Below are 115,343 nucleotides of genomic sequence, written 5' to 3' on the forward strand. Positions count from 1 at the left end.
CCAACTCCTTGTCGGCTATCGCGGCATACTGCTTTTTTGAAAAGAAGCCCGCCATTGACGTAAATTTTGTCAATGACGGACAACTTGCTATTTTTTGATTTTATTTCGAACTCACGTTAATTATTGAACTTCCCTTCTTTCCACGTATAGATTATAGGGTCGCGGAGAAACGGTTTCAGTTTTTCCGCTGCTTCTTTTTCCATATAGTCGGGAGTGGTAAAAGTAAAAGTCAGCGTAGCGTCCTTCCCCGAAAGGTCGGCTTTCATTAGAAGCATATCAGCCTGAAGGCGAGCATCCTGATAGCGGTACACATCTACCGTATCGGAAGCAGGCAGAATAAAATCATCCATATTAGGTAATGATGCCAGATAGGATGCAGCGGGCAACTCTTCCCAACCGGTAGTATAGAACTTGATATGACTGTCACAAGCCGGAGCACAAACTGTAGAAACAGTACAGATAAGACGGGTACTGTCGTTCACTGACAAAAGTTTCATCTGCCAGGTACTTTGAGGTGTTACCTGCACACGGATATAATCGGGAGTAAGCTCAGTCATTTCCGACTTACCGCCAAAACGATTGGTTACTTCCGCTTTCATCTTGCTCTCCAAGAAGTCAATGAAGTCGGCACGATTCACAGCCGTAAGCAACGGACTCAGAGAATCGGGCATATTGGTAAAACAAGTTTTTGCCAGTTGCGCCGACAAAGAACCAATTCCCATACCTGCTACAAATAAAAAGACTATCAACTTCTTCACCATATCCCTATAATATTTTATCAATACTAAAATCTTATTATTATAAAAATCACCTTACAGATAAGAACACAACTCCTGCAAAAAACGCGCATCCACCTCATCAAAACTATTCAAGTTTTCACTGTCCACATCCAGCACACCCCATACTTCTCCCTTTGCACGAAGAAGCGGGAGCACTATTTCCGAACGCGACAAAGAGCTGCATGCTATATGTCCCGGGAAAGCATCCACATCCGGTACAACCAGCACTTCACCCCTCTCCCAGGCCGTTCCGCAAACGCCACGCCCTTTCTTTATTCTGGTACAAGCCACCGGACCCTGAAAAGGGGCAAGCACCAACTCCTCACCTTTCACCAGATAAAATCCTACCCAGAAAAAGTGAAAAGTCTCTTTCAGTGCAGCCGCAACATTAGCCAGATTGGCGATAAGGTCATCCTCTCCTTCAATCAGACACTTAATTTGCGGAAGCAACATACGATACTTCTCTTCTTTGCCGCCATTACTGATGCACAAATCTTCTGCCATACGCGCTATTGAAATTCTATTTGCTCCCCAAATATAGGAAGAACATTCCAATCAGCACCAAAATGAGGTCTACTGCCTTGCTTTTTAAATTCTTTTCACGGAAGAAAAGGGCGCCGAACAGGAAAGAAACAACCACACTGCCACGTCGTACCATAGATACGATAGAAATCATGGAATCCTCATAACTCAAGGCATAGAAATACACAAAGTCTGCCGCACAAAGAAAGACAGATATACCGATGATAGTCCAATCCCAACGGAACGGTGTACTTTCCTTTCTCTTGGGATACCACAGCAACAGGATAATGGGGCACATGATAAATACCTGATAGATGTTGTACCATGACTGCACCACCATAGGCGGCAGCTGCTTCATCAGATACTTGTCGTATAATCCGCTGACAGCACCCGTCACGGCCGCCAGAACAATAAAAAGAATCCATTTATTGTGCTTGAAGTCGATACCCTCTTTTTTACCGGAACGGCTCAACATAAAGAACGACAGGACTGCCAACATCACACCTATCCATTGATACAGATTGAGCCGTTCGCCGAATACAAGCATGGCTCCCACAAGTACCATTACCGGACGCGTTGCATTAATCGGGCCTACAATGGTAAGCGGCAAGTGCTTCATTCCGAAATATCCGAATATCCACGAGGAAAGAACGATGAAAGATTTGATGATGATAAATTTATGCACATCCCATCCCACTACAGGAACATCAAACATCGTACCTCCCAACACAGCAGGAGCAAAACACGATACCAGAATAAACGGAAGAAATATTAAACTGGAAAATACCGTATTCAAAAACAAGACCGGAAGCACGGCATTGTCTTTGAGCGCCTGCTTCTTGAAAGCATCATAAAATCCCAGCAAGGCTGCCGAGAGAAAGGCTAATAATAACCACATTGATTTTAGCTATGAATTATGAGTTATAAGTTATGAATTAGTTATATTACAAGAAGAGAAAGAGTAAAAGTAATCACTTATCACTAACCACTAACCGCTAATAAAAGTTTCTTCAGGATAGGCAACATCTACAAGGAACAAAGCGTTACCGGGAACGGAAGTTCCTGCACGGCACCGGTCTTTTTGTTCGATAACCCGGCGAAAGCCCCCGATGGTAAGTTTACCCCTGCCGACTTCGAGTAATGTGCCCACTACAGCACGTACCATGTTCCGCAGAAAACGGTCGGCCTGAATGGTAAATACCCAGGTCACTTCATCTACCTGCGTCCAGGCAGCGTGCATTATCTTGCAATTATTGGTTTTGACATCGGTATGCAACTTGCTGAAACTGGTAAAATCCGTATATTCAAACAAAGTCCGGGCAGCTTCGTTCATCCGTTCAAAGTCCGGAGTCTGGAACAGACGGCAACGATACTGACGATTGAAAGGCATCTTGGCCGTAGTAACATAGTATTTGTATGTACGTGCCGTGGCATCAAAGCGCGCATGAGCATCGGGACGTACGGCACGCAGACGGTAAACGGAAATGTCCGGGGGAAGCAGGCGGTTCAGCTTATCCGTCATGAATATCACATCCAACGGAGTTTCACTGTCAAAATGCGCCACCATTAGGGAAGCATGTACACCGGCATCGGTGCGTCCGGCACCCACCACCTCCACTTCACGCCGCAACAAGGTAGAGAGTGCTTTCATCAAACACTCCTGCACACTTGCACCGTTGGGCTGAATCTGCCAGCCATGATAAGCTGTGCCGTCGTAGGCCAAATAGATAAAATATCGCTGCACGTTTCTTTTTATTCCTGAATTTGGCTGCAAAGGTACAAAAAGAGGGGAAAAAAGCAGCAAACTCTTCCAATTGTTCTATAGGATTACACTATCTTTGCAGGAATTTTCACCACAAATTACACAATTCTACAAAGTTCAGAATTAATTATGTATAATAAAAGCCGTTTTATTTCCCTGTTTTTATTGGCAGGCATGGCAATCACTTGCTGCCTGGCTGGATGTAAGAAAAAAGACATGTCCCTCAAGCTGAATGAACCGCACAACATACGGGGTGTTATCAGCTACAAACGTTCTTTCGGCGATTTGAATGAAAAGCATTTGAATGTGGCGCAGGCTATCGGCATCCGTCCGTTAGCATCGCGCGAGGAAGCGGAAAAGATGAAAGAAAAGTTGCAGTATATCGCTACAAATGATTTGTACGCGGTTGATTCTTTGACGCATTCCGTCCCGTATCTCATTCCGGGAGCGGCTGCCCTACTCGATACAATCGGTTATAACTTTCTCGATTCCTTGGCTGCCAAAGGCCTGAATCCGAACAAGATTACAGTAACTTCCGTACTGCGTACAAAAGACGATGTCAAGCGTTTGCGCCGTCGCAACGGCAATGCATCCGAAAATTCCGCTCATTGCTACGGCACGACATTCGATGTCAGTTGGAAACGCTTCCAGAAGGTAGAGGATGAAGACGGACGTCCGTTACAGGATGTCAGTTCGGATACATTGAAGCTGGTGCTGTCCGAGGTATTGCGCGACTTGAAGAAAGCAGAAAAGTGCTACATTAAATATGAACTGAGGCAAGGTTGTTTCCACATTACTACAAGAATGTAAAAAACGAACCTATTAGTTTTTAAAACATCAGAATATTGAAATACCAACATTAACATGCAGTTTACAATTTCTCCTCCAGCATCCGCCATGCCAACGGTAGGCAAGTAACAATATCCCCTGCCGTCATACCCATTGCTCCATGCTTCTTGCAAGCAATATCTCCCGCCAGTCCATGGACATAAGCAGCCATACGTGCAGCAGTTTCCGCATCGTATCCCTGCGCCAGCAAGGCCAATACGACACCCGTAAGCACATCACCGCTACCCCCTGTCGCCATGCCGGGATTTCCGGTAGGATTAAACCAGCACTTTTCCGATGGTGCAATAATAACGGAATAAGCTCCTTTCAATATAATGTATACTCCGGCGCTTTTTGCCAGTTCACGGGCTTTTGTCAAACGCTCGTACGAGTTCTGACATTTCCCAACCAACCGTTCCAATTCTTTGGGATGCGGAGTGAGAATACTGCCTTTGGGCAAACGACCGATGTAACTGCGGTGTTCGCCTAACAGGTTCAACGCATCGGCATCCACTATCATGGGCGTCTGGCAAGAATCTATCTGATCCAGTAAAGCAGCTTCGGTATCTTCCGCCCTGCCTAATCCCGGACCGATACCTACCGCCTGATAGTCGTCAGTATCAGTGGCACAAGAAAAACGAACATCGTTTATATCTATTTCCGTCATGGCCTCCGGTACGGCAGTCTGCACGATAAAATTATTGCAAAAAGGAATATGAACCGTAAGCAATCCCACTCCGGAGCGCAGGCAAGCACGTGCCGCAAGCACCGACGCTCCCGCCATTCCTTGCGAACCTGCTATCAACAAGGCACGTCCGAAGCTTCCTTTATGTGCAAACTTGCCGCGCGGCTTCAGCATCGATGCCATATCCTCGTGTTCCGTCAACGCAAAATCCGTTTCCTTTTCTGTAATGGCTTCCTCACTCAAACCGATATCCAGCAATTGCCACTCGCCCACAAACGGCTCGTTCTCGGCAAAGAGAAAAGCCAGCTTCGGCAGTTGCAAGCTTAGCGTCAGGTCTGCACGGATGATATTAGCCTGAATATTATAGGTATTGTCCTCTCCCATTAAACCGGAAGGCACATCAATGGCAACTACCGTAGCCGGCGAGGAGTTGATGTACTTCACTACCGCAGCGAAACCACCGCTCAAGGGTTTGTTCAGTCCGCTACCGAACAGTCCGTCTACAACCACATGCTCCGCTGTCAGCACTGGCGGCACGAATTGCGTGGTTATCTCATGAAAATCAATTCCGGAAACCCTTGCCAAACGTTCCTTGTTCGTTTCGCAATCCGGAGACAAAGTACCTTTCGTATTAAAGAGATATACCTCCACCCGGTATCCCTGCTCTGCCAGCAGACGCGAAACAGCCAGCGCGTCTCCCCCATTGTTGCCGGGCCCGGCAAATACCGTAAAAGGAGTTTCCGCTCCCCAGCGCTCGGATATGGCTTTTGCCAGAGCCTGCGAAGCGCGCTCCATAAGGTCAATGGAAGCAATCGGCTCATTCTCTATCGTATAGGCATCCAGTTCTTTTATCTGAATGGTAGGAAATATTTTTATCATTGCAGTTTATTCGTTTAAGTTACGAGCAAAGGTACAAAAAATAATAACTACTTTTGCGGCTCAAAACATATAAAGACAATTAACACATAACCAATGAGCACATCCAAACACCCTAAAGGACTTTACCTGATTTTCGCCACCAGTACCGCAGAACGTTTCAGCTACTATGGCATGCGGGCTATTTTCATTCTGTTCCTGACACAGGCCTTGCTGTTCGACAAGGAACACGCCGCTTCCATCTACGGCAGCTACACCGGACTCGTCTACCTCACCCCGCTTATCGGCGGATATATTGCCGACAAATACTGGGGCATCCGCCGTTCTGTCTTCTGGGGAGCCATCATGATGGCATTGGGACAGTTTCTGATGTTCTTCAGCGCTTCCATGCTGGATGCAGCCCAACTGTCGCACTGGCTGATGTATGGCGGACTCACCTTCCTTATATTGGGAAACGGATGTTTCAAACCTACGGTATCTTCCCTCGTGGGACAATTGTACGAACCGGGCGACAGACGGTTGGACTCCGCCTATACCATATTCTATATGGGCGTCAACGTAGGCTCTTTCCTTGCCCCGCTGGTATGCGGCTATTTTGGCGAAACCGGTAATCCGAACGACTTCAAATGGGGCTTTCTGATTGCCGCAATTGTCACCGTCTTTACGGTCATATTGTTCGAGACGCAGAAGAATAAATACCTTATCGGTCCCGACGGCAAGCAGCTCGGCATCATTCCCGATGCTAAAAAGGAACAACCGCAAGCTACAAAGACAGCCGCCCAATCCACTACGCACAACAGCAAGAAAAAACGTAATTATCTCTTATTGGGAGTATTGACAATAGCGCTTGCCGTTTTCTTCTACTGGTGTTTCGGCAACGACTGGATCAGCATCGGCATCTTCACCGCCTGTATCGTCTTTCCTGTCAGCATCCTGTTGGAAGGCTCGCTTACGAAGATTGAACGCGACCGCATCTTTGTCATCTATATCATCGCTTTCTTCGTAATCTTCTTCTGGGCAGCCTACGAACAGGCAGGCGCTTCACTGACGCTTTTCGCTTCCGAACAGACCGACCGCGTTATCTTCGGCTGGGAAATGCCGGCTTCCTGGATACAGTCATTCAATCCATTCTTCGTAGTGATACTGGCAGCCATCATGCCGGGAGTATGGGGCTTCCTCAATAAACGGGGCATGGAACCCGCCTCTCCCACCAAACAGGCCATCGGCTTGCTGCTTCTCTCCTTGGGTTACCTCGTTATCTGCTTCGCTGTAAAGGATGTGCAACCCGGCGTCAAGGTAAGCCTCATCTGGCTCACAGGACTTTATTTCATCCACACCATGGGCGAAATTGCCCTTTCGCCTATCGGATTGTCCATGGTGAACAAGCTCACTCCTATCCGCTTTGCTTCGCTGATGATGGGTATATGGTACCTCTCCACGGCCACAGCCAACAAGTTTGCGGGTACGCTGAGCGGACTCTATCCCGAAGCCGGAAAAGTAAAGACACTGCTTGGCTACCGCATAGAAACGATGTACGACTTCTTCATGGTATTTGTCGTAATGTCCGCCACCGCATCGCTTATCCTTTTCCTACTCTCAAAGAAATTGCAGAAGATGATGCACGGAGTGGAATAAAATCACTATTTTTGCGCCAACTTTCTAAAAACTCCCATTTATGGATACCATACAAATAAAAGACAAAATGTTCACTGTTTCCATTAAGGAACAGGACATATTGAAAGAAGTAACCCGTGTAGCGAACGAAATCAACCGCGACTTGGCAGGTAAGAATCCGCTTTTCCTGAGTGTGCTGAACGGCTCGTTCATGTTTACTTCCGACCTGATGAAGCGCATCACCATTCCTTGTGAGATTTCTTTCGTTAAACTTGCCTCTTATCAGGGAGTATCTTCTACGGGAGTAATCAAAGAAGTGATCGGCATCAACGAAGACATCTCCGGACGTACCATTGTCATTGTCGAAGATATCGTAGATACCGGCCTCACCATGCAACGCCTGCTGGAAACCCTCGGCACACGCGGCCCCAAGGAAATTCACATTGCCTCGTTACTGGTGAAACCCGACAAGTTGAAAGTAGACTTGAACATCGAATACGTAGCCATGAACATTCCCAACGACTTCATCGTGGGCTATGGTCTGGACTATGACGGATTCGGACGAAACTATCCCGACATCTATACCGTAGTAGACTGAAACCGGGAAAAGGCAGCAAGGCAAAGGTATTAATTTGTAAATCAAAAATAATAGCTAAACAAATGTTGAACATTGTAATTTTCGGTGCTCCCGGTTCAGGTAAGGGAACACAAAGCGAGAGAATTGTAGAGAAGTACGGTATCAACCACATTTCTACCGGAGACGTGCTCCGCGCAGAAATCAAGAACGGCACTGAGCTGGGCAAGACAGCCAAAGGCTACATCGACCAGGGACAACTGTTGCCGGACGAACTGATTATTGACATCCTGGCAAGCACACTGGACAGCTTCAAGGATAGCAAAGGCGTTATTTTCGACGGCTTCCCCCGTACTATCGCACAGGCAGAGGCATTGAAGAAGATGCTTGCCGAACGCGGACAAAGCGTAAACGTTATGCTGGACCTTGACGTTCCCGAAGACGAACTGATGAAACGCCTCATCAAGCGCGGACAGGAATCAGGCCGTGCCGACGACAATGAAGAGACTATCAAGAAACGTCTTACCGTATATCATTCACAGACAGCTCCGCTTATCGATTGGTATAAGAACGAAAAGCTGTATGCACACATCAAAGGTATAGGCGAACTGGATACTATTACGGCAGATGTTTGCAAAGCAATTGACGCTGCAAAATAATATTTGATATCTAAAGCAGATATTTTTAACGCAAATTACGCGAACCACTACGGATGACTACTCGTCCGTGCGGTTCGCGTAATTTATATTGTTTCCTACATCGGCTCTCAGCCGTTCCACCATTTTACATAGATTCGCCTCGTTCTGTTCATCCGAAACAGTGGGGTCTTTCACAAAATACCCGCAAGGCAAGTCCGGACAATCACCGCAATTCTTTTTCCTCTTGGTGCGGCAGCAGTCATAAATGCGGCAGACATCATCACCCGTATACCGCAACCAGAATACTTTTCCTTTTATTTTCCTGCATCCGCTGCATTCCAGCGGAAAAGAAGCACACTCCACGCAAACCGCACCGCAGGGAGAAGGCTCAACAAAGTCATCTTTCCAGAACCACCACTTGCACTTCATCGGGTCGGGATTCCCGGTGTTTACAAAGTATTCCACGGCACGATAAAGGTACAACTGGCAGCGGTCAAGAGTGCAACCGCGCAACCGGCACTCCTCGGCATAAAGTTCTTCGGCGCTCTTGCCACGCAATGAGGCGATAGTGGTATACCCCATCAGTATCAAGTCCTGCTCCGTGCAGGCACCTATATTGGGAATCGTTCTCAGTTCACTCATTAAGATTATTGTATTAGGATGTAAATCAATGAACAAAAATAACGTTATCAATCCATCCAACCTAACAAATCACAACCCAAATTTGAGCATATCGCTTGAAATCACTAATTTTGCGCCTGTTATCCCGACGATAACAATAAAGAAACCTAAAAAGTAAAAAGAATATGGCTGAATCGAATTTTGTTGACTACGTAAAAATCTATTGCCGCTCCGGTAAGGGCGGTCGAGGCTCCACGCACATGCGGCGTGAAAAATACATTCCCAATGGCGGCCCCGACGGAGGTGACGGAGGACGAGGCGGCCACGTGATTCTCCGCGGCAACCGCAACTACTGGACCCTGCTGCACCTGCGCTACGACCGCCACATCATGGCAGGCCACGGCGAGTCGGGCTCCAAGAACCGCAGTTTCGGCAAGGACGGAGAGGATAAAATAATCGAAGTGCCCTGCGGCACGGTAGTGTACAATGCCGAAACCGGTGAATACATCTGCGATGTAACCGAGCATGGTCAGGAAGTCATTCTGCTGAAAGGCGGACGCGGCGGACTGGGTAACTGGCACTTCAAAACCGCCACCCGTCAGGCTCCCCGCTTCGCACAGCCGGGCGAACCGATGCAGGAAATGACGGTTATCATGGAGCTGAAACTGCTGGCGGACGTCGGTCTGGTAGGCTTCCCCAATGCAGGAAAGTCGACACTGCTCTCGGCTGTGTCTTCGGCAAAACCGAAAATCGCCAACTATCCCTTCACTACATTGGAGCCCAATCTGGGTATCGTGTCCTATCGCGACGGAAAGTCATTCGTTATGGCGGACATTCCCGGCATCATCGAAGGGGCAAGTGCGGGCAAAGGTTTGGGACTCCGTTTCCTGCGCCACATCGAACGCAACTCACTGTTGCTGTTCATGGTTCCTGCCGACAGCGACGACATCCGTAAGGAATATGAAATTCTGCTGAACGAATTGCGTACTTTCAATCCCGAAATGCTGGACAAGCAGCGTGTGCTTGCCATTACGAAATGCGATATGCTGGATCAGGAGCCGATGGACGAGATAGAGCCTACACTACCCGAAAGCATTCCGCACGTATTCATTTCGGCCATTTCCGGTCTGGGCATCTCCACACTGAAAGATATGCTGTGGGAAGAGCTGAACAAGGAAAGCAACAAGATAGAAGGCAAGATTGAAAGCATTGCCCACCGCGCCAAAGACATGAGCCACCTGAAAGAGGAACTGAAAGACGAAGGCGAGGACGAAGACCTCAGCTACGAATACGTTGACGACGAGGACATCGAGGACCTTGAAGACTTTGAATACGAAGAAGAGGATTGGGAGGATGACAGAAAATGATTCCTCTCACAAAAGATAAAAGAATGTTGGGATATGAGGTACTTGCCCCATATCCCGACATTTCTTGTTTTGTAACCACCCGGCATGGCGGATGCAGCACCGGCAGCTATGCTTCTTTCAACTGCACTCCTTACACCGGAGACAATGCGGATTGCGTACGCAAAAACCGGGAACTGTTATGCACCGCCCTGCCTGTGCGCCCTCAGGAACTTATCATTCCCTTTCAGACCCACGGCACCGATTCCCTCATCATCGACGATACCTATCTGAACGCAACGCATAGCGAACGGCAAGCCATGCTGCAAGGCATCGATGCACTCATTACCCGCATGCCCGGCTGCTGCATCTGCATCTCCACTGCCGATTGCATTCCCGTATTATTATATGACAGGCAACGCCGCATTGTTGCCGCAGTCCATGCAGGCTGGCGGGGAACGGTAAACCGCATTCTTGCCAAAACCCTTCACCGGATGCAGTCTGCCTACGGAACAGAAGGAACGGATATCATTGCCTGCATAGGGCCGGGCATCTCCCTCGACTCGTTCGAGGTGGGCGATGAGGTATATGAAACGTTTCGCACCGAAAATTTCCCGATGGAATACATATCCGTATGGAAGCCCGAAACGCACAAATACCATATAGATTTGTGGGCAGCCAACCGTTTGCAACTCTCCGACTTCGGAGTGCCGCCCCGGCAGATAGAGAATGCAGGCATCTGTACCTACCGGCAACATGAGGACTTCTTCTCGGCACGGCGTCTGGGCATCAAGTCGGGACGTATCCTGTCGGGAATTATGTTGAACGGACAGGAAAAGGAAGAAAGAAAGTAACGCCTATATTTGAAGGAGTTGCAGTTTATGGCTACTTTTGTACCGTGTCGATAAGTTGAAGCAACTCTAATTCTCGACTCACATTATACGAACAAACCAATACCTCCAATGATATGAAACAAAACCGGGAAGACATTCCTTTCGAATATGCCCATTGTTTTGCCACAGACGGGCAGTGTCCGCAACGTTCGGGATGCCTGCATGCCCTGATAACGGAGCTTCCGATGAAAACATCGCAATACGCAAGCAATATCATAACCGCCATAGACCCGCGCTACATTGCTTCGCTGCATGGCAAGGGCGGCTGTACCTTCTACCGTAGCTCCGACCTCAAGCGTTATGCCTGCGGAATGTCCCGGATGTTCGATGCCGTGCCCAGCAGAATCGTAAGCGAAGTCAGAAGATGTGTACAGAATTGCTTCACCTGCCGCAGCTATTACTTTGCCAGCCGCAAAGGCAAGAGACTTATCTCACCCGCAGAACAGGCGGAGATTGCATCCGTTTTCCGTGCCCTTTGCCCGGAGTTACGTCCCATATACGACAGCTTTGAGGAAAGATACGAATGGTGACCGGAGAAGTACAGGCGGGTGATACTGCAAACCTGCCTGTGCCAGACCTATCCCGCACTTAGTTTATTTTTATTTATCCACAATAAACTTCGAGTTTAATCCTATTAAACTCCGGGTTCATTAGGATTAAACCTGAAGTTTAACGCCGTTAAATTCCAAGTTTATCCACGACGAACCGACAGTAAACCATACACAATGAAAAGCCCCATGTACCACATCACCTTATCCGAAGAGATTAAGCGCCTCTGCCCCGCCTTTCAGGGCGTTGCCGTCATGGCGCAAGTAACCAACTCCGCACACAACGCAGAGCTGTGGCGGGAAATCGACGCTTTCACCCGCGAACTGAGAGCCGGTGAAACCGCGGAAAGCATCAAACAGCAACCCGCCATCGCCGCCACCCGCGAAGCCTACAAGCGTTGCGGCAAAGATCCCAGCCGTTACCGTCCTTCCGCCGAAGCATTGCGCCGCCGTCTTATGCGGGGGCTCGAACTGTACCAAATCGACACGCTGGTAGACCTCATCAACCTCGTATCGCTCCGCACCGGATATTCCATCGGCGGTTTCGATGCGGACAAGATACAGGGAGACAGCCTTGAACTCGGCATCGGACGTGCGGAAGAACCCTTCGAAGGCATCGGGCGCGGAACGCTGAACATCGAGGGGCTTCCCGTCTACCGCGACCGGGCAGGCGGCATAGGCACTCCCACCAGCGACAACGAACGTACCAAAATGGGACTCGAAACCCGGCGTATCCTTGCCATAGTCAACGGATACAACGGACGCGAAGGGCTGGCGGAAGCCGCCGGAATGATACAGGAACTCCTGCGGAAATACGCAGACTCCGACGGCGGAACAATACTCTATTTTGAATAAACAATGACAACAAAGTGATGCCACCATGCAAGCCGGTGCAAAAAAATAACACGCAGAACCGTCCAAGTATTCAAACGTTTCACTACATTTGCAAAACGTTTTACCTGAAAAAAAGAATTGAACTTTAAAACATATCGATGATAGAAAAACTGATTGTTCTTGAGGATATCGACCCGGTTATCTTTTACGGCGTAAACAACGCCAATATGCAACTGATAAAAGCTTTGTATCCCAAACTCCGCATCGTTGCCCGCGGCAATGTCATCAAAGTGCTGGGAGATGAAGAGGAGATGTGCGCGTTTGAAGAAAACATCACCAAACTCGAAAAATATTGTGCCGAATATAATTCTCTGAAAGAGGAAGTCATCATCGATATCGTCAAAGGGAACGCCCCGCAGGCTGAGAAGTCGGGCAATGTCATCGTGTTCAGCGTAACGGGAAAGCCCATTATTCCGCGCAGCGAAAACCAGTTGAAACTGGTAGAGGCATTTAGCAGGAACGACATGGTATTTGCCATAGGCCCTGCCGGGTCGGGCAAGACCTATACGGCCATCGCCCTTGCCGTACGCGCGTTGAAGAACAAGGAGATAAAGAAAATAATCCTCAGCCGTCCCGCCGTAGAGGCCGGAGAGAAACTCGGCTTCCTGCCCGGCGACATGAAGGACAAGATAGACCCGTACCTGCAACCGCTTTACGACGCCTTGCAGGACATGGTTCCCGCCGCCAAACTGAAAGAGTACATGGAGCTGAACATCATTCAGATTGCCCCCCTCGCTTTCATGCGCGGACGCACGCTGAACGATGCCGTAGTAATTTTGGATGAAGCGCAGAACACCACCACCCAACAGATAAAGATGTTCCTCACCCGTATGGGCATGAATACCAAAATGATTGTAACGGGGGATATGACGCAAATCGACCTTCCCCAGTCACAGACTTCCGGACTGGTGCAAGCACTCCGCATCCTGAAAGGCGTGAAAGGAATCAGCTTCATCGAGCTGAACAAAAAAGACATTGTACGCCACAAACTGGTTACTCAGATTGTGGAAGCCTACGAAAAGTTTGACAAAGAAGCGAAAGCCGAACGGGAGAAACGGAAAGCAGAACAAGCCGCCGGACAGCAACTCCCGGCATAGACAGTAAATATCCAACTCATAAATATCACTAAAATGAATGCATTAACAGCAACAGATTTCAACTTTCCCGGACAGCAAAGTGTCTATCATGGAAAAGTGCGCGATGTGTACAACATCAATGGCGAAAAGTTAGTTATGGTCGCTACCGACCGCATTTCAGCCTTCGACGTAGTATTGCCGAAAGGTATTCCTTTCAAAGGACAGATGCTGAACCAGATTGCAGCCAAGTTCCTCGATGCCACCACCGACATCTGCCCCAACTGGAAAACAGCCACCCCCGACCCTATGGTAACCGTGGGCGTTATGTGCGAAGGCTTCCCGGTTGAGATGATTGTACGCGGCTATCTCTGTGGCAGTGCATGGCGCGCCTACAAGAGCGGTGTCCGCGAAATCTGCGGCGTAAAGCTGCCCGAAGGCATGAAGGAGAACCAGAAATTCCCCGAACCCATCATCACCCCGACCACAAAAGCCGAAATCGGCGAGCATGACGCCGACATCTCCAAAGAGGAGATTCTTGCCAAAGGCCTGGCCACTCCCGAAGAGTATGCAATTCTGGAGAAATATACAATGGCACTCTTCAAACGCGGTACGGAAATCGCTGCAGAACGCGGCCTGATTCTCGTCGACACCAAGTACGAATTCGGCAAGCACAACGGCACTATCTACCTGATGGACGAAATCCACACACCGGACTCCAGCCGCTATTTCTACTCCGAAGGCTACGAAGAACGCTTTGCCAAAGGCGAACCGCAAAAGCAGCTTTCAAAGGAATTCGTGCGCGAATGGCTAATGGACAACGGTTTCCAGGGCAAAGAGGGACAGCAGGTTCCGGAAATGACCGACGAAATCGTGACTTCCATCAGCGAACGTTACATTGAGCTGTACGAGCACATCACCGGCGAGAAGTTCGTTAAAGAGGACACAAGCAACATCGCCGAACGTATTGAAAAGAACGTAACGGAGTACTTAAAGTAACGATTGACGGATGGACTACCCCCAAGAACACATCAAGCCTTACGGCAACGACGGCAAGAAGAGCGAACAGGTTGAAGAGATGTTCGACAACATCGCCCCCGCTTACGACAAGCTGAACCATACCCTGTCGATGGGCATAGACCACAGCTGGCGCAAGAAGGCGATTGACACGCTCCGCCCTTTCAGCCCCCGGCGCATAATGGACGTAGCGACCGGAACCGGAGACTTTGCCATACTTGCCTGCCGCGAATTGCAGCCCGATATGCTCATCGGGACCGACATATCCGAAGGCATGATGAATGTGGGACGTGAAAAAGTAAAACAGGCGCACCTCTCGGACAGGATTTCCTTTGCCCGGGAGGACTGCACCTCTCTCTCGTTTGCCGATGAAAGCTTCGATGCCGTGACCGTGGCGTTCGGCATCCGTAACTTTGACGGACTGGATAAAGGATTGTCCGAAATGTGCCGCGTACTCGTACCCGGCGGACATCTCGTCATACTGGAACTCTCCACGCCGGACCGCTTCCCGATGAAACAACTCTTTACCGTCTACTCCAAAGCCGTCATCCCGCTGCTCGGCAAGTTCATTTCGAAAGACAACAGCGCCTACACCTATCTGCCCCAAAGCATCCGCGCCTTTCCGCAAGGCGAAATCATGCAGGGAGTAATCCGCAAGGCAGGGTTCAGCGAGGTACGCTTCAAGCGATTGACTTTCGGAATATGCACCTTATACATTGCTAAGAAATAGTCACTTATATTCCCCCTTTAACACATTTTGGATATGCAGAAATACGGTTTAATCGGTTACCCGCTGAAACATTCGTTCTCCATCGGCTACTTCAACGAGAAATTTAAAGCAGAGAACATTGACGCCGAATATGTGAACTTCGAGATTCCCCGCATCGAAGACTTCATGGAAGTGATTGAAGAAAACCCCAATCTCTGTGGACTCAATGTAACCATTCCCTATAAAGAACAGGTTATACCCTACCTCGACGAACTGGATAAGGACACCGCCAAGATTGGTGCGGTCAACGTTATCAAGATTGTCCGCCTTCCCAAAGGCAAAATCAAGCTGATAGGCTGCAACTCGGACATCATCGGATTTACGCAATCCATCGAACCCCTGCTGCAACCCCAGCACAAGAAAGCGCTTATCCTGGGCACAGGCGGTGCATCCAAAGCCGTATATCGCGGTCTGGAGAATTTAGGAATAGAAAGCACTTTCGTGTCACGTACCAAAAAGGACGACAAGTTCCTGACCTACGGAGAGCTGACTCCCGAAATCATGGCCGAACATACGGTCATCGTAAACTGTACGCCCGTGGGCATGTTCCCCAAAGTGGATTTCTGCCCGGACATACCCTACGAACTGCTTACTCCCAACCATTTGCTCTACGATTTGTTGTATAATCCAAATGAAACACTCTTCATGAAGAAAGGCAAAGCGCAGGGAGCCGTCACCAAGAACGGACTTGAAATGTTGCTGCTGCAAGCCTTTGCCGCATGGGAAATTTGGAACAAGTAACATGAAAAAAATACTGAAATATTCATTCATAGGTCTCGCTGCGCTTTGTACCGCCCTGTTGTGCGGCGGATACTATATGCTGGGGCATGCGCTGAACCCGGATGAACTGATTACACGCTCCCGCAACAGCCAGGCTTCCTACGAATACATGTTCGGGCAATATCCCGAGCTGAAACCGTGGGTGGACAGCCTGCAGACGGCAGGGGCACTGCGCGACTTCTATATAAAGAACGACCGGGGTGAAACCCTGCATGCGCTGTATGTAGCCGCCGCCGAACCCACCCGTAAAACGGCCGTCATTGTGCACGGCTATACCGACAACTCCATCCGCATGCTCAACATCGGCTACCTGTACAACCGGCAACTGAAGTACAACATCCTTCTGCCCGACCTGCACGGTCATGGCGCAAGCGAGGGTGCCGAGATACAAATGGGCTGGCTCGACCGTCTCGACGTACTGCAATGGACCGCAACCGCCGACGAGCTTTTCGGCAGGAACAATGAAACGGTGACCGCAGGCGACAGCACCCGTATGCGCAGCAGCGGTACGGAAATGGTAGTGCACGGCATCTCAATGGGAGCTGCCACCACCATGATGGTGTCCGGTGAAGTGGAACATGGAATACACCAGCAGCCGTTCATCAAATGTTTCGTCGAGGACTGCGGCTATACCAGCGTATGGGATGAGTTCCGGGGCGAACTGAAAGCACAATACGGCTTGCCCGCTTTCCCGCTGCTGCATGTGGCAAGCCGGCTTTGCGAACAAGAGTACGGATGGGATTTCCGTGAAGCTTCGGCTTTGGAGCAGGTCAGGAAGTGTACCTTGCCCATGCTCTTTATACACGGCGATGCGGACTCCTATGTGCCTACATGGATGGTCTACCCTCTTTACGAAGCCAAGCCGGAACCGAAGGAGCTGTGGATTGTTCCGGGTTCCGCACATGCCATGTCCTACAAGGACTATCCGCAGGAATATACGGAGCATGTAAAGAAATTCGTAGGGAAATACATACGTTGACGTGATTTTTCCTACCTTAGCCCCTACAAATACAATAAGTATGAAACGATTTATCTCCATAACATTCCTCTTGTGCATGCTTGTTTCCCTGCAGGCACAAGAGATTTACACTACCGGAAACATTCCTAAAGTACATTTTCAGGACAAGACACGCTACGTTTGCAACCCCGCCGGTATCCTTTCCGCCCCGGCATGCGACGAAATAGACCGCATGCTCTATGCCCTGGAACAGCAAACCGGCATTGAAACCGTAGTGGCAGTTGTCCCGTCCATCGGCAGTGAGGACTGTTTTGACTTCTCGCACCGGTTGCTCAACGAATGGGGCGTTGGCAAGAAAGGAAAGAATAACGGACTGGTTATCCTGCTGGTAACCGACCAGCGCTGTATTCAGTTCTATACCGGATACGGACTGGAAGGAGACCTGCCCGATGCCATTTGCAAACGCATTCAAACGCGGGACATGATTCCTTACCTGAAAGACGGCAACTGGGATGCCGGTATGGTGGCCGGCGTTCGTGCCGTATGCGCCCGTCTTGACGGAAGTATGGCAAACGACCCGGACGAAAGTGACGGCGGCTCTCCAATAGGATTGATTCTGGCCGTTGCGGGGTTCTTTGCCATCGCCATCGCGGCAGGAATACTGAAAACACGCGCTGCAAGCAAATGCCCGCAATGCGGCCAGCATAAGCTGCAACGGAGCAACAGCGTGCTTATCTCACGCCGCAACGGAGTACGGACGGAAGATGTCACCTATACCTGCCGCAATTGCGGACATAAGGTAGTACGCCGCCAACAGTCTTACGATGAGAACTATCAGGGCGGAGGTGGCGGCGGTCCCGTCATTTTCGGAGGCGGCGGCTTCGGCAGCAGTGGCGGAGGATTCAGCGGCGGCAGCTTCGGAGGCGGCATGGGCGGTGGCGGCGGAGCCGGTTCACGGTTCTGAGCGGAACGGCCGGGCGTCTCCTGTAACAAACCAATTCAGATTGCATCATTAATAACAAAAAAAGAAGTATGAAAAAATCAACCATTATCATCATTGTTGTCGTAGCCCTTCTCGCCATTTGGGGAGTCAGCGGTTATAACGGACTCGTTACCATGGACGAAAACGTCAGCGGGCAATGGTCTAACGTAGAAACACAATATCAACGTCGTGCCGACCTGATACCGAATCTCGTAAACACAGTCAAAGGATATGCCTCTCACGAAAAGGAAACGCTGGAAGGTGTGGTAGAAGCCCGTAGCAAGGCCACCCAGATGACTGTAGACGCCAACGACCTGACACCGGAAAAGCTGGCCGAATACCAAAAGGCACAGGGCGCGGTTACTTCCGCTCTCGGCAAGCTGCTCGCCATTACCGAAAACTATCCCGACCTGAAAGCCAACCAGAACTTCCTGGAGCTCCAAGCCCAGTTGGAAGGTACGGAAAACCGCATCAACGTGGCACGTACCAACTTCAACAATGCGGCGAAGAATTTTAATACGGCAATCCGCCGTTTCCCCAAAAACATTCTTGCCGGTCTTTTCGGCTTTGAGAAGCGCGCCTACTTTGAAGCCGCCGAAGGAAGCGAACAAGCACCTAAGGTGGAGTTCTAAAGAGACGGAATTGAATATCAAATATCCCCTCATCCGGTGTCGCACCCACACAGGCTTGCAAGTACGATGCCGGATGAGGGGATATTTTTTACGCAAAGCTAAGGCTATAAGCGAAATAATCACTACTTTTGTGCTCAATTGAACAAACTTATTATCCCATGAGTAATCAACGATATATGATGAGAGGCGTCAGCGCATCCAAAGAAGATGTGCACAACGCCATTAAGAACATCGACAAAGGTATATTCCCGCAGGCTTTCTGCAAAATCATCCCCGATATCCTGGGCGGTGACCCTGAGTATTGTAATATCATGCACGCCGACGGCGCAGGAACAAAATCCAGTCTGGCCTACATGTACTGGAAAGAGACGGGCGACCTCTCCGTCTGGAAAGGCATCGCACAGGATGCGCTGATTATGAACATCGACGACCTGCTCTGTGTAGGTGCTGTGGACAATATCCTGGTATCAAGCACCATCGGACGCAACAAGCTGCTTGTGCCCGGAGAAGTGATTTCCGCCATCATCAACGGTACGGACGAACTGCTTGCCGAACTCCGCGAAATGGGTGTAGGCGTATATGCCACCGGTGGCGAGACCGCCGATGTGGGCGACCTGGTGCGTACCATCATCGTTGACTCTACGGTAACCTGCCGCATGAAGCGTTCGGATGTTATCGACAATGCCAATATCCGTCCGGGAGACGTGATTATAGGCCTCTCCTCTTGCGGACAAGCCACTTACGAAAAAGAGTATAACGGCGGTATGGGCAGCAACGGGCTTACCAGCGCCCGCCACGACGTATTCGCCAAATATCTGGCGGAGAAATATCCGGAAAGCTATGACAAAGCCGTACCCGACGAACTGGTATACAGCGGAAAGCTGAAACTGACAGACAGCGTGGAAGGCAGTCCGCTGGATGCCGGAAAGCTGGTGCTCTCTCCCACCCGTACATATGCGCCGGTGGTTAAGAAACTGCTCGATGCGCTCCGTCCCGAAATTCACGGTATGGTACACTGCTCCGGCGGTGCGCAGACCAAAGTGCTGCACTTTGTCGGAGATAACTGCCGCGTTGTCAAAGACAACCTTTTCCCCGTTCCGCCGCTGTTCAGGACCATCAAGGAGCAAAGCGATACGGACTGGAGCGAAATGTACAAGGTATTCAATATGGGACACCGTCTGGAAGTATATCTTTCTCCTGAGCATGCGGAAGAAGTGATTGCCATCAGCAAAAGCTTCAACATCGATGCACAGATTGTAGGACGTATCGAAGAGAGCGATAAGAAAGAACTGATTATCAAGAGTGAATTCGGAGAGTTCAGATATTAATGCCGACTTGTCATCTCGTAACATTACCACTTTAATTAAATGGCAGATAACAACACCATATTAGAGAAACTGGAAGGCCTCGTTGCCCGCTTCGAAGAAGTGTCCACACTGATTACCGACCCGGCGGTAATTGCCGACCAGAAGCGCTACGTCAAACTCACCAAAGAGTACAAAGAACTGGGCGACCTGATGAATGCCCGCAAAGAGTACATGCAGGTACTGAACGGCATCGAGGAAGCCAAAGAAATCATCGCCAACGAAACCGACGCCGAGATGCGTGAAATGGCACGCGAAGAACTTGATGCCTGCCAGGCGCGCCAGCCTGAACTGGAAGAAGAGATAAAGCTCCTGCTTGTCCCCGCCGACCCGCAGGACAGCCGCAACGCCATTCTCGAAATCCGCGGTGGTGCAGGTGGAGACGAAGCCGCCATTTTTGCAGGCGACCTCTTCCGCATGTACACCAAGTATTGTGAGGCAAAAGGCTGGAGACTGGAAATATCCAGCGCCAACGAGGGCGCAGCCGGCGGTTTCAAGGAAATCATCTGCTCCGTAACGGGAGACAACGTATATGGCACGCTGAAATATGAATCGGGTGTACATCGCGTACAACGCGTGCCTGCCACCGAAACACAGGGACGTGTACACACATCCGCCGCATCCGTGGCGGTGCTGCCCGAAGCCGAAGAGTTCGATGTAGTCATCAACGAGGGAGAAATCAAATGGGATACCTTCCGAAGCGGCGGTGCGGGCGGTCAGAACGTAAATAAGGTAGAATCCGGCGTACGCCTGCGCTATAACTGGAAGAACCCGAATACGGGTGTCGTAGAGGAAATTCTCATCGAATGTACCGAAACGCGCGACCAGCCGAAGAACAAAGAACGCGCCCTGTCGCGCCTGCGTACCTTTATATACGACAAGGAGCACCAGAAATACATTGACGACATCGCTTCCAAGCGAAAGACAATGGTCTCTACCGGTGACCGCTCGGCAAAGATACGTACCTACAACTATCCGCAAGGACGTATTACCGACCACCGCATCAACTATACCATTTATAACCTTGCCGCCTTTATGGACGGTGATATTCAGGATTGCATCGACCATCTGATTGTTGCGGAAAATGCAGAGCGACTGAAAGAAAGCGAATTGTAGTTATGAAAGGGCTATCAGTAGAGAAAGCGTTTCACACGGTTACCGAAGCGTTTCAGAACTGCCTGAAGCGCTTCCCGGTTACGGTAGCCTTTATCTTTGCATTCACAGCCTATCTCATTCATCTGACATCAATAAGCTGGACAGGTGAAGAACGGTTGCTGTTTATAACCGGTTACTACCTGTCGGTAGGCATCCTGCTTTCGCTCACGCTTCATCTGTGGAGCGAAGAAGTAAAAAGCCGGATGTGGAAGACAGGCGTACAACTTGCCGCACACGCCCTGCTCATAGCCGATGCTTTTCTGCTATACCATTATCTCGGTACAGAGAGTTCATGGATTGAAATCGGCATCGCCCACACGGCAGCCATTCTCACCATAGGGCTTTCCACATTCTTCCTCTCGTTCCTGCGCGAGAAGAATGACATTGCCAGTTGGAATTTTGCACTGAACGCCGTTTCTTCGTTCGCTGTTACACAAATCATAGGCCTCATCCTATGGGCAGGCATCAGTCTGCTGTTGTTCTCACTGCACCAGCTGTTCGACATCCATTTCAGCGGAAAGTGCTATGCCTATATCTATTATCTGTGCAGCATAACGCTCGCCTTGATACTGTTTCTCGGATTGTTGCCGCAGGGAGAGGACAAACACAACCGCGAACCTCACTCATCCGAATTCCTGAACGGCATCATACACTACCTGTTCCTTCCGCTAACAGCCGGATATCTGACAGTGCTTTACATGTATGCCGCCCGCATCCTTGTCAGTTGGGAACTGCCCACAGGCTGGGTGTCATGGCTCATCGTAGCATTAATGACGGTGTGCATCGCCATTCAATTCGGCCTGTATCCCAAACGTCTCGAAGAGAACAAACGGTTTGACAACTGGATTGCCCGCTGGATGCCCGTACTGATACTGCCTCTGCTGTTGCTGATGACCATAGGCATCGTGCGCCGGTTCAACGATTACGGCATTACCGTTAACCGGCTCTATCTCGCCACACTCAACGGCTGGTTCTATTTTGTCTGTATCGGGTTGTTCGCCATCAAGGCACGGCGTATCAACTGGATACCCATTTCGTTTGCCATCATCTTTTTGCTGACGTCGGCATTGCCCGTCAACTATGCCGGCATTACAAAGAATGTCATTCTTAACGAAATCAAAGCCGAGATGCAACGCAGTTGCCGGGCAAAAGCCCCCCTCTCGCTACAACAATATGAGGAATGGATGTACTCGCTGCCGGAAAAGCAGGCGATACGGATAAACAGTAAATTCAGATACCTGAACAGCTGGTTCGGCACGGAGAGCGTCACCCATCTGATAGACAGAAACGTAACCTACAACCTCTATTCCGTGGCAGCGGATATTGAAGCAAATGCAGCGCCCACCGGCACTGATAGCGGCAGAGTTACTTATAGCGGAGCAATCGACAGTCAGACGAACATCAGTGTTCCCAAAGGCTATACGCGGTTTATCGCCATACCCAGCGATGGTATATCAAGCCGCTTTCTTACCATCCCCCGCCAATATCTTGAAAATGGAATATTGCCCGTTGCACTCGATACCCGGACGGACAATCTGAACGATAGCGTATACATCGAGCTCAGCACATTGAAAATGTTGGAAAAGAACAGCAAGCACGGTCATATACCGCCTACCTCTTTCCGATGCAATTCTCCCAAGAACCTGTTCATGCTGACTGCATTCGATATCCATTATGAAAAGAACAGTGACGAAGATGTAAGAATGAGCATCAAGGGATATTTATTTAAAAAGTAAAACCATTAAACCAACAAATTGCGATATGAACAAACAACAACTCTTTGAGAATATCAAACGCAAGAAATCATTTCTATGCGTAGGTCTGGACACGGATATCAAGAAGATTCCGGAACACCTGCTGAAAGAAGAAGACCCCATCTTTGCCTTCAACAAAGCGATTATCGATGCAACAGCCGACCTGTGTATCGCCTACAAACCGAATCTCGCTTTCTATGAGAGCATGGGAGTAAAAGGCTGGATTGCCTTTGAAAAGACCGTGAACTACATCAAGCAGAACTATCCCGACCAGTTTATCATCGCCGATGCCAAACGCGGCGACATCGGCAATACCTCTGCCATGTATGCACGTACTTTCTTTGAAGAGCTGGACATAGACTCGGTAACCGTAGCTCCTTATATGGGAGAAGACAGCGTTACTCCATTCCTCACCTACGAAGGCAAATGGGTTATCCTGCTCGCACTGACCAGCAACAAAGGTTCGCACGACTTCCAACTGACGGAAGACAAAAACGGTGAACGTCTCTTCGAAAAAGTATTGCGCAAGTCACAGGAATGGGCAAACGACGAGCAAATGATGTACGTGGTAGGCGCCACCCAAGGACGTGCTTTCGAAGATATTCGTAAGATTGTTCCCAACCACTTCCTTTTAGTACCCGGCGTAGGTGCGCAAGGCGGTTCATTGGAAGAGGTCTGCAAGTACGGCATGAACAAGACTTGCGGGTTGATTGTTAACTCCAGCCGCGGTATCATCTATGTAGACAAGACCGAAAACTTCGCAGCCGCTGCACGCAAAGCCGCACAGGAAGTACAGGCTCAGATGGCGGAACAGCTGAAAGCGATACTCTGAGAAGCAAATAAAAACTTATTTTAAACATAACCGAGCAGAATCGGCGAAATGGGTAATTGTTCGCCTGATTCTGCCCGGTTCGTATCAATACATGATAATCCCGCACAATATGCTCGAAGGTTTCAAAAGGACCAATCTGTCATAGCCCGCCACATTGCAAATGTTTTCAAAGAAGGAGAACTTGACAGAGACAGTAATATGCAAATTTTGCATAATACTATCTCAAAATATAAACCTACTGCGATTTACAACTTAGATGTTATCATCTCAACACGACTGGTGATGAACTTCCTTGTATAGCATCATATTTTGTCATCTCCTAAAAACAAATTACCTTTGTCCTCAAATACTTAGCTATGCCTTACGAACGTAAAATCATCAACGATCCGGTGTTCGGATTCATCAACATACCCAAAGGACTGCTGTACGACCTTGTACGACATCCCCTTTTGCAACGCCTCACCCGTATCAAACAATTGGGATTATCGTCCGTGGTGTATCCCGGCGCACAGCATACCCGGTTCCAGCACTCACTGGGGGCATTCTACCTTATGAGTGAAGCTATCCAGCAGCTTACCGCCAAAGGAAACTTCATTTTCGACAGTGAAGCGGAAGCCGTACAGGCGGCTATCCTCATGCACGACATCGGGCACGGTCCGTTCTCGCACGTGCTTGAAGATACTATTGTAAAAGGTGTCTCGCACGAAGACATTTCCCTGATGCTCATGGAACGCATCAACAAAGAAATGAACGGGCAACTGACACTTGCCATCCAAATATTCAAGGATGAATACCCCAAGCGTTTCCTCCACCAGCTGGTAAGCGGACAACTGGACATGGACCGCCTCGACTACCTGCGCCGCGACAGCTTCTATACCGGAGTAACGGAAGGTAACATAGGTTCGGCGCGCATCATCAAGATGCTCGATGTAAAAGACGACCATCTGGTCGTAGAATCCAAAGGAATCTACTCTATCGAAAACTTCCTCACTGCACGCCGCCTGATGTACTGGCAGGTATATCTGCATAAGACATCGGTTGCCTACGAAAAGATGCTCATCAGCACCTTGCTGCGTGCCAAGGAGTTAGCCGGCAAAGGCGTGGACTTGTTTGCCCCGCCCGCACTGAAATTCTTTTTATACAATGATATCAACCGGGAAATATTCTACAATAACCCGGACTGCCTGGAAAACTTTATCCAACTGGACGACAACGATCTTTGGACTGCCCTGAAAGTATGGAGCACACATCCGGACAGGGTGCTTTCCACACTGAGTATGGGCATGGTTAACCGTAACATATTCAAAGTGGAAATCTCCACCGAACCTTTCAGCGAGGAGCGTAAAGAAGAAATCACCCGGCAAATCGGCGAACAGCTGGATATCCCTCTTTTCGAAGCCGGTTATTTTATCTCTACCCCAAGCATTGAGAAGAATATGTACGACCCGGCAGACGACAGCATCGACATCCTGTACAACGACGGTTCCATTAAAAACATAGCCGAAGCATCGGACATGCTCAACATCTCCCTACTCTCAAAAAAAGTAAAAAAGTACTACTTATGTTATCAACGTTTGCATAGATAAGTATAAAATATTCACCGCAGGACAAGGATATATAAAAAAAAAGTCCGTTATTTGTGTTTTGAAACCATCTAACAACAATAAAACATGGAGTTCTCTGCTAAACAAATTGCAACATTTATACAAGGAGAAATCGTAGGAGACGAGAATGCAACTGTGCATACCTTCGCCAAGATTGAAGAAGGAATACCGGGGGCAATCTCTTTCTTATCCAACCCTAAATACATACCTTATCTGTATGAAACCCAATCGAGTATTGTTTTGGTTAATAAGGATTTCACTCCCGAACAGGAAGTAAAAGCTACCATGATTAAGGTAGACAATGCCTACGAAAGCCTTGCCAAATTATTAAACCTGTATGAACAGAGCAAACCGAAACGCACCGGCATCGACCCGCGCGCATACGTTGCCGAAACTGCCAAAATAGGCAAAGATGTTTACATTGCGCCTTTTGCTTATGTAGGAGACCATGCAGAAGTGGGCGACAATACGGTAATTCATCCGCATGCCACTATCGGAAGCGGTGCTAAAGTAGGCAATGATTGCATTATTTACGCAAATGCAACAATCTACCACGATTGTCGCGTAGGCAACCGTTGCATCCTGCATGCCGGTTGTGTAATCGGTGCAGACGGTTTCGGTTTCGCCCCCACTCCCGAAGGGTATGAAAAGATTCCCCAAATCGGAATCACCCTATTGGAAGACAATGTGGAAATCGGCGCCAATACGTGTGTAGACCGTGCCACGATGGGAGCGACTATCGTTCACAGCGGTGTAAAACTGGATAATCTGGTGCAGGTGGCACATAATGATGAAATCGGTTCGCATACGGTAATGGCGGCCCAAGTGGGCATAGCCGGTTCCACCAAAGTAGGCGAATGGTGTATGTTTGGCGGTCAGGTGGGTATAGCCGGACACATCCACATCGGAAACAAAGTGAACCTTGGCGCACAATCCGGTGTTCCCAGCAGTATTAAAGAAGGCAGTGTATTAATAGGTACGCCGCCTATGGAAGTGAAGCCCTACTTCAAGTCACAGTCCGTATTCCGCAAGCTGCCGGATATGTACTTTGAGTTGAATGCGCTCCGCAAAGAACTCGATGAATTAAAAAAACAATTAAATAAGTAACCAATGTTGAAACAAAAGACTCTGAAAGACAGCTTTTCACTCAGTGGGAAAGGTCTTCACACTGGACTTGATCTGACCGTTACTTTCAACCCTGCTCCGGACAATCACGGATATAAGATTCAGCGTACCGACCTGGAAGGTCAGCCTATCATTGACGCTGTTGCCGATAACGTGACCGAAACGACACGCGGCACCGTGCTTTCCAAAAACGGGGTTAAGATAAGTACCGTAGAGCACGGCATGGCTGCGCTTTACGCTTTGGGCATAGATAACTGCCTTATTCAGGTGAACGGTCCGGAATTTCCTATCCTGGATGGAAGTGCCCAATATTATGTCAACGAAATAGAACGTGTAGGTACGGTGGAACAAAGTGCCGTAAAGGATTTCTATATCATCAAATCCAAGATTGAATTCCGTGACGATGCCACCGGCTCATCCATCATCGTATTGCCCGATGAAAACTTCAGTCTGAACGTACTGGTATCCTACGACTCGACCATCATCCCCAACCAGTTTGCCACATTGGAAGATATGGCAAAGTTCAAGGATGAAGTAGCCGCCAGCCGCACTTTCGTATTTGTACGCGAGATAGAACCGCTGTTGCAAGCCGGACTTATCAAAGGCGGCGACCTGGACAACGCCATTGTTATCTATGAACGTGAAATGCCGCAGGATGCCTACGACAAGCTTGCCGATGTAATGGGCGTGCCTCACATGGACGCCAAGCAGTTGGGTTACATCAACCACAAACCGCTGGTATGGCCCAACGAATGCGCCCGCCACAAACTGCTGGACGTTATCGGTGACCTGGCTCTGATTGGCAAGCCCATCAAGGGACGTATCATTGCCACACGTCCGGGGCATACCATCAACAACAAGTTTGCCCGCCAGATGCGTAAGGAAATCCGTCTGCACGAGATACAGGCCCCTACTTACGACTGCAACCGCGAACCCATTATGGATGTAAACCGTATCCGTGAACTGTTGCCGCACCGCTATCCGTTCCAACTGGTAGATAAAGTAATTGAGATAGGTGCCAACTACATCGTAGGTGTCAAGAACGTAACAGCCAACGAACCTTTCTTTCAGGGACACTTCCCGCAAGAACCCGTCATGCCGGGCGTATTGCAGGTAGAGGCCATGGCACAGACAGGCGGTTTACTTGTTCTGAACTCCGTAGACGAACCCGAACGCTATTCCACCTACTTTATGAAGATAGACGGCGTCAAGTTCCGCCAGAAAGTTGTGCCGGGAGATACTTTGATTTTCCGTGTCGAACTGCTGGCTCCTATCCGCCGGGGTATCTCTACTATGAAAGGCTATGTATTTGTAGGCGAAAAGGTAGTGTGTGAGGCTGAATTTATGGCTCAAATAGTAAAAAACAAGTAAATTAATTATGATAAGTCCCTTAGCGTATATTCATCCCGAAGCGAAAATCGGGGAAAACGTAGAGATTGCTCCTTTTGTTTTCATCGACAAGAATGTGGTAATCGGCGATAACAACAAGATTATGGCGAATGCCAACATTCTGTACGGTTCACGCATCGGCAACGGGAATACAATCTTTCCCGGAGCTGTAATCGGTGCTATCCCGCAAGACCTGAAATTCCGGGGAGAAGAGACTACCGCCGAGATAGGCAATAATAATACTATCCGCGAGAACGTGACAATCAACCGGGGTACGGCTGCCAAAGGAAAGACAATCGTTGGCAGCAACAACCTGCTGATGGAAGGTGTACATGTTGCACACGATGCCTTTATCGGCAACGGTTGCATCATCGGCAATTCCACAAAAATGGCAGGCGAGATTGTCATAGACGACAATTCCATCATCAGTGCCAACGTACTGATGCACCAGTTCTGCCACGTAGGCGGATTCGGCATGATACAGGGCGGATGCCGCTTCAGCAAAGACATACCGCCGTACATCATAGCCGGACGGGAACCCATCTGCTATGCAGGCATCAACATCGTGGGACTGCGCCGTCGCGGTTTCTCCAACGAAACCATCGAGGCCATTCACAATGCCTACCGCATCATCTATCAAAGCGGACTAAACAATACGGAAGCTTTGAAAAAGATTGAGAATGAAATGGAAATGACCCCAGAAATCAGCTATATTGTAAACTTTATACGCGAATCGGCTCGCGGCATTATTCCTGCAAGCAAATAAAAAGTTAATAATATGATATATAGATTTACCCTCATCTCCGACGAAGCGGACGACTTCATCAGAGAAATACAGATTGACCCGGAAGCCACGTTCTATGACTTTCACGAAGCTATCGTGAAATCAGTAGGTTATACCGACGACCAGATGACCTCTTTCTTCATCTGCGATGATGATTGGGAAAAGGAAAAAGAAGTTACCCTCGAAGAAATGGACGACAATCCGGAAATAGACAGTTGGGTGATGAAAGACACCCAGGTCAGCGAATTGGTAGAGGACGAAAAGCAGAAACTCCTGTACGTGTTCGACTACATGACAGAACGTTGTTTCTTCATCGAACTCTCCGAAATCATCACCGGCAAGAATATGACCGGAGCAAAATGCACCAAGAAAGCCGGAGAGGCTCCCAAGCAGACCGTTGACTTTGAAGAAATGGCTGCTGCCAGCGGCTCGCTCGACTTGGACGAAAGTTTCTACGGCGACCAGGACTTCGACATGGAAGACTTCGATAAAGAAGGATTCGGCGGTTTGGACGATGGAGCCGCAGGTATTGCTTACGAAGACGACAAATTCTGATAAACCGGTTCGGGCGAATAGCACCTGCTCCAATGACAACGAGACTTCCCTTGAGGATACATTCGCTTCAAAGGATGCAATTGTTTTTCGCCCGAATTATTTTGTTGCAATCTCATGAAAACATTGATAGTACTTATAGGCCCCACGGGAGTAGGAAAGACAGAACTCAGTCTCCGACTGGCGGAACACTTCGGAACATGTATCATTTCCGCCGATTCACGACAGCTTTATGCCGATTTGAAAATCGGTACGGCCGCCCCTACCCCAGAACAACTGCAACGGGTACGGCATTACTTTGTAGGCACACTGCAACTGACCGACTATTACAGTGCCGCCCAATATGAAGCCGAAGTACTGCAACTTCTTGAGCAACTCTATACCCGGCACGAGGTCGTACTCCTGACCGGCGGTTCCATGATGTACGTAGATGCCGTATGCAAAGGCATTGACGACATTCCTACCGTAGATGCCGAAACCCGCCGGCTTATGCTGCACAAATACGAAACGGAAGGTTTGGAGCACCTCTGTGCCGAACTGAAACTGCTGGACCCGGAATACTACAAAATCGTAGACCTGAAGAACCACAAACGGGTAATCCACGCACTGGAAATCTGTTATATGACAGGCAAGACCTACACCTCTTTCCGCACACAGCAAAAGAAAGAGCGGCCTTTCCGCATCATCAAAATAGGACTCACCCGTGACCGTGAAGAATTATATGCCCGTATCAACCAACGCGTAGAACAGATGATAACGGACGGACTGGTAGAGGAAGCCCGCAGTGTCTACCCTCACCGTGCACTCAATTCACTGAACACCGTAGGCTACAAGGAAATCTTCAACTATCTGGACGGTGAATGGACACTGCCTTTTGCCATTGAGAAAATCCAGCAGAATTCACGCATCTACTCCCGTAAGCAGATGACGTGGTTCAAGCGGGATGAAGAGATACGCTGGTTCCATCCGGAACAAGAAACGGAGATACTTGCATATCTCCGTTCCCAACTATCATAAGTCTGCCCGCAACCGGCACAGCCCTAAAACCTTTCCCGTACTTTACAATCCGGCTATCGTCAAGGCAAAGCCGTTATTGTCTTTTTCAGCCTTATGTCCTGGCTGGATGCGCCTATCATAACCTCAAACTCGCCCGGCTCCACTGTCCAGTTCATATTGCGGTCCAGAATCTGCAAGTCTTCCGGCTTCAAGGAGAAAGTGACCTGCCTGGTTTCACCCGGTTGCAAGGATACCCTCTCAAAACCGCGCAACTGCGAATCGTAGGTAATGACACTGCTCACCTTATCGCGTACATACAACTGCACCACCTCGTCACCCGCACGTTTTCCTGTATTCGTAACGTTGACTTTAATCGTATATTCGCCCTGCGTATGCTGTTGCAACGGAGAGACTTCCAAATCGGAGTAAGCAAAAGTCGTATAGCTCAGACCGAAACCGAACGGATACAGTTCGCCAATGACGCGTGTTGCGCCCGAACCGTTTGGACCGGAATGCGGTTGAGCGCCATGCGAACCGGGTTTGAAAGGGAAGTTCAGCTCTATCTGTCCTACGCTCTTAGGGAAAGTCACCGTCAGCTTGCCGCCCGGATTATGCTCGCCAAACAGAGTCTCCGCAATCACCGTTCCCCCCTGACAACCGGGAAACCACGACTCCAAGATGGCTGGGATATAAGCATTTGCCCAGTTGACGGTGAGCGGCTGCCCGTTTATCAGCACCAGTATCACCGGCTTTCCCGTTGCATGCAATGCCTCAAGTAATTGCTGCTGGCGTCCCGGCAAGTCGAGCGAAGTACGCGAACGGCTCTCTCCCGTGCGATACTCATCCTCGCCAAGCACGGCAATAATGACATCACTTTCATCGGCTTTTGCTACGGCTTCGGTAATGCCGTGCTTTTCCTGTTCGCTCATGGGCGCAGGCAATATCTCTGTGGCAGGCCAACCTGCATCCACAATATCACAGCCTTTGGCATAATCCACGTCGGCAATGCCTTTCAGATAATTACGCAAACCGGCAAGCACGGTAACCGTCTCCAATCCGTTAGGGCCGTAACGGCTGGTCATAAAGTTATCCTCATCAGCCAACGGACCGGTCACCAGCACCTTCTTTATCTGCCGTTTATCCAGCGGAAGGATATTATTCTCGTTCTTCAGAAGCACAAGTGCCTGTTGCTGCATCTGCTTCACAAAATCCATATTCCGGTCTGCCCCGCCTACTCTGTCGGCGGCTTTCGTATCGGCTACATAAGGTTGGTCGAACAGTCCCAAACGGAATTTCACCCGCAGCACTTCCGACACACGCTTGTCTATCACAGCCATTGAAATCTTCTTCTCTTCCAGCAACCGGCGGACGGGCAGAATAAAATCGGAAGGCGGAGTAAAGTGGGTACGCACATTCAAGCCGGCTTCCAAAACCTGGCGCACAGCCTCATCATAGGTATCCGCCACATGATGCTTGGACTCCACAAACTCCACAGCCTCGCTGTCGCTCACCACATAGCCGTCGAAGCCATACTCCTCGCGCAGCAATTCCGTCAGGAAATAGTAGCTGGCGGACACGGGTACACCGTCCCAATCGTTATAACTGCTCATCACTCCCATGGGATGCGAGTTCTGAATGACCTTCTTAAAAGGATAAAGAAACAGTTCGTGCAACTCGCGCGGAGCCACATGCGGGTCGGTACGGCAATTCCCGTCACGCCCGCCTTTGGGCACGCTGTAAACTGCATAGTGCTTCAAGGTGGCGGCTACTCCCTGCGACTGGATGCCGTTCACCATTTCCGTTCCCAAAGCCGCTATCAGATAGGGCTCTTCTCCATAACACTCCAATGTACGTCCCCAACGCGGGTCGCGTACGATATCCAGTATGGGAGCATACACATTGGTGTATCCCAACGCTTTCGCCTCTTGTCCGGCTATGACACCGGCACGGCGGACAAGCTCTTTGTTCCAGGTGCTTCCGATGGCAATAGGAGCAGGCAACGGAGTGGCTTTGGTGTGGTTCAGTCCGTGAATCCCCTCATTCGTGAAATCAACGGGAATCCCCAAACGGGTTTCTTCCACAAACCAGCGCTGCACGGTATTGACGGCCTCGGCATGATTGCTGAAAGGGTACAATAAACCGGGAACCTGCGCAGACTTCTTTCCCACGCCGTTCAGCATCTCATCGATATTGGCAATGCCGTCTTTCCATATTTCGTTTTTCCAGCCGGCAACGGGCAGGGAATCCTTTAACACACGTCCGTAGCCGTAAAGGGTTGCCAGTTGGCAGGTTTTCTCTTCCACTGACATTTGGGAGAGCAGGTCGGCTACCCGCTTTTCAACCGGTTGGGAAGGGTCTTCATAAATGTCCTTCACCCCGTTCTTGTTGAAATCGATCCAACCGTTCCGATACATTTTCTTGTTTTGCGCCTGCACATTTCCGGCAAGCCCCAGACAAAGAGCGGAAATGCAGATAATCAGTTTGTGTTTCATGTATAAAATCAATAATAAGTAATTAAAGTTCAAATAATTCCGCATATTCGGCTTCAATGAACGCATCCAGCTCATTATAGAGCGACTGCATCGCCTTTACATCCGCTTTCCCTTTCCTGCGCCACTCTTTCAATACCGGTGCGGTGCGCCGGAACACCTCATCCTCTACCGGAGCCAGCAACTGCATATAGCCGTTCTTATCGGCATTATAAAGCCTTTCCCAGTTCATATAGCGGTTGCTGCCCATACCTTGTCCATAAGAGAAAACATCCTCTGCCAGTATTACCGACCAATTGCCCAAAGGAGAAACCTTCCTTGCCTCGTCGCGAACCAGCAACCTCGGCAAAGCCTTGTCCGCCCCTTTCACCCAGACGGGCATTGCCACTCCGGTAGGCGGATACCCCAGAATTGTCCACATCGTAGTGAGTTCGGGCCGCTCCCCTTCTTTCACGCCCTGCACCACCACCGAACTTGCCGTACTGCTGCGTGCGATGAAGTCCTGGTCTACAAACCACCCCGTTGTCTTAGGACGATTGAAATCCCCGCTCTTCAAATCAATCCCCAAAAGCGGATTGGCAAAAGAGCGGGAAAGCTCCCTGAATATCCATTGCGGCGTAATCTGTCCCGTAGCAGAGGCCGGCATCAGCAGTTTATCTTCCTGCATAAAGCGGACATAACCCGCTCCCTCATTCACCTTGCCGGAAAAAGAGAAGTTGGTGCGTGCAATGTATCCGCAAGGCGCATCCTTAGGATTGTTGGCATCGTACATCACATACTCGTAATAATCCACTTCGAACATGGCAGCGCCGCCTTTGGCATCAATCACGCCGAAGTTGGCCTCTATCAGGCTGGGCTTGGACAGCGTATCGAGAAATTGGCGGAAATCCTTTACCGTAGCACACACTTCCAACGCACGCCGCATTACCCGTCCGTTAGCCGCTCCACGTTCCTCACCGGGTTTCACCTCGACCAGATTATAGGATTGCGTATTCATAATGGAGAAGCCCGCGGCGTTCGTACCTATCCACACATCCGTCGGATTGTCTTCCACACTGTTCACAACGGCTACAAAAGGATAGCGACCGCCGGAGAAGTATCTCACGCTGTTTTGTGGAAAGTCCGTATCGCGGTTCTTCCACAACAAAGGACGTCCGTCGGGGGTAACCTTGCCGGAAATTACGGCAGAAGTACAGGCGGAAAGCGGTTCGGCGCTTCCCAAAGATACAATGGCGGCAATCAAGGCCAATAAAGTCCGTTTCATAGCAAAGATGTTTTACCGTTAATCTCGACAAAGATAAAAAATCAATCCGGATTAGTATATCATACCGGTCAAAATACCTACAAATAGCGATTGCAGTTCTCGAAGAAAAGCCGTTACTTTGCGCCCGAAACATAGAGTGGAAAGGAATAACCTACAATGAATGAACAACATAAATATCGGGCTACGGACAAGATGAGCGACCTCATCTGCGACAATTACTCCTTATTAATGGTGATGAGCCGTTTCGGGCTGTCGCTCGGCTTCGGAGACAAAAGCGTAAAGGATGTCTGCGAAGCCCAGCATGTAGACTACCGCACCTTCCTCGCCGTAGCCAATTTCATCAGCGAGGAGCAATACTCGTACAGTGCGGACAATGATTCCTTCTCGATTCCGGCACTGATGGATTATCTGAAACGCGCACACGCCTACTTCCTCGACTTCAACCTGCCTGCCATGCGCCGCAAGCTGATAGAAGCCATAGACTGCTCCAGAGACAATGACGTGGCTTATCTCATCCTTAAGTTCTTTGACGAATACGCCAAGGAAGTGCGCCGCCACATGGAGTACGAAAACAAAGCCGTCTTCACTTACGTGGAGCAATTGCTGCAAGGCAGACCGTCCGATGTGTACAACATCGCCACTTTCGCCAGCAAGCACAACCAGATAGACACCAAGCTGAAGGAACTGAAAAACATCATCATCAAGTACTATCCGGAAAAAGAGAACAACAATCTTCTGAACGCCGTCCTTTTCGACATCTTCAATTGCGAACAGGACCTTGCATCGCATTGCCAGGTAGAAGACTATATGTTTGTTCCCGCCGTAGCGCAAATAGAAAAAAGGCTGAAAGATGAACAATAATATTTCTCTGAAAATAGTTGTTGCAGAAACTTCGGTCATTGTACGAAGTGGTCTTGCGGCAGTGCTCAAACGCATTCCCAATCTGAATGCGCACCCCATCGAGGTGTCGTCACCGGAAGCATTGCAGAACTTTATACATCTGCACACTCCCGACATTGTAATCGTAAACCCTACTTTCGGCGGTTGGTTCGACCTGCCCTCTTTCAAGACAAACCATAACGGAAACAGTATCAAATACATCGCATTGGTATGTTCCGTCATAGACAATAATGCGCTGAAAGAGTATGACGAAAGCATCGCCATCTGTGACGATATCGAAATGATTACCACAAAAATCAACCGTCTTCTCCATACCGAAGAAGAAGATGAGAAGGACAGCGAACAGGAAACGCTCAGCCAACGTGAAAAGGAAATCATTACCTGCGTCGTAAAAGGCATGACCAACAAGGCGATTGCCGACAAACTGTATCTGTCTATCCATACCGTCATCACCCACCGCCGCAACATTGCACGCAAGCTGCAGATACATTCTCCCGCAGGCCTCACCATCTATGCCATTGTGAACAAGCTGGTGGAACTGAGCGATATTAAAGATACTTTATAATCCTTTCTTCCACACAGCCTGCCGGAAGAAAGAATGCAAAACCCGTTTCCCCATAGGAGAAAAACATATTGACCTGCCGCTGGAACTTCATCAGTCCGACAGGTATCTCCGCCACATCCGCCACAAAACAAATCCCCGCTTCACGATGTCGCATCGGAAAACGGGGATCCTTTTATCTTCATAAAAGTGGTTACGTAATTATGACTAACTAATTCATTCTTTAAATCTGATGTTGCAAAGATACGGCATTGCACCCGATGCCGCAATCACTTGATATAGGTATATTAAAGAACAACAGTCATTATAAATAGGTAACGCCGCCATTCAACCATGTATTTCTGCCAGCCCTATCCCTTTGCCACCTCTTCCTTAACCGCTGCGGACAGTTGTTCCAGCGCTTTTTGCAGTACCGAACGAGGACAGCCTACATTCAACCGCATAAAGCCTTCTCCCGGTTTGCCGAACATCGTCCCGTCATTCAGGGCCAGATGAGCTTTTTCTGCAAACAGTCTTGCCAACTTCTCTTGCGGCAGGCCCAATGCCCTACAATCCAGAAAAACGAGATAAGAGGCCTGCGGGCGTATCATACCGATGCCCGGAACATGCTCTTTCAGATAATTCTCCGTAAAGTCGATATTGGCCTGTACATATCCGAGTACCTGTTCCAGCCACTCTTCACCGTGCGTATAGGCAGCCGCAGCGCCGATGTAAGCAAATAAATGCCCTTCGCAGAACTCGCCCGCCTCCATAAACTCCCGGAAACGCCGACGAATATCCTCATTCACCGCTATGGCATACGAACTGCCCAATCCCGGCATATTGAAAGCCTTGCTGGGAGCCATAAAAGTAAGAGAATTCTGTGCGGCAGCCTCGGACACCGTGGCGAAAGGATGATGCTTATAAGGAGGTAAGGTAAGATCTGCGTGTATCTCGTCGGAAACGACCATAGTCCCGCTCTCTTTACAAATATCCGCTATCCGACGCAGCTCTTCGACCGTCCATACACGTCCGCCCGGATTATGGGGATTACAAAGGATAAGCAACCTGCATCCCCGGATATCCTTAGAGAAACGCTCAAAATCAATATGATAATGCCCGTCGTACAAATCGAGCGGAGAATAGACCACTTCGCGTCCCAAACGTTCGGTTACCAGGAAAAAAGGATGGTACACCGGCGTCATTACCATGACCTTGTCGCCCGGTTTGGTAAAGCATTGCAGCGCAAATGCCTGCCCGCGTACAATTCCGGGAACAAACGTCAGCATATCACGCGTAACATCCCACTGGTGGCGCTTGTGCAACCAACTGCAAATAGAGGTATACCACTCCTCACAGGCAAAAGTATATCCCAAAACCTCGTGGTCGAGACGACGGCGCAACGCATCCATCACAAAAGGCGGCGTACGGAAATCCATATCGGCCACCCACATGGGAAGCAAATCTTTACGTCCCCACACATTCTCCACGCCGTCCCATTTTACGGAGTCCGTACCGCGGCGTTCAATCACTTCATCAAAATTATACTTCATAAGGTTCAAGCTATTTTAATTGAGTTTCCGAGTTTAACGACAGTCTATAAAATTATTCGCAAAAGTACGAAATATCTTTGCTTTTGAGTAAATTTGCCAACCAATTTAAAAGAGACATATATGATTAAAGCCCTGTTTTTTGACATCGACGGTACGCTGGTGAGTTTCAAGACCCACCAGATTCCCGTTTCCACCATCGAAGCGCTGGAAGCCGCCAAAGCCAAAGGCATACAGATATTCATTTCTACCGGACGTCCGCGTGTCATCATCAATAACCTCGCCGCCCTGCAGGAACGGAAACTGATAGACGGCTACATCACCATGAACGGTGCCTATTGCTTTGTGGACGATACCGTTATCTACAAAAGTCCCATACCGGCAGCCGAAGTCGATGCACTGACAAGCTTCTGTCACGAGCGCAATCTCCCCTGCATACTGGTGGGCGAACACGATATTTGCGTCAATCAGCCGGGCGAACTCGTAACAGAGATATTCAACAGACAACTCAAAACAGACCCCATCCCACCCAAACCCTATACAGACAACCATTCGGACAAGGAGTACTACCAACTGACACCCTTTATCGATATTGAAGAAGAACAACTCCTGCTGCCTTCCATTCCCAACTGCGAAATGGGACGCTGGCATCCGGCATTTGTAGATGTCACCGCCAAAGGAAATACCAAACAACGCGGCATCGACGAGATAATCCGGCATTTCGGCATCCGTCTGGAAGAAACGATGGCTTTCGGCGACGGTGGAAACGATATCAGCATGTTGCGTCATGCAGGCATCGGAGTGGCTATGGGCAATGCCAAAGACGATGTTAAAGCCGCAGCCGGTTACGTCACTACGAGCGTTGACGACAACGGCATAGCCAATGCACTAAAACAATACGGAATAATCGAAAGTTGAGGGTTGAAAGCCAGCTATGCATATGTCCTTCGTACCCGACACTCAGAACAAGGAGTTTCAAGATGCCTTGAACCTCATACAGTACACCCGCCAGTCTGTTTTCCTGACGGGGAAGGCGGGTACGGGAAAGTCTACCTTTCTCCGGTATATCTGCGAACATACCAAGAAGAAACACGTTGTGCTGGCTCCTACGGGAATTGCCGCCATCAATGCGGGGGGAAGCACGCTGCACAGTTTCTTCAAACTGCCGTTTTATCCTCTGCTGCCCGATGACCCCAATTTCAGCTTGCAACGGGGACGCATCCACGAATTCTTTAAATACACCAAACCTCACCGCAAGCTCCTTGAAGAACTGGAGCTGGTTATCATCGACGAGATTTCCATGGTACGGGCAGATATCATCGATGCCGTCGACCGTATTTTGCGGGTTTACTCACGCAACCTCAGGGAGCCTTTCGGCGGAAAACAGATCCTGCTGGTGGGCGATGTATTCCAGTTGGAGCCCGTAGTGAAAGGGGACGAACGGGAAATACTGAACCGTTTCTATCCTACCCCTTATTTCTTCTCTGCAAGAGTATTCGGACAGATAGACCTCGTGTCCATTGAACTGCAAACCGTCTACCGTCAGACCGACAAGGTATTTGTCAACGTACTGGACCATATACGGAGCAATACAGTGGGCGCTGCCGACCTGCAACTCCTCAATACCCGCTACGGTACACAGATAGAACAGTCCGAAGCCGATATGTACATCACCCTCGCCACCCGCCGCGATAATGTGGATTATATCAATGACAAAAAACTTGCCGAGCTTCCGGGAGAACCCGTTACGTTTCATGGTGAAATCATGGGCGACTTTCCCGAAAGCAGCCTTCCCACCTCTCAGGAGCTGATACTCAAACCGGGCGCTCAAATCATTTTCATTAAAAACGATTTCGACCGCCGGTGGGTAAACGGTACAATCGGCATTGTCAGCGGCTTCGACCCTATTGAAGAAACACTCTACATCATTACCGACGACGGCAAGGAATGTGATGTGAAACGGGAGTCCTGGCGGAATATCCGCTACAAATACAACGAAGAAAAAAAACAGATTGAGGAAGAGGAATTAGGAACTTTCACCCAATATCCTGTACGACTGGCATGGGCCATCACTGTCCATAAAAGCCAGGGACTGACTTTCAGCCGGGTAGTCATCGACTTCACCGGTGGCGTATTTGCCGGTGGACAAGCATACGTGGCACTCAGCCGGTGCACATCGCTGGAAGGGATACAGCTGAAAAAGCCCGTCAGCCGCGCCGATGTATTCGTACGTCCCGAAATCGTAGGATTCGCCCAACGCTTCAACAACCGCCAGGCCATTGACCGTGCCTTGAAGCAGGCACAGGCAGATGTGCAATATGTAGCGGCAGCCAAAGCCTTCGACCAGGGAGACTTCGAGACCTTCCTCAATGAGTTCTTCAAGGCCATCCATTCCCGTTATGACATCGAGAAACCCGTAGTGCAACGTCTTATCCGCAAGAAGCTGAATATCATCAACCGGCTGAAAGCAGAGAACGCCTGCCTGAAACAAGACATGGAAAAACAGCGGAAACGCCTGCAAGACTACGCCCGCGAATATTATGCCATGGGGAACGAGTGCATCACCCAAGCCCGCGACGCCCGTGCCGCCCTTGCCAATTATGACAAAGCCCTTGAACTTTATCCCGAATACACGGATGCCTGGGTGCGAAAAGGCGTCACCCTCTTCAACGAAAACCAATATCAGGAAGCCGAAGAATGCCTGAACCGTGCCGTACGCTTGCGCCCCGCCGAATTCAAAACCGTGTACAACCGTGGAAAGTTGCGGCTTAAACTCGGAAACATTGAAGGGGCCATAGCCGACCTGGACAAAGCCACTACCCTAAAGCCCGAACATGCCGGGGCTCACGAACTCTTCGGGGACGCTTTGATGCAAGCCGGAAAAGAGGTTGAAGCAGCCTTGCAATGGCGATTGGCGGAAGAACTCCGCAAAAAGCGCTCCTCAAAATAAAATCCATCCCTATACATTTGATTTCAAGAAACTTATTATTACTTTTGTGATATACTTTTAAACCAAGTCCGACAATATCATGCTTCTGAAACTTTATGAAAAGAACAACAATCCGGCAGATTTGCAACAAGTAATCGACATCCTGAACGACGGGGGCATCATCATCTACCCCACCGACACCATGTATGCCATCGGCTGCCACGGACTGAAGGAACGTGCGATAGAACGTATCTGCCAGCTCAAAAACACCGACCCCAAGAAGAACAACCTTTCCATCATCTGCTACGACCTGAGCAGCATCAGCGAATATGCCAAGTTCGACAACAACACGTTTAAATTAATGAAGCGCAACCTTCCGGGCGCTTTCACCTTTATCTTAAACGGCACAGTCCGTCTGCCGAAGATATTCCGCAACCGGAAAGAAGTAGGAATCCGTATGCCCGACCATCCGATAATACAGGAACTGGCACGCCTGCTGGATGCCCCTATCATGACCGCCACACTCCCCCATGACGAAAACGAAGACATCGAATACTGCACCGACCCCGAACTGATTGATGAGAAATTCGGCAATATCGTCGACCTGGTTATCGACGGTGGAATAGGTGGCATAGAGGGTTCCACAGTAGTGGACTGCACCGGTGGCGAGGCAGAAATCGTACGCCAGGGAAAAGGCTGGCTGGATGAAGGATAAAATTCAATCTCCGCACATTCCTCAAAAACATTTCCGGCTCTTATAATGTTTCTTTTTCAAAGAAACAACATATTCTATGAGTACAAAAGAGCAATACTGGAAATATTCATTGATTACCATCATTATCGGGTTGGGGATTATCCTCGCCAGGCAAATCACTCCCTTCTTAGGCGGTCTGTTGGGTGCATTGACCATCTATATACTGGTCAGGCGCCAGATGATTTATCTGTCCGAAAAGCGAAAGATAAAACGGAGCATAGCTGCCACCGTCATTACGGCAGAAGCCATTTTATGCTTTCTCGTTCCTTTAGCATTGGTAGTATGGCTGGCGGTAGTAAACCTGCAGAACATCAACCTTGATCCGCAGGCAGTCATTGCACCTTTTGAAGAAGCCGCCTCCATTATCAAGGCCAGAACCGGATACAATGTACTAAGCGGAAACAGCCTTTCATTCTTCATTTCATCCCTTCCACGCATCGGACAGACATTAATGGGAGGCATCAGCAGCTTCATCGTCAACATGTTTGTACTGGTATTTGTCCTCTACTTCATGCTGATAGGCGGAAAGAAAATGGAGCAATATGTCAACGAACTTCTTCCTTTCAATGAAACCAACACACAGGAGATAGTACACGAAATCAATATGATTGTCCGTTCCAATGCCATCGGCATACCTTTGCTTGCCGTAATACAAGGCGGAGTAGCCATGCTCGGCTATTGGATATTCGATGCTCCCAATATTCTGTTTTCAGGCTTTCTTACAGGTTTTGCCAGTATCATACCTATGGCAGGTACGGCATTGGTATGGATTCCCATAGCCATATACATGGCACTTATCGGCAACTGGTTCCAAGCAATCGGACTGGTCATATTCGGTTCCCTTGTCATCTCGCAACTCGATAATCTGATACGTTTCGTCATTCAAAAGAAAATGGCCGATATTCATCCGCTCATCACTGTCTTCGGAGTTGTTATCGGCCTCTCCCTTTTTGGATTTATGGGGGTCATATTCGGCCCGTTACTACTTTCCCTGTTCTTTCTCTTTGTCAATATGTTCAAAAAAGGGTATCTGGACGGAGCAAAATAAATCGGTCCTAAGGTATAAACGGAACAAAGCACCGGACTCCCCCGAAAGCCTCATAACCGACTTTGGGATGGCAGTCCGATGCCTTGCATATCAGAAGAGTCCGGCTGAATGCAACGTACCTCTACGGAAAACGTTTACTTCCTGCCGGTTTCCTCATTGTATTCCGATGTTATGACGTACCGGAGTCAGGATAAACGTAAATTCATAATCAGTATAAGGCACCTGATACTCAGGACGGGCTATGCGTCCCCAACTATCCTCGCATCCCAAACCGGCTTGAACCTTATCAATGCAGAAGTTTGTCAAATCCGCCTCTTCCACCTCCTGAGAGTGTCCCTGGCGCTTGCTCCAGCCTTCATCCAAAGATTCAATCGTATAGTGTAAAGCCGATGCGGAGAACGGAGCGGCAGCAACTGCCTCTATACCGTTACCGGCTGCATCCAGCATCTTCCACCAGCGGATATCCGTCTTTGTGCCATTTTCCTGCGGACGGATATACGGATAGAACTGCTCCGATACGCTCTGGCGATAGATACCGAGGTCGGTACAATGGTTACGGTCTGCATAGTTCTCCACCGGACCGCGGCCGTAGTATTCTACAGTTTCAAAGCTGCGGGGCATAGGCATCTGCATGCCGAAACGGAAGAGGTTGGCTACTTTGGCATTCTTATCGGCAACCATCTTTTGAGTGATTTTAACAGCGCCACTGTTGTTGATAACATATGTCAGACTTAACTCCGCCGATGCTTCCGGCAGTTTATAAGCCGCTTCCACAATCACTTGTCCGTTCTCGGTGTGCTGACTGAAAGAAGTCAGTTTTATCTCCGGATTCTTCCAGACAGCATATTTACGTTGCAGGTTAGCGCCGAAATCATTGTCGGTAGGAGCACGCCAGAAGTTGGGCGTAAGCGCCTCACCTTCCTTAATCATATCCAGACCGTTCACTTCGTATTTGGTCAGGTAACCGGTATGCTTGTTGAACTCCATGCGGAAAGCCTCACCGGAGACAATAAGATAGTTGCAGTCATTCTCCTGTATCACGGGAGCAGCCACTTCCACGTTGCTCAATTCCGTGTTCTTCAAATCCATTGCAGGAGCCTGATAGGCATTCAGCGTCAATTGGTCTTTAGCGACAATATGCCCTGCCGGAAGCAGACCTTCACGTTCCTTCAATTTATAAGACACGTTAAGCAACCACTCGGCACACTGGCAGACAGTTCCCAAATCCAGTTTGACTTTAGCAGTCTGCTGCGGAGCTACATTCAAGTCATCCACACGACCGCTGCGCATCACCTTGCCGTCTTTCAGCATTTCCCACTCTAGATAACAGCCCGAAAGGTCACGGAAGAAGTTTTCGTTGAATACATTAATTTCTCCACGCTGCAAATCGGCCGGAGTTGTCCAGATATTCTGATAGATACGTCCTACCTCGTACATATGAGGATTGGGTACGCGGTCGGGACTGACAAGACCGTTGTTACAGAAATTGACATCGCTGGCATCAAAGCGGTTGAAGTCACCGCCATAGGCATAAATCATCTTACCGTTCTTACCGGTCCAACGTACGGACTGGTCTACAAAATCCCAAATGAAACCACCCTGATATTTGGGATATTTGCGAATCATATCCCAATATTCTTTGAAACCGCCTTCCGAATTACCCATGGCATGCGCATACTCACACTGAATGAGAGGTCTGTTCATAGAATCATCCTCACAATATTTCAGACAATCGTTATATCCATAATACATCGGACAGAATATATCGGTCTTTCCTGTCTTTCCGGCCTGTTCGTATTGCACGGCACGGCTCGGGTCTTCCGCCTTCACCTAGTCATAAGCCGCTTCAAAGTTAGGCCCATAACCGGCTTCATTGCCCAATGACCAGAAAATGATGCTCGGATGATTGAAACTGCGCTGTATATTACGCTGATTACGCTCCATATGAGCTTTCTTGTAATCGGCGCGTTTGGCAAGAGTGGATTCTCCATATCCCATTCCGTGAGACTCGATATTGGCTTCCGCTACCACATAAATACCATATTGGTCGCACAAGTCATACCACAGATTATTATCGGGATAGTGGCAGGTACGCACCGCATTCAGATTGAACTGCTTCATAATCTGAATATCCTGAATCATACGCTCACGGGAAACGACATAACCGTAATCAGGATCCATTTCGTGACGGTTGGCTCCCTTGAACAGGACAGGCTGGCCGTTTACCAATACCTGCGCATTCTTCAGTTCAACCTTACGGAAACCCACTTTTATGGGAATAACCTCGCCACTGCCTTGCAAAGCAGCACGTAATGTATAAAGATACGGAGTTTCCGCTGTCCATTTGTGCGGATTGTCAAGGTTCATTACAGCAACCCCGTTACCGCGTACAGTTGCCGTTGCCACCTGCTTGCCTTCGGCATCCAATAGCTCCAAGGCGGTATTACCGTTACCTTTCAGACTGACTTCCACACGCAAAGAGCCGTTTTTGTAGTCAGCATCCAAATCCGGAGTGACACGGACATCCTCGATACGTTTCTTATCACGGGCATACAGATAGCAGTCGCGTCCCACTCCGCTATAACGGAAGAAATCCTGATCTTCAAGATATGTGCCGTCGCACCAGCGGAACACCTGAAAAGCTATCAGGTTCTTCTGTCCCGGTTTCAGGTAAGAGGTAAGGTCAAATTCTGCCTCCAGTTTGCTATCCTCGCTGTAACCTACATACTTGCCGTTCACCCACAGGTACATATTGGAAGTCACCGAACCGAAATGAGCTATAATGTCCTTACCTTTCCAGGTAGCAGGCACTACAATCTCCCGGCGGTATGAACCGACATGATTGTCCACAACAGGCACTTGCGGCGGATTATTCTTGAACTGATTGCGCCAGGCATAACCTACGTTCACGTAAATAGGGTCTCCAAAGCCATTCAGCTCCCAGACACCGGGAACAGGCATATCGCACCAGCCTTTATCATTGAATCCCGGCTTCCAGAAATCAACAGGGCGGGCGTCTGCATCCTTCACCCAAAAGAATTTCCAAGTACCGTTTAAGGTCATAAAACGGGAAGAGTGCTCTTTAACTCCCGTCTGTGCCACGCCTTCCGATTCGTATGCAAAATAATTGGTGTGCATCGGGGCACGGTTCACTGCATTCACTTCCGGATTCTGCCATTCGGTAAAAGACTGCGCGTTTGCCATCACAGCCAGGGCAGTAAATAATCCGGTAACAATTCGTTTTTTCATGATATCTATTATTTATTCAGGTTTGTATGCTGCAAAGATAAAAACTACAAATCAAAACCCAACCGGGTTTTAAGTCAAAAAAAGTATACTTATCTTTATAAGTACATGCTCTATAATTTTCAATTTACCGGTATAGAGCATCATACACCCATCTTAAACATAGAAAAAAATGTGTGTCAAAACTAAAATTCGCTTATTATTTGTTTCTTTATTAGACACAGAATTACACGGAAGACACGGATTTCACGGAAAAAGAATAAAGAAAATCCGTGAAATCCGTGTCTTCCGTGCCTAAAAGAAATCATCAAGTGTATTTCTCCATTTGCATCATACCGGACAGCAAGTTTGTACATCAGCCTATAACCGGTTTCCCCTCCTGCAATCTCTTCAACCGTAACAACGCTTCTATATAATAATAATCCGCATAGATAATGGAAGCATCTACTTCCGACTTCGCCGGCCAATGTCCTGTAGAGTGAAGCAGAAATGCCGGGCTTGCCTCACCGCATTGATAATTTTCCGTACTCAGACTCTTCAGCATTTTCATCGCCGCATCCTTATACCGCTCCCCTTTGTCACCGGGCAAATAAGTGGAAAGTTCCAGCAATGCGGAAGCCACTACGCAGGCAGCCGAAGCATCACGGGGAGCATCGGGTATTGCGGGATCGTTGAAATCCCAATAGGGAACATAGTCTTTCGGAAGTTTTTCCAAATATACATCCGTTACTTTCTGCACAAAATCCAAGTAACGGCAATCTTTGGTTTCACGATAAACTACCGTATATCCATAGATAGCCCATGCCTGACCGCGTGCCCACATGCTACTGTCGGCATATCCCTGATGTGTAACCCCTTTGACGAAATCACCGGTCAGCGTATCGTAAACAGCTACATGATAAGAGGTATAATCAGGCCGGAAATGATACTTCATCGTCTTATCGGCATGCGAAATGGCAATGTCCGCCAGATAAGGGTTCCCCCCGTTCTTTGCCGCCCAAAACAGCATTTCCAGATTTATCATATTATCCATGATTGTGTTGTGCCCGCCAAACAATTCTACATTGCGGGGCCAAGACAGCATTGTACCCACCTGCGGTTTGAACAATGTAGCCAATGTATCCGCCGTATCCAGAATCACCTGTTTGTAAGCCGGATTTTGTGTCAGACGATAACCGTTGCCGTAACTGCAAAAGATAAGGAAGCCTAAATCATGGTCGAATGCGGGTGTTTTGGAAAGAAACTCCAAAGAGGCGGTGAACTTCTCCGCTTCCTCTTTTATCCGCTTGTCACCGCTATATTCGTAATCATACCACAGCACACCGGGCCAAAAGCCGGCACACCATTCCTCTTTTGTTGCCTTACGGCAGTTCCAATCGCTTTGACCATTCAGTATATTGCGGGGCATCATGGTATAGTCCACCGCACCATTTGCATCATGCAATCGATTTAAGGTACGCTCTACCTGGCGATTACAATAATCCAACGCCTCGTCAACGCGAAACTTATTTTCCGTAGTAGTACAGGCAGCTAACAGGCATATGCCCAAAGCTGCCAACAGAGCTTTTGTCTTCATATCCGATTTTATTCTATTATTTCTCAACATGGAACCAGTCGGCGTCCACCCAACCGCGTTCTTTACCGTAAGGAGCCGTACTGAACAATCCTACCTTAGCTCCTATCCATTTTCCCTGACGGGCTGTAAAAGGAGTTCCGGCAGACATATACTTCTTGCCGTCCAAACTGTAAGAAAAACGGCAGATACCGCCTTTCTCCACTTTTACCCGCAGATAGATTTCCCTTTCACAATTGGGATACAGACCGGCTTCATAAATCCGGCTTGCCGGAATTTCCGCCAGACGGACAGCCGTCTCCGGCGTATTCTGCTCGGCATCTTTACAAACGGCTTGTTTCAGTACAAACCGTTCGCCGACCTTTTCCACACCTATATAACTGTAATCCCAACCCATTACAATCAGTCCCGATTGCTGTCCGTCCATTTTGGCAGATACTTTCAGTTTGGCGGTGGCCGTGAATTTTTCTGCCGGAAACTTCTGCAACAACAGATTAGGCACTTCCCAGAAGTTCACGAAATTCTCCGAAAGCACATGTCCGTAGATACGAACAAAACCCAAATCCGAAGTAAAGCCGAACGTATCCTGATAATTGGCATGCCATTCCCATTGCAACCCCAACTGGCGAGCATTGAATTCATCACTTTCCACAGGAGTCTCTATGGAATAAGTCCCGCCCACATCCGGTTTGCGATAGATAGTGACCGGTTCACCGCAACCGTCACCGTCTTTATCCACACCGATTACCGGCCAGTCATTCACCCAGGTCATCGGATTCAGATGAATCACACGTCCGTACATCGCCTTATCCTGAAAATGTACAAACCACGATTCACCCGTATTCGTATCGATCCATGCCCCCTGATGAGGCCCGTTAATATCCGTCTTACCCTGCGCCATTACAATTTTCGGGTCGTACGGGCCGTACACGCTGCGAGAGCGCAACACCAACTGCCAGCCCGTAGCCACACCACCCGCAGGGGCGAAAATATAATAATAGCCGTTGCGTTTATAGAACTTCGGTCCTTCTACCGTATGGTTCACTCCATCGTTTCCGTCATACACAAGTACCGGATTGCTGATAACCCGCGTGCCTTCCGCATTCATTTCGCATACCACCACAATACTGTTCATCTTTGAGCGGCTGCCGGCCCAGGCATGTACCAGATACACATGTCCGTCCTCATCCCACAGCGGTGCAGGGTCTATCATTCCTTTACCGGCTTTCACAAGTACGGGTTTCTCCCATTCACCGGCGGGGTCTTTTGTCTTTACCATGAAGATACCGAAATCCGGGTCGCCCCAATAGATGTAAAACTCCCCTTTATGGTAGCGTATGGACGGAGCCCATACCCCTTTACCGTGGCGGGCGGAATTATAAAATTCCTTCGGCTCCAGTTCCTTCAAGGCATAATTGACGATACGCCAATTCACCAAATCTTTGGAATGGAGAACAGGCAGCCCCGGCGCACAGCCGAAACTGGAAGCTGTCATATAGAAATCGTCACCGACCGCACAAACGTCAGGGTCGGAATAATCGGCGTGCAACACCGGATTCCTGTAAGTTCCGTTGCCCTGATCCGCCACCCACACTTCGGACACATATTGCGCTTCCGTCTGCAAACAAACGGTACACAACATACCAATAACCAGTGCTAATCTTTTCATCTTATAACTAATAAATATCCCGAAAACAAAACTTCAATTACCTTGTATTATCGTACCTTGATTCATTAAAAACATTCATCTGCTAATACGAACCGACCGTGCCGATTACTCAACGGCAACCGTATTTTTATAATACTTCTCCCCTATACTTCCTGTACTTCTTCGCTTCATCCTTACTTACAGGCACAAAACGAACGGCAGCTCCACCACTTGGTTTTAAATCGAACTTCATTGTCCTGGAAGCATCCACCAGCAGATATGAGCACTTCACCTGCGTACGGGTCTTTACTTCCTTTCCACCATCGGTATAGATATATGCAAGATAGGTTTTGTCCTTATCAAGAAAAGAGAGCTGTACATTCTCTTTCGAGCCGTCGTTATTCGTCATAGCCGCCAAGAACCACTCCTGTCCTTTCCGCCGTGCCATTGTAATGTTCTTGCCCGGCGTTCCGTCCAATACTTCCGTATCATCAAAGACCGTTTGCAGATTCTCAAACCACTCCACTTCCGGTTCGCCATGATAGAAAGAGGGCTTATCATACCAAAAGATTGTTTGCAGCGGACTGTAAAATACCAATGATGCCGCTAACTGATGCGCATGCGTTGTTTTCAGGCGCTTGTCGAAATAACAAATCGTATAATCCGCCGCACCGTTTATCATACGTGTAAAAGGCAACGTCACATTGTGCGTAGCATCCGGAAACTCCTCATTCCCGCAAATCCCTTCCTGAGTAAGCAGATTGGGATAAGTACGGCTGAAACCCGAAGGTCGGTACTCATCGTGGATATTCATCATCAGATGATTCTCGGCAGCCAGGCGAACCAGGTCGTGCAACCACGTAGCCCAACGATGGCTGGCATACTGCACAAAGCCGGACTTCACACCCACAATGCCCCATTCCCGAAGTATCGGGAAGAGTTCACGCGCCTGCTTCATCAAGGCATGCTGGTTGACGTACACCCAAATGCCAACTCCCTTTTCCTTTCCGTAAGCTACCACACGCGGCATGTCCAATTTGTCTACTACTTTGGTAGCGTCTCCGTCGTGCGAAGTACAAGGCAGATACCACAACCAGTCGAAAAGCATATACGGAATGTTATGTTCGGCACAGAAGTCGATTGTGGCAATAGCCCCTTCGGTGCTGATGGTTGTCTCACGCATGATAGTACCCGGTCTCACCCATTCAGCGGCATCGGCTATCTCGCAAGGCGGATTCAGATTTTGGATTATATCGTTATGTTCCAGCAACTCTCCCGGTTTCTCCGCAGTCATTATCACTTTCCACGGGGTGGCATAATAGGTCACCACATCTACCGGACTGTACATTACGGAAGTCAGCGTATTCTTTTTCTCCGCCGAAGCCTGATACTTGGTAAGACACCAGTCGTCCACATCGGCATCCAGCAATGCAGTCCACAGACCGCCGGGCAGTTCCAGCGTCAGGGCGCGCTCTACGGGACGTTTCAGTTCGTTGACATCCAAATGCTCAAAGAAAGCCTGCGCCCACTGTTCCGACCAGGCTTTCGTACCGGCAGGCAAGGTATATTCCGTCAAATCCCCCACTACCTTATGGAAGGTGGCACGAGGGTGTTCGGGGAAGAAATAGCGGAAAGCAATACCTTCATCGTAAGCACGCACCTCTATGTCAAGACGATAGAAAGAGCCGTCTTTCTTGGAAAGATGAAGTGTTGCCGCATTATAACGGTCGCGTACTTTGCTGCGTTCACCGTAAAGAGGTTTCCATGTATTATCCACTGTCGGTGCATAAGTCACTGAATCGACTTCCAGATTATCCATCCAGCAGGCAGGCTGTATAAGCTTGCGCTGCCCCAATGCCATTTCCCAGATGCGGTTATCCAGTTCCAGACCGGCACGCGATTCCTCTATAACGGGCTGTCCCTTGAAAGAGACACGATAGAACAAGCCGTTGACGGCAGGAGCTGTCTGCCTCTGATAGAATCCAACTTGCTGCACCCCATCCGGAGAGCTCAGTTTCAACTCCCGGGTATTATCCGCAAACAAAACGGCGGCGTATGCAAACGCACCTAACAGAAATCCTGTTTTCTTTATATTCATTGCCACAAACATATTTTTATATTTCACTTTAAAGGTATTTATTATGCACCCTCTCTTTCATTATGCAGAAATACGGATAAAAAGCTCAGGACGCTTAATCCATATCCGAAAAAGATTATTCCACGATAAAGAACGTACGCTCTACAGGTTCTGCGGTCTGTACTTTTCCGGCGATACCGTACTGCCAGGCTACCACCGTCACTTTCAGCGGATACCTGCTGCGAGGCGGTATTTTGGTAAATATCACCTTATTCCCCCTGATTTCCGCAGGACCTTCCTTTACATAATAGTACACGGGCAGCCCGCAATCGGATGTCGCATCGAGCGTAACGGATTCCGTTCCGGCTTTTACATCCCCGATACCGGGAAAAAGAATACATTGTCTCCGCCCCTCGGTAAGAGGGTAAGGAATATTAAAGCTGAGTTCCTATACACACTCCTTATATTGCCGGTCTCCGCCGGCACTTGCCACCAGCGTGATACTCGGAGTCCGCTTTTTATTGGTCGTACCCATACGGTAGAAGTCAAGAACAAAAGTCGTATCATTAACCTGTTTCACCGGACCGCAAATACGTTCAATCCGCGGCACGGCAGCCGAATGCCCATCTGTCAAGGAAGCACGCAGGCTATCGGTATACACCGCTTTCAAATGAAACGTTACTCCGTCGGCTTCAGGTAAGAAACGGGCAGAAAGCGTAACATGAGATTGCGGAGTATATGGAACAAGCTCTCCTTCCTGCATAAAACTGACATACTGCGGCAGCAAGTCACGCTCCTGACGATAACACTCCTCGGTCAGCTCCGCCATCTCACGGTCGAAGTACCAGAAAGCGTCATGGCGGTCGCCTTTATATTGCAAATAAGGAGCAGGTTTTGCACGGCGGGGTTGCTTCGCGAGGCGTGCCGTACGTACTTCTCCCTGCGGCTCTTTTGTACCCGTACGCCAACGTTCGGCAAGCCAGCCGTCGCGGGGATTCAGTTTCTTCAAGGCAACCGGTTTGTTCCAATCCGTATCAGCGGGAATCCTGTACTCTACGGCTTTCTTCAGAAAGAGACCGATATAATCGGCTGTACGGTCTGCCACATCGAAATGCCCCCGACCGGTATCGCAAAGAAAAGAAATGCAACTCTCAGGATACATCATACGAAAAGCCAAAGCCGGATTGACACGCGCTTCCCACCATTCGTACTCTCCTTCGACCATCAAACCGGGAATACCGTCGATGTTGCGCGTGCGCCCCCACTCCAGGTTGGCCCCGCCGTAGCCTGCCAGATTGGTGCGCGGAGCGTCACCGTGATAGGAAATTACCGCCAAGGCACGTTCCGGATTCCATGCGGCAAAGTTCCACGGGAAAGTAGCCATTGCCGAATGCCCCACAGGAACAATCGGGACAACTTTCAGCTCATCATAGCCGCTCGTCTCCGCCAGACTGTCCAATGCGGTGAGTAACGCATCGTTACATCCCGTATTCACATTCCACGGAAAATCGAGTATGGGCGTAATCCACACCAATGCGATGCCCGCTTCCTGCATCCGTCTGCGAAATACCGGATTTTCAAACAAGGTTTCTTCACACATATTATGCTGGCCTACCGCTACGGCTTTCACCCGTTTGCAACCGGCAGGTATCCAGAGAAAAGCCTGCGGATGCGCTTCGGTTTCCTGCGAAATCATCGAAGGAATCCGTACCGACCATTGCCATTCGGCAGCCATGCCTGTAAACGTCTCACCAATGAGGAGCAAGAAGATACATATAGAATAAAAACGCTTCATGATAATTCCGGCATCAAATGAGTACTTATTTCATCAAATCCCAATACACCACATACCGCTGCCGGTGCATGTCATACAGCGGCCGGAGTACATCTCCCTGCGTAGTTGCGAATTTCAATTCCTTCCCCACACGCCGCAAGGCACGTCCGGGATGTTTTACATCAATCTCCAGAGCAGTTTTCAAATCTGCCGGAACATGATAATCATACGTGTAGTAATCATTGTAAAGCGCCGGATTGGAAAAAGGCGCCGGAGCCTGCATGCCTTCCGTCCCCCGCTCACCTGCCAGTACTACAGGTCCATAGAGCAGTGCGGCCTTTCGAGGATTGTCCGGTGTCGTTTCCAGAGACACCTGCATAGGGTACGTGACTTCGATACGGTCGCCCGACTTCCACAAGCGTGTCAGGGCGATGTAAGAACCGGGCTTCTGCTTCACGGACACTTTCTTTCCATTGACAAAGACAGATGCTTTGCCGCTCCACGACGGATAACGCAAACAGACCGTAGTCTGCACCGGCTGTTCCGCCCCAACGGTCAGCACGGTCGTTTCTTCCGAGGGGAAAGCAGTTTCCTGACGCAAAGTCATGCCTTTCTCCTTCCAGCTTACAACAGAAGGGATGAAAAGGTTGACGTAAATAGCCCCGTCGTTATGATAATAGATAGCCTCTCCATACTTGGCATGGCTCTCGAAACCACTGCCTACACAGCACCAGAAAGAATTTTCTTTTGTACTGTATACCTTATGCGCACCGTTCAGCAGAGGCAGGAAATAGCATACCATTCCCGTTTCGGGGTCTTGTTGTCCCAATATATGGTTATAAAGCGCACGTTCGTAATAATCGGCAATCTTCACATCGCCCGTCCAGCAGAAAAGGTGACGGGACAGTTTCAGCATATTATAGGTACAGCAAGTCTCGCCCGTATAGCCGTTCAGAAATTCAGAGAACCGCTTCGGGTCGAAGAAGTGTTCTTTCTGACTGCTGCATCCCGGAGCAAATGTATGATGATTAATCATCGTATGCCAGAAGAAATCGCTCAACTTACGGCTCTCCTCATTCTTCGTCAGTTCATAGTTACGCGCCTCCGCAATTACTTTCGGGATAAATGTATTGGTATGTTTGGTACCCAAATCATCATTCTGTTCCTTCAGCGGGTCTATCACATCGTTATGATAGAAGTACTCCGCCAACCACTTGTAACGTTCGTCCCCGGTAACGGCATACAAATTATAGAACGATTCGTTGATGCCGCCAAACTCGTTACGTATCATCTTCCGGCGTGTCTCTTCGCTCAACGGTTTCAGTTTATTGTAGGCCCAATCGCCCATTTTCGTCACAACAGCCAATGCCTGCATATTGTCTGCATACAGGTATTGGTCTATCAAACCTGAAAACAGTTTATGCAATGTGTACCATGGCGCCCAAACAGATTGTCCCTTAATATTACGGTTTATCAGTTCTTCGGGAAATGCACTCAGATAGCCATTTCCCAACGCATCCTGCACTTTGCCCAGTTCCGTCACTATGCTATCGCCTTTCAGCTTGAAGATTTCACTGCCCGTAGCGGCATACATCAGTCCGTATGCCGACAACAGATGCCCTGTAGTGTGTCCGCGCAGTTCGCAATCCATTGATTCCCAACCGCCCAACTTCTTTACGGTCATATATCCGCCTTCACGACCTGCCCATACACCGGCATTCGTACGGAAACTGTGCAGAAGCCGGTTCACATCTATCGATGCCATCCAGGCAGAGTCACGCAGCATATTATCGCGAAATCGACTTGGCAACAAACGGATGTCTTTCAAATCAAAACCCTTTATCACCACCGGAGCACTCGTTTCCACTTTCATCTTTCCCACATGCTGGCCGGGATATATGGACTGCGCTGCCAATGTGCCTGCCATTCCCAGACATAAAGCGAAAATAATAGTCTTATAGTTCATATATTCTTGATTTTTATATAAAGATACGAATAAGAAGATGAAAATACCTAATGCTATTCATAAGTTTGTTTTACATAAATAGAAGAAAAAATAGGGGAAATATGTATGTATAAATAGCTATAGAAATAAACAGAGAACAAACTACCGAAAGAGCATACTGCACCTCGCAAAAAAAAATATTTCTCCGTTGTTTATCCGCAAAAGCATAGTACATAATCCTATTATAAACGTACAAAAAACAAGTGAAACACCAAGGAAAACCTCGTCCCGCAATTGGGGGCTGCCGGGTTTCCAACCGGCAACCGCAGAGCCTGCAACCGGCAACCGTAGAGCCCGCAATTGGAAAACGAAGTTATAGATGTAGGTTTACTACATTATACATCCATCAAAATCACAAAAACAACAAAGAATAACAACTTAAAACAAGCAGCTTTTTTCATCATTTGCCGAAGAAAGTCGCTCCAATTTACCTATCGCATAACAGGAAAAGCGTGTACACTATACCATATTTGCGGCTATGATAAAGAAAATGCGATGTTTTAACCGATATTAACACGATTCGTCATATACCACTTCCAGTATTGATTATAAGGTAGTTACCATATAATAACGGAGGATATACCGCAAAAAGCAGTGACGACAAATAGCTTGTCATCACTGTCGTCACTGTTGTCATCACTCACCCTATCCCCTTTCTACAGAGGGATAGAGCGTAATCCATGCCAAGTGATGACCAAAAAGCTATCAAACAGTATTGAAACAGTAATATTGATAATGTATATATTACTGACCTAAGCCCAAGAAAAACGGCTGCCATAATATACGACAGCCGCTTTTTATCAGGGAAAAAAGTCTCATTAACTTTAAAATACCTGCTGAAAATATTATCAGAAAGCAAGAATAGGACGGATAGCTCTTGTGTTCGATGACTTTTTTACTCCATTAGGAGCGTCTATTTTAAACTTCGCATCATATCCATTTTCAGTAGATTGATTAATTGATATATCAAAAAGATAAGCATGGGTAGCAGACTTTTCAACACTAGTCCAATAAATGACACTATTCGTTCCAACAAGTTCCTTACCCCCCACTAATGTAAACTTCCCATTAATAGCCTTTACTACGGAAGTCAGTGCATTACGATTAGCAATATTGGATGATGTAAGATCTGTTCCATCACCATTCAAATTATTATAAATCTGAACAAACTGCCCACCACTTGGCAAGAACCAACCGGAAGTGTTTACAGGCGCTTTATATTTAGCCGTAGCTCCAGCCTCACCGAAATTCACAGCATTATAGAAAGCCGGATAAGTAGTATTCCAATTAGCCTCTTGTCCTTTTTGTGCAACGACATACCGAGTTCTCACATAACCTTGCATATCAGCCAATGCACCGGCAGCATTCGATACTGTAAAATCGGGCGTATTATCACCCTCGGCAGGAAACAAAACATTTTCCTCATCCGTAGCCCAAGCACAAGTAACTTTATCCAATGCCATTACATAATAATGATATTTATTTCTGAAGTCTTCATCTTCATCCCCACTTCCTACAGTAGCATAAACCATACCGATACAATTGGCAGAAGGCGCATTAGCCAAGTTCCCCGGATAGATATTTCCATCTGCATAATAATAATCACCATATGCAATAGGACGTATTCTGTTATAGCCTTCATAGGTGTAATTTACTTTCAATCTTTTATAGTTACCGGAAGCTAACTCAATTCCATCCTTACTAAAAGTAACAGGAGCATCCCCATCATAAAACAAACCTTCAACACTCAGTGCAGCATCCGTTGCCGTAGGTGCTACGATACAACGATAAACACCTTTATCAATGGCATAAGGAGTATATTTTTCTTCGCCAATAGTCAACTCCAACGATATAGGAACATTGTATTCATAATAGCCGGCGGCCGTATTATCATCCCCTGTTACATATTCACGTACAGGAACTTTCACCTCAATCATCGACAACTTATGAGCAAAATTAAATGTCACTTTACCGCCATCGGACAAAGTAGCTGCATCCACCGGTGCCGTCAATACGTCACAAGCAGAATAAGCTTCCTTAGAATTTTGCTCCTTACTTAGCTTTGAAGTGAAATAAGACACAATGTCCTCTTCCGAATTGATATTTTGCATCGTGAGATTTTCGGTATAAGGATAGTAAGCAATATAAGATGCGGCATCCTTGTAGTAATAGAGTTTATTTCCTCCCCATACACCTTCGGCATCTCTCGTCAGCACAAGATTCTTTAGCAAAGTCTTACCATCTTTAGCAATGACATAGACACCGATTTTGTCACCTTCTACAAAAGTTGTCTGATAACCGGTCTCTGTAGCACGTGTTCCTGCATCAGCCGCCTGAAAGTCACCGGCTGTAACAGTAACATTCAGTTCATTGCCTGCTTCCATAGGTGTATTGTCCAGTTCTTCATTTTGATTACAAGCCGTTACGAAAACCGCAAGCAGTAATATTACTGATAAATTGAAAATGTTTTTCATAATGATTTCTTTTTATTTATAATTTCATTCATTCTGTTTCTGCTATTTCCGAATAATACGATGATTCCTTTGTCATGTCTTCTTATTTCCTTCAACAATGTCTTCACCACCGCTCCAAGAAGCATCATTGCCCCCATCCGGATTGACTACGGGAGTTCTTCCGTCAGTATCCGACTCATCGCCATTCCAACCGGAGCCACCATTATCCGTATCTGGATTAATACCGGGTATATGCACATCTATAGCCTCCTCACTTCCATTCCAAGTAGCAAAGTCAGTAAAAGTCACATCAATCCCTTCTTCAGAAACCTCTACGTCCACTCCTATCGAATGCCCTTCTCCCAATTCCAAATCCTGACCCAGTACATAAGTATACGTGCGATAATCTTTCAATGTAATTTCCATAAACTCCGTTCCTGCCAAGACTTTCTGTGGCATTACCAAAGCCTTGCAGTCGGCTGTGGTCTGTATGGAATTGCCTTTCTCCACACCTTGCAGATTAAGGTATCTCACACTAATGCCATTGTCGCTAAGCCCTGTTATCTTCTCAATATTGCATACCAGTTTGGTATTACGATGGCGGAACAAAACACCGGCCGCGGCTATCGATACTTTAGAGGTCACCACTTCCAGATGATCGCTCTCCCAATACCCGCTGCCTCGCTGGTCTGCCTTCACTACAGGAATCTCCGGCTTGATGCCCCCATTATAAGGATACCATGCATTTACAGTCAGTTCTGTTTTATTGCCCCAGTAAAAAGGATCTTGAGAAGTCAGGTTTCCCTGTTCGTCCACAATATAGGGTTTTACCATGCCGTCTATCTCTACCGCCACAATGCGGTCGGCAAGTCCTGCCCAATTGTCATTGGTTGTCAAACGGGTATTCGTACCCGAAGTATGCATCGGTACAAATCCGGCAGTAAACTTCACCTCCGTCCCATTAGCACCTTGAGATTCATCATCTCCGCAAGAAACCAATAAGAGGGTCAAAGCCGCTGTCAGTAATAATTTTCCTTTTATCATAGTATTCGATTAAAATAATCCGGTTAATATCGGTATTTCATTGTTTTAAAGTAAGATACGGATGAGCGGAGCGTACCGCTCAAAACCGTATCTACTTTTTTTGTTATATCAGCCAGTCGGGCACTCTTATTCGTAGTAGAACATAAGCGTGCTGTAGCCAAGCTGGTCGAGCGCACCGCCACTGCCGCCATACTGTTCCGGCCCTGCATCGGGACGAAGACGGGAAGCGAATTCCCCGCAATATTTGGCAGGCATACCCACTTTTTTGCAGTGTCCGTACCACAAATCCCATATGGGACGTTTGCCGCCACGACCGGTTTCCGCACCGTTGTTACGCAACTCCACAGCCGATGGCTCGTCCATCTGCTCGTCACAATAGAAATAGGAAGTGTACGGGAAACCCTCACGCGTATAGCTGAACCATTCGTTATTGCCACCCGGTACCTGACCTGCAAACTCCGGCTTGAAAACATTGTATTTGGCTACATATTCGGCCATTGCCACTACACGGCCGTTATCGTAAGCAAAAAGGTCTTCACCGATGTTATAAGCCATTTTGCAGAAATACCCCATCAACGCACAGCATAGCATGGCATGCCCCTGGTCACGGCCGGACTCCTGACACTGCCCCAACTTCTCGCCCGAACCGTCCGGGTCGTCATACAGGTGCAGCACCGCCATATTCACATTGCCCGGACCGATACCGTTCTTGAAATATTGGATAACCTTATTTATCATTTCCTGATTATCACTCAAAATGCCAATAGAAAGAATGGCAGTCATCTGCGCCAAATCCCAATTGAGCCAATAGTGGTCGGTCGTATTGTTGTGACGGATAAGAAAATCATCCGCCATGGCGTAGAATGTATTCTCCATCCACTGGACAAAAGCCTTAAACTCTTCCGTATCCCCCCAATTATCGTACCCTCTCAAAATCTCGGCAGCATTGGCAAGTTGATATGCCTGAATAGCAATCAACAGTTCGTTCGGGTCTATCAGACTGCCGTTTTCACGGTAAATACCCTTACAATTCTTAGCCCAAGCATTCAGAATGGTTTTAGCGGCGTCACCATACTCCGCCTCATCGGAAAGCTTCCAGCGCAATGCCAACTGATAGGCAGCGGCAGCATCATTTGCCAGATTGGTATAATTTACATAATCGGGATGTTTGCTTTCCCAGTTAGTCTTGTCCAAACGCTTCAACCATTCCACGGGTTCCGCCTGGTAAGCAGGGTTTGCAAATTTGCTGCTTTTCAATGATGTATAAGCGTCTGCCCAAGGCTGTGCAGAAGCGGCAAGCTTTTCTTTTACATACGTAAACTCCGCTTCCGAATGTAACATACACGGATGATTCAACGTAAACTCTATCTTTTCCGGGGCTTCCCATTCATCAAAATTAATGGGAGAGCCGTCCTCTATCTCTGTGCATGAACAGAAACCCAATGCGGCGGTAACTGCCAATGTATGAATAAAGTTCATTTTCATATCTTCTGTTGTTTTATTCTATATGATTATAACTTATCGTTCTTATTTATCTGCTGCAATTTGGTCTTCGGCAAACCGGACAGCTTCTTCTTTCGATGCAAAAGTACGTATCCAATATACCTCGTACTGACCGGATGGAAGTTCGGCCGGCTGCATATCGGCTATTTTTATCTGAAAAGTAGTGAAAGTCACCTCACCTTCCGCAAACTTATTAAGCGACTTCACATCATAAAGCAATAATTTGGTTCCGTCCGAAAGAGCTTCTCCTTTACTAAGTTTACTTTCTCCCTTTGTACCGTTGCTTGCCACCAAATCCAGCGTATATCCCTGTTTACTTATATTCGGAAGGTTAGTGTGAAGAGCGATGACCGGATAATTGGCAAGATCCATTATGACTTTCGTGTTTTTAGTGTCCAAAGTCAAATCGGCACGCAATGCACCGGACGACTGTGGGGCAGTGGTCACCACCATACGGTCTTCGGTCACTTCAAAACTTGTGCCTTTAGTACCCATGCCCCAGCCTTCGAAACTGCAAGCGGCATCCCATACCCACCAACCGGTAGCAACTTTCACTGTTGTAGAAGCCTTATTACCCGTAGCACGGCAAGTACCCGTCACGGTAGCTTCACCAAAACCTACGGCTGTGACCTTTCCGTTTTTCACCGTAACCACATTCTCATCACTCGATTCCCAATCCACCGAATTGACAACAGCTATTTCCGGAACGAATGTGCAGTTCAGTTTTGCTGTTTGATACATATGCAAAGCCGGCAAATCCTCAATGACAATATCTTCAGCATTTACTATCTCATTGACTACAAACGGAAATTCACCCCGATAGCCGCTTCCGTCATGAGTATAAGCGTAAATAACCACATTTCCAGGCGCAACGGCGGTTACAATCCCATCTTCCGTAACAGTAGCAACGGCTTCATCGCTACTGCCCCATGTAAGATAAGAGTAGGTATGATTCTCCGGCAGCATCGTATAAGTCAATTTCTGTTCGTCACCCGGATAAAGAGACGTAAGCAGATTGCCCTCATCATCTTTATTCGTCAACAGGATATCGGTAACTTCTATTATTTCAGGAATAACATTCACTGCAATCGTCTTCTCCGTAACATCGGTAACTCCAAAGCCGATAATCGGTTTTACCGTAATGACAGCCTCACCCTCGGCAAGTGCCGTGATTGTACCATTTTGAGAAACAGCGGCCACCTTCTCGTTAGAAGAAACCCACAATACTTCTTTATTAGCGGCATTCTCCGGCGCAACCTTATACACAATCGTGGTGTCCATGCCAACAGCCAAAGGCAATTTGGAAGTCACTTCCAACTCAATGGAATTGATAAGCTGCTGTTCGGGCATACCTGTCGTAAACTCCTGTTCCTGGTCACAGGAAGCCAAAAGCAGACATCCCGTCAATGTACCGGCAAGCAGGAATTGATTCATATATATCTTCTTCATAATACTCTTCTGATTTATACTGTTTATTACTTACTTCTCCCAACCCGGATTTTGTTTCAAATTCGGATTCAATTGCAACTGGTCCTTCGGCAGAGGGAATAAATAATGTTTATCCTGCCACTGACGACCGGTTTCCATTACGATTACTCCTTCGCTGTTGCGAGGATAAGGACATGCAGACCATTTGGTTTCAAAGTCCGTCCCCGCCCATTTCACACCGAGTATGTCTTGCGGCATTTCCACCTCTGCCGTTTTCCAGCGCTTCAAATCATCCAGACGGAAACCCTCATGGAACAACTCGACAGTACGTTCGCGGCGAATTTCTTCACGCATGCTCAATCCGTTGTCATTCACAAGTTTGTTGGTCAACCCCGGCATATTGGGATTTACGCGGGTACGGACAAGATTCAGGGAAATATTCAAATCCGTATCTTCTATCTTCCCGTCACGTTCATAAACAGCCTCGGCATAGTTCAACAGCACCTCGGCATAACGGATTATGGGATAATCAAAACCCTCGAAATTATCTTTCACCAAGCGTTCGGAAGCCCATTTCTGGTTATGATAACCGGTTCCGCTATTGGGAGTAAAGTTTTTGATAGCCGCATTGCTTTGGTCGGAAGCATCGTTCCATGTCAGGCGACAGCCCGGATTACTGTTGTTCCAGAAATAATCGCCCGGTTTGGCAAGTGTATAACGCATACGGTTATCGCGGTTCTCCCACTCGGAAGTCAACGTTGCATATTCTTGGAATTGCGCATTCTTCACACCGTTTATGTAGATAGGAAGTCCGTTCTGACAAAGGTACATATTGGCAAACTTACGGCTCACCCATACCATATTAATCAGATTGGCCTTTGTGATATTCTTGCCGATGGGAGCCAAAGACTCGTCATAACGACGTGCAAAGACATACTCTTTGTTGGCACTCTTCTGTATACCTGCCGGATTGGATTTTGCATCTTCCAGAATAAACATATACTTCTGCGCCTTTTCTTTCAAAGCATCCGGCTTAAACAGACTGAATGCCTTGCTGTCGATAACCTGTTTGGCCGCTTTTGCCGCAATGTCCAGCAACTCACGTCCCCGTTCTTCATTTCCGCGAAACTTCTGCCAAGTTCCTTCGTAAAGAGCCACACGGGAGAGAAACGCCCAACATCCCTCACGGCTGATACGTCCAGCATCATCCGTAGTCAGTTCGGTAAAACGAGGTAACATAGGAGCAGCAGTCTCAAGGTCTTCTATTATAAAATCGGCCACTTCGCTACGGTCATTCTGAGCAACTCGCAACTCCGGTGAAGTCACATCCAAAGGCTGGGTAATAATAATGGCATCGCCATAGAACTGCAACAAATCGAAATACGAATAGGCACGAAAGAAATGCGCTTCCCCTACATACTGTGCAATGTCCGCAGAAGCGGAATATTTCTCCGCATTCTGCAACAGCAGGTTGGTACGCCGGATATGTGCATAGCACGAACCGTAATTGCCATCGGACTCCTGTACCGAATTAGAGCCGTTGCTGAAACGGTTACGGTCGTCACGGCTTGTAAAAAGGTCGGAGTTATAATCCGAATGCAACGGTTTGACAGAGTTATTGTCCAATGAACCGAAATCCCGCGTCCAACCGTAGAACTGATTGGCAAACAACTGGAAATCGGAGGGAGAACTCCACAAATTGGATTCGGCCAACTGGTCTTTCGGGTCCAAATCGAGACAGGATTGGGACAGAACTCCCATTGCTGCTACCGCCAAAATAGTTTTAATCTTATGTAATTTCATGATAATCTGTTTTTAGAAAGTTAAGTTCAAACCGAATGTAACATTACGAGTAAACGGATAACGGCCGTACGAGGTTACCGTACGAGAAGCTTCCGGATCCCAGCCGTCGCGTATCTTGCTGGTTTCCCATAAGTCCGCTCCCGTTACATAGACACGTGCATAAGTCAGGAATTTAGTCTTCTCCAGCCATTTGGCAGGGAAAGTATACCCTAAAGAGATGTTTTTCAGACGCAGGTAGTTGCCATTCTCCACCGACCAGGAAGAGCAACGGTAGTTATAAGTATTAATCTGATCGACATTCGTATAAGTCGGATAGTAAGCGCCCGGATTTTCCGGTGACCATACATCGCCTATCGAGAAGTTCGGTGAGTTTAAATGCGGCTTCATTACAGGAATACGCCATGCGTCATTACTTTTATTGGAACTACCCGTACGCCAGATAGAACGCATGCCTACACCCTGAAATACAACCGAGAAATCAAAGCCGTTCCATTCCAGTCCGCCATTGAAAGAGAAAGAGATTTTAGGGTCGTCCGTTCCTAAAAAGACATAATCTTCTTCAGTCAGCTTACCGTCACCGTTCACATCCTCATACATATTATCGCCCAAACGCAGGTTGGTAGGCATATCGATTGTATTATTACCGGTATAGCGGTAAAGGTATTTCTCCAACTGCTCTTCATTCTGGATTTTGCCTACATACTTCAAACCGAACACGGAGTTCAACGGATAGCCCTCACGGTCGGAGCGCACTCCGTCTGTAATCGTTGCGCTTCCGCCATTATCGGTCAGTTTATTGGTGGTATAGGTAAATGTTCCACCGATACTATAACCCACTTTACCTATCTTGTCCGACCAATTGAGATTTCCCTCAAAACCGTTTGCCTTAAAGCTACCCACGTTGGCAGTAGGAGCTTTATCGCCTAATGTTGCAGGGTAAGACACATCAATCAGCATGTTTTCACAGACTTTCCAGAAGAGCTCCGCCGTACCTTTCAAGCGATTGCCGAACAAGCCGAAATCAAGACCGATATTGTAATTCTGAATAGTTTCCCATTCACGATCCATACTCAATAACTTACCATTCGTATCGATATAGGAAATTTTTTCATCACCTATCAGAGCACCTTTATTCTGATTGAAATTATAAAGTTGAATACCGTCATAACGATCTATACCTCCCTGATTACCCACTGTACCATAAGATACACGCAGCTTCAAATCATCAAATATATTAAGATTTTTCATAAAAGCCTCTTCGCTCAAACGCCAACCGGCCGATACCCCCCAGAAAAATGCCCAGCGGTTTTCGGGTTGGAATTTGGAAGAACCGTCATAACGGAAGTTACCTTCCAGCAAGTACTTGGAAAGATAATCGTAGTTGACACGGGCAAAATAAGAGAGCAGCGCTTCCTGCCATTTCTCCGGTCCTTTATTGTTATCATTCACCAAAGTCACTTCTCCAATACCATTGATGATATCCAATGAAGGCAGAATATTTTTGGCTTTGGTGGTGGTATAGTCATATTCCTTAAAACTGTACTGCGTACCCAACATCACTCCGAGGTCGTGCTTATCTGCAAACGTCTGAGTCCAGTTGGCATAAGCATTGAGGGTATAGAGGTCGGTTTGACTGTTACTCTTGATGTAATTGCTTTCTTCCTGCTGGGGATTGGTCATCACCTTTCTGGTCCCGGCATAGTTATACCAATCGATAGACGTTCTTTGTATATCCCGTGTAGCATTGTTCGTGTTATAACCAAAAGTTGCTACCGCATTAAAATGTTCGTTGAAGGTATACTTGAACATCTCACTGATATTAATGCCTGTGACTTTCAGCTTATTGTCGCCACCCAATTCACAATACCAGTTGGGAGCCCCCCATGTACCCCAAGCATAAGGCTTTCCATCTGTTGTAGACGAAGGGAAACCCGGTTGCTGGGTAGAGGCCGTCAGTGCAGACCCTACCTGTGTAGGCGCCACCTGATCCTGCCGGAAAAATGAAAGCACGGACTCTATATCAAACTTATCCGTCACATGGAAAGTATTATTCAGACGGAGATTATAACGCTGGTTGTTATTATTGCCCCATTTCAAGTTACTGTCATCATACATATAGCGGCCGGACAAACGGTAAGTGGTCTTTTCCCCACCGCCCGATACGCTCAGTTCATGAGAAGTCGACATTGCCGTACCCCATAGGATATTCTGCCAGTCGGTGTCAAAGAATACAAAGTCTGCAACATCTGTAAAAGCATTATTGAAGGGATTCACTGTATTATCCAAATCAATATAATGTCCCTTGTTTGCCTGAGCCAAAGCGGCATATTGCAGCCAAGTATCGTCTTCCGGTTTATAACCGTCGTTCAGTCGGGCTTGCGTAACGGCATTACACCATTGGTCCAAAGTCATCAGTTCCGGCTGAAGCCCGACAAACTTTGCAGTCACCGAACCGCCATATTCCACTTTTGCTTTACCGGCCTTTGCTTTTTTGGTCTGAATCAGAATTACACCACCGGCTGCCTTACTACCATAAATGGCTGCGGAAGCATCTTTCAAAAAGTTGATAGACTCAATATCCGCCGGATTCAACTGGCTGAATGATTCCGATTCGACCCCGTCGATAATCACCAGCGGATCGGAATTATTCTTAGAGAATGAACCGCGTAACTTCATGTTCCAGCTTTCATCGCCCGGAGCTGCCGAAGTACGGGTAATCACCACACCCGGCACCTGTCCTTGCAACGCTTGTGCAGGACTGGAAAGAGCGCCTTTGTCTTTCAGCATCTTATCATCGACCACCGTAACGGCACCTGTCAATGTTTCTTTTTTCTGAGAGCCGTAACCAACAACTACTACTTCTGCCAATACCTCAGAGTCCTCACGCATTACAATCTTCTGAAAAGCTTTTGTGTCCGAAGCCGGAATTTCTACTGTCTTGTAACCGATATAAGAAATTACCACAACTGCACCCGGAGAAGAAACATTCAATGTAAAATTACCGTCGATGTCCGTTATCACTCCATTGGTAGTACCTTTTTCAAGTACGCTGGCTCCAATTACCGACTCGCCTGTTGCGTCAACCACCAATCCTTTCACCGTACCGGACTGCATGACGGACTGTACTCCCGCAGTTCCGGCAAAAGCAGACTGTGAAGAACCCGCCAACAACGCGGCAGCCAGCATAACCGAAAAGAAAAGTTTTCTCGATGAAAATTTCAAGAAATCATTTTTCATACGTTTATAATTTAAAATTAACATTCTCATTGGATTATATATTTATTATATACATTGTCTGATATATTCACGCACTTCATGGCGTCCGATGCGCAGGTGGTTTTCCACCGTACGATGTGAAAGGTTCAACTCCGAAGATATGTCCGCTATCGACTTATCCTCAAAGCGACTCATCGCATAAATCTTTCTGCGTTGAGTGGGGAGCACACTGAGCTTGCGTTGTTCCAAAGCAGCTAAATCATCAGAGATGATACGGCTCTCGGTATCATTGGTACAGGTTTCGGCATGGTCGTACATATAAGAGGATATTTCCTGCCGCTTATAATAACGACGCAAATAATCATTCACCAAATTGCGGGAAATGGTATAAATGAAAAATTTTACTGTATCCGGACGAAGCATCTGCTTGTATTCCATTAATCGCAGGAATACATCTTGTGATAAATCTTCAGCCTCTTTCTGGCAGTTTACCTTGCGTGATATATACAGGTAAACCTGGCTGTGATAGCTCACATAAGAATCAGCTATTAATTGAGAAGTTGTCATCGTACTGTTTTCCATATCTCAGATTTTGGGGTTTACGTTTGTTTTACGAAAGCAAAGATATAGATACATATACAGATAACATCATTCTACCACGCCTAATAAATCTCGCTTAATCCTATTAGACTTAAACAAGCATAAAACGCAATAAAACAGATATTTAAGAATTTGAGACTCCCAGTATCAACTAATAATTTGAGACTCCGGCAATCATTTCAGCAACAAATTCCACAGTTATTCATTCGTTTTTCCGATACTGCGAATATATTCACTGGGAGTAATCCCCGTAGCCTTTTTAAAGTAACGGAAGAAAGAAGCACGGGAACTGAAACCACAAAGTTCGGCAAGTGCACTCAGAGTATATTTGGAGTATTCATCTTCAGCAATCAAATGTTTGAATTCGGCAATACGGTAATCATTAACATAATCATAATAATTACGGTTCAGATGCTGGTTAAAGAGATAGGACAGAGTATGAGCGGATGTTCCTATCATAGCGGCCAAATCCGCCACCTTCAAATCCGGATTTGTATAAGCCTTCTCACGATGCATGATAATCTCCAGCTTCTCGGTGAGACGCTCGCATTCTTCAAGACTGATTTTACTGGTCTTGTATTTTTCTTCCGTGACAGTTGTTTTGGACTCTGCTTCGGCAACCGGCAAAAGCTCAACTATTTCCTCAGCCTTTCCTTTCCGCTTATAAAAATAAAAAATACACAAAAGCAACAAGACAATCAGAATAGCCGCCCCAGCAATCCAGGCCATAACCGGATAGGCAATATGCACCGCCATACTGATTTCCGAATCAGCCACACCGACACGCCGTACCTTAAAACAATAATTGCCTGACGACAAATCATAATAAGTGATATCCGACCGTCCCATCAGCATCTGCCACTCTTCTTCCTTACCTTCCAGTTTGCACTCATAAGACATATAACTGGGATCGGTAAAATTCAAAGCAGAAAAGCAAACCGTCAGATTGTTTTGCGAACTTTCCAGATCCACCCGCATCTTGTCCTTACTCCATGCGGGTGTCACCGGATGTTTGCCATTTACAAAGACATCCGTAATCTTCAGAGAACGATTATATTGCGGAAACTCTCCTTTGGCGTGCGTATCCATATAAATCAGCCCTTTCGAATTTCCCATCCAGATACGTCCTTGCTCATCTTTTACGGGTAAGCAGAATATAAAAATAGGACTGGGAATACCATCTATGAAATGATACAAAATAAAAGTGTCCTTCTTGTCATACCGGTACAAGCCATTACTGGTACCAATCCATAACCAGCCCTCATCATCTTCTATCATAGACATGCAATCTTTACCCTCGAGTAAAGTATTAGGCTGCAAATGGCGGAAATGATTCATCGACAAATCGGATATATACATAGGACCTTTATCCGGCAGGAAATAAAGCTGATGTGCAGAATCTTCAAATACAGTACGAATTTTCTCCTTATGAATAAATTCCTCCGGAAAGACATCTACTTTTAAACTCTCGGAAGAAGGATCCCAGATGCACATGCCGTTCTCCGTACAAACCCACCCCTTACGTGTAGAATCAAAATAAATCTCATATACATTCCCCTCAGGCAATTTAGAGTTGGCACTTGTATAATGGTTCAACATCCTACCGTCCTTATAACGGAATAAACCGACTGAGGTTCCTATCCATAAGCACCCTTCCATATCGGACTTAATACAGAATATCTGCCCCTTGACAAAAGGTTGCACCACATGAGGTTCAAAATCGCTAATTGTCAATGTTACAGGGTCCAGTACATACATCCCGCCGCCATAAGTTCCGATATAATACTTCCCTTGAAAGGCATAACTACAGATAATCATACTGGAACGCAACTGCGGAGCACTGAAACCGGCATACCTTCCCCGCTGTTCGTCTATAAAATATAAACCGTCACGAGAACCTATCAGTTTCTCACTTCCCCGGAAAGTTATTGTCCTTACAGGCATGTCCTTTGTATCAAAATAAGGCGGATAACTATACGTATGGAACAATTCACTTTGATAAAGCGTATAATCCAACCCTAATTGATAGAACCCCACCCAAATAAGCCCGTCTCTATCCACCAGCAAAGAATAAACCGAATTGGAACGCAAACTACCGCCTTTTCCTACCTCATGTTGGAAAGAACGGACTATCCTGCCCTGTTTTGTAGAAATAAAGTGCACCCCGTTACCATCCGTACCTACGTACAGCAAATCTTTCCCGTCACAAGAAAGAGAAGATATTACATTGCAACCTACATCCAAATAAGAATCGAACTTATGCGTACGGGTATCAAAACAGACAATCCCCTGCCCCATTGTACCCAAATAGATAACCGATCCGATACGGGCGATATTGGTATATGAGCAAATATGCCTGTCTTCCACAATGAAATAATAAGGAACTATTTTCCGGCTTTCCAATTCCAGTGAGTAAAGTCCGCCCAATGTAGCCATCCATAAAACTCCGTTTTCGCCGAAACTCAACCCATTGATGGTATTGGCAGCGGATAGTACATTGGGATCTATCAGAATATGCTCCAATTGCCCTTTCCGGTAGATGAACAGCCCTGCCTCACTGCCGATGTAAAGCGCCCCCTTACCGTCGGACAGCAAAGAACGGACACCGCATTTGATTGTTTCCGCCGCAATAGCATCCAGCTCGCGCCTCTCATGATTCACGCGCCACAACCCCATACCATTTCCCATCCATATCTGGTTATCTTCCGTTTCGGCAATAGCATTGACACGCTTCAACTTCTCATTATTGCCCAAGACAGGATAACGTTTCAAATGTACACCGTCAAAACGCTCTAATGAAGTTCCCGTACCAATCCATACATATCCTATTGAATCTTTGTACAGAGCATTGACTACCAAATCGGAAAGTCCCTCAGTGACGGACAGGCCACGGAATACAGACGTCTGTGCGTAAGGAGCATAAGAAACCAACAGAACAAAAAGTGCTACTATATATCTTAGTGTTATGCTTTTCATACAATATAAATTGGATTCCGTTACCGTGACAACACCGCAAATATACGGAAAAAACGCAGTCCTTCCGCATTTCAATATCCATTTTAATATTAAATACAAGTAAAGATGAAGAACCACTCAATCTGCAAACAGAAAATATCGTATATTTGCACCCCAACCAATTTACAGGCTCATGGCAGGCATCTACATCCATATTCCCTTTTGCAAGACACGCTGCATCTATTGCGATTTTTACTCCACCACCCGCAGCGAACTGAAAAGCCGCTATATCCATGCGTTGTGCAAGGAGTTGCAGATGCGGAAAGAATATCTGAGGGGAGAGCCTGTCGAAACGATTTACTTCGGTGGCGGAACCCCCTCACAGCTTGCCGAAGAGGATTTCCACGAAGTATTTGAAACCATCCGGAAATACTATGGAATGGAACACTGCCGGGAGATTACCCTCGAAGCTAATCCCGACGACTTGACTGAAGCCTATGCCGCCATGCTGCAAAATTTGCCTTTCAACCGCATCAGTATGGGGATACAGACTTTCGACGACTCCACCTTGAAACTGCTGAACCGCCGCCACAACGCAGCACAAGCCGTCAATGCCGTAAAGCACTGCCGCCATGCAGGCTTCAACAACATAAGCATCGACCTTATCTACGGGCTGCCCGGCGAAACGGATGAACGCTGGAAACGTGATTTACAACAAGCCGTCAGCCTCAACGTAGAGCACATCTCCGCTTACCACCTGACATACGAAGAAGGCACTCGCATTTACGAGCTGCTGCAAGCGCACCGTATCCGCGAAGTAGACGAAGAAAGCAGCGTCCGATTTTTCTCCACCCTGATAGATACGCTTGGCAGTGCCGGCTACGAGCACTACGAGATATCCAATTTCTGCCGTTCGGACATGTATTCCCGCCACAATACATCTTACTGGAAAGGAATTCCTTACTTGGGCTGTGGTCCTTCGGCACATTCATTCAATACGGATACCCGCGAATGGAATGTGGCTTCCCTGGAGAAATATATACATGCCATCGAAAACAATCAACGCTTGTTCGAACAGGAGCACTTGGACCGAACCACCTGCTATAACGAATGCATCATGACTTCCATTCGTACCCGTTGGGGAGTGTCCCTGAATGATATAGAGGTGAAATTCGGCAAAGAACTGTGGCAATACTGCATTGATATGGCGCGTCCACATCTGGACTGCGGAAATCTGGAAATATACGACAACAACCGTCTCTGTCTTAGCCGTAAAGGGATTTTTGTATCGGATGGCATTATCAGCGATTTAATGTTTGTAGAAAGCTAAAGTATACTTTTTCAACTGTACAATATAACTCCATCGGCAATTTTCATCAACTGACAGCTCTCTTCTTTCCCCTTTTGAATAAGGACTTCAAGATAAAGTTCCGATTTTGCCATCTCGGGAATATATTCGAAACCTGTTTTTATCGTAAAATTCCCACCCCTTAAAAACGAAATTCTCTGATTATCACCTTCGACCATTTCACCTTGAAATCCTATAGGCCGGCCTTTCATCACTCCACCATTCCATTTCATAAATGGAGTAATCGTTACAATAGCATTTGTATCAAACCAAAGTGCAGGAAAAATGCCTTTAATAGTCGCATGAACTTTACCACCAACACTTTCCAGCACTTGTGGCTCCGTTATATAATATTCTGACTGCAAATCTGTCAGCACAGTCAAGAACTCTATGGCGTATTTGATTTTCGAAAGCACCTCATCCTGTCTGATAACAGTTACAATTAAATCACTATTAACCAGCTTCATTTCATCTAACACCAAAGTAACAGTCCCATCATTATTATCTAAGACCGACAATCCATTAGTGCCCTCAAACAAAAGCCAAGAATCATCATCCACATTTTCTGTCCGATAAGCAATTGTAAGATGAGCAGAATTCTTAATCTCTATATTTCCATTTTCATTCGTTTCAAATATTACCTTCGCTTTCAATTCTTTCAATAACTCAAGTACACTGCCTGCTTCATCATTCATTAATATCTCTACCGAACTTTCTTTATCGATGACTCTTGCAAAAGGAGCATATCCATTTCCCTTATCCGGACGAGGTGCCGTAGTCCAGCTCTTTCCATCATCAATAGACATATAAAAAGCTTTTTTATCTATCGGAGTATTTTCTGTATCGACCGTCATATTGACACCTGCTTTCAATTGCGGCTTCGGAACATACTCACCTGCTGCATGCCCATTGGCACAAACCGGATTGCCCTGAACATCCTTAATCAGTTTCCCATTCAATGTCCAATACCACTTTTTATCACCGCTCTGTGTAAGGCTTATCATCGGCATCGCATCATCTTTCCCTTTATAGATAGTAACAGGTGTCCTATTAGCAGTCCAAATTGTATGTCCAATTGTTTCCCCGCCCAATACAATGGGAGTTGTTTCCACTACACAACCGGTAACATTAACTAAAGTATGCAATGCTTCAATATTCGAATCTACTATTTTTTGCCAATCTTTTAATCCCTCTATGTACTGTACATCATTCACAGCATCCCAAAGCTTGTCATCATTATAACACCCACTCAGACAGCAGATACATAACGTCAACATCAAAACATGTTTTGTTCTCATAGTATCAATTTTAATATTCAAATAAATCAAAGGCAAAATAAAAAGAGCGTTTTGTCAATATCTCCAAAGATAGAGATATATTTTATAAATTACTGTTATAAGTCTAACTATTTACTATCTTCATAGAACAAATCTTACTGATATAAACAAAACTCAAAGGAGCATTAAATAATTTTCAGAAGAACAAAACAGAAAAGAAGCATTATGATATAAAACTATTACATTGCCATAAAATATGCAACCAATAAGAGTAGTACATATTACATTTATTTTACAAACAGAACACAAACCTTTCTTTTTCATAGTCATTAATTGATATAAATCAAGAAATGAAGGTAAAACCTACACTTTTCTTTATTTTCATTTTTGTGTTATAAAACATAATCATACATTTGCATAGGTAAAAAGAAAAGCTAAACGCTTACGATTGTTTTCAGTAGGTATTAGATTTTTATTAGATTAGTTTTTAGGTATAACAATTAAAAAAAAGTAGGTATTATGAAACGTTTTGGATTAACATTAGTGGCAGCGGTATGTCTGTCTGCCAGCACATTCGCAGCAGGAAACCAACCTACAACCGCAAGTTGGGAAGGTAACATCAATGTAAGCAAGCTGAGCAAATATTTGAAATTGTCCGCTAACCAGCAAAAAGAAGTTACCAACATTTGCGAATACTTTAACGAGCAGATGTCACGTGCCACAAGCTCAAAGAAAAATCAGGAAAAGTTGCTACGTAACGCTGTTTACGGTAATTTGAAATTAATGAAAAAGACTTTGGATGAGAAGCAATATTCCGACTATGCAAAAGTTTTGAACGTTACATTGCAAAACAAAGGTATTGAAGTAAAGTAACATGCACTTCCGGCATAAGTACGGAAAGCATATAAAACAGAAAAAGGATACCGGTAAATGTCCCCCGGCATCCTTTTTTTGTTTGTCAACATTGTTGGAGTAATAGCAATTCAACTTCTCACACCAAGTATCAGCTTAGTTTCACAAACAGAAACGTTCCTGCAATTCCTTCTTAAATTTCTTCGAGACAAGTAACTCCGTAATTTTGTCAAAAGGCGGGTATAGCACACACTTGTTATCCCGTATGAGCATCAGATAATCTATATTGATAATATACGATTGGTGTATCTGCACAAAACACGGAGAGAACGATGTAATCTGTTCGGCAGTCATACCGCGGCGCAAAGTCAGAGGCAACTGGTCATTCAGTACTACCTCCCATTGTTTGCGTTCGGAACAATAACGGAAAAACCCTATCTCGGCAGGACGCAACGCACGCATATCGTTAGTTGGAGTAAAAACGATGAAAGTCTGTCCGGTATGCATGGGATTTCCTACCGGAAACGATACCCGCTGCCCGATGGTTTCAACCTGTTGGGTAAAGCGTGTCAGAATCTCTTTCAAATCCCGTTCATCGAAAGGTTTCAACAGATAATCGAACGCCGCTTCCCGAATAGCCTGTATCATATATTTGTCGTACGCCGTATAAAATACGACCCTCATATTCCACGATACATAATCGCGCATCTCCTGCAACAGTTCCAGCCCCGTCATATCCGGCATCTCTACATCCAAAAACAGCAAATCGGGCTGTACTTTTGTAATCAGCTTCTTCCCTTTCCTACCATTCCGTGCAATACCTTCCAAAGAAAAACGAGCATCCTTCTGCAACTCAAAGCTCAAATTTTCAAGAGCTACGTCATCATCATCTACTATAACGACTTTGTATTTGTCCATATTTCATGTTTTGGTCTGGCGAATATAAATATTTTCTTGTTTCCATACAAAACAGCAAATTGGCATTTACAAACTATTCTTCCGCAACCCGCTCTATCAATAAAAAAAATGCCACTAAACGGTTACTCTTAAATTCTATAATCGTACTTGTCCGGTAATAAAAAAGTTACTTCACAACCGGTTTCACCACTCGGCAAAGTGACATTATGTACGGATATATCAATTGCAGCCTGATTTTTCATATTCAAAATCTGGATGGTTTGCATGATGACTTTCATGCCTGTACCCGTACCTCTGTTCCGGCTCTCCGGATGGTAACCGCCGCCGTTATCCGTAATCCTGATGCGAACACCGCCTTCCCGACGATCTGCAGCAATCCACAGATTCCGCTCTCCTTCCTTGCCACGTAATGCGTGTTTCACGGAATTTTCCACCGGAATCTGTATCATCATGGAAGGCAGCCAGACCTGCTCGGGCAGTACATCTCCGGCTATTTCAATAACCGGATGGAAAGTTGCTCCGAGCGAACGGCGCTCCAAGTCGATATACGTCTTGACAAAGTCCAGTTCTTCGGCTAAGGTGACACACAACTGCTCCGCCAGCTCCAGATTTCGACGCATCAGTTTCACCAACGATACCAACTCCTGTTTTTCCTCCTCCTTACGGTTTACAACCTCCTGATTGAGGACGTTGAATATAAAATGAGGAGACAGGCGGTTACGGATGTTCTCAAGACGAAGTGTAAAGACCGTCCTCCGGTTTTGGGCAAGCAGCAAATCCCGCTTTTTCCTATTATAAAGATATAGGAAAGCTGCAATCAAAAGAGCAATTACGGCAACCGCTAATGTCACGAGACGGGTCTGCCTCAATATCAGTATCTCGTTTTCCTGTTTCTGAAACAGCACTTTATGCGCCATTAAAGTAGAGTCCTGCTGATAGCGCAATGTCAAATCTGCCGTACGCATCCTTATACGCTCATTGCGAATGGAGTCGTCCAGACGTTTATTCTCTTTCTGGCAATCGTATGCTTGCCTGTAGTTACCGGTTTCTTCGTAAAACTGTTGCAAATACTTGTTACGGATATGTATCATATCCGCATCTATTTCCGGCGAAGCCTTACTCATCGTCAACAACCGCCTTGCCTCCGCAAAGTCCTTGCGTTGCAACGCCAGTTCTATCTTCTGTGTATCAATATAATAAAGAGCAGTAGTAGAACCGAGCTCTTCAAAGAACGGCTGGCATAACTCCAGATATTTGACTACCGAATCGGTCTTATTCAGTTGCAGAAAGCAGTCGCTCAGGTTCAGATAGCTCAGATTAAGCGCCCAGGACATATCGGGGTAATCTTTTACAAGCTCCACCACCTTTCTAAAATAACCGATTGCCGTGGAATAATCTCCCCGGTAATAATAAGAGTTTCCACGATTGTTCAGGTAGAAGTGCTTCTCATCGGGAAACATATCCGCATAATTCTTGCCCGCAAGTTCCGAATAATAGTCGCATTGCTCGTAATCGTGCAAAGCCAGGTATCCTTGTGACAATCCGTAATAAATAGAGATTTTCTTTCTGTAAGGCATCTTCAGCGAATCGCACATCAGCAGAGCCTTTCTATACCAGAAAGCACCCATATCCGGTCTGCCCAAATGGTTGGTAGCATCAGCAAGATTTATCAGGATATCAGGAATCACCTCGAATTTTGTTCCTTTCAATCTTGCTTCATAGGCTTCCTTGAAGCAAACCGCGGCAGAATCTATATAGCCCTTTCGCGAATAGACATTCCCCTTTATATTAAAACATTCGGACTGCAAATCAGCCAACCGGTGCGAAAAAGGTTGTCTACCGGCAAATGCCTCAACTTGCCGGAGCAAAAGTTGTGCGGAGTCGAAGTCGGAAGTTGCCAGACAGGTTTTCAAGGCAACAGCAAGATAATTATACCGCACCATACTATCTTTGGTTCTTTCCATTCTCTGCAATGCCTGTGCTTTCATCCAGCGCGGCGCCATCACTACGGAATCGCTGTGAGTGCTGAAAAAAGAATCGAATTCCTGCATTTCAGAAACTCTGCCACTGCCGCCTTTATAAGTACAGGCCCCCGGCAATACCACTGCCAAACATAGAAGGATTAAGAAAAAAATCCTGTTTCCCTTACCAACCTGCATAACATATACCTTATTTTACCGTCACCATAGTAGCTCCAAAGCCGTATTCCTGAAAGGAAGCATCCTGTGTCTTACAAGCCGGATATTTCCGTTTCAACTCATCCAGCAACGCTTTACGAAGCACGCCGTCACCCTTACCGTGAATAAAGACTATGCGTTGTTCACGCTTATTCCTATACTGTTCCATCACCTCACGAAATTTATCCAGCTGATAGTTCAATATCTCGCTGTTACTCATGCCGCGCGTATCATCCAACAGTTCACTGATATGCAGGTCTATTTCGATGATTTCATTTTTGCCGCCCCGCTTCACGATAGTCCGGGGTCTGGACGGACTGTCTGTTGCTTTCTTTTGCATCAGAGCATCCTGTAAGTCCTCAGCTGACACATAAACCTGCCTGGCAGGAGCATCATTCCTCACTACATCGTACACCAGTGCTGGAGTATCAAAGAAATCGGTAGGCTGAAAAGTATGCAACTTATAGAATTTCACCGTATCAATACGGATTTCCACATTGGCGGCAGGTTTCATGGCGAAAGAACGGTTGTCCTTGAACGCCACCAACTGAACAGCTACACGCTCCCGGTCGTTCAATTCCGATTTTTCAAATTCCTCTAACAAGAGTTTCGTATTCGGTTCTATCAAACCATGAGAACGGGTAGTCCACGACTTGCCCTCCGCACTCGAATAGGTATAATACATGCAGTAATTGCTATCATTCACCAAATAAGCCTCAAACGGAGTAGTGCTTACCGCCTTGATATCTTCCGGAACAAAGGCAAGATACACATTCAGCACATCTCCACCTTTCATTTCCGGCTGACGATAAACAGATACCTGAGGTTGGACCGGATGCTCTATCTGCTGTCCGGAGTCCAAACCGGAAGATACCGGCTTCGAGACTGCCGAAGCCATACGCGCAGCCGATTGCTCCTCCGCCTTCTTCTTGGCTGCTTTGGAAGCAGGAGTAGGAATATTGTAATCATCCGTTTCAATCACCACACATTCACGCACCGGCATCGGAATGTCAAACCCGTCGGCATCTTCCACCAACACTATATCTTTTCCCCGGAATCCCGTTACAACACCGCCACCTACTTCACTGAGGAAGCGCACTTTATCTCCTATTTTCATAATTTCCATTCTGTTTTTTAATCATTATCCGGAAGACACATCGGAACCATTATAAACATACGGTTCAGACATCTTCTTTTATCTCTCGCAAAGTTAGAAATTATTTGATGATTATATACAAACATACCTTTTTTGTATTGGCAAGAAATACATTGTGTATCCATGAACCGGAATGACCTTATGACTGATATGTCATTAATTGGCTGCATATAATCCAAATCTTCCCAAATATCCGTACCTTTGCAGTCCGCTAATAAAATAAAGATATGAAAGAAGATCCCAAACATATTAGAATCAGCGAATTCAATTATCCGTTACCGGATGAACGCATCGCCAAGTTTCCACTGCCTGTACGCGACCAATCCAAGCTATTGTTGTATCGCCACGGCGAAGTTACCGAAGACATATTCACTTCCCTGCCCGACTATCTGCCGGCAAACAGCCTGATGATTTTCAATAATACCAAAGTTATTCAGGCGCGTCTGCACTTCCATAAAGAAACGGGAGCGCTTATCGAAGTATTCTGTCTCGAACCGATCCAACCCAACGACTATGTCCTCAACTTCCAGCAAACGGAGCATGCCGCATGGCTCTGCATGATAGGCAATCTGAAAAAATGGAAAGAAGGTGCGCTCAAACGGGAAATAACCGTAAAAGGAAAGCCGCTTACCCTGACTGCCGAACGCGGAGCGTGCCATGGAACCAGCCATTGGGTGGATTTCCGCTGGAACAATCCGGAAATAACATTCGCCGATATTCTCGAAGTGTTCGGCGAACTACCCATCCCTCCTTATCTGAACCGGGAGACACAGGAGAGTGATAAGGAGACTTACCAGACCGTTTATTCCAAGATAAAAGGTTCGGTAGCCGCACCGACAGCCGGTCTGCACTTCACTCCGAGAGTTCTGGACGCCTTGCGTGAAAAAGGGGTAGCATTGGAAGAACTGACCCTACACGTAGGAGCCGGCACGTTCAAACCTGTCAAAAGCAAAGAGATAGAAGGGCACGAAATGCACACGGAATACATATCCGTCAATAGGAGTACGCTGGAGAAGCTGGTAGCGCATGAAGGAAAAGCCATTGCGGTAGGGACAACCTCTGTACGTACACTGGAAAGCCTCTATCACATAGGCGTTACTCTGCTGCACAATCCTAACGCTACGGAAGAAGATTTGCATGTAAAACAATGGCAACCTTATGAAACGGCGCTTGAAACAGCAGCAACACCCGCTGTAGATGCCCTGCAGGCAATCATAGCCTACCTCGACCGGCATCACATGGAAACGTTGCATTCCAGCACGCAAATCATCATTGCTCCGGGATACGAATATAGAATCGTAAAAGCCATGGTTACCAACTTCCACCAGCCGCAAAGCACATTGCTGCTGCTTGTCTCAGCGTTTCTGCATGGAGATTGGCGCAAGATTTACGATTATGCGCTTGCCCATGATTTCCGATTTTTGAGTTACGGTGATTCGTCTTTGCTGATACCGTAACTATTCTCGGAGAATGCACCATTTTCATCGATAAAACCAACAAAAAGCTCTGAATTAATGAACAGCGACAATAACCAGGAAATGTTTCCTCTTGTTGACGAGCAGGGAAACATCATAGGTGCAGCTACCCGCGGTGAATGCCACAACGGAAGCAAACTGCTGCACCCCGTAATTCATCTGCATGTATTCAATTCCAAAGGAGAATTATACCTGCAAAAACGTCCCGAATGGAAAGACATACAACCCGGCAAGTGGGATACCTCGGTAGGCGGACACGTAGATTTAGGCGAAAGCGTAGAAATGGCGCTGAAACGGGAAGTGCGCGAGGAATTAGGGATAACCGACTTCGCACCGGAAACTATCACCAGCTATGTTTTTGAATCTACTCGCGAAAAGGAGCTTGTCTTTGTGCACAAAACCGTATATGACGGAGAGATACATCCCAGTGACGAACTGGATGGCGGACGCTTCTGGAGTACAGAGGAAATTAAAGAAAATATAGGGAAAGGGATATTCACTCCCAATTTTGAGCAAGAGATAGGGAGAATCATTCAGCTGTAACAATATAAAAAACACAGAAACACAAAGAAACAGAGTTTAGCTGTCTACTCTCTGTATCTTTGTGTTTCTGTGTTCTAAAGAACGGTACAATTATTTTGCCAAGTCTTCAATTACTTTCATAATCTGCTGACCGATTTCTTCGGCTGCTTCCGGCGTAGCCGCCTCGCTGTAAACGCGAATAATCGGTTCCGTGTTACTCTTGCGCAGATGTACCCATTTGTCGGGAAAGTCAATCTTTACACCGTCAATATCATTGATTTCTTCGTTCTTATAGATTTCCTTTACTTTGGCAAGGATGGCATCGACATCCGTATCTGGAGTCAGGTCTACACGGTTCTTAGCCATGAAATAGGCCGGATAAGTGGCACGCAATTCGCTAACCTTCTTACCTTCGTGCGCCAGGTGACTGAGGAACAAGGCAATACCTACCAAAGCATCGCGTCCGTAGTGACTGGCAGGATAAATAACTCCACCATTGCCTTCGCCACCGATAACAGCGCCTACCTCTTTCATCTTGGTAGTTACATTCACTTCGCCTACAGCAGAAGCGGAATATTCCTGACCGTACTTACGTGTTACGTCACGCAACGCACGGGTAGAACTCAGGTTGGAAACCGTATTGCCCGGAGTGTGTTTCAACACATAGTCGGCCACGGTAACCAGTGTATATTCTTCACCGTACATCTTACCGTCCTCACAAATCATGGCCAAACGGTCTACATCCGGGTCTACCACAAAAGCAACGTCTGCCTTACCGCCTTTCATAAGGTTCATGATGTCGCCCAGATTCTTTTCCAAAGGTTCCGGATTGTGCTGGAAATTACCGGTAGGCTCGCAGTAGAGTTTCTCCACATGCTTCACTCCGAGCTGTTCCAGCAGTTGCGGAAGAATGATGCCGCCTACGGAGTTTACACAATCGATGGCTACACGGAAATCGGCTTTCCTGATAGCTTCCACATCCACCAGGTCAAGCGCCAACACACTGTCGATATGCTTTTGGTTATAAGTAAGGTCTTTGCGATAAGAGCCGAGCTTGTCCACTTCGGCAAAGTCGAACTCTTCAGCTTCGGCGATACGGAGCACTTCGTTGCCTTCTTCCTTGTTCAGGAACTCTCCTTTCTCATTCAGAAGTTTCAAGGCATTCCACTGCTTGGGATTGTGAGAAGCGGTCAGGATGATACCTCCGCTGGCACCTTCCATGGTAACAGCCAGTTCGGTAGTCGGAGTAGAAGCCAAATCGATGTCCACTACATCCCAGCCCATACCCATGAGCGTGCCTACCACCACATTCTTTACCATCTCGCCCGAGATGCGCGCATCACGGCCTACTACAATTTTGTTGCTTTTTACTGTACACGTTTTGCGGATAAGCGTAGCGTATGCCGAAGTAAACTTCACGATGTCGAGCGGATTCAACCCCTCGCCTGCACCACCGCCTATTGTTCCGCGGATTCCAGAGATAGATTTGATTAGAGTCATAGGTTAATTATTTAAATAAATGGTTAGTTATTTCCAGATTTGAAGTTTCCGGATGTCATAAAAATAAGGGTAGACATATTGCATGGCTGTCTGATGCCCCATCTTGGAAGGAACAATCAGTTTGACATGGGCCATGTTGCGAACATAAGTCAACGGGACAAGCCAGCCTGCCGGAACTGTCGGTGATGAATAATAAGTCATCATATATCCCTGCAGGAATGTCCCTGCAATGGACGAAGAAGTCACCGCATAGCGGAATGCATCTACGGTTTCCACCGCATTCAGATTGGACAATGTGGTATCTTTGTCAAGAATGCTATATTCCATAAAACGCACCAGCACTTCATCGTTGTTTTTCACAGTGTCGGCTGCATTTTCAGAGCCTTTATCCACTATCTGCATGTACACTCCGCTGGCAAGCTGCACATACTCATTCTCCTCGACGTTGGTAGTAGAATCCTGCGCATAGAATTCGGTCTGCGAGATGACCTTGATGCCTTCCTTTTTGATAAAGTCATTTATACCGTCTTTTTCCTCATCAAGCATCTCCGCATAGGTCTTGCCGTCATCACACGCCTGAAAACCCAAGCCGAATGCCAGTAAGGATAAAAAGAATAAAGTAAGTTTCTTCATTTCTGTTATTTAGTAATTTCGTACAAAAATATCTGATTTACCCGAAAGTTAAAAGTTGCAAGTAGAAAGTTCGTATCTTTTAACCTTTACAACCGCTGTTTTTTTATCCTTTGGCATTAAGCAGCGGTTTGAATTTTTCCAATGCAAGTTCCAGCACTTTTTTAGCCTCTTCCAATGTACCGTAAAATTCTCCGCCGGAAGCATTTAAATGCCCGCCGCCATTAAAGAATTCTGTAGCCAGCCGGTTGCAGGGGAAACTGCCTACCGAACGCAGGGATACCTTTATCATCGGCTTTTCCGTATCTTCACGCAGGAAGCAGGAGAAAACGACATTTTTAATGCTCAACGGTATGTTTACAAACCCTTCGCTATCGCCACGGATATAATTGAAATTACCTTGTTCCTTCTTAGTCAGCGTAATCAGGGCGGCACGATGCTCCGGATAGACTTTCATCTGCGACAGCACATGCCCCATAAGACGCAGACGGCTTTCGGAATAGGTGTTGTACACTTTCCGGTAAATATCATCCTTGTCGATACCTTTCGAAAGCAACTCACTGATTATAAAATAAATTTCACGGTTATTGGAGTTGTACGTAAAGCCACCCGTATCGGTCATCATACCGGTATAGATACATTCAGCTCCCTCTTTGGTGATGTCACTGAAATAGCCCATGCGGCAAATCAGGCGGAACACCAGCTCAGAAGTCGAGGATATTTCGGGGTGGGAAATGATGATTCTGCAAAAATCTTCAGGATTCAAATGGTGGTCTACCAGTATCTTCCGCGCAGGAGAAGCCAACACGGCGTCTGCCATAGCATCGATACGGCTGATAGCGTTGAAATCGAGGCAACAGATGACATCGGCTTCCGCTATCAATTTGTCGGCAAACTCTTTATAACGGTCGTACAGAAGTATATCCTTGCTGCCGGGCATCCATTTCAGGAAATCGGGAAAAGCATTGGGAACAATGACAGTCGCATCCTTGTCCTGCGTATTAAGAAAATGCCACAACCCCAGGGAAGAGCCTACTGCATCTCCGTCGGGAGCCACATGGGCAACAATAACTATTTTATCCGCACGTTCCAGCCACTTGGCAAAGTGGTCTATTTTAGATTGTTCTATTACTTTGGTCAACATATAGTTACTCGCTATTTTACAGTTTACGTTGCATATCCGGAACAACTTCGTCTTACCTGCAACAAAAGAAAAGGCAAAAGTACGAAAAAGTTTATGATTTATAATAATATGTGTACAGAACCTTTTTCGGAAAGAGGAAGATAAGGAATTCCCAACCGGATACAATCACTGATAATCCTCTCCCGATAGTATTCGGAAAGAGATGCGTCAATCACTACCGTACCTACTTCAAACAAGGAAACGAGTTCCTGTATATCCCCTTTATAACCGTGAGAAACATACAGATAATCAATAGAAACAGGCACATCGGATATCTTGTTGCCCCAACGGTCGTCGTACAACAGACAAATGCGTTTCCCTGCATAGAAAACGGTTTTGTTACGGACCGAAATATCAGGAAGCAGACAATCTCCCTCAATCACATCAGGACGTTCCAGGCGCAAACGGCCCCAGTAGGAAGAAAGCGAACGTTCCAACCGGGTGACATCGGGCAGTGTATCGGCGCAGACCAGCCATGAAGCGGAGTTATCTGCCAAACAATGCACTGCCGGACAGCCACGGACATTATAAAAAACAATGCTGCGCCGGGGAGCATCTGTGATAAACGCATACGAATGATAAGAGACGCACAGCAGCAGGGCTGACAAAGCGATATATACATTCGCTGCCGTACGCCTCATCCAAACACGGCAGAACAACAACAGGCAACAATAAAACAGGAAGACATCCCATATATCGACCCAAATCCGGTCTATGGAAGCCAAAGGGAGCTGTTCGATCCAACGGAGCAAAGCATTCTGCATCCTTAGCGGTATTTCTACCACATCGGCAAAGAGCTGTTGCAAGACAGGAAAAGGAGTCAGGACAAGCAATATAACAGCCGCATACACAATCAACGAAACCAACGGGATTACCAACAAATTAGTCAAGAGGAAGTGTGTGGAAAAACGTGAGAAATAGAGCATTACCAACGGAGCCGTTCCCACCTGGGCGGCAAGGGAAACAGTAACCAGCCCCCACGCTTTACGCAAAAGACGATTCTTTACCGATAACAACCCGTATAACCCGGGTTGTAACAGTACAATAGCTGCAACAGCCGAAAAAGACAACTGAAACCCTACATCAAACAGCCACACGGGGTTAAACAGCAGCATCAGGAAAGCCGTAACCCCCAATGTATTCAAAGTAAGCTTCCGGCAGGCAGGTATCAGCATGGAGAGTAATCCAAATGAGCACATGACAACCGCACGTACCACGGAAGAAGACAACCCTGTAAGGAAAGCAAATCCCCACAACAAGAGGATTACAGACAGAAACAAAAACGGCTTTAAAAACCGCCACCTAATCCACAAAGGAGACAGGATAAACAGCAACAGGGCGGAAATAAAGCCGATATGCAGCCCGGAAAGTGCCAGTACATGGCTGGCTCCGGCAACCGAATACGTCTCTACGATACTCTCACTCAGCTCTTCTTTGTCTCCTATTGTAAGCGCAGAGAGTACCGCCAATTCATCTCCCCGAAACCCCATATCCCGATATAAAGCAACCAGCCTGCTCCGGCACTCCAAAGCCTGCTGACGAAAAGCGAGAGTGCTGTCGCAACCAATCGCACACCAATGTCCGGCATGTACATACGCTGTTCCGCTTATCCCTTTCCGAAGAAGATAACGGGCGTAATCGAACTCATCCGGATTACCGTTATTGGCAGGTGGAGACAAACAGGTGCACACCAGCAGTTCATCCCCTCTTTTCAAGGAATATGCCGCCGTATCTTTAGGAAAATAAAACAAAAAACTCTTTTCTGAAAAGTTATATAAAAATGTATCTTTCAACACTTCTCCCCGCAAAGCAACGCGAAATAAAATGCTGTTTTTCTTGATTTCCGGCTTTGTCGTAAGAGTAATCCGGTAAGTGGAAGGTTTTTCCGTATTCGGGAATATATATTCGGCTTGCTTCAACTGCACGCTCACTAAAGTCCACCCCAATACAAAACACGCCAAAAACACGACAGCCCCATATAGCTTGCAAAGAATATAATACTTACGGCCAAGAATATATGTCCCTATCAACAGCAGTATGACAGCTATCCACCAACCGGCGGACAGTATGCAAGGACATTTATCCCCATATACTATTCCACCAACCAACGGCATCAACAGTCGCAGGAAAGGATACCGTTGCAAGTTGTCTGTTATCAATAAATATTACAGATTTTTCAAAGCACGGATTGCTTCTGTAGGGTCGGGAGCAGAAAATACGGCATTGCCGGCAACCAAAGCATCGGCTCCTGCATCTACCAGACGGGAGCCTGTATCCAGATTGACACCGCCGTCGACCTCTATCAGGGCTTCCGAACCGGTCACTGTTATCAGTTCGCGCAACTCGCGTACCTTATCAACAGTATGTTCTATAAATTTCTGACCGCCGAATCCCGGATTCACCCCCATTATCAACACCATATAGACATCGTTGATAATATCTCTCAGCATAGATACCGGAGTAGCCGGATTGATAGTAACCGCCGGCAACATTCCCGCTTCGCGGATTTGCTGCACTACCCTATGCAAATGCGGGCATGCCTCATAATGCACGTTCATTATACGTGCCCCCAACGCCTTTACTTCCGGAATGAACTTTTCCGGCTGTACAATCATCAGATGCACATCCAAAGGCTTCTCGGCAAGCTTTGCCACATACTTCAATACCGGAAAACCGAAAGATATGTTGGGAACAAACACGCCGTCCATTATATCGACGTGTACCCAGTCGGCTTCACTACCGTTAATCATTTCAATATCATTTGCCAGGTATGCAAAGTTGGCAGACAATATGGAAGGGGATATTATAGGTTTCATAACAGTTACATTCTAATAGGTTACACGAATTTACAACAGACAAATGTACAAAAAGATTTCGGATAAACGCTTAATGCGCCCGACATTCTCCGGTCAGTTTAAATCCGCGCAACAACTCATCCGTTTTCAGGCGTTTCTTGCCGGGAAGCTGCAAAGCACGCACACCAATCCAACCGTCTGTACCGGCTATGCGAATATACGTCTTACCATCGGTCTGCAAAGTTCCGGGAGCGGATTCATGCGGATGCTCTATCTTCTCTGTTTCAAAGATTTTCAGAACCACCGCCGTTCCGTCGGGCTGTACCAATTCTGTCCACGCAGCCGGATAGGGAGACAAACCACGGATAAAATCATAAATCCGCTTGACAGGCTGGTTCCAGTCGATGCGACAAGTATCCTTGAATATTTTGGGAGCCGGACGCAGTTCGCCCACTACAGCCATTTCTTCCTGCGGAACGGATTTCACCGTATCTGCAAGAATGGCATCCACAGTCTCCGTAACCAGACGTCCGCCAAGCATCATCAACTTATCGTGTACAATACCTACATTGTCCGTATCTGCAATCGGCACACGAACCTGTTGGATGACCTCTCCCGTATCTATCTCATGTTTCAGGAAAAAAGTAGTGATGCCCGTTTCCGTATCACCGTTAATCACCGCCCAATTGATAGGTGCAGCTCCACGATACTGCGGCAGCAACGACGCATGCAGATTGAAAGTTCCCAGACGCGGCATATTCCAAACCACTTCCGGCAACATTCTGAAAGCAACCACAATCTGCAAATCGGCATTCCAGGCACGCAAAGCCTCGACAAACGCTTCATCTTTCAATCTTTCCGGCTGGAGAAGCGGCAGGTCATGCTCCAGCGCATACTGTTTTACCGGAGAGAATTGCACCTTATGTCCACGTCCAGCCGGCTTGTCGGGCATCGTGATTACCCCTACTATATTATATCCGCCTTCTACGAGGCAACGCAAGGGCTCCACCGCAAATTCAGGAGTCCCCATATATACAATCCGTAAATCTTCTTTCTTCATAATCATCTCTTTTAATCTTCCGAGAAATGTACCAATACCTGACGGTACGAGTTAAATATCTTTGATTTGGACACGAAACCGAGATACTTGCCTTCTCCGTCCACCACCGGCAGGTTCCATGCTTTCGTATCGTCAAAAGTGCGCATCACCTGCTCCATGCTGTCCGTATCATAAAGGCGCGCCGGAGCGGAGGTCATCAGTTTGCCTACCGTAAAACGATGATACAGTTCCTGCCGGAACATGATATTGCGTATGTCGTCCAGCAGGACAATACCAATCAGCTTGCCCTCATTGTCCGTCACCGGAAATATGTTGCGGTGTGAGGCGGAGATGGCTTTCACTAACTCGGCAAGGTCCATTTCCGGGTGTACTGCGACAAAGTCTTTCTCTACCACATTCTCCACTTTCATCAGCGTCAACACCGCTTTATCCTTATGGTGTGTCAGCAACTCACCTTTCTTTGCCAGACGCATGGAGTAGATACTGTGCGGTTCGAAAACGATAATCGTCAGATAAGAGCTGACCGCGACTATCATCAACGGCAAGAACAAGTCGTATCCTCCCGTAAGCTCGGCAATCAGGAACACTCCCGTAAGCGGAGCGTGCATAACACCGCTCATCACTCCCGCCATGCCCAGCAAGGCAAAGTTCTTTTCGGGCAGGTAGGCAGTCATCTCAAAATCATTGCTGAAATGGGAAAAAACAAATCCGGCGATGCATCCCAAATACAGAGAAGGCGCAAAAATACCGCCACAACCACCACCGCCGTTCGTTGCGCTCGAAGCGAAAACCTTAAACAGGATTATCAATATCAGATACAGCAGCAGCAAGTGGCTGTGTCCGTAGAAGAAAGAGTTATTCATCACCGTATCCCACTCAACGTTACTTGTACCGTTAAGCAGTAATTCTATCGTATCGTACCCTTCACCGTAAAGCGGCGGGAAAAGGAATATCAAAATACTCAACATAGCGCCGCCCACCAGCAGTTTCTTATAAGGCAGTTTCAGTTTACCGAACATTCCTTCCACCGAATTCATGGCACGGGTAAAGTAGAGGGAAACCAGTCCGCAGAAAATACCCAACATAATCACATAAGGGATACGCTCCAATTCAAAAGCCTGGTCAAGATGGAACTTAAACATGGCTTCCGTGCCCGTCACGATATAAGAAACGGTTGCCGCCGTCACCGCCGAAATCAGTAACGGAAGCAGCGAAGACATTGTAAGGTCTATCATAAGCACCTCCAACGTAAAAACAAGTCCCGCTATCGGAGCTTTGAAAATACCTGCCACGGCCCCGGCAGCGCCACATCCCACCAACAGCATCAGTGTGCGGTGCTCCATTTTGAACAGGCTGCCCAAGTTGGAGCCGATGGCCGAACCGGTAAGCACAATCGGCGCCTCTGCCCCGACCGAACCGCCGAACCCGATTGTTATGGAACTGGCAATAATGGATGACCACGTGTTATGACGTTTGATACGTCCCTGCCTGCGGGATATGGCATATAGAATTTTCGTAACTCCATGACTGATATCATCCTTTACGACATAGCGTACAAACAACCCGGCCAAAAAGATTCCCACCACCGGATATATCAGATACTGGTAATTAGCCTCTGTTGTGTCGAAATTCTCCGTAAGAAAATTTTGTATCCAATGTATCAACAGTTTCAATATCAATGCGGCAAATGCCGTAAAGATACCGACCAGAAAGCTAAGAACCAGGATAAACCGTTTCTCCTTGACATTCTTCTCACGCCAAATGATAAAGCGTTGCAACCAACTTCTCTCTTCTCCAGTCATTTCCTTTATTCACGGATTATTTTAATCACTCCGCCTTTATCCAACTTGATAATGCTGGATGGCTTCGGATTACTTATCTCTTCCTGCCGGTAGCCCACGATATAATCCACCGCTGACTTTACCTCCTCACTTATTTCGCTGAAGTTCTTCGGCGAAGGCTGCCCACTGATATTGGCTGAAGTAGAAACAATTGCCTTACGGAACTGCTGGCAAAGACGCTTGGAGAAATCTTCATTTGTCACTCTGATGCCCACGCTTCCGTCTTCCGCCAGCAAATTTGCCGCCAGATTACGCGCTCCCGAATAAATAATAGTCAACGGTTTGTCTGCCAGGTCTATCAAATCCCACGCCACCTCCGGAACATCCCGGACATAGAAATCCACTTTTACGGAAGAATCCACCAACACCAGCATCGCTTTGCTGTCCTGACGCTGCTTTATTTCATATACACGGCGCACCGCATCTTCGTTGGTAGCGTCACAACCAATACCCCAAATGGTATCGGTGGGGTACAGAATCACCCCGCCTTCCCTCATTACCTGGCAGGCTTTTTTAATGTCTTCTATCATTTCTTACTCTATAAATACAGTGATTAATACGCAAAAGTAGTATTTTTTATTTTGCTATTACCTATCAAACACCTATTTAATTTAGAAAGGGGATAAAACCAACAAACAAACGGCCTCTCCCAACGGAGCAGGCCGCTTTCCATGAAACTAACCATTCATGCTGTGACTCAACGAGCTTTACGGCATGGAGACGTTAAATTTAATCTTATAGGTTTTCACCAAACCCTTATAATCAAATTTCACAACAGCCATCTTTGAGTTCGAATCGGCCTGTGTAATCGTTGTTTTCACACTCTTATCCGTTGCCGTAGCCGACACTTTCGGCAAACCGACTGCATTTGACGGAAGTTCATAAACCGTTTCGTACAGGTCATATCCCAAAATACCGTTACTTTCAGTAGAACGTACGGGAGTTGCCGGCAACTCAATCTGTTTCCCATTAACAGCTATGTTCACTTCGGGAACAACCGGACGGGCTATATCTTTCTTTTTTGAGCTAAATCCTAAACCGATCAGATCAAAAAGTTCTTCTCCCCCTTCGCCTTCGGCAACAAGGAAAATGGCATGTTTCTCATCCAGGTGGTCAACGAACTTAGATACATCAACCGTAAACCGGGTTATCTCCTGTGCCGAATTACCCGGAACGCTTATCTCACCTATTTTTGTTCCTTTCCAGACCGCATTGCTCCATGGACCATCCAACCATACGTTAACCTTGAACGCTTTTGATGTTTTCGGTGTGAGGAAAAGATTAAATGCGGTCTTATTCCCTTTTTGAGTTCCCTTAAACGCTTTCAAGCCCAACTTATCTTTATCCAAGCCACCGAACCCGAAATATTTGTATCCTATTATATTACCATTCTTTACATTTGTGATGGATGCATGGTTATTCCAAATATCCCATGCATCTTGCTGAAGAGCTACATCGGAAAGATAACACGCAAATCCTGCCGAATAATATTGATAAGGATCAAGGCCGAAAATATGGAATCCTTCCGAAGTGACTTCTGCACCCTTATATTCGTTTCCCTGCGCATCCTTAGCTGTCCAAATGCCATCTTTTGCATACGGGTCATACCCCTTGATAGAGACTTTTCCTCCTTCCGACACAGCCTTTTCATCCCATTCCACATGGATTGGAGCCACCATTGCCTGGCGTGCATTTCCGAATCCCCGGGGTGGGCGGTGATAAAACACATACCACTGTCCGTTGATCAGCTCTATACTGCCATGGGTATTATGAGCTGCATTGCTTGTTTCCAAATGGGTACCGTCCTGATTCAGCACCGGTGCGCGTGAATCCACCAATACTCCCCCGCTTTTCCAAGGGCCCAACGGTGAATCGCCATAGGCATAGCGCAAAGTGGAATTTGTCATGCCCAGTCCATATTCCCGTCCGGAATATCCGCTGTAAATCGTGACATACTTATTCCCGATCTTACGAATGGAAGAAGCCTCAAAGAAGTTAAATGCTCCAAGATCTTCCCCCGGGTAAATGTGCGGATATGAAATCGAATCACGCACCATTCCGTTTCTGCGGCCTGCCGGCATAAAATATGGAATGACATCAGTGCCGGGACGTACGGAATACATCGTCTTTTGGTCCAACTGCGCTGCCAACGAACGTTGGAATCCCCAGTAGCCGTATGCCCTAAAACCGATTTCATAGTCAGGATCATCCGGATCCATAACATATTCAATGTAAACAGAAGGGTCAAACCCCATGATACTTCCGGGCAATGTCTTCGTTCCGTCAGCTGTCAGGTTGATAGGAGTGAAAGGTCCGTCGGGACGCTCTCCCTTAGCGACCATCGCTTCCCGGTGCCTGCCGCGGCTATGAGGATACAAATAATATTCCTTCTTACCGTCTTTTCTTCTCACCTCAACAAGATCGGGTGCATACATTACATCCCACTGCCCGCCTATCTGATACGTAAAAACTGGTCCTTCGTCACGCCAAGCGGACAAGTCCTCCACAGGTGCCGACCACATTCTTATATCAGCCCCGCAATAGCTCTTAAAGCGGACATCATGCGAACCGATGATATAAGCGCGGTATTTTCCCGGATTATCGGGATCTTCAAAAACGCGCGGCTCGCCATCAGGCAGATGTTCCCATAACGGCAGGTACGGATTGCCCGTTCCCCTGAAAATGAAATTAGAGGTGTTTGCCCCCTCGTCATTAGCTACTGCTTTTGCCTCTGTAAGTCCGCATATAGCCAAAAATAAAAGCAATATTACCAATTTGTTTTTCATGATAATTAATAAGTATGTAAATATTATGTCGCAAATGTACGGCATTACCCCTTATCGGTTTAAGGATCATGTTACACATTTATTTCCCGTTGTTACATCATTCACTAAATATGCTTAAAAACCGGCAAATAAACGCTTCCTTCCCATTTCATAGAAGAGAGAGCGATATAGACAAACCTTTATCCGCACGCACAAATGACAAAAGCCTAAGCAGCTAATATTTTTTGGTTTCCACAGATATAATTACTCACAAAAAAGCTCTATCTTTGCTCAAAATTAGCAATATGCTTTTGTCGTCTTTTTAAGACATTGATTATTTCTATTTTCGCAAACGGCAAACTTTGCCTTTTGCACAACAGATATGACAAACAAGGTTTAAGAGAAAGCAATGGAAGAAGAGATTAAATTTAACCACACATTACCCATACAACTGCGCTTTAACGACGTCGACAAATTCGGTCATGTCAACAATACCGTTTACTTCTCTTTCTATGATTTAGGCAAGACAGAGTATTTTGCTTCCGTATGCCCGCATGTCGACTGGCAGAAAGACGGAATTGTCGTAGTCCACATCGAAGCCAACTTCCTTGCCCAGATTTACGGCTCCGACCACATTGCCGTACAGACCGCCGTGACCCAAATAGGCACGAAGAGTTTTCATCTTGCGCAACGTGTCATAGATATCGAGACGCAGGAAGTAAAATGTATATGCACTTCCGTCATGGTAGCTTACGACCTTAGCAAACACGAATCCAAACCGCTGACAGAAGAGTGGATAGAAGCTATCTGCAAATACGAGGGGCGGGATTTACGAAAAAAATAACGCAATACCGCCCCTATCGCATAAAATTCAAATCACTGGCTGAATATTATTTCACCGTAACCAGTACAGGTGCATGGTCAGACAAAAAAGCATCTCCTTCCGTCTCGGCAAGCACACCGTATTTCAGGACTTTAAGTCCATTACGTACAAATACGTAATCAATCAACGGACGCTCCTCATAGGGAATCTTTCCGTAATTATGAAAGCTCCAGGACGGGCCGTAGACAATGGGAGATATTTCCCGCGCATCGGTCAGATGTTTTGGATTCCCCGTATCGGTCACGTGCCTGATAACATCCGATTCCGGCGCTGCATTAAAATCACCTGTTACGATTACAGGAGCCCCACCGCTCAGTTCATTCACTTTATCCAACATAAGGCTCACACCTTCACGACGTGCCGCAACACCCACATGATCCAAATGTGTATTCAACGCAAAATACTCCTTACCGGAAACCTTATCCTTCAGTTTTGCCCATGAAGCCATCCGCTCACAAGCACCGTCCCAGCCTTTAGAACCGGCAACCTCCGGCGTTTCACTCAACCAGAAATTGCCCGAATCAAGCAATACAAAGCGTTCTTTCTTATACCAAAGCGCACTGTACTCCCCTTTTTCCTTTCCATCTTCACGCCCTACTCCAACCACATCATATTCCGGCAAACGCTGTTTCAAATCTTCCAACTGATTATGAAGCACTTCTTGCGTACCTAATATATCGGCATCGTAGAAATGAATGGCAGTAGCCGCACGGTCTCTTCTGTATTGCCAACTGTTCAGACTATCCCCCGGATTATCATAACGGATATTGAAAGACATTACATTAACAGGTAACGATGCGGTTTCCTGTTGTTTCACCTGGCAGCAGGATGCCATCCCAAAAGACAAAAACAATAAAAGAATGTTTCTCATAATACTATTATATTTATCGGTTAATAATTCTATTTTATTCCAATACAAACTGCAAATGATTATCCGTACTGCGTCCCTCGTCAAAAGTAAAACCTTCCCACGAGAAACCTCTCAAATCTTCGGGGCATCCAATGCGATTTTTGATGATGTGACGCACCATCTCCCCTCTACACATCTTCGCATAAATGACAACGGTCTTTAACTTTCCGCCTTTCCACACTTGAAAGTCTGGAGTAACCACACGCACCTCCGACTCCACCCGTTTCCAGTCGAATAAATCCTTCATCTCACCACTTGCCAAGTTGACCAGTATACCGCCCCGTTTCTTGATTTCTTCTATGAAATAGTCCGTCAGCAGCGGTTTCCAATAATCAAACATGGTGATACCGCCTTTCTCCGGCAGGCGCACATCTCCCTCCAGACGATAAGGTCTGATACCGTCCAGCGGACGGAGCAATCCGTAAAGAAAAGAGGTGATACGGAGATGTTCCTGTGCATAACGGAAGTCATCAGCCGTAAAATCCTTTGGTAGGATGCGTTTGAAAACAGCTCCCGTATATACACCGATTGCCGGCATAGGGTGATTGTCTTCCGAACAAAAGTCATGAAAACGTACCTTGTTTTCCGCAGCAATCTTAGCATTCACCTTCAAGAGTTTTTCCAGTTCTGCGGCAGAAACCTGTGACATTTCCAACGCATTCCGTACAGCTTCCGCTTCAAAATACGGAACGGTAACTTCGGGCACTTTCAAAGAACAGTGCGATGTCATGGTCTTGGCACAAGAGATAAAAGTGAGCATAGGCATATTTCCTTTATTTGAAGAGAGTCCAAACGAACTCTTAGACACCACAAAAATAAAAGGATTTCAGGAGAGAAAGCGCATCATTAAGAATATTTTCCATAGAATTCACATCGGTTTCAAGAGTTTTTCATACCTTTACAGCTTGTTGGAGAAATAGCGCACAGCAATCGGATAACACTAAGTTCCCCTTATTCTCCGGCACTTGGCGATAGAAAAAGAAAAAATAATATATAAAATGACTCACAAATGGAATTATTTACCCATTACATCCGATCAGGCAGAAGCAAGCCAACGACTGGCCCAGGAATTAGGGATTAGCCCTGTACTTGGGAGATTGCTGGTGGAGCGGGGAATAACGACAGCAACAGCTGCCAAGAAGTTTTTCCGCCCGCAACTACCGGATTTGTACGACCCGTTCCTCATGAAAGATATGGACGTGGCCGTAGAACGCCTGAACAAGGCAATGGGAAAGAAAGAGCGCATTCTGATTTATGGAGATTACGATGTAGACGGAACCACCGCCGTGGCCCTGGTCTATAAGTTTATTCAACAGTTCTATTCGAACATAGATTATTACATACCCGACCGTTACAACGAGGGATATGGCGTTTCGACACAAGGTGTGGACTATGCCTCCAAAACCGGTGTGGGACTGATTATCGTGCTGGACTGCGGCATCAAGGCTGTAGACGAAATTGCATACGCCAAGGAAAAAGGCATCGACTTCATCATCTGCGACCACCACGTACCCGATGAAGTGTTGCCCCCTGCCGTAGCCATACTGAACGCCAAGCGCGAAGACAACACCTATCCTTACGAGCATCTTTCGGGCTGCGGAGTAGGTTTTAAATTTATGCAGGCATTCGCCATCAGCAACGGCATCGAATTCCATCATCTGATTCCGCTGCTGGACTTGGTGGCAGTCAGCATCGCCTCGGACATCGTACCGATTATGGGAGAGAACCGCATACTTGCCTATCACGGTTTGAAACAGCTCAACAGTAATCCGAGCGTAGGGCTGAAGGCCATTATCGACGTATGCGGACTGTCGGAAAAAGAAATCACCGTCAGCGATATAGTATTCAAGATAGGTCCGCGTATCAACGCCTCCGGACGTATCCAGAACGGCAAGGAAGCCGTAGACCTGCTGACGGAAAAGGACTTCTCGATTGCTCTGGAAAAGGCCGGACAAATCAACCAGTATAACGAAACCCGCAAAGACCTTGACAAGACCATGACCGAAGAAGCCAATCAAATCGTAGTCGGTCTGGAAGGACTCGCAGACCGCCGCTCCATCGTGTTGTACAACGAGGATTGGCATAAAGGAGTAATCGGAATCGTCGCTTCCCGCCTGACGGAAGTATATTACCGCCCCGCCGTAGTACTGACACGCACGGATGATATGGCTACCGGATCGGCACGTTCCGTTTCCGGTTTCGATGTATACAAAGCCATCGAGTACTGCCGGGATTTACTGGAAAACTTCGGCGGACATACCTATGCTGCCGGTCTGTCCATGAAAGTGGAAAACGTACCCGCTTTCACCGAACGTTTCGAAGAATTCGTATCCCGGCATATTCTGCCGGAACAGACCAGCGCCGTAATCGACATCAATGCCGAAATCGACTTCCGGGATATCACTCCCAAATTCTGCAATGATTTGAAGAAGTTCAACCCCTTCGGTCCCGACAATACCAAGCCCGTATTCTGTACTCACAACGTGTACGACTACGGAACCAGCAAAGTCGTAGGACGCGACCAGGAGCATATCAAGCTGGAACTGGTGGACAACAAATCGAACAATGTAATGAACGGCATTGCTTTCGGGCAGAGTTCTCACGTGCGCTACATCAAGACCAAGCGTTCGTTCGACATCTGTTACACCATTGAGGAAAACACCCACAAACGGGGAGAAGTACAATTGCAAATTGAAGATATAAAGCCGAATTAAGCCGAAGAAGACGGGAGAATATTCTCTTTGTGTTTTTCCTTTAGGCACGGATTACACGGATTTTACTGTTTTTTAGTCTATAAAGTCCGTGTAATCCGCACCTGAAATATCATCATTATATATAGTATCACACACCCTTTTTATCTTTCAACTTTGCAACCATGTCCTCGCAGCCCGATGCCTCCCAACTTTCAACTCTCAACTCCCGAATCCTAAAACAGTATTGGGGATATGACCGTTTTCGGGGTATCCAGGAAGATATCATCGACAGCATCAGCAAGAATAAGGATACCTTGGGACTAATGCCTACGGGTGGCGGCAAGTCCATTACTTTCCAAGTCCCGGCACTTGCTAAAGAAGGAATGTGCCTGGTGATTACCCCCCTGATAGCCCTGATGAAAGACCAGGTACAAAATTTGAAGAAGCGGGGTATCAAGGCACTTGCCATCTACTCCGGCATGAGCCGGCAGGACATCATCATCACCCTTGAAAACTGTATATTCGGCAACTATAAGTTCCTCTATATCTCACCCGAACGTCTGGATACGGAACTATTCCGCACCAAATTGCAGAAAATGCACATCAGCATGATTACAGTAGACGAAAGCCACTGTATCTCGCAATGGGGGTATGACTTCCGCCCCGCCTATCTGAAAATCGCAGAGATACGCGAACTGCTGCCGGATGTCCCCGTTTTGGCGCTGACTGCCACTGCAACCCCCGAAGTAGTAAAGGATATCCAAGCCCGTCTGCATTTCCGTCACAAGAATGTATTCCGCATGAGCTTCGAGCGGAACAACCTCGCTTATATTGTTCGCAAAACGGAGAACAAGACTGCCGAACTGTTGCATATACTGCGCAGCATGCCCGGCAGTGCTATTATATACGCACGCAACCGCCGCCGCACCAAGGAAATTACCGAACTGCTGAACAACGAGCACATCACAGCCGATTTCTACCATGCCGGACTGGACGATGCCACCAAAGACATCCGCCAGCACCGCTGGCAATCCGGCGAAAGCCGTGTCATGGTGGCAACCAATGCTTTCGGCATGGGCATAGACAAACCGGACGTGCGCATCGTTATCCACATGGACCTGCCCGACTCCATAGAAGCCTACTTCCAGGAAGCCGGAAGAGCCGGACGTGACGGACAAAAGGCATATGCCGTCATCCTATATGCCAAGTCGGACAAGACCACACTGCACAAACGCATCCTCGACACCTTTCCGGAGAAAGAATATATCAGAGACGTTTACGAACATCTCCAATACTATTACCAAATGGCAATGGGTGACGGGCTGGATTGCGTGCGCGAATTCAACATCGAAGATTTCTGCCGCAAATTCAAGTACTTCCCCGTACCGGTGGACAGTGCTTTGCGAATCCTGACCCAGGCGGGCTATCTGGAGTACACCGCCGAACAGGACAGCACCTCACGCATCCTCTTCACCATACGCAGGGATGAACTCTACCGGCTGCGCGAAATGGGTGAAGACATGGACAGGCTCATACAAGCCGTGCTTCGTTCCTATACCGGAGTATTCACAGACTATACCTATATCAACGAAGCTTCGCTTGCCATATGCACAGGACTTACCCGCCGGCAAATCTACGAAATGCTGGTTCACCTTGCCAAACTGCGCATCGTAAGCTATATTCCCCATAAAAAGACACCTTATATAATATACACGCGCGAACGCGTGGAAGCACAGCGCATCCATATCTCCCCGGAAGTATACGAACACCGGAAAGCACGCTATGAAACGCGCATCAATGCCATGCTCGACTACGTGACCAACGACACCGTATGCCGCAGCCGTATGCTGCTGGACTACTTCGGGGAAAGAAACGAACATAACTGCGGACAATGCGACACCTGCATCAGCCTGCGCAGCAAACCGGGAGCTTCTGAACAACCGGACCGGAAAACGCTTTGTGCAAAAGTATGCGGGATATTGTCCCGTGAGTCCCTGACTCCCGCCGGCCTGCTCAAACAACTTCCAATGGACAAAGAGCTTCTGACCGAAATATTGCACCGGTTATTGGACGAAGGAAAAATTATTGCCGTTGACGGAATACTGCAAATCAAAAAATAAATCATTACTTTTGTGCAGTGCATCAGCACACCAATCCTATCAACCTATTAAAAACATAACTAAAACAACATCATAATCATGGGATTCTTTAAATCGTTCTTCTCCGGCAAGCCGGCAAATCCGGAAGAGGAAAAACAGAAAAACAATCAGAAGAACTTCGAGATATTCAAGTACGACGGTATGCGTGCCCAACGTATGGGACGCGCTGACTATGCCATCAAATGTTTCACCGAAGCCCTTGCGCTGCAAGAGGATTTCGAGACTATGGGCTATCTGGTACAAGTATACATCCAGTCCAACGAACTGGATGAAGCCCGCAAGCTTTTGGAAAGAATGATCCGAACAGAACCGGAGCATACCTCTACTTTACTCACCCTTGCCAACGTCTGCTACATGCAGGAGGACTATGCCGCCATGGCGGAAGCTGCCAAGAAAGCCATTGCCGTTGAAGAAGGCAATGCCATGGCGCACTATCTGCTGGGAAAAGCCGACAACGGCCAGAATGACGGCATCATGTGCATCGCCCACCTCACAAAAGCCATCGTACTCAAGGACGACTTCACCGAAGCCCGTCTGCTGCGTGCCGAGGCTCTGACGAAGATGCAGCAGTACAAAGAGGCCATGGAAGACATCGATGCCATACTCGCCCAAGACCCGGACGATGAAAACGCCATACTGCTTCGCGGAAAGATAAAGGAAGCGACCGGTGCGGAAGCCGAAGCGGAAGCCGACTATCTTCATATAACGGAACTGAATCCATTCAACGAACAGGCATTCCTCTACTTGGGACAGTTGTACATCGTCCAGAAAAAGCTGACCGAAGCCATCGCCTTGTTTGATGAAGCTATCGAGCTGAATCCCGACTTTGCCCAAGCATACCACGAACGCGGCCGCGCCAAACTGCTGAACGGCGACAAGGAAGGCTCCATGGAAGACATGAAACGCGGATTGGAACTTAACCCGAAAGAATTGCTGGATTTCAACGGACAATACGGCAATCTGCCGGGCAATAATACGACAAATGTATTAGGATTATAAAACATTATCTATAAAATGATGCAATTATCAAAAAAAACATCGGTTTTTATTTGCATCTAAAAGAAAAGTGTTACATTTGCCACATAATTCAAAACGAAAAGCAAGAATGAAATCATTTACTTATGCATATTACTTCTTTTTTTACTTTTACTTTAGCCGGAAAGTAGAGCGGGAGTTTGTATGTATCAAGTGACAGTGATGCTTAAAACAGAATAGAGAACTAAGTAATATATAAAGTCCCGCTCCAGTGTATGGAAGCGGGATTTTTTTGTAGCATAAATCAAGAAAAGAGAGTCAGGAATGAAAAAGGTAGCCATTCAAGGAACATTAGGTTCGTATCACGACATTGCCGCACACAAGTACTTCGAAGGAGAAGAAATACAGCTTATCTGCTGCGCCAGCTTCGAGGACGTATTTGCTGCTGTCAAACAGGACAGTCAGACCATAGGCATGCTGGCAATAGAAAATACGATTGCAGGCAGCTTACTGCACAACAATGAACTCCTGCGCCAAAGCGGCACACAGATTGTAGGCGAATACAAATTGCGCATCTCGCATAGCTTTGTTTGCCTGCCCGACGAGGATTGGGACGACATCACGGAAGTCAACTCCCACCCCATCGCCCTGATGCAGTGCCGTGAGTTCCTCGGACAGCATCCCCGCATCAAGGTAGTGGAAGGCGAGGACACCGCTCTCAGTGCAGAAATCATCAGGAAAGAAAACCTGAGAGGACATGCCGCCATTTGTTCCAAAGCCGCCGCCGAACGTTACGGCATGAAGGTGTTGCAGGAAGGTATCGAAACCAACAAACACAACTTCACCCGCTTTCTGGTTGTGGCAGACCCCTGGCAAGTGGACGAGCTGAGCCGCCACCGCAACAAGGAAGTGAACAAGGCAAGCATGGTATTCACGTTGCCGCATACCGAGGGAAGCCTTTCGCAAGTATTGTCCATCCTGTCTTTCTACCGCATCAACCTGACAAAGATACAGTCACTGCCCATCATCGGACGCGAATGGGAATATCAATTCTATGTAGACATAGTTTTCGACAATGTGCTGAAGTATAAACAATCTATCGTGGCTATCACCCCACTGACCAAAGAACTTAAAATATTGGGAGAATATGAAGACGGAAAATCAACTATCTAAAATAAAGCCAGCCGACCGGCTGGCAAGCGTAAGCGAATACTATTTCTCTAAAAAGCTGAAAGAAGTGGCACAGATGAACGCCGAAGGCAAGGATGTAATCAGCCTGGGCATCGGCAGTCCCGACATGCCCCCTTCGGAGAGTACCATACAGACGCTTTGCGATGCGGCCCGCAACCCCGACGGACATGGCTACCAGCCTTATGTGGGTATTCCCGAACTGCGCCGTAGCTTTGCCGGCTGGTATAAGAGATGGTACGGCGTAGAGCTGGATCCGAATACAGAAATACAGCCGCTCATCGGCTCCAAGGAAGGTATCCTGCATGTTACGCTGGCTTTCGTCAACCCGGACGAACAGGTGTTGGTTCCCAATCCCGGCTATCCCACCTATACTTCATTGAGCAGGATACTGGGCGCAGAGGTCGTAAACTATAACCTGAAAGAGGAGAACGGCTGGATGCCCGACTTCGACGAGCTGGAGAAGATGGATATGAGCCGCGTAAAACTGATGTGGACCAACTACCCCAATATGCCGACAGGAGCAAACGCCACACCGGAACTGTACCGAAAACTGGTGGACTTTGCACGCCGCAAGGACATTGTCATCGTCAACGACAACCCGTACAGCTTTATTCTGAACGAACACCCTATCAGTATTCTCAGCATTCCGGGCGCGAAAGAGTGCTGCATCGAATTCAACTCCATGAGCAAGAGCCACAACATGCCGGGCTGGCGCATCGGTATGCTCGCCTCTAATGCAGACTTTGTACAATGGATACTGAAAGTGAAGAGCAACATAGACAGCGGTATGTTCCGTGCCATGCAACTTGCCGCAGCCAATGCCCTGGAAGCCGGCGAGGAATGGTACGAAGGCAATAACAAGAACTACCGCAACCGTCGCCAACTGGCAGGAGAGATTATGCGTGAACTGGGATGTACTTACGATGAGAACCAAGTAGGCATGTTCCTTTGGGGAAAGATACCCGACAGTTGCGCCGATGTAGAGGAACTGACCGAACGGGTATTGCACGAAGCGCGCGTATTCATCACCCCGGGATTTATCTTCGGCAGCAACGGAAAGAGATATATCCGCATCTCGCTCTGCTGCAAGGACGACAAACTGGCGGAAGCGTTGAAACGCATCAAAGAAATGAGATAAATCATTACAGAAAAACAGCTTATTAATAAAACCGATTCATCCGCTTAATAAATCTCTTCAAGATTTTACTATAATTCTTGAAAAATTATAGTAAAATTCTACTCGAATTTATTAATAGCCTGAAAACCCGCTATTAGGAAAGGGATGCAGAAGCGAGAGTAACGGTTTGGAAATATTTATACAACCGAATATAATTAAACAAATAAAGAATATGGAACTTGAATTAGAATCAATCTTGTTGCCGGGTATCGAGGAGAAGCGTCCTCTGGTTATTGCCGGTCCATGCAGTGCAGAGACGGAAGAACAAGTTATGGACACCGCCAGGCAATTGGCTGCCAAAGGTATGAAGATATTCCGCGCAGGCATCTGGAAACCCCGTACCAAACCGGGCGGTTTCGAGGGTGTAGGCGTAGAAGGGCTTGCCTGGCTTAAAGAGGTGAAGAAAGAAACAGGCATGTATGTATCCACCGAAGTGGCCACAGCCAAGCATGTGTACGAATGCCTGAAAGCCGGAATAGATATACTCTGGGTGGGTGCCCGCACTACCGCCAATCCTTTTGCCGTACAGGAAATAGCAGATGCCCTGAAAGGCGTGGATATCCCGGTCTTGGTAAAGAACCCCGTAAATCCGGATCTGGAATTATGGATAGGTGCCATGGAACGCATCAACAATGCCGGATTGAAACGCCTGGGAGCTATTCACCGCGGTTTCAGCAGCTACGACAAGAAGCTATACCGCAACCTGCCGCAATGGCATATTCCCATCGAACTGCGTCGCCGCATTCCAAACCTGCCCATCATCTGCGACCCCAGTCATATCGGCGGAAAACGCGAGTTGGTTGCCCCGCTTTGCCAGCAGGCTATGGACCTGGGCTTTAATGGTCTGATTGTGGAAAGCCACTGCAACCCGGACTGCGCGTGGAGCGATGCCGCCCAACAGGTTACGCCGGATGTATTGGACTACATTCTCAACCTGCTCGTTATCCGCAAGGAGACGCAAAGCACCGAAAACCTCAGCGAATTGCGTAAGCAGATTGACGAATGCGATAATAACCTTATCCAGGAACTGGCCAAAAGGATGCGCATAGCCCGTGAAATCGGCACCTACAAGAAGGAACACGATATGACGATTCTGCAAACGGGACGCTATAACGAGATTCTCGAAAAACGCGGCTCGCAGGGTTCGCTCTGCGGCATGGATTCCGAGTTTATCAAGAAAGTGTTTGAAGCGATACACGAGGAGAGTGTGAGACAACAAATGGAAATAATCAATAAGTGATAATTTCGTAGATTGAGGGTAGAAGCAAATAGTAAGTGGATTGTAGTTTTGACATACCTTCGGTTTTTATAACAGTCAGAAAATTATGCGAATATTAATACTCGGAGCCGGCAAAATGGGCTCCTTCTTCACAGATATTTTAAGTTTTCAACACGAGACGGCCGTGTTCGACGTCAATCCGCACCAACTGCGTTTCGTCTATAACACCTACCGTTTCACCACGCTGGAAGAAATCAAGGAATTTGAACCGGAACTGGTAATCAATGCCGCTACGGTAAAATATACCCTGGAAGCTTTCCGGCAGGTGTTGCCTGTGCTTCCCAAAGACTGCATCATCAGCGACATCGCTTCGGTAAAGACCGGACTGAAAAAATTCTACGAAGAAAGCGGTTTCCGTTATGTGTCGACACATCCTATGTTCGGCCCTACTTTTGCCAGTCTGAGCAACTTGAATACAGAAAATGCCATCATCATCAGCGAGGGTGACCATCTGGGCAAAATCTTCTTTAAAGATTTATACCAGACCATGAAACTCAATATCTTTGAGTACACCTTCGACGAACATGATGAAACGGTGGCCTACTCCTTGTCCATTCCGTTTGTTTCGACTTTCGTGTTTGCAGCAGTCATGAAGCATCAGGAAGCTCCGGGAACTACATTCAAGAAACACATGGCCATTGCCAAAGGCCTGTTGAGCGAGGATGACTATCTGTTACAGGAGATTCTGTTCAATCCCCGCACCCCCTCACAAGTAGAGAATATACGTCTGGAACTGAAACAACTACTGGAGATTATCACCAACAAGGATGCGGAAGGAATGAAGAAGTATCTGACGAAGATCAGAGAAAAAATTAAGTAATTAGTGATTAGGGGTTAGTGATTAGCGATTAGTACCATACGGCATAATAGCGCAGCCTGCTAATCTCTAATCACTAACCTCTATTTTTTTGCAGAGGCTGATTTTATGTGTAACTTTGTGCTCGAATCATGATAGACCAACCCACCATAGACAGAATTCTGGATGCGGCACAAATCGTTGATGTCGTGTCAGACTTCGTCACGCTGCGGAAACGCGGAGTGAACTATGTAGGTCTGTGCCCGTTCCACGACGATAAAACCCCGTCGTTCTACGTATCGCCAGCCAAGGGACTGTGCAAATGCTTTGCCTGCGGCAAGGGCGGCAATGTAGTTCACTTCATCATGGAGCACGAACAGATGTCCTACCCTGAGGCACTGAAATACCTTGCCAAGAAATACGGCATCGAGGTCAAGGAACGGGAGTTGTCCAACGAGGAAAAGCTCGTTCAGAGCGAGCGCGAAAGCCTTTTCATCGTCAACCAGTTTGCCCGCGACTATTTCCAGAATATCCTGCATAACCATGTAGACGGACGCAGCATCGGTATGGCTTATTTCCGTAACCGCGGATTCCGGGATGACATCATCGAAAAATTCCAGTTGGGATACTGTACCGAAAGCCATAATGCCATGGCGGAAGAAGCCTTGAAGAAAGGATATAAGAAAGAATTTCTCGTCAAGACCGGACTCTGCTACGAAACGGACGACCACCAACTGCGCGACCGTTTTTGGGGACGCGTAATCTTTCCCGTACATACCTTATCGGGTAAAGTGGTGGCTTTCGGCGGCCGTGTACTTGCCAGTGCCACAAAAGGAGTCAAGGTGAAGTATGTCAACTCTCCCGAATCGGCAATTTATCATAAAAGCAACGAACTGTACGGTATCTATTTCGCCAAGCAGGCTATTGTGAAGCAAGACCGTTGCTTCCTGGTGGAAGGCTATACAGACGTCATATCCATGCACCAATCCGGTATAGAAAATGTGGTGGCCTCTTCGGGCACTGCGCTGACACCGGGGCAAATCCGTCTGATTCACCGCTTCACCAACAACATGACCGTATTGTACGACGGGGATGCAGCCGGTATCAAGGCTTCTATCCGGGGTATCGACATGCTGCTGGAAGAAGGCATGAACATTAAAGTGTGCCTCCTGCCCGACGGAGACGACCCGGACTCTTTTGCCCGCAAACATAACTCGACCGAGTTCCAGCAATTCATACAGGAGCATGAAACAGACTTTATCCGTTTCAAAACCAACCTGCTGCTGGAAGATGCAGGCAAAGACCCTATTAAACGTGCCGAACTAATCGGTAATCTTGTACAAAGCATCTCGGTCATCCCCGAAGCGATTGTGCGCGATGTGTACATCAAAGAGTGCGCCCAGCTACTGCGGGTGGAAGACAAACTGTTGGTTTCCGAAGTTGCCAAACGGCGTGAAATGCAGGCTGAAAAGCGTGCCGAACAGGCAGAACGGGAACGTAGAAACGCCGGCAGGCAGGCTGAAAGCACACAGAATGCAACAGGCGCCAAAAGTTCGACTCCTGCCGCCCCGACAACGGCAGACTCAACCCCAACTGTTGCCGGAGAGCCTTCCGAGCACAATGAGGATGCACCGTTCCCGCCGGAAGACAGCTATATATCCTTTATTCCGCAAGAAGGAAAAGAGGGGCAGGAATTCTATAAATACGAACGGCTGATTCTTCAAATGATTGTGCGCTATGGCGAAAAAGTGATGTGCAATGTAACCAATGAAGAAGGGCAGGAAATACCGGTGAGCGTAATTGAATATGTCGTCAGCGACCTGAAGCAAGACGAGTTGTCATTCCACAACCCGCTGCATCGCCAAATACTGACCGAAGCCGCCGCACATATACATGACGCCGGATTTACAGCCGAACGTTATTTTCTGGCTTATCCGGACCCTGCCATCAGCAAACTGAGCGTGGAACTTATCAGCAACCGTTACCAGCTGAGCAAATACCATTCAAAAAGTCAGAAGATAGTAACCGATGAAGAACGTCTTTACGAGCTGGTTCCGGCATTAATGATAAACTTCAAGTATGCCATTGTCAGCGAAGAGCTAAAGCACATGATGTCTGCCCTGCAAGACCCTGCCATCGCCAACGACGAAGAGAAATGCAACGCCATTATGAAACGCTACAGCGAAATGCGCGAAGTGCAGAGTATTATGGCAAAACGGTTGGGAGACCGGGTGGTACTCCCCTGACATTAAGAAGTGTGGCGGATAAGGTTCATAAACTCTTCACGCGTCTTAGCCTGATTGAAAGCCCCCGTAAAGTCGGAAGTGGTGGTTATTGAATTCTGCTTCTCCACGCCACGCATCTGCATGCACATGTGTTTCGCCTCTACCACGACCATCACGCCCAAAGGATTCAACGTTTCCTGAATACACTCCTTTATTTGGAGCGTCATACGTTCCTGTACTTGCAAGCGGTGAGAGAAGATATCCACCACACGGGCAATCTTGCTCAAACCTGTAATGTAGCCGTTGGGAATATAAGCCACATGCGCCTTGCCGTAGAAAGGCAGCATATGGTGTTCACAGAGAGAAAAGAAATCAATGTCTTTCACAATCACCATCTGATTATAATCTTCCTTGAACTTGGCGGAGCGGAGTACTTCGTGCGGGTCCATAGAGTACCCCTTAGTCAGTGCCAGCATGGCTTTGGCTACCCGTTCCGGTGTTTTCAGCAACCCTTCACGCTCAGGGTCTTCACCTAACAAAGTCAATATATGATGATAATGTTCTTTCAGTTCGTCCAATGAAGGAGATACGATTTCTTCTTTTCCTAACATGAGAAAGTGAGGGGGATAATTATGAGTTATGAATTAAAGGGGGATATTTATCTGATCTTTCACGATAGACACTTCCTTGAAAGCACCGGTGGCACGCAGTTGGCGCATCATGGCATCCGCTTCCTCAATGCTACGGAAGTCGCCTGCACGGCACAACCAGCGGGGCGGGTTGAAAGATGTATAAACGGGAAGGTCAGGAAAACGCTCTTTTATATTGGAAGCCACCGAATAGGCTTCATTCTTGGCCTGACGGGTGTTATTACCGGCATATACCTGTACGCGATAGCCCGAACTTTTAATCACTTTCCGGTCGTCCGAACCGGTAGGGATATACTCCGAACCTATCAGTGCCCCGATACGGGCATCCTGATGAATGGACACTTTACCCTGCCCCGGCACATTACGTTCCAGACTCTTTACGATGTTATTCTGCGCCACAGATATAGCGGCAAAGGCAAAACATGCAATTAAAAGCAAACCGAGTTTCTTCATAAAAGAGTGTTTTATACAGTTTTAAAAACAAGCTTTAAACATGAAGAGTCGGAAGTTGGCCTTCCTTTGGATACGGCAACTTCCGGCTCTCTGTTATTAATTAAAAGCGTCGATGATACCCTTGAAGTCAGCAACCTTCAAAGCAGCACCACCAATCAGGCCACCGTCTACATCAGGATTTGCAAACAGTTCCTTTGCATTGGAAGGCTTGCAGCTACCACCGTAGAGGATAGAGCAGTTTTCAGCGATTTCCTTGCCATACTTCTCGGCAACGGCAGAACGAATGAAAGCATGGATTTCCTGTGCCTGTGCCGGAGTAGCAGTCTTGCCTGTACCGATGGCCCAAACCGGTTCGTAAGCCAAGATAATCTTGGAGAAATCTTCGGCAGACAGAGAGAATACAGATGCCAACTGAGCGGCAACCACTTCATTCTGCTTGTTAGCTTCACGTTCTTCCAGCACTTCACCGATACAGAAAATCGGAGTCAGACCGTTGGCCAAAGCCAATTTTACTTTTTCTTCCAGGATTTCCACTGTTTCACCGTAGTAAGCACGACGTTCCGAGTGACCGAGGATTACATACTTGGCACCGGTAGAAGCAACCATAGCGGCTGATACCTCACCTGTATATGCACCAGATTCCTTATCTGCACAGTTTTCTGCACCTACACCGATTTTGGCAGCATCTACCAGCGGAGTAACAGATGCCAGGTGAATAAACGGAGTACAGATGATTACATCACAATTAGGCTTTTCGTTAGCCAACGCTTCATTCAGTTCTTTTGCAAGAGCAATACCCTCCTGAAGGGTTTTGTTCATTTTCCAGTTTCCTGCAACAATGTTTTTTCTCATTTTGTTTTAATTATTAAAAGGGTTGATATATCTGCTATTCAAAGATTTACAATTTGTCATTCTCCCGATTGTCCGAGGATTGGGCGGCTTGCCGCTCCCTGCATTTTCTTTCTCTCCGCTTGATTATCAGAATATCAATGCCGACAACCAGCGTCAAAGGTACAATAAACCACAATAATACGTAGCCAATGGTGTGCAATTTATTTTCCTGTTTCTGCTGTCCCAACTCTAATTTATCCAGACTATCGTTCAGTACATATTCATCGGGAAGTTGGTTATCGCTCCATTTATTCAGGATTGTACCGTCTTTTATCAGCAGCAGGCCGGGATTGGAACGGATAATCGTTTTCAGGGTAATATCATCCATCTGGCAGAACGGGTATTCCGCACCGGTTCTTTCACGCCACATCTCAATTTCTTCATCCGGTGAGGAAGTCAGCGCATAAAAACCGTAGCCGTGCTCCACACTGTAATCATAGATTTCATTGATAAGGTCGATATTGCTATCGTCCGCTTCCTCTATCCGGTGGGCTACCAATAAAAAGGTATATCCTTTGTCGGTCAGTACACTGTCGGTTATATCTTCCCCCGTGCCCAGGCTTATCATGGAGAAGTCATGAATGGGTGGTTCATAGCCTTTTTCTTTCAAGACGGTACGCGTTTCAACAAAAGTCCATGTGCTGTCCGGATAATTATCCAATGTAAACTCCTGTTGCCTGCCGTCTTTCTCCAATACAAAGCGGCTCTCGAATACACTCGGTTTCGCCCCTTCGGGAATCTCCATACCCGCCTTTATATCCGCTCCAATCTTATAAGGGCGGAAGTCCAGTACCGGCAGATATTCCAAACAATAAAAAGAAAGTGCAAAGACAAACAAAAGCGTGTATAAGGACACCATCCATTCTATCTTCAGCGTAACGAAGCGAAACATGAGTTTCCGCTCCCGGAATACCGCTATCGCTGCAATCAGCAATACGATATTCTTCCCGAATGTCTGCCAGTTCGTCAACACCCACGCATCGCCAAAGCATCCGCAGTCGGATACGGGATTTGCCAAAGCAAGATACAAGGTCAACGGAGTCATTACGCTCATCAGGAGAAGCGCCAAGGTCGACGCAATCTTCCGGCGTACACCGAAAAAGAGGAAAACTCCTACACAGAACTCTGCAGATGACAGAATGATGGCAAAAAGTAACGGCAGGTATGTAGGAAACCATGAAATTATACCGAATGCCGCCAGATAATCCTGAATCTTATAAAATGAACCGAGCGGATCGACAGCCTTCACAAATCCGGAGAAGATAAACAACGTTGCCAGCAAAAAACGGCAGGCATTTACCCAGACGAGCTTTATAATATGTTTTTTCTCAGTCTCCAAACTCTATCTTAATCAAACCAAATACGGAATAATTAATCATGTCCATATAGTTGGCATCGACACCTTCCGAAACCAATGTCTGGCCGGACAGACTTTCAATTTGCTTTGTACGGTATATCTTCATCAATATCAAATCCGTATACGAACTGATACGCATACTGCGCCAAGCCTCATCGTAATCATGGTTCTTGGCAAGCATCAATTCCAGCGATTCTTTCGCATATTTATCATACAGGACCATTGCTTCTTCGTTCGTCATATCCGCAGATTCGGCATATCCCAACTCCAGTTGTATCAAACCGATAATACCGTAGTTGACAATCGCAATAAACTCCGAACGGATACCTTCGTCCACCAAAGTCACGCCTTTAGTCTCAATGCTCCGAATACGATTGGCCTTAATGAATATCTGGTCAGTTACGGAAGCCGGGCGAAGAATACGCCATGCAGGACCGTAATCATGAAGTTTCTTAGAGAACAGGTCACGGCAAATGGCGATGACATGCTCAAATTGTTGCTTGGTATCTTTCATATCCTTACAAATAGGCTGCAAATTTAGGAATAATTAAAGAGAAAAGAAAAGAGGGCACTCTAAATTATATTAAAGTGCCCTCTCCTATAGAGATTGTTTACGTTTAGAGAGTATTTCCGTTTTATGAGCAACGCAATACCTGTCCCGGACGGAGAATCGTTCTCCGGGTAATACGGTTCAGCTTGCAAAGCTTGTCGATGCTTGTACCCTGACGGGATGCAATCTTGGATAAGGTATCGCCTTTCTTCACCTTATAGAACAGACCTTCACCCGATGCCATACTGCGAGCCGTACCGGAAGTGCCTTTGGTCTTACGGAACGTATAAGAATCGGCAACAATATCCTGCTTTTCAAAATCGAACATCAATGCAGGGTTAATAGGAATTCCCAGGAAACGGGTTTCAAAGTGGAGGTGAGAGCCGGTAGAACGTCCGGTATTACCGCCCAGTGCAATAGGTTCACCGGCCTTTACCAACTGGTTTATATCAACCAATTGCTTGGACAAATGCCCATAGACCGTTTCCAAACCGTTATCATGACGGATAACGACATATTTACCATATCCGCGACGGCCCTGATTCTTAACGATACGTACCTTACCGTCAAACGCGGCACGGATTGTATCGCCTACATACACTTTAATATCCAAACCGTAATGCGCTCTTCTTCTGCGAGGACGATAACCGAATACATCGGTAATACGGGTATGTTCGGTAGGCATACAGAAGCCTTTCAAATCAAATGTGTAACTTTCCGGCACGATGGCATTACCATAAGCCTGCACAAATTCATTATTCCAGCTCGGATACAAATCCAATCCCGGATATAAAGCCTGTTCTGCACGAATCTGTTTCTGCAGGGCCAATGAATCTACGCTTTTGAGTTTTCTATCAATGGGAGCTTGACGGGCAATCAAATCCTGAGAGAAAGAGTTCAGGCTGATCATCGCCGTTGCCGCTAATAAAGTCGTTCTAATCCAATTAAAGTTCATTCCGTTCCGTCATTCATTTTCGATATTCGTAGAGCGTATCGGCAAATCAACCGTACCTGTTCTTAAGCAAATATCCAGATTGTTTTCAAAAAATTCTCCCAAAGATAACACTTCTCTCTGAAAAGACACACGTGCCGTTAACTATTTTTTCGAAACCGTTTAAAAAGCAACAGGATAAAATAGCAGATAAAACACTAAAAACAAAATACTTACTATTATTTCATGTTTAACAACATAAACCTAAAAACAAAGCATATGTTTAACCGTTTTTCAACTTATCGCCGCCCAATTAACGTTTGTCTTCCGCAAAGCTTTCAGTTGCCGCCACAGTATTTCATGCTCCGGGAGAGAACCATTCGGGTCTTTATCCACAATAGCCTGTGCCACTTCACGGACATATTGCAGCAATTGTCCGTCGCGGGCTATATCCGCTATTTTCAAATCAAAGGCGATGCCGCTCTGCTGGGTTCCTTCCAAATCACCGGGACCACGCAGTTTCAAGTCCGCCTCTGCTATCTCGAAACCATCGTTCGTGCGTACCATAATCTCGATACGTTTCCGGGTATCTTCCGCCAATTTATAACCGGTCACCAGAATACAATAAGACTGGTCGGCTCCGCGCCCTACACGACCACGGAGCTGATGAAGCTGGGAAAGTCCGAAACGTTCGGCATTCTCTATTATCATCACGGAAGCGTTAGGTACATTCACACCGACTTCAATAACCGTGGTGGCAACCATTATCTGCGCCTCGCCGGAAACGAACAACTGCATTTGCGCATCCTTTTCGGCGGGTTTCATTTTCCCGTGCACCTTGCAAACCCTACAATCGGGAAACTCCTCACAGATATGCAGATAGCCTTCTTCCAGGTTCTTGAGGTCAATCTTTTCGCTCTCCTTGATTAAAGGATAAACGATATAGACCTGACGTCCTTCGTCAATCTGTTTGCGCACGGAACGATACAGGCTTACGCGATGGCTGTCGAACTGATGAATGGTGGCAATCGGCTTTCTTCCCGGCGGAAGCTCATCAATGACCGATACATCCAGATCGCCATAAAGCGTCATTGCCAGAGTCCGCGGTATGGGAGTCGCGGTCATGACCAAAATATGAGGCGGCTGTACGCTTTTTGTCCACAAACGGGCACGCTGGGCTACGCCGAAACGGTGCTGTTCGTCGATGACAACCAGTCCCAATGATGCAAAATTCACGGTATCTTCAATGACGGCGTGCGTACCGATAAGTATCTGTACATCTCCTGTCAGCAGGCCGGAAAGAATGGCTTCCCTCCGTTTGCCTTTGATTGAACCGGTCAACAGTTCAACCCGTACATCCATTCCGTACAATAGTTCGCGAATCGTTTCGTAGTGTTGGTTTGCCAATATTTCGGTAGGCGCCATCATACATGCCTGATAACCGTTATCAAGCGCAATCAGCATACTCATCAACGCAACCAATGTCTTTCCGCTCCCCACATCTCCCTGCAAAAGACGGTTCATCTGCCTGCCCGCACCCAAGTCCCGGCGTATCTCCTTCAACACGCGTTTCTGAGCGTTCGTCAACTCAAAAGGAAGATTGCGGGAATAAAAGCCGTTGAATATATCCCCCACTTTCTCAAAAACATACCCCCGGTATTTGCGCTGCCTGTCTTTGGCATAACGCAGTATGTTCAACTGGACATAGAACAGTTCCTCGAATTTCAGGCGGTACTCCGCTTTTCGCAGCACATCCGGACCGGACGGGAAATGGATATTCATCAAAGCATCCGTCAGCGGCATCAGATGGTGCTCTGCCAGCAGGGCGGGAGAAAGCGTTTCGGGCAGAGGTTCGTTCAACTGCCCGACGAGGCTTTTCATCATCTTCTCGATGGCGTGCGAGTTGAGCGAGCTTCGCTTCATCTTCTCCGTCGTATTGTAATAGGGCTGCAACCCCATGGCAGAAAGCTTCAGTTCGGAAGCCGAGTCTATGTCCGGATGCGCAATGTTTACCCTGCCGTTAAACACCGTAGGCTTACCGAATACGATATATTCCTGATGAACCTTGTACTTCCCTATCAGATATTTGATGCCTTGAAACCAAATCAGGTCGACTATCCCCGTACCGTCCGAAAAGTGAGCTATCAGCCGCCGTTGCCGTCCTTCACCCGCCGTTTCAAAGCCTAAGATTTCGCCTTTCAACTGGATATAAGGCATTGCACCGTCTATTTCACGGATGCGATAGATGCGGCTGCGGTCTACGTATTTATAAGGAAAATAATACAATAAATCATGGAAGGAAAAGATGCCCAATTCCTTATTGAGCACCGAAGCACGCTGCGGCCCGACGCCCGACAGATATTTTATGTCACGCGTAGTTAAATCGAACATGAGTCCAAAAGGGCAGCAGCTATTTTCAAATCAAAGGAAGTGGTTATCTTTATGTTTTCCCGGTTACCTTCTGTCAGATAAACGGGCTTGCCCAATGCCTCGACCACCGAGGCATCATCCGTGAAATGCGAAGTATAAGGCTGCTCATAAGCCTGTTTCAGCAAATCCGCATCAAACACCTGCGGAGTCTGTACCAGCTTGTATGCGTCGCGGCTGACAGTTTCACTTCCTTCGCCAACCAAATGACGCACCGTCTCCACCACATCCGTCACAGGAATCACCGCCTGCTTCCCGGCAGCCAGGGAGTAACAACGGGCTATAACCTCCTGAGCCACAAAAGGGCGTACCCCGTCATGCACTCCGACCAAACCAGGTGTTGTAACAAATGCCAGTCCGCTCTTCACCGAATGAAAGCGTGTTTCTCCGCCGTCCGCGATTTGATGAGGAATTGAAAAACCATGTTTCCGGCACAACTCATTCCAGTAAGCCTGCTGGTTGCATGGAAGCACTAATATTATCCGTATCTCCGGGCTGTACGCATAAAAGGCCTCTATGGTACGCATCAATACAGGCTTTCCCCCTATCGGAAGAAATTGTTTGGGAAGTTCGCATCCCATGCGCAAACCTTTACCGCCGGCTACAATCAGAACATACTTCATTGGATTCACACAGCCTCTTCATAAATTACAATCAGACAATCATCGCCTCTTTCAATTCGGCAACTTTATCCTTGCCCTGCAGCAATTCCACTACTGCCAAAGCAAACTCCATGGCAGCGCCCGGACCTTTTCCTGTAATGATATTGCCGTCTTTTTCCACCATCGCTCCAGTGCAGTCGGCACCCTCCAGATATTGTTCAAAACCCGGATAGCAAGTAGCTTTCTTACCTTTCAACAGTCCCAGTTTGCCGAGCACCATAGGAGCGGCGCAAATGGCTGCAATCGGTTTGTTTTCTTTGGCAAAGCGTAAAATCAGTCTGCGCAAGTCATCGCACTTCTCCAAAGTGGCCGCACCCGGCATACCGCCCGGAAGCAATATCAAATCAGCGTCGAAAAAGTCACAGTTCACGATATTCTTGTCACAAAGCACCGGTACGCTATGAGCGCCCTTCACAATCTCGTCAGGAGTAACCGTAATCATTTCCACATTCAACCCCGCACGTCTCATTACATCGACCGAAGTGAAAGCCTCTATTTCTTCAAAACCGTCTGCAAAAAACACATAAACTGTACCCATAATAGTTTCTCCTCTTATTTTAGATTAAAATAATATGTAATCGTCCCCGTCTGGTTACTCAACCCGCTTACCGTATTGAACCTCGCTTTCTTCGCCGCGTCTTCGGCAGCTTTCCGCAAGGCGGGGTTTACGGTATTCGTCTGGCGGTTGATGCTGGTGCCGATAACCTGCCCGGCAGGATTTACGGTAATGGTAACCACCACTTTTCCCTCATCCTGCACATTATATACGGGACGCGGCAATCCGCCCTCGCCTATGGAGCGTCCGCCAAGGTTAAAGGTACCGTATCCGCCCGTCCCGGCAGTTGCCCCTTCCGAAGAGTTTCCCGTAGGACTTCCCTGCACACCGGTTCCTTCCGTAGCACCCTTGCTGCCCATTTGCGCACCTTTGCCGAAAGCTCCCGCTACACGTTTGCGGGCAGCTTCTTCGGCTGCCTTCCGTTCACGCTCCGCTTTTTCCGCAGCCAGCTTACGCGCCTCTTCGGCTTTCTCGGCAGCGCTCTTTTCGGGTTTCTTCACCTCTTTCTTCTTTTCTTCCGCCTTAGGCTTTATGGCAACGGTTTCTTCATCTTCCTGCGTCAGCATCTCCTGATCCGCCTCTTCCGGCATTTCCGGAGCGGCCTCTTCCGGCATCGTCTCCACTTCAACCAAAGAAGGGTCAGCAGCACCCCACGCATCGGGCGTTTCTCCCATCATCACGGGCACACCGCCTTCCTCCGACTGTTCGGGCAAGGTAAATCCCACCAGTATCAAAAGGGCAATGACAACAACGTGCACCAACAGCGCACCTGCCAATCCTATATATTTTCCTTTCTTCTTCCGATTCACCGTTCCGACTTACGATTTAGCTATTTACGGTTAACACCGTTTACTTATTCTCAGGCGGGCGTGTAGCCAGCACCATCTTGAAATGATTCTCATTAGCGATATTCAGCACCTTCACAATTTCCCGATAGGGGACGGACTCATCGGCATACAATGCCACATACATTTCGGGCTCTTTCGCTGCGCACGATTGCAGAAAAGGAGTCAGCTCGTCCAAAGCCAGCGCCTGTTCCTTATCATTACCGAAAGCGGCGTAGTAGTTCAAGTCCTTATCAATGATAACCCTTGTCAGCGGCTTGGCGGATGTCTGCTGTTTTCCCTGCGGAAGCAATACCTTGATTGCATTCGGTGATACTACCGTAGAAGTAATCATAAAGAAAATCAACAGCAGGAATATAACATCCGTCATGGACGCCATACTGAAATTGGGTGATATTTTTGCTCTACGTTGTAACACGGTCGTTGTTTCTGATTTATAAATTATGATTTATTTGGCAGGCTCGTTCAGCAAGTCCATGAAGGCCATTGTCTTGGCTTCCATTTTATTTACCACACCGTCCACCAGCGTCACCAGGTAATTGTAGGCGAACATGGCGATGATGCCCACAATCAGACCGCCTACCGTAGTAATCATGGCCTCGTATATACCGCCGGAAAGCAGGGTGATGTCGATATTATTACCGGCATTCGCCATTTCAAAGAAAGCACGCACCATACCGGTCACCGTACCCAGGAAACCAATCATCGGAGCGCCGCCCGAAATGGTAGCCATGATGGTCAGCCCCTTTTCCAGTTTCGCCACTTCGATGTTGCCGACATTCTCTATGGCTGCCTGCACATCATTCACCGGGCGTCCCAACCGGCTGATACCTTTCTCTATCATCCGTGCCGAAGGCGTATCCACACTGCGGCAATAGGCAATGGCGGCCTTAATCTCACCACCCAGAATATAATCCTTGATCTTATCCATAAACATAGGGTCTTCCTTGCCCGCCTTACGGATAACGTAATTGCGCTCGAACAGAATATAGAAGCACACTACGGAGAGTACTCCGAGCACTACCATAATCCAACCACCCTTGACAGCCATGCTCCACAGGTTCATTTCATCGGGAGCGGCAATGGGAGTA

General features: G+C 47.3%; 93 protein-coding genes and 3 pseudogenes (1 of these 96 running past the window's edge). 45 read left to right on the top strand and 51 right to left on the bottom strand.

The window, feature by feature from the left end; all coding sequences use genetic code 11:
* Positions 1–98, top strand: a pseudogene (locus tag H8S52_RS19895) (IS982 family transposase); the annotation flags it as partial.
* Positions 99–116: 18 nt separating this feature from the next.
* Here the strand turns inward: H8S52_RS19895 and H8S52_RS03590 are convergent.
* From H8S52_RS03590 to truA, 4 genes are all read right to left on the bottom strand, one after another.
* Positions 117–761 (bottom strand): DUF3256 family protein, encoded by a 645-nt coding sequence (locus H8S52_RS03590; protein ID WP_151878502.1) that lies wholly within the window; start codon positions 759–761, stop codon positions 117–119.
* Between the two features lie 51 nt (positions 762–812).
* The gene (locus tag H8S52_RS03595) at positions 813–1,283 is read right to left on the bottom strand and encodes a GAF domain-containing protein (RefSeq protein WP_016661526.1); all 471 of its coding nucleotides are present in this window, start codon (positions 1,281–1,283) and stop codon (positions 813–815) included.
* Positions 1,284–1,299: 16 nt separating this feature from the next.
* Positions 1,300–2,199 (bottom strand): DMT family transporter, encoded by a 900-nt coding sequence (locus H8S52_RS03600; protein ID WP_016661527.1) that lies wholly within the window; start codon positions 2,197–2,199, stop codon positions 1,300–1,302.
* A 90-nt stretch (positions 2,200–2,289) separates the two neighbouring features.
* Positions 2,290–3,045 (bottom strand): tRNA pseudouridine(38-40) synthase TruA, encoded by a 756-nt coding sequence (truA, locus tag H8S52_RS03605; protein WP_117666498.1) that lies wholly within the window; start codon positions 3,043–3,045, stop codon positions 2,290–2,292.
* Positions 3,046–3,192: 147 nt separating this feature from the next.
* Here truA and H8S52_RS03610 point away from each other — a divergent pair, with 147 nt between their 5' ends.
* A complete protein-coding gene (locus H8S52_RS03610) occupies positions 3,193–3,873 on the top strand; it encodes a DUF5715 family protein (protein ID WP_117985519.1) in 681 nt (226 codons plus the stop codon).
* 61 nt (positions 3,874–3,934) lie between these two features.
* On the opposite strand, the gene H8S52_RS03615 is transcribed toward H8S52_RS03610, so the two are convergent.
* Positions 3,935–5,452: an NAD(P)H-hydrate dehydratase gene (locus H8S52_RS03615; protein WP_181987255.1), complete on the bottom strand. Its 1,518-nt coding sequence runs from the start codon at positions 5,450–5,452 to the stop codon at positions 3,935–3,937.
* Between the two features lie 96 nt (positions 5,453–5,548).
* On the opposite strand from H8S52_RS03615, the gene H8S52_RS03620 reads away from it, so the two are divergent.
* The 3 genes from H8S52_RS03620 (at position 5,549) to H8S52_RS03630 (ending at position 8,299) form a co-directional block, all read left to right on the top strand.
* A complete protein-coding gene (locus H8S52_RS03620) occupies positions 5,549–7,087 on the top strand; it encodes a peptide MFS transporter (protein ID WP_186909302.1) in 1,539 nt (512 codons plus the stop codon).
* 40 nt (positions 7,088–7,127) lie between these two features.
* Positions 7,128–7,664 carry a hypoxanthine phosphoribosyltransferase gene (gene hpt, locus H8S52_RS03625; RefSeq protein ID WP_005657966.1) on the top strand — a complete coding sequence of 179 codons (537 nt, stop codon included), beginning with the start codon at positions 7,128–7,130 and terminating at the stop codon, positions 7,662–7,664.
* Positions 7,665–7,726: 62 nt separating this feature from the next.
* Positions 7,727–8,299: an adenylate kinase gene (locus tag H8S52_RS03630; protein WP_005657968.1), complete on the top strand. Its 573-nt coding sequence runs from the start codon at positions 7,727–7,729 to the stop codon at positions 8,297–8,299.
* A 57-nt stretch (positions 8,300–8,356) separates the two neighbouring features.
* Here the strand turns inward: H8S52_RS03630 and H8S52_RS03635 are convergent, their stop codons facing one another.
* A complete protein-coding gene (locus tag H8S52_RS03635; protein ID WP_186909303.1) occupies positions 8,357–8,920 on the bottom strand; it encodes a helix-hairpin-helix domain-containing protein in 564 nt (187 codons plus the stop codon).
* A gap of 164 nt (positions 8,921–9,084) precedes the next feature.
* Between H8S52_RS03635 and obgE the strand changes: the two genes are divergently transcribed.
* From obgE to miaA, 21 genes are all read left to right on the top strand, one after another.
* The gene (gene obgE / locus H8S52_RS03640; protein ID WP_186909304.1) at positions 9,085–10,266 is read left to right on the top strand and encodes a GTPase ObgE; all 1,182 of its coding nucleotides are present in this window, start codon (positions 9,085–9,087) and stop codon (positions 10,264–10,266) included.
* Positions 10,263–11,096: a peptidoglycan editing factor PgeF gene (gene pgeF / locus H8S52_RS03645; protein ID WP_117857753.1), complete on the top strand. Its 834-nt coding sequence runs from the start codon at positions 10,263–10,265 to the stop codon at positions 11,094–11,096. The genes obgE and pgeF overlap by 4 nt, the downstream gene beginning before the upstream one ends.
* Before the next feature lie 113 nt (positions 11,097–11,209).
* On the top strand, positions 11,210–11,665 hold the full coding sequence (locus H8S52_RS03650) for a DUF6078 family protein (protein ID WP_005657976.1): 456 nt from the start codon (positions 11,210–11,212) through the stop codon (positions 11,663–11,665).
* A gap of 207 nt (positions 11,666–11,872) precedes the next feature.
* Complete coding sequence (locus tag H8S52_RS03655; RefSeq protein ID WP_117857752.1) at positions 11,873–12,538, top strand: B3/4 domain-containing protein; 666 nt, start codon at positions 11,873–11,875, stop codon at positions 12,536–12,538.
* 137 nt (positions 12,539–12,675) lie between these two features.
* A complete protein-coding gene (locus H8S52_RS03660) occupies positions 12,676–13,674 on the top strand; it encodes a PhoH family protein (RefSeq protein ID WP_005657979.1) in 999 nt (332 codons plus the stop codon).
* Between the two features lie 33 nt (positions 13,675–13,707).
* Positions 13,708–14,649: a phosphoribosylaminoimidazolesuccinocarboxamide synthase gene (locus tag H8S52_RS03665; RefSeq protein WP_016661534.1), complete on the top strand. Its 942-nt coding sequence runs from the start codon at positions 13,708–13,710 to the stop codon at positions 14,647–14,649.
* A 10-nt stretch (positions 14,650–14,659) separates the two neighbouring features.
* A complete protein-coding gene (gene ubiE / locus H8S52_RS03670) occupies positions 14,660–15,397 on the top strand; it encodes a bifunctional demethylmenaquinone methyltransferase/2-methoxy-6-polyprenyl-1,4-benzoquinol methylase UbiE (RefSeq protein WP_186909305.1) in 738 nt (245 codons plus the stop codon).
* A 33-nt stretch (positions 15,398–15,430) separates the two neighbouring features.
* The gene (locus tag H8S52_RS03675) at positions 15,431–16,177 is read left to right on the top strand and encodes a shikimate dehydrogenase (protein WP_117907149.1); all 747 of its coding nucleotides are present in this window, start codon (positions 15,431–15,433) and stop codon (positions 16,175–16,177) included.
* Position 16,178: 1 nt separating this feature from the next.
* Entirely contained in the window at positions 16,179–17,195 is a 1,017-nt protein-coding gene (locus tag H8S52_RS03680; RefSeq protein ID WP_005657986.1) for an alpha/beta hydrolase, read from the top strand.
* Between the two features lie 40 nt (positions 17,196–17,235).
* On the top strand, positions 17,236–18,138 hold the full coding sequence (locus H8S52_RS03685) for a YgcG family protein (RefSeq protein WP_186909306.1): 903 nt from the start codon (positions 17,236–17,238) through the stop codon (positions 18,136–18,138).
* Positions 18,139–18,206: 68 nt separating this feature from the next.
* Positions 18,207–18,788 (top strand): LemA family protein, encoded by a 582-nt coding sequence (locus H8S52_RS03690; protein ID WP_005657989.1) that lies wholly within the window; start codon positions 18,207–18,209, stop codon positions 18,786–18,788.
* A gap of 158 nt (positions 18,789–18,946) precedes the next feature.
* The gene (locus H8S52_RS03695) at positions 18,947–20,116 is read left to right on the top strand and encodes an AIR synthase-related protein (RefSeq protein ID WP_117954999.1); all 1,170 of its coding nucleotides are present in this window, start codon (positions 18,947–18,949) and stop codon (positions 20,114–20,116) included.
* A gap of 39 nt (positions 20,117–20,155) precedes the next feature.
* A complete protein-coding gene (prfA, locus tag H8S52_RS03700; RefSeq protein WP_117954997.1) occupies positions 20,156–21,268 on the top strand; it encodes a peptide chain release factor 1 in 1,113 nt (370 codons plus the stop codon).
* Positions 21,269–21,270: 2 nt separating this feature from the next.
* Positions 21,271–23,043, top strand: coding sequence for a DUF4153 domain-containing protein (locus H8S52_RS03705; RefSeq protein WP_186909307.1), 1,773 nt, complete (start codon positions 21,271–21,273; stop codon positions 23,041–23,043).
* Positions 23,044–23,068: 25 nt separating this feature from the next.
* Positions 23,069–23,893 (top strand): orotidine-5'-phosphate decarboxylase, encoded by an 825-nt coding sequence (pyrF, locus tag H8S52_RS03710; protein ID WP_117740293.1) that lies wholly within the window; start codon positions 23,069–23,071, stop codon positions 23,891–23,893.
* Between the two features lie 356 nt (positions 23,894–24,249).
* A complete protein-coding gene (locus H8S52_RS03715; RefSeq protein ID WP_186909308.1) occupies positions 24,250–25,479 on the top strand; it encodes an HD domain-containing protein in 1,230 nt (409 codons plus the stop codon).
* A gap of 84 nt (positions 25,480–25,563) precedes the next feature.
* Positions 25,564–26,604, top strand: a complete 1,041-nt coding sequence (gene lpxD / locus H8S52_RS03720; protein WP_016661541.1) for a UDP-3-O-(3-hydroxymyristoyl)glucosamine N-acyltransferase — start codon at positions 25,564–25,566, stop codon at positions 26,602–26,604.
* A gap of 3 nt (positions 26,605–26,607) precedes the next feature.
* Positions 26,608–27,993 (top strand): bifunctional UDP-3-O-[3-hydroxymyristoyl] N-acetylglucosamine deacetylase/3-hydroxyacyl-ACP dehydratase, encoded by a 1,386-nt coding sequence (locus tag H8S52_RS03725; RefSeq protein WP_016661542.1) that lies wholly within the window; start codon positions 26,608–26,610, stop codon positions 27,991–27,993.
* A gap of 7 nt (positions 27,994–28,000) precedes the next feature.
* Positions 28,001–28,777, top strand: coding sequence for an acyl-ACP--UDP-N-acetylglucosamine O-acyltransferase (gene lpxA / locus H8S52_RS03730; protein WP_005658004.1), 777 nt, complete (start codon positions 28,001–28,003; stop codon positions 28,775–28,777).
* Between the two features lie 12 nt (positions 28,778–28,789).
* Entirely contained in the window at positions 28,790–29,350 is a 561-nt protein-coding gene (locus tag H8S52_RS03735) for a hypothetical protein (RefSeq protein ID WP_005658005.1), read from the top strand.
* 114 nt (positions 29,351–29,464) lie between these two features.
* The gene (gene miaA, locus H8S52_RS03740; protein ID WP_016661543.1) at positions 29,465–30,364 is read left to right on the top strand and encodes a tRNA (adenosine(37)-N6)-dimethylallyltransferase MiaA; all 900 of its coding nucleotides are present in this window, start codon (positions 29,465–29,467) and stop codon (positions 30,362–30,364) included.
* Between the two features lie 59 nt (positions 30,365–30,423).
* Here miaA and H8S52_RS03745 read toward each other — a convergent pair whose 3' ends face one another.
* Positions 30,424–32,835: a glycoside hydrolase family 3 N-terminal domain-containing protein gene (locus H8S52_RS03745; protein WP_186909309.1), complete on the bottom strand. Its 2,412-nt coding sequence runs from the start codon at positions 32,833–32,835 to the stop codon at positions 30,424–30,426.
* 22 nt (positions 32,836–32,857) lie between these two features.
* Positions 32,858–34,096 (bottom strand): hypothetical protein, encoded by a 1,239-nt coding sequence (locus tag H8S52_RS03750; RefSeq protein WP_186909310.1) that lies wholly within the window; start codon positions 34,094–34,096, stop codon positions 32,858–32,860.
* A gap of 156 nt (positions 34,097–34,252) precedes the next feature.
* Between H8S52_RS03750 and H8S52_RS03755 the strand changes: the two genes are divergently transcribed.
* Together H8S52_RS03755 and H8S52_RS03760 are read left to right on the top strand one after the other, a co-directional pair.
* On the top strand, positions 34,253–34,957 hold the full coding sequence (locus H8S52_RS03755) for a hemerythrin domain-containing protein (protein ID WP_005658014.1): 705 nt from the start codon (positions 34,253–34,255) through the stop codon (positions 34,955–34,957).
* Positions 34,947–35,561, top strand: a complete 615-nt coding sequence (locus H8S52_RS03760; RefSeq protein WP_005658017.1) for a response regulator transcription factor — start codon at positions 34,947–34,949, stop codon at positions 35,559–35,561. Before H8S52_RS03755 ends, H8S52_RS03760 begins: the two co-directional genes overlap by 11 nt.
* Here the strand turns inward: H8S52_RS03760 and H8S52_RS03765 are convergent.
* Both H8S52_RS03765 and H8S52_RS03770 read right to left on the bottom strand, forming a co-directional pair.
* Entirely contained in the window at positions 35,545–35,715 is a 171-nt protein-coding gene (locus H8S52_RS03765) for a hypothetical protein (RefSeq protein ID WP_186909311.1), read from the bottom strand. The genes H8S52_RS03760 and H8S52_RS03765 overlap by 17 nt on opposite strands.
* Before the next feature lie 193 nt (positions 35,716–35,908).
* On the bottom strand, positions 35,909–37,090 hold the full coding sequence (locus H8S52_RS03770; protein ID WP_016661548.1) for a MalY/PatB family protein: 1,182 nt from the start codon (positions 37,088–37,090) through the stop codon (positions 35,909–35,911).
* A 120-nt stretch (positions 37,091–37,210) separates the two neighbouring features.
* Here H8S52_RS03770 and H8S52_RS03775 point away from each other — a divergent pair, with 120 nt between their 5' ends.
* The 4 genes from H8S52_RS03775 to H8S52_RS03790 all read left to right on the top strand — a co-directional run bounded on the left by H8S52_RS03775 (position 37,211) and on the right by H8S52_RS03790 (position 41,818).
* On the top strand, positions 37,211–38,005 hold the full coding sequence (locus H8S52_RS03775; protein ID WP_060385939.1) for a Cof-type HAD-IIB family hydrolase: 795 nt from the start codon (positions 37,211–37,213) through the stop codon (positions 38,003–38,005).
* A 22-nt stretch (positions 38,006–38,027) separates the two neighbouring features.
* On the top strand, positions 38,028–40,037 hold the full coding sequence (locus tag H8S52_RS03780) for a tetratricopeptide repeat protein (protein ID WP_186909312.1): 2,010 nt from the start codon (positions 38,028–38,030) through the stop codon (positions 40,035–40,037).
* Between the two features lie 79 nt (positions 40,038–40,116).
* Positions 40,117–40,731, top strand: coding sequence for an L-threonylcarbamoyladenylate synthase (locus H8S52_RS03785; protein WP_117741989.1), 615 nt, complete (start codon positions 40,117–40,119; stop codon positions 40,729–40,731).
* A 76-nt stretch (positions 40,732–40,807) separates the two neighbouring features.
* A complete protein-coding gene (locus H8S52_RS03790; RefSeq protein ID WP_117740287.1) occupies positions 40,808–41,818 on the top strand; it encodes an AI-2E family transporter in 1,011 nt (336 codons plus the stop codon).
* 153 nt (positions 41,819–41,971) lie between these two features.
* Here H8S52_RS03790 and H8S52_RS03795 read toward each other — a convergent pair.
* The 14 genes and pseudogenes from H8S52_RS03795 to H8S52_RS03860 all read right to left on the bottom strand — a co-directional run bounded on the left by H8S52_RS03795 (position 41,972) and on the right by H8S52_RS03860 (position 69,164).
* Positions 41,972–45,067 (bottom strand): annotated as a pseudogene (locus H8S52_RS03795) (glycoside hydrolase family 2 TIM barrel-domain containing protein).
* Between the two features lie 352 nt (positions 45,068–45,419).
* Complete coding sequence (locus H8S52_RS03800) at positions 45,420–46,640, bottom strand: glycoside hydrolase family 88 protein (RefSeq protein ID WP_118086506.1); 1,221 nt, start codon at positions 46,638–46,640, stop codon at positions 45,420–45,422.
* A gap of 16 nt (positions 46,641–46,656) precedes the next feature.
* Entirely contained in the window at positions 46,657–48,306 is a 1,650-nt protein-coding gene (locus tag H8S52_RS03805; RefSeq protein WP_186909313.1) for a glycoside hydrolase 43 family protein, read from the bottom strand.
* A gap of 127 nt (positions 48,307–48,433) precedes the next feature.
* Positions 48,434–50,383, bottom strand: a complete 1,950-nt coding sequence (locus H8S52_RS03810) for a glycoside hydrolase family 97 protein (protein ID WP_186909314.1) — start codon at positions 50,381–50,383, stop codon at positions 48,434–48,436.
* Between the two features lie 115 nt (positions 50,384–50,498).
* Positions 50,499–52,157 (bottom strand): annotated as a pseudogene (locus H8S52_RS03815) (hypothetical protein).
* Positions 52,158–52,182: 25 nt separating this feature from the next.
* Positions 52,183–54,102, bottom strand: a complete 1,920-nt coding sequence (locus tag H8S52_RS03820) for a glycoside hydrolase family 127 protein (RefSeq protein WP_186909315.1) — start codon at positions 54,100–54,102, stop codon at positions 52,183–52,185.
* Between the two features lie 887 nt (positions 54,103–54,989).
* Entirely contained in the window at positions 54,990–56,615 is a 1,626-nt protein-coding gene (locus tag H8S52_RS03825; RefSeq protein ID WP_186909316.1) for a fimbrillin family protein, read from the bottom strand.
* A 72-nt stretch (positions 56,616–56,687) separates the two neighbouring features.
* Positions 56,688–57,638, bottom strand: a complete 951-nt coding sequence (locus H8S52_RS03830) for a fimbrillin family protein (RefSeq protein WP_186909317.1) — start codon at positions 57,636–57,638, stop codon at positions 56,688–56,690.
* A 126-nt stretch (positions 57,639–57,764) separates the two neighbouring features.
* The gene (locus H8S52_RS03835) at positions 57,765–59,123 is read right to left on the bottom strand and encodes an alginate lyase family protein (protein ID WP_240058674.1); all 1,359 of its coding nucleotides are present in this window, start codon (positions 59,121–59,123) and stop codon (positions 57,765–57,767) included.
* 42 nt (positions 59,124–59,165) lie between these two features.
* Positions 59,166–60,590 (bottom strand): Ig-like domain-containing protein, encoded by a 1,425-nt coding sequence (locus H8S52_RS03840; protein ID WP_186909318.1) that lies wholly within the window; start codon positions 60,588–60,590, stop codon positions 59,166–59,168.
* Positions 60,591–60,620: 30 nt separating this feature from the next.
* Positions 60,621–62,372 (bottom strand): RagB/SusD family nutrient uptake outer membrane protein, encoded by a 1,752-nt coding sequence (locus H8S52_RS03845; RefSeq protein ID WP_117985543.1) that lies wholly within the window; start codon positions 62,370–62,372, stop codon positions 60,621–60,623.
* A 12-nt stretch (positions 62,373–62,384) separates the two neighbouring features.
* Entirely contained in the window at positions 62,385–65,609 is a 3,225-nt protein-coding gene (locus tag H8S52_RS03850) for a TonB-dependent receptor (RefSeq protein WP_186909319.1), read from the bottom strand.
* A gap of 45 nt (positions 65,610–65,654) precedes the next feature.
* Positions 65,655–66,170 (bottom strand): sigma-70 family RNA polymerase sigma factor, encoded by a 516-nt coding sequence (locus H8S52_RS03855; protein WP_118940005.1) that lies wholly within the window; start codon positions 66,168–66,170, stop codon positions 65,655–65,657.
* A 216-nt stretch (positions 66,171–66,386) separates the two neighbouring features.
* Complete coding sequence (locus H8S52_RS03860; protein WP_186909320.1) at positions 66,387–69,164, bottom strand: two-component regulator propeller domain-containing protein; 2,778 nt, start codon at positions 69,162–69,164, stop codon at positions 66,387–66,389.
* Between the two features lie 172 nt (positions 69,165–69,336).
* Between H8S52_RS03860 and hemW the strand changes: the two genes are divergently transcribed.
* A complete protein-coding gene (gene hemW / locus H8S52_RS03865; protein WP_117985546.1) occupies positions 69,337–70,473 on the top strand; it encodes a radical SAM family heme chaperone HemW in 1,137 nt (378 codons plus the stop codon).
* An 11-nt stretch (positions 70,474–70,484) separates the two neighbouring features.
* Here the strand turns inward: hemW and H8S52_RS03870 are convergent, their stop codons facing one another.
* Positions 70,485–71,789 carry a hypothetical protein gene (locus H8S52_RS03870; RefSeq protein ID WP_186909321.1) on the bottom strand — a complete coding sequence of 435 codons (1,305 nt, stop codon included), beginning with the start codon at positions 71,787–71,789 and terminating at the stop codon, positions 70,485–70,487.
* A gap of 498 nt (positions 71,790–72,287) precedes the next feature.
* Between H8S52_RS03870 and H8S52_RS03875 the strand changes: the two genes are divergently transcribed.
* Positions 72,288–72,641, top strand: a complete 354-nt coding sequence (locus H8S52_RS03875) for a hypothetical protein (RefSeq protein ID WP_118940001.1) — start codon at positions 72,288–72,290, stop codon at positions 72,639–72,641.
* 141 nt (positions 72,642–72,782) lie between these two features.
* Here the strand turns inward: H8S52_RS03875 and H8S52_RS03880 are convergent, their stop codons facing one another.
* The 3 genes from H8S52_RS03880 to H8S52_RS03890 form a co-directional block, all read right to left on the bottom strand.
* Complete coding sequence (locus H8S52_RS03880) at positions 72,783–73,538, bottom strand: LytTR family DNA-binding domain-containing protein (protein ID WP_117985865.1); 756 nt, start codon at positions 73,536–73,538, stop codon at positions 72,783–72,785.
* A gap of 128 nt (positions 73,539–73,666) precedes the next feature.
* Complete coding sequence (locus tag H8S52_RS03885; RefSeq protein ID WP_186909322.1) at positions 73,667–75,697, bottom strand: histidine kinase; 2,031 nt, start codon at positions 75,695–75,697, stop codon at positions 73,667–73,669.
* Positions 75,698–75,707: 10 nt separating this feature from the next.
* Positions 75,708–76,832, bottom strand: a complete 1,125-nt coding sequence (locus H8S52_RS03890; RefSeq protein ID WP_117985887.1) for a DUF2027 domain-containing protein — start codon at positions 76,830–76,832, stop codon at positions 75,708–75,710.
* A 266-nt stretch (positions 76,833–77,098) separates the two neighbouring features.
* On the opposite strand from H8S52_RS03890, the gene H8S52_RS03895 reads away from it, so the two are divergent.
* Together H8S52_RS03895 and H8S52_RS03900 are read left to right on the top strand one after the other, a co-directional pair.
* Positions 77,099–78,328 (top strand): S-adenosylmethionine:tRNA ribosyltransferase-isomerase, encoded by a 1,230-nt coding sequence (locus tag H8S52_RS03895; RefSeq protein WP_117985867.1) that lies wholly within the window; start codon positions 77,099–77,101, stop codon positions 78,326–78,328.
* Positions 78,329–78,385: 57 nt separating this feature from the next.
* Positions 78,386–78,889: an NUDIX domain-containing protein gene (locus H8S52_RS03900; RefSeq protein WP_117985868.1), complete on the top strand. Its 504-nt coding sequence runs from the start codon at positions 78,386–78,388 to the stop codon at positions 78,887–78,889.
* Positions 78,890–78,979: 90 nt separating this feature from the next.
* Here the strand turns inward: H8S52_RS03900 and glmM are convergent, their stop codons facing one another.
* From glmM to H8S52_RS03945, 9 genes are all read right to left on the bottom strand, one after another.
* Entirely contained in the window at positions 78,980–80,368 is a 1,389-nt protein-coding gene (gene glmM, locus H8S52_RS03905; protein WP_060385930.1) for a phosphoglucosamine mutase, read from the bottom strand.
* 27 nt (positions 80,369–80,395) lie between these two features.
* Positions 80,396–81,001, bottom strand: coding sequence for a DUF4827 domain-containing protein (locus H8S52_RS03910; RefSeq protein ID WP_117906744.1), 606 nt, complete (start codon positions 80,999–81,001; stop codon positions 80,396–80,398).
* A 103-nt stretch (positions 81,002–81,104) separates the two neighbouring features.
* Positions 81,105–82,142, bottom strand: coding sequence for a bifunctional oligoribonuclease/PAP phosphatase NrnA (locus tag H8S52_RS03915; protein ID WP_117985870.1), 1,038 nt, complete (start codon positions 82,140–82,142; stop codon positions 81,105–81,107).
* A gap of 98 nt (positions 82,143–82,240) precedes the next feature.
* Entirely contained in the window at positions 82,241–84,295 is a 2,055-nt protein-coding gene (locus H8S52_RS03920; protein ID WP_186909346.1) for a ComEC/Rec2 family competence protein, read from the bottom strand.
* 51 nt (positions 84,296–84,346) lie between these two features.
* Positions 84,347–84,997 carry a ribulose-phosphate 3-epimerase gene (rpe, locus tag H8S52_RS03925; RefSeq protein ID WP_060385928.1) on the bottom strand — a complete coding sequence of 217 codons (651 nt, stop codon included), beginning with the start codon at positions 84,995–84,997 and terminating at the stop codon, positions 84,347–84,349.
* 70 nt (positions 84,998–85,067) lie between these two features.
* The gene (fmt, locus tag H8S52_RS03930; RefSeq protein WP_181987278.1) at positions 85,068–86,042 is read right to left on the bottom strand and encodes a methionyl-tRNA formyltransferase; all 975 of its coding nucleotides are present in this window, start codon (positions 86,040–86,042) and stop codon (positions 85,068–85,070) included.
* Positions 86,043–86,047: 5 nt separating this feature from the next.
* Positions 86,048–87,838 carry a chloride channel protein gene (locus H8S52_RS03935; RefSeq protein ID WP_117985871.1) on the bottom strand — a complete coding sequence of 597 codons (1,791 nt, stop codon included), beginning with the start codon at positions 87,836–87,838 and terminating at the stop codon, positions 86,048–86,050.
* Positions 87,839–87,843: 5 nt separating this feature from the next.
* Positions 87,844–88,407 (bottom strand): L-threonylcarbamoyladenylate synthase, encoded by a 564-nt coding sequence (locus tag H8S52_RS03940; RefSeq protein WP_117906747.1) that lies wholly within the window; start codon positions 88,405–88,407, stop codon positions 87,844–87,846.
* A 177-nt stretch (positions 88,408–88,584) separates the two neighbouring features.
* Positions 88,585–90,663, bottom strand: a complete 2,079-nt coding sequence (locus H8S52_RS03945; RefSeq protein ID WP_186909323.1) for a hypothetical protein — start codon at positions 90,661–90,663, stop codon at positions 88,585–88,587.
* Positions 90,664–91,051: 388 nt separating this feature from the next.
* Here H8S52_RS03945 and H8S52_RS03950 point away from each other — a divergent pair, with 388 nt between their 5' ends.
* The gene (locus H8S52_RS03950) at positions 91,052–91,486 is read left to right on the top strand and encodes a thioesterase family protein (protein ID WP_186909324.1); all 435 of its coding nucleotides are present in this window, start codon (positions 91,052–91,054) and stop codon (positions 91,484–91,486) included.
* Positions 91,487–91,532: 46 nt separating this feature from the next.
* Here the strand turns inward: H8S52_RS03950 and H8S52_RS03955 are convergent, their stop codons facing one another.
* Together H8S52_RS03955 and yaaA are read right to left on the bottom strand one after the other, a co-directional pair.
* Positions 91,533–92,396: an endonuclease/exonuclease/phosphatase family protein gene (locus H8S52_RS03955; RefSeq protein WP_186909325.1), complete on the bottom strand. Its 864-nt coding sequence runs from the start codon at positions 92,394–92,396 to the stop codon at positions 91,533–91,535.
* A gap of 34 nt (positions 92,397–92,430) precedes the next feature.
* On the bottom strand, positions 92,431–93,195 hold the full coding sequence (gene yaaA, locus H8S52_RS03960) for a peroxide stress protein YaaA (protein ID WP_186909326.1): 765 nt from the start codon (positions 93,193–93,195) through the stop codon (positions 92,431–92,433).
* Positions 93,196–93,433: 238 nt separating this feature from the next.
* Here yaaA and recJ point away from each other — a divergent pair, with 238 nt between their 5' ends.
* The 8 genes from recJ (at position 93,434) to dnaG (ending at position 104,951) form a co-directional block, all read left to right on the top strand.
* Positions 93,434–95,149, top strand: a complete 1,716-nt coding sequence (gene recJ / locus H8S52_RS03965; RefSeq protein WP_186909327.1) for a single-stranded-DNA-specific exonuclease RecJ — start codon at positions 93,434–93,436, stop codon at positions 95,147–95,149.
* Between the two features lie 161 nt (positions 95,150–95,310).
* The gene (locus H8S52_RS03970; RefSeq protein WP_186909328.1) at positions 95,311–97,248 is read left to right on the top strand and encodes an ATP-dependent DNA helicase RecQ; all 1,938 of its coding nucleotides are present in this window, start codon (positions 95,311–95,313) and stop codon (positions 97,246–97,248) included.
* A 78-nt stretch (positions 97,249–97,326) separates the two neighbouring features.
* Positions 97,327–98,286, top strand: coding sequence for a tetratricopeptide repeat protein (locus H8S52_RS03975; protein WP_186909329.1), 960 nt, complete (start codon positions 97,327–97,329; stop codon positions 98,284–98,286).
* A 300-nt stretch (positions 98,287–98,586) separates the two neighbouring features.
* Positions 98,587–99,435: a prephenate dehydratase gene (locus tag H8S52_RS03980; protein ID WP_016661569.1), complete on the top strand. Its 849-nt coding sequence runs from the start codon at positions 98,587–98,589 to the stop codon at positions 99,433–99,435.
* A complete protein-coding gene (locus H8S52_RS03985; protein WP_186909330.1) occupies positions 99,410–100,591 on the top strand; it encodes a pyridoxal phosphate-dependent aminotransferase in 1,182 nt (393 codons plus the stop codon). The genes H8S52_RS03980 and H8S52_RS03985 overlap by 26 nt, the downstream gene beginning before the upstream one ends.
* A 211-nt stretch (positions 100,592–100,802) precedes the next feature.
* Positions 100,803–101,870, top strand: a complete 1,068-nt coding sequence (locus H8S52_RS03990) for a bifunctional 3-deoxy-7-phosphoheptulonate synthase/chorismate mutase type II (RefSeq protein WP_016661571.1) — start codon at positions 100,803–100,805, stop codon at positions 101,868–101,870.
* A gap of 85 nt (positions 101,871–101,955) precedes the next feature.
* Positions 101,956–102,729 carry a prephenate dehydrogenase/arogenate dehydrogenase family protein gene (locus tag H8S52_RS03995; protein ID WP_005658111.1) on the top strand — a complete coding sequence of 258 codons (774 nt, stop codon included), beginning with the start codon at positions 101,956–101,958 and terminating at the stop codon, positions 102,727–102,729.
* A 128-nt stretch (positions 102,730–102,857) separates the two neighbouring features.
* Positions 102,858–104,951: a DNA primase gene (gene dnaG / locus H8S52_RS04000; protein ID WP_186909331.1), complete on the top strand. Its 2,094-nt coding sequence runs from the start codon at positions 102,858–102,860 to the stop codon at positions 104,949–104,951.
* A gap of 2 nt (positions 104,952–104,953) precedes the next feature.
* Here dnaG and folE read toward each other — a convergent pair whose 3' ends face one another.
* The 12 genes from folE to H8S52_RS04060 form a co-directional block, all read right to left on the bottom strand.
* Entirely contained in the window at positions 104,954–105,541 is a 588-nt protein-coding gene (gene folE / locus H8S52_RS04005) for a GTP cyclohydrolase I FolE (RefSeq protein WP_005658114.1), read from the bottom strand.
* A gap of 33 nt (positions 105,542–105,574) precedes the next feature.
* Positions 105,575–106,033 (bottom strand): SPOR domain-containing protein, encoded by a 459-nt coding sequence (locus tag H8S52_RS04010; RefSeq protein WP_016661573.1) that lies wholly within the window; start codon positions 106,031–106,033, stop codon positions 105,575–105,577.
* Positions 106,034–106,129: 96 nt separating this feature from the next.
* Positions 106,130–106,885, bottom strand: a complete 756-nt coding sequence (gene tpiA, locus H8S52_RS04015; protein WP_005658117.1) for a triose-phosphate isomerase — start codon at positions 106,883–106,885, stop codon at positions 106,130–106,132.
* Between the two features lie 46 nt (positions 106,886–106,931).
* Positions 106,932–108,263: a BT_3928 family protein gene (locus H8S52_RS04020; protein ID WP_186909332.1), complete on the bottom strand. Its 1,332-nt coding sequence runs from the start codon at positions 108,261–108,263 to the stop codon at positions 106,932–106,934.
* Positions 108,253–108,795, bottom strand: a complete 543-nt coding sequence (locus H8S52_RS04025) for a DUF1599 domain-containing protein (RefSeq protein ID WP_005658120.1) — start codon at positions 108,793–108,795, stop codon at positions 108,253–108,255. The genes H8S52_RS04020 and H8S52_RS04025 overlap by 11 nt, the downstream gene beginning before the upstream one ends.
* Positions 108,796–108,916: 121 nt before the next feature.
* A complete protein-coding gene (locus H8S52_RS04030) occupies positions 108,917–109,786 on the bottom strand; it encodes a M23 family metallopeptidase (RefSeq protein WP_034535898.1) in 870 nt (289 codons plus the stop codon).
* Between the two features lie 270 nt (positions 109,787–110,056).
* A complete protein-coding gene (gene recG / locus H8S52_RS04035) occupies positions 110,057–112,153 on the bottom strand; it encodes an ATP-dependent DNA helicase RecG (RefSeq protein WP_186909333.1) in 2,097 nt (698 codons plus the stop codon).
* The gene (locus H8S52_RS04040; protein ID WP_186909334.1) at positions 112,141–112,812 is read right to left on the bottom strand and encodes a 2-C-methyl-D-erythritol 4-phosphate cytidylyltransferase; all 672 of its coding nucleotides are present in this window, start codon (positions 112,810–112,812) and stop codon (positions 112,141–112,143) included. The genes recG and H8S52_RS04040 overlap by 13 nt, the downstream gene beginning before the upstream one ends.
* A gap of 31 nt (positions 112,813–112,843) precedes the next feature.
* Positions 112,844–113,389, bottom strand: coding sequence for a DJ-1 family glyoxalase III (locus H8S52_RS04045; RefSeq protein ID WP_117985884.1), 546 nt, complete (start codon positions 113,387–113,389; stop codon positions 112,844–112,846).
* Positions 113,390–113,403: 14 nt separating this feature from the next.
* A complete protein-coding gene (locus H8S52_RS04050) occupies positions 113,404–114,216 on the bottom strand; it encodes a cell envelope integrity protein TolA (protein WP_117985885.1) in 813 nt (270 codons plus the stop codon).
* A 40-nt stretch (positions 114,217–114,256) separates the two neighbouring features.
* The gene (locus tag H8S52_RS04055; protein WP_005658129.1) at positions 114,257–114,631 is read right to left on the bottom strand and encodes a biopolymer transporter ExbD; all 375 of its coding nucleotides are present in this window, start codon (positions 114,629–114,631) and stop codon (positions 114,257–114,259) included.
* A 69-nt stretch (positions 114,632–114,700) separates the two neighbouring features.
* A protein-coding gene (locus H8S52_RS04060) for a MotA/TolQ/ExbB proton channel family protein (RefSeq protein ID WP_005658130.1) crosses the window boundary here: on the bottom strand, positions 114,701–115,343 show its 3' portion. It continues 74 nt past the right edge of the window; the window shows 643 of its 717 coding nt (coding positions 75–717); its start codon lies off the right edge, out of view; the stop codon is at positions 114,701–114,703.

This window comes from Bacteroides sp. NSJ-48 (assembly GCF_014287405.1).
In the GTDB taxonomy this organism is placed as follows: Bacteria; Bacteroidota; Bacteroidia; order Bacteroidales; family Bacteroidaceae; genus Bacteroides; species Bacteroides stercoris.

Bases quoted from the DNA above. Each gene is read 5' to 3' on its own strand.
- H8S52_RS03590 (WP_151878502.1), bottom strand. From the start codon at position 761: ATGGTGAAGAAGTTGATAGTCTTTTTATTTGTAGCAGGTATGGGAATT.
- H8S52_RS03595 (WP_016661526.1), bottom strand. From the start codon at position 1,283: ATGGCAGAAGATTTGTGCATCAGTAATGGCGGCAAAGAAGAGAAGTAT.
- H8S52_RS03600 (WP_016661527.1), bottom strand. From the start codon at position 2,199: ATGTGGTTATTATTAGCCTTTCTCTCGGCAGCCTTGCTGGGATTTTAT.
- H8S52_RS03610 (WP_117985519.1), top strand. From the start codon at position 3,193: ATGTATAATAAAAGCCGTTTTATTTCCCTGTTTTTATTGGCAGGCATG.
- H8S52_RS03620 (WP_186909302.1), top strand. From the start codon at position 5,549: ATGAGCACATCCAAACACCCTAAAGGACTTTACCTGATTTTCGCCACC.
- hpt (WP_005657966.1), top strand. From the start codon at position 7,128: ATGGATACCATACAAATAAAAGACAAAATGTTCACTGTTTCCATTAAG.
- H8S52_RS03630 (WP_005657968.1), top strand. From the start codon at position 7,727: ATGTTGAACATTGTAATTTTCGGTGCTCCCGGTTCAGGTAAGGGAACA.
- H8S52_RS03635 (WP_186909303.1), bottom strand. From the start codon at position 8,920: ATGAGTGAACTGAGAACGATTCCCAATATAGGTGCCTGCACGGAGCAG.
- obgE (WP_186909304.1), top strand. From the start codon at position 9,085: ATGGCTGAATCGAATTTTGTTGACTACGTAAAAATCTATTGCCGCTCC.
- pgeF (WP_117857753.1), top strand. From the start codon at position 10,263: ATGATTCCTCTCACAAAAGATAAAAGAATGTTGGGATATGAGGTACTT.
- H8S52_RS03650 (WP_005657976.1), top strand. From the start codon at position 11,210: ATGAAACAAAACCGGGAAGACATTCCTTTCGAATATGCCCATTGTTTT.
- H8S52_RS03655 (WP_117857752.1), top strand. From the start codon at position 11,873: ATGTACCACATCACCTTATCCGAAGAGATTAAGCGCCTCTGCCCCGCC.
- H8S52_RS03660 (WP_005657979.1), top strand. From the start codon at position 12,676: ATGATAGAAAAACTGATTGTTCTTGAGGATATCGACCCGGTTATCTTT.
- H8S52_RS03665 (WP_016661534.1), top strand. From the start codon at position 13,708: ATGAATGCATTAACAGCAACAGATTTCAACTTTCCCGGACAGCAAAGT.
- ubiE (WP_186909305.1), top strand. From the start codon at position 14,660: ATGGACTACCCCCAAGAACACATCAAGCCTTACGGCAACGACGGCAAG.
- H8S52_RS03675 (WP_117907149.1), top strand. From the start codon at position 15,431: ATGCAGAAATACGGTTTAATCGGTTACCCGCTGAAACATTCGTTCTCC.
- H8S52_RS03680 (WP_005657986.1), top strand. From the start codon at position 16,179: ATGAAAAAAATACTGAAATATTCATTCATAGGTCTCGCTGCGCTTTGT.
- H8S52_RS03685 (WP_186909306.1), top strand. From the start codon at position 17,236: ATGAAACGATTTATCTCCATAACATTCCTCTTGTGCATGCTTGTTTCC.
- H8S52_RS03690 (WP_005657989.1), top strand. From the start codon at position 18,207: ATGAAAAAATCAACCATTATCATCATTGTTGTCGTAGCCCTTCTCGCC.
- H8S52_RS03695 (WP_117954999.1), top strand. From the start codon at position 18,947: ATGAGTAATCAACGATATATGATGAGAGGCGTCAGCGCATCCAAAGAA.
- prfA (WP_117954997.1), top strand. From the start codon at position 20,156: ATGGCAGATAACAACACCATATTAGAGAAACTGGAAGGCCTCGTTGCC.
- H8S52_RS03705 (WP_186909307.1), top strand. From the start codon at position 21,271: ATGAAAGGGCTATCAGTAGAGAAAGCGTTTCACACGGTTACCGAAGCG.
- pyrF (WP_117740293.1), top strand. From the start codon at position 23,069: ATGAACAAACAACAACTCTTTGAGAATATCAAACGCAAGAAATCATTT.
- H8S52_RS03715 (WP_186909308.1), top strand. From the start codon at position 24,250: ATGCCTTACGAACGTAAAATCATCAACGATCCGGTGTTCGGATTCATC.
- lpxD (WP_016661541.1), top strand. From the start codon at position 25,564: ATGGAGTTCTCTGCTAAACAAATTGCAACATTTATACAAGGAGAAATC.
- H8S52_RS03725 (WP_016661542.1), top strand. From the start codon at position 26,608: ATGTTGAAACAAAAGACTCTGAAAGACAGCTTTTCACTCAGTGGGAAA.
- lpxA (WP_005658004.1), top strand. From the start codon at position 28,001: ATGATAAGTCCCTTAGCGTATATTCATCCCGAAGCGAAAATCGGGGAA.
- H8S52_RS03735 (WP_005658005.1), top strand. From the start codon at position 28,790: ATGATATATAGATTTACCCTCATCTCCGACGAAGCGGACGACTTCATC.
- miaA (WP_016661543.1), top strand. From the start codon at position 29,465: ATGAAAACATTGATAGTACTTATAGGCCCCACGGGAGTAGGAAAGACA.
- H8S52_RS03745 (WP_186909309.1), bottom strand. From the start codon at position 32,835: ATGAAACACAAACTGATTATCTGCATTTCCGCTCTTTGTCTGGGGCTT.
- H8S52_RS03750 (WP_186909310.1), bottom strand. From the start codon at position 34,096: ATGAAACGGACTTTATTGGCCTTGATTGCCGCCATTGTATCTTTGGGA.
- H8S52_RS03755 (WP_005658014.1), top strand. From the start codon at position 34,253: ATGAATGAACAACATAAATATCGGGCTACGGACAAGATGAGCGACCTC.
- H8S52_RS03760 (WP_005658017.1), top strand. From the start codon at position 34,947: ATGAACAATAATATTTCTCTGAAAATAGTTGTTGCAGAAACTTCGGTC.
- H8S52_RS03765 (WP_186909311.1), bottom strand. From the start codon at position 35,715: ATGCGACATCGTGAAGCGGGGATTTGTTTTGTGGCGGATGTGGCGGAG.
- H8S52_RS03770 (WP_016661548.1), bottom strand. From the start codon at position 37,090: ATGAAGTATAATTTTGATGAAGTGATTGAACGCCGCGGTACGGACTCC.
- H8S52_RS03775 (WP_060385939.1), top strand. From the start codon at position 37,211: ATGATTAAAGCCCTGTTTTTTGACATCGACGGTACGCTGGTGAGTTTC.
- H8S52_RS03780 (WP_186909312.1), top strand. From the start codon at position 38,028: ATGTCCTTCGTACCCGACACTCAGAACAAGGAGTTTCAAGATGCCTTG.
- H8S52_RS03785 (WP_117741989.1), top strand. From the start codon at position 40,117: ATGCTTCTGAAACTTTATGAAAAGAACAACAATCCGGCAGATTTGCAA.
- H8S52_RS03790 (WP_117740287.1), top strand. From the start codon at position 40,808: ATGAGTACAAAAGAGCAATACTGGAAATATTCATTGATTACCATCATT.
- H8S52_RS03800 (WP_118086506.1), bottom strand. From the start codon at position 46,640: ATGAAGACAAAAGCTCTGTTGGCAGCTTTGGGCATATGCCTGTTAGCT.
- H8S52_RS03805 (WP_186909313.1), bottom strand. From the start codon at position 48,306: ATGAAAAGATTAGCACTGGTTATTGGTATGTTGTGTACCGTTTGTTTG.
- H8S52_RS03810 (WP_186909314.1), bottom strand. From the start codon at position 50,383: ATGAATATAAAGAAAACAGGATTTCTGTTAGGTGCGTTTGCATACGCC.
- H8S52_RS03820 (WP_186909315.1), bottom strand. From the start codon at position 54,102: ATGAACTATAAGACTATTATTTTCGCTTTATGTCTGGGAATGGCAGGC.
- H8S52_RS03825 (WP_186909316.1), bottom strand. From the start codon at position 56,615: ATGAAAAACATTTTCAATTTATCAGTAATATTACTGCTTGCGGTTTTC.
- H8S52_RS03830 (WP_186909317.1), bottom strand. From the start codon at position 57,638: ATGATAAAAGGAAAATTATTACTGACAGCGGCTTTGACCCTCTTATTG.
- H8S52_RS03835 (WP_240058674.1), bottom strand. From the start codon at position 59,123: ATGAAAATGAACTTTATTCATACATTGGCAGTTACCGCCGCATTGGGT.
- H8S52_RS03840 (WP_186909318.1), bottom strand. From the start codon at position 60,590: ATGAAGAAGATATATATGAATCAATTCCTGCTTGCCGGTACATTGACG.
- H8S52_RS03845 (WP_117985543.1), bottom strand. From the start codon at position 62,372: ATGAAATTACATAAGATTAAAACTATTTTGGCGGTAGCAGCAATGGGA.
- H8S52_RS03850 (WP_186909319.1), bottom strand. From the start codon at position 65,609: ATGAAAAATGATTTCTTGAAATTTTCATCGAGAAAACTTTTCTTTTCG.
- H8S52_RS03855 (WP_118940005.1), bottom strand. From the start codon at position 66,170: ATGGAAAACAGTACGATGACAACTTCTCAATTAATAGCTGATTCTTAT.
- H8S52_RS03860 (WP_186909320.1), bottom strand. From the start codon at position 69,164: ATGAAAAGCATAACACTAAGATATATAGTAGCACTTTTTGTTCTGTTG.
- hemW (WP_117985546.1), top strand. From the start codon at position 69,337: ATGGCAGGCATCTACATCCATATTCCCTTTTGCAAGACACGCTGCATC.
- H8S52_RS03870 (WP_186909321.1), bottom strand. From the start codon at position 71,789: ATGAGAACAAAACATGTTTTGATGTTGACGTTATGTATCTGCTGTCTG.
- H8S52_RS03875 (WP_118940001.1), top strand. From the start codon at position 72,288: ATGAAACGTTTTGGATTAACATTAGTGGCAGCGGTATGTCTGTCTGCC.
- H8S52_RS03880 (WP_117985865.1), bottom strand. From the start codon at position 73,538: ATGGACAAATACAAAGTCGTTATAGTAGATGATGATGACGTAGCTCTT.
- H8S52_RS03885 (WP_186909322.1), bottom strand. From the start codon at position 75,697: ATGCAGGTTGGTAAGGGAAACAGGATTTTTTTCTTAATCCTTCTATGT.
- H8S52_RS03890 (WP_117985887.1), bottom strand. From the start codon at position 76,832: ATGAAAATAGGAGATAAAGTGCGCTTCCTCAGTGAAGTAGGTGGCGGT.
- H8S52_RS03895 (WP_117985867.1), top strand. From the start codon at position 77,099: ATGAAAGAAGATCCCAAACATATTAGAATCAGCGAATTCAATTATCCG.
- H8S52_RS03900 (WP_117985868.1), top strand. From the start codon at position 78,386: ATGAACAGCGACAATAACCAGGAAATGTTTCCTCTTGTTGACGAGCAG.
- glmM (WP_060385930.1), bottom strand. From the start codon at position 80,368: ATGACTCTAATCAAATCTATCTCTGGAATCCGCGGAACAATAGGCGGT.
- H8S52_RS03910 (WP_117906744.1), bottom strand. From the start codon at position 81,001: ATGAAGAAACTTACTTTATTCTTTTTATCCTTACTGGCATTCGGCTTG.
- H8S52_RS03915 (WP_117985870.1), bottom strand. From the start codon at position 82,142: ATGTTGACCAAAGTAATAGAACAATCTAAAATAGACCACTTTGCCAAG.
- H8S52_RS03920 (WP_186909346.1), bottom strand. From the start codon at position 84,295: ATGCCGTTGGTTGGTGGAATAGTATATGGGGATAAATGTCCTTGCATA.
- rpe (WP_060385928.1), bottom strand. From the start codon at position 84,997: ATGAAACCTATAATATCCCCTTCCATATTGTCTGCCAACTTTGCATAC.
- fmt (WP_181987278.1), bottom strand. From the start codon at position 86,042: ATGATTATGAAGAAAGAAGATTTACGGATTGTATATATGGGGACTCCT.
- H8S52_RS03935 (WP_117985871.1), bottom strand. From the start codon at position 87,838: ATGACTGGAGAAGAGAGAAGTTGGTTGCAACGCTTTATCATTTGGCGT.
- H8S52_RS03940 (WP_117906747.1), bottom strand. From the start codon at position 88,407: ATGATAGAAGACATTAAAAAAGCCTGCCAGGTAATGAGGGAAGGCGGG.
- H8S52_RS03945 (WP_186909323.1), bottom strand. From the start codon at position 90,663: ATGAAAAACAAATTGGTAATATTGCTTTTATTTTTGGCTATATGCGGA.
- H8S52_RS03950 (WP_186909324.1), top strand. From the start codon at position 91,052: ATGGAAGAAGAGATTAAATTTAACCACACATTACCCATACAACTGCGC.
- H8S52_RS03955 (WP_186909325.1), bottom strand. From the start codon at position 92,396: ATGAGAAACATTCTTTTATTGTTTTTGTCTTTTGGGATGGCATCCTGC.
- yaaA (WP_186909326.1), bottom strand. From the start codon at position 93,195: ATGCTCACTTTTATCTCTTGTGCCAAGACCATGACATCGCACTGTTCT.
- recJ (WP_186909327.1), top strand. From the start codon at position 93,434: ATGACTCACAAATGGAATTATTTACCCATTACATCCGATCAGGCAGAA.
- H8S52_RS03970 (WP_186909328.1), top strand. From the start codon at position 95,311: ATGTCCTCGCAGCCCGATGCCTCCCAACTTTCAACTCTCAACTCCCGA.
- H8S52_RS03975 (WP_186909329.1), top strand. From the start codon at position 97,327: ATGGGATTCTTTAAATCGTTCTTCTCCGGCAAGCCGGCAAATCCGGAA.
- H8S52_RS03980 (WP_016661569.1), top strand. From the start codon at position 98,587: ATGAAAAAGGTAGCCATTCAAGGAACATTAGGTTCGTATCACGACATT.
- H8S52_RS03985 (WP_186909330.1), top strand. From the start codon at position 99,410: ATGAAGACGGAAAATCAACTATCTAAAATAAAGCCAGCCGACCGGCTG.
- H8S52_RS03990 (WP_016661571.1), top strand. From the start codon at position 100,803: ATGGAACTTGAATTAGAATCAATCTTGTTGCCGGGTATCGAGGAGAAG.
- H8S52_RS03995 (WP_005658111.1), top strand. From the start codon at position 101,956: ATGCGAATATTAATACTCGGAGCCGGCAAAATGGGCTCCTTCTTCACA.
- dnaG (WP_186909331.1), top strand. From the start codon at position 102,858: ATGATAGACCAACCCACCATAGACAGAATTCTGGATGCGGCACAAATC.
- folE (WP_005658114.1), bottom strand. From the start codon at position 105,541: ATGTTAGGAAAAGAAGAAATCGTATCTCCTTCATTGGACGAACTGAAA.
- H8S52_RS04010 (WP_016661573.1), bottom strand. From the start codon at position 106,033: ATGAAGAAACTCGGTTTGCTTTTAATTGCATGTTTTGCCTTTGCCGCT.
- tpiA (WP_005658117.1), bottom strand. From the start codon at position 106,885: ATGAGAAAAAACATTGTTGCAGGAAACTGGAAAATGAACAAAACCCTT.
- H8S52_RS04025 (WP_005658120.1), bottom strand. From the start codon at position 108,795: ATGAAAGATACCAAGCAACAATTTGAGCATGTCATCGCCATTTGCCGT.
- H8S52_RS04030 (WP_034535898.1), bottom strand. From the start codon at position 109,786: ATGAACTTTAATTGGATTAGAACGACTTTATTAGCGGCAACGGCGATG.
- recG (WP_186909333.1), bottom strand. From the start codon at position 112,153: ATGTTCGATTTAACTACGCGTGACATAAAATATCTGTCGGGCGTCGGG.
- H8S52_RS04040 (WP_186909334.1), bottom strand. From the start codon at position 112,812: ATGAAGTATGTTCTGATTGTAGCCGGCGGTAAAGGTTTGCGCATGGGA.
- H8S52_RS04045 (WP_117985884.1), bottom strand. From the start codon at position 113,389: ATGGGTACAGTTTATGTGTTTTTTGCAGACGGTTTTGAAGAAATAGAG.
- H8S52_RS04055 (WP_005658129.1), bottom strand. From the start codon at position 114,631: ATGGCGTCCATGACGGATGTTATATTCCTGCTGTTGATTTTCTTTATG.